Here is a 115,343-nt window from a genome sequence, read left to right as displayed (position 1 = left end):
CATGTGAGGGTGCCGCGCGTCGGCCCTGGGGCTGCTGCGCTGCGCGTCTGGCCGCGGCTCGACCGCCACCTTGCGGCTGCGGCGGTTTGCGACGGTGCTCGCTCATCGAACGACTACTCCTCGGGCAGGCGAGAGCGCCTGGAAGCGGCAGTTGAGATCCGTGTCCCCCCGACACGCGGACCCCGGTGGACCTCGCGGCACGTGTGCGGCACGCCTCTCGGCACGCCTCCCGACACGCCCCGCGGCGCGGCGTTCCCCGTCGTCGCGCGGTTCCCGGTGGTCTGCATGCCGCACAGACTACGCACGGTCAAAACCCATCTAGGGCCGATGTTCACCCCAAATCAGGCAAGTCACCGCCTGCGAATTGACGATGTGACGCCGTTCACGATGACCCCCCTTGTCGCGACAGCGGGGCCGTTCTATCGTGCTGATGTATCGAGTCGATACATCAGCACGGCATATCGGACGAGAACGGTCAGAGGAGGCGGGGATGAGCAGACGCTCGGGCATCCTCGAATTCGCCGTTCTCGGTCTGCTCCGTGAGTCCCCCATGCACGGTTACGAGCTGCGGAAACGCCTCAACACCTCGCTGGGGATCTTCCGCGCCTTCAGCTACGGCACCCTGTACCCCTGCCTCAAGACGCTCGTCGCCAACGGCTGGTTGGCCGAAGAGCCGGGCAGCGCCCCCGAGGACGCGCTCGCGGCTTCACTCGCAGGGCGCCGCGCCAAGATCGTCTACCGGTTGACGGCGGAAGGTAAGGAGCACTTCGAGGAGCTGCTCTCCCACACCGGCCCCGACACCTGGGAGGACGAGCACTTCGCGGCACGCTTCGCCTTCTTCGGGCAGACGGAGCGCGAGGTGCGGATGCGGGTCCTGGAAGGCAGGCGCAGCCGGCTGGAGGAGCGGCTCGAAAAGATGCGGGCCTCGCTGGCCCGTACACGAGAGCGCCTGGACGACTACACGCTTGAGCTGCAGCGACACGGCATGGAGTCCGTGGAGCGCGAAGTGCGCTGGCTGAACGAGCTCATCGAGAGCGAGCGCGCGGGGCGGGACCAGAGACGGTCCGCCCCCGAGAGCTCCGCTCAGCACGACCACACAACAGGGGACGCGGGCGGCCTGCCCCGGCACCGGGGCATCGCCCCGCCGGATCCGTCCGACGACACCGCCAAGTGAGGCCCTGCGTCCGCAGGGCTTCGTCTAGAACACACAGGGAGCAACCGGAATGGGTTCGGTTCGCGTAGCCATCGTCGGCGTGGGCAACTGCGCCGCCTCGCTGGTGCAGGGCGTCGAGTACTACAAGGACGCCGACCCGGCGACCAAGGTGCCGGGTCTGATGCACGTGCAGTTCGGCGACTACCACGTCGGTGACGTCGAGTTCGTCGCCGCCTTCGATGTGGACGCGAAGAAGGTCGGCCTCGACCTCGCGGACGCCATCGGCGCCAGCGAGAACAACACCATCAAGATCTGCGACGTGCCCACCAGCGGCGTGACCGTCCAGCGCGGCCACACCCACGACGGTCTCGGCAAGTACTACCGCCAGACCATCGAGGAGTCCACCGAGGCCCCGGTCGACGTCGTCCAGGTCCTGAAGGACAAGCAGGTCGACGTTCTCGTCTGCTACCTGCCCGTCGGCTCCGAGGACGCGGCGAAGTTCTACGCCCAGTGCGCCATCGACGCCAAGGTCGCCTTCGTCAACGCCCTCCCGGTCTTCATCGCCGGCACCAAGGAGTGGGCCGACAAGTTCACCGAGGCCGGTGTCCCGATCGTCGGCGACGACATCAAGTCGCAGGTCGGCGCCACCATCACGCACCGCGTGATGGCGAAGCTCTTCGAAGACCGCGGTGTCCGTCTTGAGCGCACCATGCAGCTCAACGTCGGCGGCAACATGGACTTCAAGAACATGCTGGAGCGCGACCGCCTCGAGTCCAAGAAGATCTCGAAGACGCAGGCCGTCACCTCGCAGATCCCCGACCGCGAGCTGGGCGAGAAGAACGTCCACATCGGCCCGTCGGACTACGTGGCCTGGCTGGACGACCGCAAGTGGGCGTACGTCCGCCTTGAGGGCCGCGCCTTCGGCGACGTCCCGCTGAACCTTGAGTACAAGCTCGAGGTGTGGGACTCCCCGAACTCCGCCGGTGTCATCATCGACGCGCTGCGCGCCGCGAAGATCGCGAAGGACCGGGGCATCGGTGGCCCGATCCTCTCCGCGTCCTCGTACTTCATGAAGTCCCCGCCGGTGCAGTACTTCGACGACGAGGCGCTCGCCAACGTCGAGAAGTTCATCAAGGGCGAGGTCGAGCGCTAAAGCTCCCCTTCCCGTTCGACGTGCGAGGGTCCCCGGGCAATCCGCCCGGGGACCCTCCTCGTGTGTGACGCTTGCGCACATGTCCGTCGTGCGTGATCTACGCGTGCTCCTGCGCCTCGGCGACTTCCGGCGTCTGCTCGGCGTACGCCTGCTCTCCCAGTCCGCCGACGGCGTCTACCAGGTCGCCCTCGCCACCTACGTCGTCTTCTCCCCCGAGAAGCAGACCTCGCCCGCCGCCATCGCCTCCGCGATGGCCGTGCTCCTGCTTCCCTACTCGCTCGTCGGCCCCTTCGCCGGAGTGCTCCTGGACCGCTGGCCGCGCCGCCAGGTCTTCCTCTACGGCAACCTGCTGCGCGCGGCCCTCGCCTGCTGCACGGCCCTGCTGATCCTCGGCTCCGCCCCCGACTGGCTCTTCTACGCCTCCGCCCTGAGCGTCACCGCCGTCAACCGCTTCGTGCTCGCCGGGCTGTCGGCCGCGCTGCCGCGCGTCGTGGACACCGACCGGCTCGTGACGGCCAACGCGCTGTCCCCCACCGCGGGCACCCTCGCCGCGACCGCGGGCGGCGGTCTGGCCTTCGCCGTACGGATCCTGAGCTCGGACTCGGACGCCGCCGTGGTGCTGCTGGGCGCGGCGCTCTACCTCTGCGGGGCGCTCGCCTCGCTGCGCCTGGGCCGGGAACTGCTCGGCCCCGACCCGTCGGCGTACCGGCCCAGACTGCGGGCGGCGGTCGCCTCGACGGCGCACGGCCTCGTCGAGGGGCTGCGGCACCTGGGGGAGCGCAGGACCGCGGCCCGCGCACTGGCGGCCATGACCCTGCTGCGGTTCTGCTACGGGGCGCTGACGGTGATGGTGCTGATGCTCTGCCGGTACGCCTGGTCCGATGCCACCAGGCCCGGCGACGCTTCGGGCGGCGCGGGCTCCGCGTCCGACGGCCTCGCACTTCTGGGCCTCGCCGTGGGGATCTCGGGAGCTGGCTTCTTCGCCGCCGCGCTGCTCACCCCCTGGGCGGTGGGCCGCCTCGGCCCGTACGGCTGGATGGTGGTGTGCGCGACGGCCGCGGCGGTGCTCGAACCGGCGCTCGGGCTGCCGTTCACCCCCGTACCGATACTGATCGCCGCCTTCGTACTGGGTCTCGTCACCCAGGGCTCGAAGATCGCGACGGACACCGTGGTGCAGACGGAGGTGGATGACGCCTTCCGCGGCCGGGTCTTCTCGCTCTACGACGTGCTGTTCAACGTCGCCTTCGTGGGGGCGGCGGCCGTGGCCGCGCTGGTACTGCCCGCCGATGGGCGGTCGGCCGTGCTCGTGGTCGCGGTGGCCGTCCTCTACGCCTCGGTCGCGCTGCTGCTGAGCTCCTGGCGACGCGCCGAGGGGCGATGTTTCACGTGAAACATCGCCCCTCGACCGCGGAACAGGGGTCGCTCCTGGGTCATGTTTCACGTGAAACATGACCCAGGGCCGCCTCAGCCCTGTCCGGCCCACCACTCCTTGAGCGCCGTGACCGCCGCGTCGTACTCCATCGGCCCGTTCTCCAGCCGCAGCTCCAGCAGGAACTTGTACGCCTTGCCGATCGCCGGTCCCGGGCCGATCCCCAGGATCTCCTGGATCTGGTTGCCGTCGAGGTCCGGCCGGATCGAGTCCAGCTCCTCCTGCTCCTTGAGCGCGGCAATGCGCTCCTCAAGGCCGTCGTAGGCGCGCGACAGGGCCGTCGCCTTGCGCTTGTTGCGGGTCGTGCAGTCCGAGCGGGTCAGCTTGTGCAGCCGCTCCAGCAGCGGACCCGCGTCCCGCACGTAGCGGCGCACCGCCGAGTCGGTCCACTCTCCCGTCCCGTAGCCGTGGAAGCGCAGATGCAGCTCCACCAGCTTCGTGACGTCCTTGACCATGTCGTTGGAGTACTTCAGCTCGGTCATGCGCTTCTTGGTCATCTTCGCGCCCACCACCTCGTGGTGGTGGAAGGAGACCCGGCCGTCCTTCTCGAAGCGCCGGGTGCGCGGCTTGCCGATGTCGTGCAGCAGCGCGGACAGCCGCAGCACCAGGTCCGGCCCGTTCTCCTCCAGGTCGATGGCCTGGTCCAACACGGTCAGTGAGTGCTCGTACACATCTTTGTGACGGTGGTGCTCGTCGCTCTCCAGCCGCAGCGCGGGCAGCTCGGGCAGTACGTACTCGGCGAGCCCGGTGTCGACGAGGAGCCCGAGGCCCTTGCGCGGGTGCTCGGAGAGCAGCAGCTTGTTGAGTTCGTCGCGCACGCGCTCGGCGGAGACGATCTCGATGCGTCCCGCCATGTCCTTCATCGCGGCCACGACCTCGGGGGCCACCTCGAAGTCCAGCTGGGCGGCGAAGCGCGCGGCGCGCAGCATCCGCAGCGGGTCGTCGGAGAAGGACTCCTCGGGCGTGCCCGGGGTGCGCAGCACGCGGGCCGCGAGGTCCTCCAGGCCGCCGTGCGGGTCGACGAACTCCTTCTGCGGGAGGGCGACCGCCATCGCGTTGACCGTGAAGTCACGCCGTACGAGGTCTTCCTCGATCGAGTCGCCGTAGGACACCTCGGGCTTGCGCGAGGTCCTGTCGTAGGCCTCGGAGCGGTAGGTGGTGACCTCGATCTGGTAGCCGTCCTTCTGGCTGCCGACCGTACCGAAGGCGATCCCGACCTCCCAGACGGCGTCGGCCCACGGCCGGACGATCTTCAGCACGTCCTGGGGACGGGCGTCGGTCGTGAAGTCCAGATCGTTACCGAGCCGCCCGAGCAAGGCATCCCGGACCGAGCCTCCGACCAGGGCGAGGCTGAAACCCGCCTCCTGGAAACGGCGGGCCAGGTCGTCGGCGACGGGAGCCACCCGCAGCAGCTCGCTGACCGCGCGGCGCTGCACCTGGCTCAGTGCGAGGGGATTGTCTTCGTTGGCGTTCGGCACAACAGAAAAGGGTACGTGCCCCGGCCGACCCTGGCTCCCAGGTTTCCCGGCGGCCGAATTCCACCGCTCGTACTCTGAGGTCCACCGTCTCGTCCCGCTTGCCCGGGAGGCTTTGACGATCACGTGGAGCAGTCCGCGGCACTTAGCCCCAGCCCGCATCGTTACCATGCGTGGACGCAGCAAGCGACAACCACCGATGACCGCAGACGACGAGGGACGGACGGGCGCGTGGCCGAGGCGGCAGACATCCAGGGAATGAATCCCTCCCCTGCCCGCCGTTGGGTGCGCCGCACAGCCGCTCTGGTCGCCGGAGCACCGATCCTGGCAGCGCTGATCTACGGCCCCGCGGCGAAGCCCGCGACGGCCGCGACAGCCGCGGAGAAGGACACGGGCCCGCGCGTCGACGTCTCGCTCGACTCCCTGATGCCCGCGGCGCCCGTGAAGGGCGACACGGTCACCGTCTCCGGGACCCTGACGAACAAGGGCAAGGAGACCGTCACCAACGCCCATGTCGACCTGCGGGTGGGCCGCAAGCTCTCCGGCCGGATCGAGATCGACGACGCCGCCGCCCGTACGGGTTCCTCCAGCGACGACCTCTCGTCCATCGAGGACAAGTACTCCGTCAAGGTCTCGAAGCTCGCCTCGGGCATCAGCACCGACTTCAGCATCTCGGTCCCCGTCGACAAGCTGGGGCTCGACGGCGACGGCGTCTACCAGCTCGGGGTGTCCCTGTCCGGCGAGACCGCCGACGAGGACTACGACCACGTGCTCGGCAGCGAGCGCACGTTCCTCCCCTGGCAGCCCTCCGCCACCGGGAAGAAGAGCCAGTTCACCTACCTGTGGCCGCTGATCTCCTCGGTGCACCTCACGGCCGAGACGGGCTCCGACGAGCAGCAGACGCCGGTGTTCGAGGACGAAGCGCTGGCGGCGGAGCTCGCCCCTGGCGGCCGCCTGGAGCAGATGGTCTCGCTCGGCTCCCAGCTCCCCGTGACCTGGGTCATCGACCCGGACCTGCTCGCCTCGGTCGACGCGATGACCAAGAGCTACCGGGTCAAGTCCGACGACACCACCGTCGCGGGCAAGAACCAGGCCGTCGCCCGGCAGTGGCTCACCGCGCTGGAGACCGCCGTCCAGGGCCGCAAGGTGGTCGCGCTGCCCTTCGGCGACCCCGACCTGGCATCTCTCGCCCACCACGGCGTCTCCGGCTCCCTGAGCCACCTCCAGCCCGCCACGGAGGTGGCGGAGATGACCGTGGAAACGGTGCTCCACGTGAAGCCCTCGGTCGACTTCGCCTGGCCCGTGGACGGCGCGATCGATCCGTCGATCGTGAACGTCGCCACCTCGGCCGGCGCCCACAAGGTGATCGCCCGCAGCGACAGCCTCCGGGAGACCGCGGGGCTGCCGTACACGCCCACGGCGGCCCGTCCCATCGGGGGCGGTACGACGGCCGTGGTCTCCGACGCCCGGCTCTCCACCGCCTTCCAGGGCGACATGACGGACGCGGAGAACTCCACCCTCGCCGTCCAGGAGTTCCTGGCCCAGAGCCTGGCCTTCACCCTCCAGGAGCCCGACAAGCAGCGCAGCATCGTCGTCGCTCCGCAGCGGATGCCGACGGCGGCCCAGGCCCAGTCCATGGCCCAGGCCCTGCGCACGCTCGAAGCCCAGCGCTGGACCCAGCCCCTCGACCTGGTCGCCGCGTCGGCCGTCAAGCCGGATCCCAAGGCCACCACGAAGGTTCCCAGCACCGCCCGGTACCCGAAGAAGCTCCGCGCCGATGAACTGACCGACGGGGCGTTCCAGCAGATCAGGACGGTCCAGGGCACGCTCGACACGTTCAAGGGCATCCTCACCCAGCCCGACCGCGTGGTGACGCCCTTCGGGAACGCCATAAACCGCGAGATGTCGACGTCCTGGCGCGGTCACGAGGCGGAGGCCACCCGGTACCGGGACTCGGTGCAGATGTACCTCAGCGACCTCACCTCCGAGGTCAAGCTCATCGACAAGTCCGACGTGACCCTCTCGGGCCGCAGCGCGACGATCCCGGTCACCGTGCAGAACAAGCTCGTGCAGGGTGTCGACAACCTGGTGCTGCGGCTCAAGTCGGACACTCCGCGGCGACTGACGCTCGACGACGGCAAGGTCGTGTCGGAAGAGCCGATCAAGATCTCCGGCGGACACCGCCAGACGGTGAAGTTCGACACCTCCGCCAATGCCAACGGCCAGGCCAGGGTGACCGCCCAGCTCTACACCGCGGACAACCTGCCGTACGGCAAAGAGATGACGTTCACGGTGAAGGTCTCCGAGATCACCCCCACCGTGATGCTGGTCATCGCGGGAGGCGTGCTGCTCCTGGTGCTCGCGGGCGTCAGGATGTACACCCAGCGCAAGCGCACGGCCGCCACCGCGGCAGCGGCCCGGGAGGACGCCGAAGCGGAGCGGAAGGACACCACCGAGGCCCCGGATGACACCACCGGATCCGGGCAGCCGAGTGACCCGACGCCTGACACCGGTGACACCGGGCCGGAAAGCGGGGACCCGTCGGGCGCGGGTGAGAAAGTGGACCGTTGAGCGATGTCTGTCGTGGCCGGCCGGCCTGGGGACGATGAGGTGGGGTTTCGATGAACGCGCCGTACGACGGTGACCGCGGTCAGGGCGCGGGCGGAGGCGGGCACTACGGCGGGCAGCCTCCCGCCGCCGACCCCGTGCCTCCGCAGGACCCGTACAACCAGGCCCCGTACAACCAACCTCAGTACGACCAATCTCAGTACGACCAGGCTCAGTACAACCAGGCTCCGTACAACCAGGACCCGTACATCCAGGACGCCTACGGCTACGACCCCTACCGGGGCCAGGACCTCTCCGCCCAGGACCCGGTGGCCGAGGCGCTCTACGACCGCTCGGCGCACCCGCCGCCACCCCCGGGCACGTACCAGGAGCCGCAGCCGCTCTACCAGCAGCCCGTGGCGCCCCAACACGCCCCCGACCCCCGCATCTGGGCGCAGACCCCGCCGCCCGAGCCGGACGGCCCCTCCCGCCACCTGCCGTACGGCGACGACGCCAGGACCGTCCAGTTCACCGGGGTCGACGACCTGGTGACCCACGCCGCCGACGAGCGCGAGCAGCCGGACGCCTTCGCCCACCTCTTCCGCGACCAGCAGACGCCCGGCGCGGCGCCCCCGGCACCGCCCGCGCCGCCCCCGGCACCCGCCCCGCCCAAGAAGTCGGGCGGCCGCGCCTCCGGGCTGCTGAAGTCCAGCGCGGTGATGGCCGCGGGCACCCTGGTCTCGCGCCTCACCGGTTTCGTCCGCTCCGCGATGATCGTCGCGGCCCTGGGCGTCGCCATCCTCGGTGACTCCTTCCAGGTCGCGTACCAGCTGCCGACGATGATCTACATCCTGACCGTCGGCGGCGGCCTCAACTCCGTCTTCGTGCCGCAGCTCGTCCGGGCCATGAAGGAGGACGAGGACGGCGGACAGTCGTACGCCAACCGGCTGCTGACGCTCGTCATGGTCGTCCTGGGCACCCTCACGGCCCTGGCGATGGTGGCCGCACCGCTCCTGGTGAAGTTCCTGTCGCTGCCGGTGGCGAACGATCCGGCGGCCAACGACGTCGCCGTCACGCTGCTGCGCTACTTCCTGCCCTCGATCTTCTTCATGGGCGTCCACGTCGTGATGGGGCAGATCCTCAACACGCGCGGCCGGTTCGGCGCGATGATGTGGACCCCGGTCCTCAACAACGTCATCATCATCGCCACGCTCGGCGCGTTCCTCTGGGTGTACGGCAGCGCGTCCACCTCCGGCATCTCCGCGGAGACCATCCCGACGGAGGCCGTGCGGCTGCTCGGCGTCGGCGTCCTGCTCGGCATGGTCGTGCAGTCCCTCGCGATGCTCCCCTATCTGCGCGAGTCCGGCTTCAAGCCGCAGCTGCGCTTCGACTGGAAGGGCCACGGCCTCGGCAAGGCCGCCATGCTCGCCAAGTGGACGATCCTGTTCGTCCTCGCCAACCAGGCGGGCGCGCTGGTCGTCACCCAGCTCTCCACGTCGGCGGGCAAGGACTCGGGCGTCGCCGGTACCGGCATCGCGGCCTACGCCAACGCCCAGCTCATCTGGGGACTCCCGCAGGCGATCATCACCGTCTCGCTGATGGCGGCCCTGCTGCCCCGGCTGGCCCGCTCGGCCAACGAGGGCGACAGCGGCGCCGTACGCGACGACATCTCCCAGGGACTGCGCACCACAGCCGTCGCGATCGTCCCCATCGCCTTCGGGTTCGTCGCTCTCGGCGTCCCGATGTGCACCCTGATGTTCGGCTCATCGGGCACGGGCAGCGCCACGAACATGGGCTACATGCTGATGGCCTTCGGCCTCGGCCTGATCCCCTACTCCGTGCAGTACGTCGTCCTGCGTGCCTTCTACGCGTACGAGGACACCAGGACGCCCTTCTACAACACGGTCATCGTGGCCGCCGTCAACGCCGGTGCCTCCGCCCTCTGCTACTTCGTCCTGCCGTCCCGCTGGGCCGTCGCCGGCATGGCCGCCTCGTACGGCCTGGCCTACGCCATCGGTGTCGGCGTGGCGTGGCAGCGGCTGCGCAAGCGGCTGGGCGGCGACCTGGACGGCGCCCGCGTCCTGCGTACGTACGCCCGTCTCGGACTGGCCTCGGTGCCCGCGGCCGCCCTCTCGGGCGGAGCCGCGTACGGGATCACCCAGGTGCTCGGGCAGGGTCCGTTCGGGTCGCTGGCCGCGCTGGTGGGCGGCGGAGTCGTGCTCCTCGGGATCTTCTTCGTCGCGGCGCGGAAGATGCGGATCGAGGAGCTCAATGCCCTGGTCGGAATGGTCCGAGGGCGGCTCGGACGCTAGTGGGGCACGTCCCCGCACAACCATCGCCCACCGCCGCGTGTCGTGCATAGCACCGGACTGTGGGCACAATTGGCATGACTGTGCAGAGCTGGCTGGCATCGCGCAACGGATGGGGAGGCAGGAACGACGGTGGCGGAACGTAGCACGACTGCCGTCGACGTGGCCGACAACAGCGGCGATGAGCCGTTGACCGCCAAGGCGGGCGAGGCCACGGCCGACGGGGTCGCGAAAGCCCAGGACCCGGCGGACAAGAGCGCACGGGAGGCGGACGGCGAGCGCAAGGCGGCCGAGCCGCCCACGGTCGCCACTCCCGAGCTGCACAGCGGCCACAAGTTGGCCAGACGCTACCGGCTGGAGGAGTGCGTCACCCGTCTGGACGGTTTCAGCAGCTGGCGCGCGGTCGACGAGAAACTGCGCCGTGCGGTGGGCGTCCACGTGCTGCCCGCCGACCACTCCCGGGCCCGCTCGGTCCTGGCCGCCGCCCGCTCATCCGCGCTGCTCGGCGACCCCCGGTTCGTTCAGGTCCTGGACGCGGTCGAGGAGAACGACCTCGTCTACGTCGTCCACGAGTGGCTGCCCGACGCCACGGAGCTCACCACCCTGCTCGCGTCCGGGCCGCTGGAGGCGCACGACGCCTATCAGCTCGTCAGCCAGGTGTCCCAGGCCATGGCCGCGGCGCACCGCGAGGGGCTCGCGCATCTGCGCCTCACCCCCGGCGCGGTGCTGCGCAGCTCGACCGGCCAGTACCGGATCCGCGGCCTCGCCGTGAACGCGGCGCTGCGCGGCATCAGCGCCGAGCGGCCGCAGCGCACCGACACCGAGGCGATCGGCGCCCTGCTGTACGCGGCGCTGACGCAGCGCTGGCCGTACGAGAACGACGCGCACGGCCTCTCCGGCCTGCCCAAGGGCGTCGGCCTCATCGCCCCCGACCAGGTCCGGGCCGGGGTCCACCGCGGCCTCTCCGAGCTGGCGATGCGCGCCCTGGCCAACGACGGCGCCACCGCGTCCCGCCAGGAACCGCCCTGCACCACGCCCGACGAGCTGGCCAAGGCCGTGGCCGCGATGCCCCGCGTCCGCCCGCCGGAGCCCACGTTCACCGCCCCGCCCGAGTACCAGCGCACCACGTACCAGCAGGGCACCTACGGACGGCCGCCCGGCCTCCCGACGACGGCGACCGCCCAGGTCGCCGCGCACCACCCGCCGCGCCCGCTGCAGAGCCGCACCGGGAAGGTCCTCAAGTGGGCCGTCTCCGCGCTGCTCATCGCGGCGCTCGGGCTGGGCAGCTGGCAGCTGGCCGAGGCGGTGCTGGGACGGGGCGGGAACTCCGGTGACACGGACTCCTCCGAGACCAACCAGACCGGCGGCAAGCCGGTCAAGCCCGCGCCGCCGAAGCCGATCGCCATCGAGGACGCCACCGACTTCGACCCGCTGGGAGACGGCGCCGAGAAGCCCAGGGACGTGCCGAAGACGTACGACGGCGACCCGGGCACCTACTGGCAGACCGACGCCTACTACGGCTTCTCCAACTTCGGCAACAAGAAGAAGGGGCTCGGGCTCATCCTGGACCTCGGCAAGGTGCAGAAGGTCGGCAAGGTGGACGTCACGTTCGTGGGCAACACGAAGGTGGAGCTCCGGGCCGCTGCCGCCGACGCGTCGAGCCGTCCGACCTCGCTGGACGCCTTCAGCAAGGTCGCCGAGGGGAGCGGAACGAGTGTCTCGCTCAAGCCGGGGAAGGCTGCCGAGGCACGCTATGTTCTCGTCTGGCTGACCGACCTGCCGAGCGACGGCGGAGACTCGTACCGGGGCAGGATCTCGGAGATCAAGGTCAGCACCTGACGAACGGGAGGGGAGGGGCTCACCGTTGGAAGACGCCGCACTCGACGGCATAGCCGACCAGGAACTCCTGGCGCGGCACGTCGCGGGCGACCCGGACGCCTTCGGTGAGCTCGTACGGCGTCACCGCGACCGTCTGTGGGCCGTGGCCCTGCGCACCCTGGGGGACCGCGAGGAGGCCGCTGACGCCGTCCAGGACGCGCTCGTCTCCGCCTTCCGCGCGGCCCACACCTTCCGCGGCCAGTCCGCCGTCACGACCTGGCTGCACCGCATCACCGTCAATGCCTGCCTCGACCGGGCCCGCAAGGCCGCCTCCCGCAGGACGGCCCCGGTGGACGACACCGAGCGGCTGGAGCAACTGCTCGAACCCCATGAGTCCGCCGAGGCCCCCGCCGAACGCCAGGACCTCCACCGCCAGCTCCTGGCCGCGCTCGCCACCCTGCCCGTCGAACAGCGCGCGGCGCTCGTCCTGGTCGACATGCAGGGGTATCCCGTGGCCGAGGCCGCCAAGGCCCTCGACGTGCCGGTCGGGACGGTGAAGAGCCGCTGTGCCCGGGGTCGCGCCCGACTGGTCCCGATGCTCACTCATCTGCGCGACGAGAGCAGGGGTAACAGTGACGTCGGCGTGGGAAGGAACCGGACGCAGGGGACATCCGTCCCACCGGAGCCGAGTCCCGAAGACCCGGGACCGAACGATCAGACTGCTGTGAAGGGCGGAGGTGGGCGCACGTGACATCCACGACCGACGAGGCCGACACAGCACAGCACCCGGACGTCTCGGAGATCTCCGACCTCACCGAGGGGATCCTCCCGCAGTCCCGCACGGCCGACGTACGACGGCACCTGGAGAGCTGCGAGCTCTGCGCCGATGTGCACACCTCGCTTGAGGAGATCCGCGGCCTGCTCGGGACCCTGCCGGGGCCACAGCGCATGCCCGCCGACATCGCAGGCCGTATCGACGCCGCTCTCGCCGCCGAGGCCCTGCTCGACGCCACGATGCCGGAGTCCGTCGAGAGTGCCGCGCATGTTTCACGTGAAACAACGCCGATCCGCACCATGGAGCCCACTGCCGTGACCCGGCCCAGCGGGCGCCCACGGGCCGCTGTAGGACCGGGCCGCGACGCCCAACGGAGGCGGCGTCGGCACACGGCCGTCTTCGGAGCCGCCTTCGGTGCCGCGGTGGTCCTCGGGGTGGGCGTCTTCGCCCTCCAATCGAACTCACAGTCGGACAACGCCACTGGAGGAAGGGCGGCGGAAGGCGCGAAAATGGCCGGAGACCGGCTCTTCTCCAATGTGGCGATCGAGAGCAAGGTCCAGACCCTGCTCGGTCAGAAGCCGAAGCTCCAGGAGAGCGCACCGGGCACGAAGTCCGGGAAGCCGTCATCCATGGGCACAGCGAATTCGGAATCGCCGACCGCGGGCGTCCAGGAAGAGGGCGGCACCGCCTTCCACACGACCGACGTTCCGGCGTGTGTACTGCAGGGAACCGGGCGCACGACGGATCCACTGGCGGCCGAGCACGGACGGTTCGAGGGCTCCGACGCCTATCTCCTCGTCCTGCCCGATCCCTCCGATGCCGAACGCGTCCAGGCGTACGTCGTCGCCGCCTCCTGTGTGAACGCCTCGCCGCCCGCCAAGGGAGAGCTCCTTCTCAGCCAGGTCTACCCCCGCCGCTGACACTCCGCCGACGCTGCTCGGGCCTCTCGGGAATGCACGCCCCGTAGGATCCGTTGGGTGGGGTGAGAGTCGATGGACCCACCCCAGTAGGCAGTAGGCAGTCTGCAGAGACGAGGAATCAACCCGTGAGCGACGTCCGTAACGTGATCATCATCGGCTCCGGGCCGGCCGGGTACACCGCAGCGCTGTACACCGCGCGCGCGGCGCTCAAGCCGCTGGTCTTCGAGGGTGCCGTCACCGCAGGCGGTGCGCTGATGAACACCACCGATGTGGAGAACTTCCCCGGCTTCCGCGACGGCATCATGGGTCCCGACCTCATGGACAACATGCGCGCGCAGGCCGAGCGTTTCGGTGCCGAGCTGATCCCCGACGACATCGTCTCCGTCGACCTGACCGGGGACATCAAGACCGTCACGGACACCGCGGGCACGGTCCACCGCGCCAAGGCCGTGATCATCACGACCGGCTCGTCCTACCGCAAGCTCGGCCTGCCGAACGAGGACGCGCTGTCCGGCCGCGGCGTCTCCTGGTGCGCCACCTGCGACGGGTTCTTCTTCAAGGACCACGACATCGTCGTGGTCGGTGGCGGTGACACCGCGATGGAGGAGGCCACCTTCCTCTCGCGGTTCGCCAAGTCCGTGACCATCGTCCACCGCCGCGACAGCCTGCGCGCCTCCAAGACGATGCAGGAGCGTGCCTTCGCCGACCCGAAGATCAAGTTCGCCTGGGACAGCGAGGTCGCCGAGATCCAGGGCGACCAGAAGCTCTCGGGTCTGGTGCTGCGCAACACCAAGACCGGCGAGACCTCCCCGCTCCCGGTGACCGGCCTCTTCATCGCCGTGGGCCACGACCCGCGCACCGAGCTCTTCAAGGGCCAGATCGACCTGGACGACGAGGGCTACGTGAAGGTCGAGGCCCCCACGACCCGAACGAACCTCACCGGTGTGTTCGCCGCCGGTGACGTCGTGGACCACACCTACCGACAGGCCATCACCGCTGCCGGTACCGGCTGCTCCGCCGCCCTCGACGCCGAGCGCTTCCTCGCCGCGCTGACGGACGACGAGAAGGCCGCCACGTCCGTCTGAGCCACACACCCCCTCCCCACACCCCCGTAAAGCAAGGAGGTTGCCATGGCTGGCACCCTGAAGAACGTTACTGACGCAGACTTCGAGGAGACCGTCCTCAAGAGCGACAAGCCGGTCCTGGTGGACTTCTGGGCCGCCTGGTGCGGTCCGTGCCGCCAGATCGCCCCCTCCCTGGAGGCGATCGCGGCCGAGCACGGCGACAAGATCGAGATCGTCAAGCTCAACATCGACGAGAACCCGGCCACCGCCGCGAAGTACGGCGTCATGTCCATCCCGACGCTGAACGTCTACCAGAACGGCGACGTCGCCAAGACGATCGTGGGCGCGAAGCCGAAGGCCGCGATCGTGCGCGACCTTGAGGACTTCATCGGCGACGAGGTCGTCAAGGGCTGACGCCACGCTGTTTCACGTGAAACATGTGGGCCCGACTCCTGAGGGAGTCGGGCCCACCGCGTTGTCCACCGCGCTCTACAGCGGTCGCAGCGCGGGTTCCTTCTGTACCGCCCCCAGCAGTCTGTCGAGCGCCATCTCCACGTCTTCCTTCCAGGAGAGCGTGGTGCGCAGCTCCAGTCTCAGCCGGGGATGACGCGGATGCGGCCGTACGGTCTTGAAGCCGACCGCCAGCAGATGGTCGGCGGGCAGCACACAGGCGGGCTCGTTCCAGCGGGTGTCGCCGAACGCCTCGATCGCCTTGAAGCCCCGCCGCAGCAGATCCTTGGCGACCGTCTGCACGATCACTCGTCCCAGACCCTGCCCCTGATAGCCGGGGGCGATCCACGCCGTCATCAGCTGCACGGCGTCCGACGAGACCGGACTGGTGGAGAAGGCCGTGGAGCGCGGTACGTACGCCGGGGGCGCGTAGAGCACGAAGCCCACCGGCACCTCATCGACGTAGACGACCCGGCCGCAGGATCCCCAGTCCAGGAGAACGGCGGAGATCCACGCCTCCTTCTCCAGGTCGGACGTGCCGGCCGTTACCGCGGCCTCTCCGCTGACCGGGTCGAGTTCCCAGAAGACACACGAACGGCAGCGTTTGGGAAGGTCCGGAAGGTTGTCCAGCGTGAGCGGTACGAGCCGACGCCCCATGAAGGGTGTTCCTCACTTCCCTCGCCTGCCGCACCGAGCGCGGCCGACAGCGCGCTCCGCTCCCTGAGCAGGCTGCCGATGAACCCGCCCACGGCTCCAAGCCCCAGGCCCGCTGTCAGCAGTTGGTTGCGGCTCACCGATCGCATGGTCTCTGCCCTCCCATTGAGCCCTCCGAGTGAGATGGACCAGGGTGGAAGCGCCGTACCAGAACGCATCGTATCCACCGGGCGATCGGACGGATACCGAGAGACGGGAAAGGGCGGGCCATGTTCCGGTCAGTACCGGAACATGGCCCGCCCTCGTGGACCGGGGACGGCTCAGTCCTCGCCGTCCTCCGTCTCCTCGTCCTTGAGGACCTTCTCCATCAGCTTGCCCTCGCCGGGAGCGAGGCTGCTGAGGATGCGGTCCAGGTCCTCCACCGAGGCGAACTCGACGACGATCTTGCCCTTCTTCTGCCCCAGGTCGACCTTCACCCGGGTTTCGAAGCGGTCGGAGAGCCGAGCGGCCAGATCACTGAGCGCGGGCGAGACCAGGGCACCGGCACGCGGGCCCTTCGACTTGGTCGAGCTCTTGGGGCGGGTGCCCATCAGGGTCACGATCTCTTCGACCGCCCGCACCGAGAGCCCCTCGGCCACGATGCGGTAGGCGAGCCGGTCCTGCTCCTCGGAGTCGTCGATCGAGAGCAGCGCCCTGGCGTGCCCCGCCGACAGCACCCCGGCGGCCACCCTGTTCTGTACCGCGGGAGAGAGCCGCAGCAGGCGCAGCGTGTTGGAGACCTGCGGACGCGAGCGCCCGATCCGGTCCGCCAGCTGGTCGTGCGTGCAGTTGAAGTCCTTGAGCAGCTGGTCGTAGGCGGCCGCCTCTTCCAGCGGGTTCAGCTGGGCCCGGTGCAGGTTCTCCAGGAGCGCGTCCAGCAGCAGCTTCTCGTCGTCGGTGTCCCGCACGATGGCGGGGATGCGCTCAAGGCCGGCCTCGCGGCAGGCCCTCCAGCGCCGCTCGCCCATGATGAGCTCATAGCGCTCGGACGCCACCTGACGTACGACGACGGGCTGGAGGAGCCCGACCTCCTTGATGGAGGTGATCAGTTCGTCGAGGGCGTCCTCGTCGAACACCTCTCGGGGCTGACGCGGGTTGGGCGTGATGGAGTCCAGCGGCAACTCGGCGAAGTACGCGCCCGCCACCAGGGCGGGCTCGTCCTCCGGCTCGGGCGCGACCGGCTCCGGCTCCACCGGAGGCGAGGGCAGCGTGGTCAGCTTCGCCGCCGCCACTCCACGGTCCGTCGTGAGCACCGGTACGGCACCCGACGACATCGCACCCGAACCGATCGACGGGCCGGCCTTCTCCTGGGGGGCGGCGGGGATCAGCGCACCGAGCCCACGCCCCAGTCCCCTACGACGCTCACTCACTGAATCCCCTCCGACATGATCTGCTGGTTGTCCTGTGCGCCCGCATGGGCCTGCGCCGGGTCGTAGTGGATCCCGACCCCCCGCAGCGCGATCTCACGCGCGGCTTCGAGATAGGAGAGCGCGCCGCTGGAACCCGGGTCGTAGGTCAGCACCGTCTGTCCGTAGCTCGGTGCCTCCGAGATGCGCACCGACCGCGGAATGTTGGTCCGCAGCACTTCCTTGCCGAAGTGGCTCCGCACTTCGTCCGCGACCTGCGAGGCGAGTCGCGTCCTGCCGTCGTACATGGTGAGCAGGATCGTCGAGACGTGGAGCGTCGGGTTCAGATGGCCGCGCACCAGATCGACGTTGCGCAGCAGCTGACCGAGCCCTTCCAGCGCGTAGTACTCGCACTGGATGGGGATCAGCACCTCGGCCCCGGCCACCAGTGCGTTGACGGTCAGCAGACCGAGCGACGGCGGGCAGTCGATCAGGATGTAGTCCAGCGGCTGCTCGTACGCCTGGATGGCGCGCTGCAGTCGGCTCTCCCGTGCCACCAGCGACACCAGCTCGATCTCCGCACCGGCGAGATCGATGGTGGCGGGGGCACAGAAGAGGCCTTCGACGTCGGAGACCGGCTGCACCACCTCGGAGAGCGGACGGCTCTCCACCAGGACGTCGTAGATGGAAGGGACCTCGGCGTGGTGGTCGATCCCCAGTGCTGTGGAGGCGTTGCCCTGCGGGTCGAGGTCGATCACCAGGACCCGTGCGCCGTGGAGAGCGAGCGAGGCGGCCAGGTTGACCGTCGTCGTGGTCTTCCCTACGCCGCCCTTCTGGTTGGCGACGACCATGATCCTGGTCTGGGCCGGTCGGGGCAGACCCTCACCGGCGCGGCCGAGTGCCTCGACCGCCAGCTGGGCCGCACGGCCGATGGGGGTGTCGTCCATCGACGGCGATGTTTCACGTGAAACATCCGCTGCCGCCGACTCGGTACGGGGACCGGGGACCGGATCGGTCATCGGTCCCGCGATGTTGGCGTCGGACCGCAAGGATTCACTCTCCTCGACTTCAGGCTCGGAATGCTCAGAGCCTGCCATGCTTTCGGGGTCGTGAACCAGCGAGGCCCGCTCTTCTGTGGATGAATCCACGTCTGTGGACAACTCCGTAGCCCTTGTGGACCTCAGTCCGCGGGGCAAGGCAGCCGCACGACCGCGACTGATGATCCCATGCAGCAGAGAGCGATGTTTCACGTGAAACACGATGCCCGCGCATGCACGGCAGGAGCGCTACGACACTCCGAAGGAAGCGTCAGCGGCGACGCCGGGTGCGCCCGCTCCTCGCTGCCTTGGCGCGCTTCGCGGCGAACCTGACACCGCCGGGGCTCTCCCCGACCTCGACCCGCACCACGGTGGTGAGCGGATCGACGACGCCCTCACCCACGTGCAGCACCTCGGAGGACACCGCACCGAGCTTGATCAGAGCGGCACGCGCGCTCTTGATCTCCTCCTCGGCGGTGTCGCCCTTGAGCGCCAGCATCTCTCCGTAGGGCCGCAGCAGCGGAACGCCCCAGCCCGCGAGGCGGTCCAGCGGCGCCACCGCGCGCGCCGTCACGACGTGGACGGGCTGGAAGGTGCTGAGCACTTCCTCGGCACGGCCCCGCAGCACAGTCACGTGGTCGAGGCCGAGCAGCTCGACGACCTCCTGGAGGAAGTTCGTGCGCCGCAGCAGGGGCTCAAGGAGCGTGATCTTGAGGTCGCGGCGCACCAGCGCCAGCGGGATGCCGGGCAGACCGGCGCCCGAACCGACATCGCACACGGTGACGCCCTCGGGCACCACCTCCGAGAGCACCGCGCAGTTCAGCAGGTGCCGCTCCCACAGCCTGGGGACCTCACGCGGGCCGATCAGCCCTCGCTTGACTCCCGCGTCCGCGAGCAGCTCCGCGTACCGGACGGCATCGGGGAAGTACTCGCCGAATACCGCCCGCGCCTCTTCCGGCGCCTGCGGGAGCTCCGCTGCTTCCGTCACCGGGAACCGTCCTTCCGTACCGCGCTACCAAAACTGTGGTTGCTGACTATCAGGCTGACAAAGATCGGCCCCGCCTGCGAACAGACGGGGCCGAGTGGCAATGGTCCGGTCAGGCCGGGAGCACGACGACGAAGCGCTGCGGCTCCTCGCCCTCGGACTCGCTGCGGAGACCCGCCGCCGCGACCGCGTCGTGGACGACCTTGCGCTCGAAGGGCGTCATCGGGTCCAGCTTCACCGGCTCACCGGAGTTCTTCACCTCGTCCGCGGCCTTGGCGCCGAGCTCCGCGAGCTCGGTGCGCTTCTTGGCCCGGAAGCCCGCGATGTCCAGCATCAGCCGACTGCGGTCACCGGTCTCGCGGTGCACGGCGAGCCGGGTGAGCTCCTGGAGCGCCTCCAGCACCTCACCGTCGCGGCCCACCAGCTTCTGGAGGTCGCGGCCGCCCGAGTCGCTGATGATCGAGACGGCGGCACGGTCCGCCTCGACGTCCATGTCGATGTCGCCGTCGAGGTCGGCGATGTCGAGCAGACCCTCCAGGTAATCGGCCGCGATCTCCCCTTCCTGCTCAAGGCGGGTCAGGGTGTCGGCGCCCTCGGGCGCGGAGGGGGTGGTGCCTTCCGTCACGGGATGGACTCCTTCTTACTTCTTGGTCGGGTGCTTGGGCCGCTGCGGACCCTTGCGCTGCCCGGACTTGGCCTGACGTGCGGAACCGGAGGCGGACTTGCCACCCGACGCGGGCTCGGCGTCCTGCGCCTCGGCCGACTTCTCCAGCGAGGTCTTGGCGGTCACGGCCTTGGCCGGACCCGGCGTACTGGCGGTCTGGCGCTTCGCCTTGGTCTGGCGCTTGGGCTGCTGACGCTTGGCGGCGGTGCCGTCCGCCTCGGCCGCGGGAACGTCGCTCTTCACCACGGAGCCGTCGGCCTCGGCGGCCAGACCGGCCTTCGCCAGGCCCGTGATGAACTTCCGCTCGATCTCGTTGCGGTTGGAGCCCTTCTCCACGAGCCGCTTCACCGCACCGCGCCGGGTGCGTCCGCGGACCTCGCCGTGCGTCGTGACGCTCTTCAGCAGGCGGGTCAGGTACTGCTCCTGCGCCTTGCTGCCCGGGGTCGGGTTCTGGTTGATCACGTACATCTGCTGGCCCAGGGTCCACACGTTGGTGGTCAGCCAGTAGACGAGGACGCCGACGGGGAAGTTGATGCCCATGACGGCGAAGATGACCGGGAAGATGTACATCAGCATCTTCTGCTGCTGCATGTACGGCGTCTTGACCGTGAGGTCGACGTTCTTGGTCATCAGCTGGCGCTGCGTGAAGAACTGCGACGCCGACATCATCACGATCATGATCGCGGTGACGATGCGGACGGAGTTCAGCGAGGCGTCGAGCGCGGCGACCTTGTCCGGGCTGTCCATGAACTTCGCCGCGATCGGGGCGCCGAAGATGTGGGCCTGCCGGGCACTGTCGACCAGCGCCTGGTTCATCGCGCCGATCTCCTTGCCCGACGCGATGTTGGACAGCACGTGGTACAGGGCGAAGAAGAACGGCGACTGCGCCAGGATGGGAAGGCACGAGGAGAGCGGGTTGGTGCCCGTCTCCTTGTACAGCTTCATCATCTCTTCGGACTGACGCTGCTTGTCGTTCTTGTAGCGCTCCTGGATCGCCTTCATCTTCGGCTGGAGCACCTGCATGTTCCGGGTCGACTTGATCTGCTTCACGAAGAGCGGGATCAGGCAGACGCGGATCACGATCACCAGGGACACGATGGACAGGCCCCAGGCCCAGCCCGTGTCAGGACCGAAGATCGCTCCGTACAGCTTGTGGAACTGGACGATGACCCAGGAAACAGGCCAGGTGATGAAGCTGAACAGACTGGCAATCGTGTCCACTAATCAGGCTCCTTGAGCATTGGGCGAGGTCTCTGCGGCCGGGCTCGGGGGTCCGGATGCGGCCCCTGGGGGCTGCACGCCGGCGGCGGACTGCCCGCCCTTGTCACCGCGCACCGCATTGCGCAGCGATTCGTGCCAGCGCGGCCGCTTGCGGGGCGGAACGTGATCCACACCGCCGGGCGACCACGGATTGCACCGCAGAATGCGCCAGGCGGTCAGGGCCGTCCCCTTCAGCGCGCCATGCCGGTCGATGGACGTGTATCCATAGTGGGAGCACGACGGGTAGTACCGGCAGACGGGCCCCAGGAGAGGGCTGATCGTCCACTGGTACAGCTTGATGAGAGCCAGCAGTGGGTACTTCACCGCGCACCCCTTCCCAGTAGCCGCTCAAGGGCGGCATCCAGGTCTTGGGTCAGCTGTGCTTGGTCGGCATCGCCCGCACCGGGCAGTGCCCGTACGACCACCAGGCTACCGGGGGGCAGCTGCGTGACACGTTCGCGCATCAGGTGACGCAGTCTTCGCTTCACCTGGTTACGGATTACGGCGCCGCCCACTGCCTTGCTCACGACGAAACCCGCACGTGTCGGGGGAGTCTGCTCCCCCGACACGTGCGGGTCCGTTGAACCACTGCGCAGATGGACGACCAGAAGCGGGCGGCCAGCCCGGCGTCCTCGTCGTACCGCGGTCGCGAAGTCCTCGCGCCGCCTCAGCCGATTCTCGGAAGGCAGCACGTCATGACCTGTACGAGATCAGGCGGACAGGCGGGCGCGACCCTTGGAACGGCGGTTCGCCAGGATGGCGCGGCCGGCACGGGTCCGCATGCGCAGGCGGAAGCCGTGGGTCTTCGCGCGACGACGGTTGTTCGGCTGGAAGGTGCGCTTGCTCACTCGGGGGCTCCAGAAGTAAATCGTTGATGGCGGGTGCATCGCCTGGCTGTCACCGTGCGCCCACGAGTAGCTCGCGTATACGCCCGAGTGCACCGCTTCGTGATCACTGATCGTGATCGTTGCCCATCGGAGGCAGGCGGCAGCAGCCATCGACAACTCGACCTGGTTACGGTACGCGCGGCTACGCCATCCGGTCAAACCGGGGGCGCTCGGGGGCCCACTGTGCACAGCCTGTGGACAAAAACTTGAAGCACGCAAGGCGCCACGACTACCGTGTCTGAACTCGGATTCTCTTCCCTTGTGTCCTTGCCTGTCCGTCCCGTCCCGTCCCAAGAACCACACCTTCGTGGGACTCGTGAGAGAGCGTGCCCTGTGGCTGACGTACCTGCCGATCTTGCCGCAGTGTGGCCGCAAGTGCTGGAACAGCTCCTCGGAGACGGCCAGCAGGGCATCGAAGCGAAGGACAAGCAGTGGATCGAGCGGTGCCAGCCGCTCGCCCTGGTCGCCGACACGGCGCTGCTCGCCGTCCCCAACGAATGGGGCAAGCGCGTCCTGGAGGGCAGGCTCGCGCCGCTCATCAGCGAGACGCTGAGCCGCGAGTGCGGCCGTCCGATCCGGATCGCGATCACCGTCGACGACTCGGTCGGCGAGTCCCCCGCGCCGTCGGGCCCGGCCGGTCCGTCCGCGGCCCCGCCGCAGCACTCCCAGCCCCAGCACCCGCAGCAGCCCCGCTACCAGGGCCCGCAGCACGACGAGCGCCCCCAGCAGGGCGAGGGCTACGACGGCTACGGGCACCGGCCCGCCGACGACGGGCTGCCGACCGCCCGCCCCGCCTACCCGGACTACCAGCAGCAGCGCCCGGAGCCCGGCGCCTGGCCGCGCACGTCCGAGGACATCTCCTCCTGGCAGCAGCCCCGGCTCGGCGGCTTCCAGGAGCGCGAGGCGCCGGCGGACCAGTGGCGCGAGCCCTACGGCCAGGCCCACCCCCAGCAGCCGCAGCACGACTACCGGCCGCAGCCGCCCGAGCGGCAGCAGCCCCAGCAGTCCTATGAGTCCCACCGCCCCGAGCGCCCGGAGCGCCGCGACCTTCCCGAGCCCCAGCAGCCGCACCGCGGCGGTCCCGGCAGCGGCCACGGCAGCGGTACGGGGCCGCTCGGCGCCCAGCCCTCGCAGCCGCCCGGCCCCGGTGAGCCGCACGCCAGGCTGAACCCGAAGTACCTCTTCGACACGTTCGTCATCGGTTCGTCGAACCGGTTCGCGCACGCGGCCGCCGTGGCCGTGGCGGAGGCGCCCGCGAAGGCGTACAACCCGCTCTTCATCTACGGCGAGTCGGGGCTCGGCAAGACGCACCTGCTCCACGCGATCGGCCACTACGCGCGCAGCCTCTACCCGGGCACCCGGGTCCGCTACGTGAGCTCCGAGGAATTCACCAACGAGTTCATCAACTCCATCCGCGACGGCAAGGGCGACACGTTCCGCAAGCGCTACCGCGACGTGGACATCCTGCTGGTCGACGACATCCAGTTCCTCGCGAGCAAGGAGTCGACGCAGGAGGAGTTCTTCCACACCTTCAACACGCTGCACAACGCCAACAAGCAGATCGTGCTGTCCTCGGACCGCCCGCCCAAGCAGCTGATGACGCTGGAGGACCGGCTCCGCAACCGCTTCGAGTGGGGCCTGACCACCGACGTGCAGCCGCCCGAGCTGGAGACGCGCATCGCGATCCTCCGCAAGAAGGCGGTGCAGGAGCAGCTGAACGCCCCGCCGGAGGTGCTGGAGTTCATCGCGTCCCGCATCTCGCGCAACATCCGCGAGCTGGAGGGCGCGCTGATCCGCGTCACGGCGTTCGCCTCGCTCAACCGCCAGCCGGTCGACCTGGGGCTCACGGAGATCGTCCTCAAGGACCTGATCCCCGGCGGCGAGGACTCGGCCCCCGAGATCACGGCGAGCGCCATCATGGCGTCGACCGCGGACTACTTCGGGCTGACGGTCGAGGACCTGTGCGGATCGTCGCGCAGCCGGGTGCTGGTGACGGCCCGGCAGATCGCCATGTACCTCTGCCGCGAGCTCACCGACCTCTCGCTGCCGAAGATCGGCGCGCAGTTCGGCGGCCGCGACCACACGACGGTGATGCACGCGGACCGCAAGATCCGCGCGCTGATGGCCGAGCGGCGCTCCATCTACAACCAGGTCACGGAGCTGACCAACCGCATCAAGAACGGCTGAGACCGCTTCGTACGGCCCTCTGGAAGGCGCTCGGGGACAACGCTCCCCGGGCGCCTTTTCGCGTTCCCGAGCCCGTCGAGACCCTGTCACGGACCCGTCGAGACCCCGTCGAGGACCCGCCGAGGACCCCGTCCGGGGCCTGCCGGCGGCACGCCCGCGCTTCGTCAGGACGGCTCCTGCGCGCGTCCACAGGCGCTCCGAAACCGCCCCAGGACCACCCCGGAACCGCTCTTCAAACCTCTCCGACGGGCGTCCGGCAGCCGTCCGCGGGGCGTCCCGCACATGACGGCTGTTCGAATACCGGCTGGTCAGCGGCAGTTCTCCACAGATCTGTGCGGAATCCTCCGTCCACAGGCTGGGGACTGCGAAGTTGTCCAGACGGCATCCACAGGGGCGACTGCTGAAAGTTCATCACACCAGGTCAGGTGGTTGTGGATTTGTGGTCAACCGCGTTCCACAGACTGTGGATAAAAACTTCATCCACAGGTGTGGATCGAGGTTGTCCACGGGCGGTCCACAGGCTGGGGGAGGTTGCCCACAGCTTCCCCACACCCCTGTCCACTGTTCGGCAACCCGACACCCGGCCTCACCGGCCCGAGTGAAAGGCGTCACACCAATGAGGTCGGTTGGGCTGTGGGGAACGTGGGTAAAGCTGGGGACAGCGCTGGGGAGAAGTAGGGGCTACCTGTGCATCGGGTGTGCAGAACTTTCCCGCGTCCACAGAAGACCGGGGTTATCCACCGGCTCCACCCACAGGCGCGGTGGACAAAAAACAGGCGCTGACCTGCGTAGACGGGGTTATCCACGGTTTCCACAGGCCCTACTACTACTCCCACTTAGAGTTAGCTCGGATTTCGTTTGGAAGACGGGGCTGTGCACAACTCGGCGCCGGACCTCCCGACGCCACTTGTCGCGACTTGACCCCGAGCCGCAGCGACTGTCAGTGCCGTACGTCAGACTGGTCTCCGGCGTCACAGCCGACGACGAAGGCCAGCAGGGCGAGCGAGCAACAGCAGGAGGCGGTTCCGGTGAAGATCCGGGTGGAGCGCGATGTACTCGCGGAGGCAGTGGCCTGGGTGGCCCGAAGCCTCCCGGCCCGTCCGCCGGCGCCCGTGCTCGCGGGCCTTCTCCTGAAGGCGGAGGACGGCGCCCTCAGCTTCTCCAGCTTCGACTACGAGGTCTCCGCGAAGGTCTCGGTGGACGCCGAGATCGACGAGGACGGCACGGTCCTGGTCTCCGGCCGCCTGCTCGCCGACATCTGCCGCGCCCTCCCCAACCGCCCGGTGGAGATCTCCACAGACGGTGTACGGGCGACGGTCGTCTGCGGCTCCTCGCGATTCACACTCCACACCCTTCCTGTGGAGGAGTACCCGGCGCTGCCCGAGATGCCGACCGCCACGGGCACCGTCCCCGGCGAGGTCTTCGCGTCCGCGGCCGCCCAGGTCGCCATCGCCGCCGGCCGCGACGACACGCTGCCCGTCCTCACCGGTGTGCGCATCGAGATCGAGGGCGAGACGGTCACCCTGGCCTCCACCGACCGCTACCGCTTCGCGGTCCGCGAGTTCCTGTGGAAGCCGGAGAACCCGGACGCCTCCGCGGTCGCCCTGGTGCCCGCCAAGACGCTCCTGGACACCGCCAAGGCCCTGACCAGCGGTGACACGGTCACGCTCGCGCTGTCGGGCTCCGGCGCCGGTGAGGGCCTGATCGGCTTCGAGGGCGCGGGCCGCCGCACCACGACCCGGCTGCTCGAAGGCGACCTGCCGAAGTACCGCACGCTGTTCCCCACCGAGTTCAACTCGGTCGCGGTCATCGAGACCGCCCCGTTCGTCGAGGCCGTCAAGCGCGTCTCGCTCGTCGCCGAGCGCAACACCCCGGTGCGCCTCAGCTTCGAGCAGGGCGTGCTGATCCTGGAGGCCGGCTCCAGCGACGACGCACAGGCTGTGGAAAGGGTCGACGCCCAGCTCGACGGCGACGACATCTCCATCGCCTTCAACCCGACCTTCCTGCTCGACGGCCTGAGCGCCATCGACTCCCCGGTCGCGCAGCTGTCCTTCACGACGTCCACCAAGCCCGCGCTGCTCAGCGGCCGTGCTGCGATGGACGCCGAGGCGGACGACGCGTACAAGTACCTGATCATGCCGGTGCGTCTGAGCGGCTGACCCCGCAGGTGAGTGCCCGCGTCCCGGCGTAGGCTCGGACGCGGGTACGAAACGCCTCAACGCCAAAGGAACATGTGATGGAGCTCGGTCTCGTCGGCCTCGGCAAGATGGGCGGCAACATGCGCGAGCGCATCCGCCGCGCAGGCCACACCGTCATCGGATACGACCGCAACCCCGACCTCGCGGACGTCCACAGCCTCAAGGAGCTTGTGGACGGCCTCCAGGGCCCCCGCGTCGTGTGGGTGATGGTCCCCGCCGGCGCCGCGACGCAGTCCACCATCGACGAGCTCGCGGAGCTGCTGCAGCCCGGCGACGTCGTCGTGGACGGCGGCAACTCGCGCTGGACGGACGACGAGAAGCACGCCGAGGAGCTGAAGGCCAAGGGCATCGGCTTCGTCGACTGCGGCGTCTCCGGCGGCGTGTGGGGCCTGGAGAACGGCTACGCGCTGATGTACGGCGGCGACGCCGAGAACGTCGCCAAGGTGCAGCCGATCTTCGACGCCCTCAAGCCCGAGGGCGAGTTCGGCTCGGTGCACGCGGGCAAGGTCGGCGCGGGCCACTTCGCGAAGATGGTCCACAACGGCATCGAGTACGCCATGATGCAGGCGTACGCCGAGGGCTGGGAGCTGCTGGAGAAGGTCGACTCCGTGGAGAACGTCCGCGAGGTCTTCCGCTCCTGGCAGGAGGGCACGGTCATCCGCTCCTGGCTGCTCGACCTCGCGGTCAACGCGCTGGACGACGACGAGCACCTGGACCAGCTGCGCGGCTACGCACAGGACTCCGGCGAGGGCCGGTGGACCGTCGAGGCCGCCATCGACAACGCCGTGCCGCTGCCCGCCATCACCGCGTCGCTCTTCGCGCGCTTCGCCTCGCGCCAGGACGACTCGCCCCAGATGAAGATGATCGCGGCCCTGCGCAACCAGTTCGGCGGCCACGCGGTCGAGAGCAAGAAGTAACCGGCGCACAGCCGGGGGAGGTCGGCCCACACCCATGCACGTCACGCATCTGTCGCTGGCCGACTTCCGCTCGTACGCCCGGGTCGAGGTCCCGCTCGACCCGGGCGTCACCGCGTTCGTGGGCGCCAACGGGCAGGGGAAGACGAACCTCGTCGAGGCCGTCGGCTACCTCGCCACGCTCGGCAGCCACCGCGTCTCGTCCGACGCCCCCCTCGTCCGCATGGGCGCCGAGCGGGCCGTCGTCCGGGCCGCGGTCACCCAGGGCGAGCGCTCCCAGCTGGTGGAGCTCGAACTCAACCCGGGGCGCGCCAACCGGGCCCGCATCAATCGATCGTCGCAGGTCAGACCACGTGACGTACTGGGGATCGTACGGACCGTGCTGTTCGCGCCGGAAGACCTGGCGCTCGTCAAGGGCGACCCGGGCGAGCGCCGGAAGTTCCTCGACGAGCTGATCACCGCGCGCTCCCCGCGCATGGCGGGCGTCCGCTCCGACTACGACCGGGTCCTCAAGCAGCGCAACACCCTCCTCAAGTCCGCCGCCATGGCCCGCCGCCACGGCGGCCGCGGCATGGACCTGTCCACGCTCGACGTCTGGGACCAGCACCTGGCCCGCGCGGGCGCCGAGCTGCTCGCCCAGCGCCTCGACCTGATCGGCGCGCTCCAGCCGCTGGCCGACAAGGCGTACGAACAGCTGGCGCCCGGCGGCGGTCCGCTGTCCCTGGAGTACAAGCCGTCCGCGCCCGGCCCCGGCCTCAGCCGCGAGGAGCTGTACGAACAGCTGCTCGCCGCGCTCTCGGAGGCGCGCAAGCAGGAGGTCGAGCGCGGCGTGACGCTGGTCGGCCCGCACCGCGACGACCTGCTGCTCCACCTCGGCCGGCTGCCCGCCAAGGGGTACGCGAGCCACGGCGAGTCCTGGTCGTACGCGCTGGCGCTCCGGCTGGCCTCGTACGACCTGCTGCGCGCCGAGGGCAACGAGCCGGTGCTGGTGCTCGACGACGTCTTCGCGGAGCTGGACGCGCGGCGCAGGGAACGGCTGGCGGAGCTGGTGGCGCCCGGCGAGCAGGTGCTGGTGACGGCCGCCGTGGACGACGACGTGCCGGGGGTGCTGGCAGGGGCGCGGTACGCGGTCGCCGCGGGCGAGGTGGCTCGGGCATGAGCGGACCGGCCGAGCAGTCACCGGGGCCCGGGGACGCGGGCAAGCCGAAGGAGCCCGAGGCTTCCGGGATCGACCTGGCGCGGGTCGCGCTGCGCGCCGCTCGGGAGCAGGCGCGGGCGCGCGGGGCCGCGGCGCAGCAGAAGAAACAGGCCAAGCGGGGCGGCGGGCTCAGGTCGGGGGCGCGGGCCGACGGCCGCGACCCGATGGCGCTGGGCTCCGCGATCAACCGGCTGATCACCGAGCGGGGCTGGGAGACGCCCGCGGCGGTGGGCGGCGTGATGGGCCGCTGGCCGCAGATCGTGGGCGAGGACCTGGCGAAGCACACGGTGCCGCTGCGGTACGACGAGGAGCCCGACGAGCGGGTGCTCACCGTGCAGTGCGACTCCACGGCCTGGGCGACGCAGGTGCGGCTGCTCGCGCCGACGCTCGTGGCGCGGCTCAACGAGGACCTGGGGCACGGCACGGTCCGGATGATCAAGGTCCTCGGGCCCGGCGGCCCCGCGCGGCGGTACGGACCGCTGCGCGCGCCAGGGAGCACGGGGCCGGGGGACACGTACGGCTGAGGCCTGCGGCCGGTGCGCGCGGCGGCGGGCCGGGGGCGTGGTGCGCGGGTGCGGTCGGGGTGCGGCCGCTGTGCGAAGAGCTCGTGAAGATGTCCCGTGGCCCCAGTGCTGCCCCAGGGCCTCTGTGGGGCGGTAAAACCCCTGGTGGGAACAGGTGTGGGGTGGGTGCAACCGGGTGTGTGCCATGAGGCGTCCCTCACGGTGGCCGGTGGTTGACAGGCCGAAGCGCTGAGCGCCCGTGTGAGGCGACTGGAGCCCCTCCCCTGATATGGGGAGTCGTTCCGCGCCCGCTCAGGGCGGCACATGCGGACTCAGGTACCGGCAAACCCCCATTCATGTCAGCGCTACCGGTAGACTGGTAGGTAATCCCGCCAGACTCGCGGGAACGTCGATTTAATGCCGAACGACGCAGCCGCTCCCGCCTGTCCGGAGAACGGCTCGTGCTGTGCCAGAAAGGGCGCTTCGTGGCCGATTCCGGCAACCCCAACGAGAGCAATCCGTCCACTGTCGTCGGTGAGAACGGCGAGGTCACCTCCTCGTACGACGCCAGCGCGATCACCGTCCTCGAAGGCCTGGACGCGGTCCGCAAGCGACCTGGCATGTACATCGGCTCGACCGGTGAGCGTGGTCTGCACCACATGGTGCAGGAAGTCGTCGACAACTCCGTCGACGAGGCCCTGGCCGGGCACGCGGACACGATCGACGTGACGATCCTGCCCGACGGCGGTGTCCGCGTGATCGACAACGGTCGCGGCATCCCCGTGGGCATCCACCCGGTGGAGAAGAAGCCCGCCGTCGAGGTCGTGCTCACGGTGCTGCACGCGGGCGGCAAGTTCGGCGGCGGCGGCTACGCCGTCTCCGGCGGTCTGCACGGCGTCGGCGTCTCCGTCGTGAACGCGCTGTCGACCAAGCTGGCCGTCGAGATCAGGACGGACGGCTACCGCTGGACGCAGGAGTACAAGGGCGGCGCCCCGACCGCGCCGCTCGAACAGCACGAGGCCACGGACGAGACGGGCACCTCGGTCACCTTCTGGGCCGACGGCGACATCTTCGAGACCACCGAGTACTCCTTCGAGACCCTCGCGCGGCGCTTCCAGGAGATGGCCTTCCTCAACAAGGGCCTGACCATCAAGCTGACCGACGAGCGCGAGTCGGCGAAGGCGGTCGTGGGCGCGGACAGCGCCGAGGAGACGGGCGAGCAGCAGGTCCTCTCCGTCACGTACCACTACGAAGGCGGCATCGTCGACTTCGTGAAGTACCTGAACTCCCGCAAGGGCGAGCTCATCCACCCCACGGTCATCGACGTCGAGGCCGAGGACAAGGAGCGGATGCTCTCCGCCGAGATCGCCATGCAGTGGAACTCGCAGTACAGCGAGGGGGTCTACTCCTTCGCCAACACGATCCACACGCACGAGGGCGGTACGCACGAGGAGGGCTTCAGGGCCGCGCTGACGGGCCTGGTCAACCGGTACGCGCGCGACAAGAAGCTGCTGCGCGAGAAGGACGACAACCTCTCGGGCGAGGACATCCGCGAGGGCCTGACCGCGATCATCTCGGTCAAGCTCGGCGAGCCCCAGTTCGAGGGCCAGACCAAGACGAAGCTCGGCAACACCGAGGCGAAGACCTTCGTCCAGAAGGTCGTCCACGAGCACCTGACGGACTGGTTCGACCGCAACCCGGTCGAGGCCGCGGACATCATCCGCAAGTCGATCGCCGCGCAGACCGCGCGCGTCGCGGCCCGCAAGGCCCGCGACCTGACCCGCCGCAAGGGCCTGCTGGAGTCGGCCTCGCTGCCGGGCAAGCTCTCGGACTGCCAGTCCAACGACCCGACGAAGTGCGAGATCTTCATCGTCGAGGGCGACTCCGCCGGCGGCTCGGCGAAGTCCGGCCGCAACCCGATGTACCAGGCCATCCTGCCCATCCGCGGCAAGATCCTGAACGTCGAGAAGGCGCGCGTCGACAAGATCCTGCAGAACACCGAGGTCCAGGCGCTGATCTCGGCCTTCGGCACCGGGGTCCACGAGGACTTCGACATCGAGAAGCTCCGCTATCACAAGATCATCCTGATGGCGGACGCCGACGTCGACGGCCAGCACATCAACACCCTGCTGCTCACCTTCCTCTTCCGCTTCATGCGTCCGCTGGTCGAGGCCGGGCACGTCTACCTCTCGCGCCCGCCGCTCTACAAGATCAAGTGGGGCCGGGACGACTTCGAGTACGCGTACTCGGACCGCGAGCGCGACGCCCTGGTCGAGCTGGGCAAGCAGAACGGCAAGCGGATCAAGGAAGACTCGATCCAGCGCTTCAAGGGTCTGGGCGAGATGAACGCCGAGGAGCTGCGCGTCACCACCATGGACGTCGACCACCGCGTGCTCGGCCAGGTCACCCTGGACGACGCGGCGCAGGCCGACGACCTGTTCTCGGTGCTGATGGGCGAGGACGTCGAGGCGCGGCGCTCCTTCATCCAGCGCAACGCCAAGGACGTTCGCTTCCTCGACATCTGAGTCGGTCTCAGCTGACCGTACGAAAGGACTGACGACCAGCAATGGCCGACGAGAACACCCCCACCACCGCCGAAGACGAGGGTCCCGTGCTGCGGATCGAGCCCGTCGGGCTCGAAACCGAGATGCAGCGCTCGTACCTCGACTACGCGATGTCCGTCATCGTGTCGCGCGCGCTGCCCGACGTGCGGGACGGCCTCAAGCCCGTGCACCGCCGCGTGCTGTACGCGATGTACGACGGCGGCTACCGGCCCGAGAAGGGCTTCTACAAGTGCGCCCGCGTCGTCGGTGACGTCATGGGCACCTACCACCCGCACGGCGACTCCTCGATCTACGACGCCCTGGTGCGCCTCGCCCAGCCGTGGTCGATGCGGATGCCGCTGGTGGACTCCAACGGCAACTTCGGTTCCCCGGGCAACGACCCGGCCGCCGCCATGCGGTACACCGAGTGCAAGATGATGCCGCTGTCCATGGAGATGGTCCGGGACATCGACGAGGAGACCGTCGACTTCCAGGACAACTACGACGGCCGCAACCAGGAGCCGACGGTCCTCCCGGCGCGCTTCCCGAACCTGCTGGTCAACGGCTCGGCGGGCATCGCGGTCGGCATGGCGACCAACATTCCGCCGCACAACCTCCGCGAGGTCGCGGCCGGTGCCCAGTGGTACCTGGAGAACCCCGAGGCTTCGCACGAGGAGCTGCTGGACGCGCTGATCGAGCGCATCAAGGGCCCCGACTTCCCGACCGGCGCCCTCGTGGTGGGCCGCAAGGGCATCGAGGAGGCGTACCGGACGGGCCGCGGCTCGATCACGATGCGCGCCGTGGTCGCGGTCGAGGAGATCCAGAACCGCCAGTGCCTGGTGGTCACGGAGCTTCCGTACCAGACCAACCCGGACAACCTCGCGCAGAAGATCGCCGACCTGGTGAAGGACGGCAAGGTCGGCGGCATCGCCGACGTCCGCGACGAGACGTCCTCGCGCACCGGCCAGCGCCTGGTGATCGTCCTCAAGCGGGACGCGGTCGCCAAGGTCGTGCTCAACAACCTCTACAAGCACACCGACCTCCAGACCAACTTCGGCGCCAACATGCTGGCGCTGGTCGACGGCGTGCCGCGGACCCTGTCGATCGACGCGTTCATCCGCCACTGGGTGACGCACCAGATCGAGGTCATCGTCCGGCGTACGCAGTTCAGGCTGCGCAAGGCCGAGGAGCGGGCGCACATCCTGCGCGGCCTGCTCAAGGCCCTGAACGCCATCGACGAGGTCATCGCGCTGATCCGGCGCAGCCAGACCGTCGAGATCGCGCGCGAGGGCCTGATGGGCCTGCTGGAGATCGACGAGATCCAGGCCAACGCGATCCTGGAGATGCAGCTCCGCAGGCTCGCCGCCCTGGAGCACCAGAAGATCACCGCCGAGCACGACGAGCTCCAGGCGAAGATCAACGAGTACAACGCGATCCTGGTGTCGCCCGAGCGCCAGCGCACGATCGTCAGCGAGGAACTGGCCGCGATCGTCGACAAGTTCGGCGACGACCGCCGCTCGGCCCTGGTGCCGTTCGACGGCGACATGTCCATCGAGGACCTGATCGCCGAAGAGGACATCGTCGTCACGATCACCAACGGCGGCTACGTCAAGCGGACGAAGACCGAGGACTACCGCTCGCAGAAGCGCGGCGGCAAGGGCGTGCGCGGCACGAAGCTGAAGCAGGACGACATCGTCGACCACTTCTTCGTCTCCACCACGCACCACTGGCTGCTCTTCTTCACCAACAAGGGCCGCGTGTACCGCGCCAAGGCGTACGAGCTCCCGGACGCCGGCCGGGACGCGCGCGGTCAGCACGTCGCCAACCTGCTGGCCTTCCAGCCGGACGAGCAGATCGCCGAGATCCTGGCGATCCGCGACTACGAGGCCGCGCCCTACCTGGTGCTCGCCACCAAGGCCGGCCTGGTCAAGAAGACCCCGCTGAAGGACTACGACTCCCCCCGCTCGGGCGGCGTCATCGCGATCAACCTCCGGGAGACGGAGGACGGCAGCGACGACGAGCTGATCGGTGCCGAGCTGGTGTCCGCCGAGGACGACCTGCTGCTCATCAGCAAGAAGGCGCAGTCGATCCGCTTCACCGCGACCGACGACGCACTTCGGCCAATGGGGCGCGCGACTTCGGGCGTCAAGGGCATGAGTTTCCGCGAGGGCGACGAACTGCTCTCGATGAATGTGGTCCGGCCGGGTACTTTCGTGTTCACTGCCACCGACGGCGGGTACGCGAAGCGCACCCCCGTCGACGAGTACCGCGTCCAGGGCCGCGGCGGCCTCGGCATCAAGGCTGCCAAGATCGTGGAGGACCGCGGGTCGCTCGTCGGCGCGCTGGTGGTCGAGGAGACCGACGAGATCCTCGCCATCACGCTCGGCGGCGGTGTGATTCGTACGCGAGTCAACGAAGTCAGGGAGACGGGCCGTGACACCATGGGCGTCCAACTGATCAACCTGGGCAAGCGCGATGCCGTCGTCGGCATCGCTCGTAACGCCGAGGCCGGTCGCGAGGCCGAAGAGGTCGACGGTCCCGAGGGGGCCGACGACGCCGCGGTCGAGGGCGGCGACGCAGTGTCGGCAGCCGAGGGCACCCAGCCCTCGGCCGGGGAGCACGAGGAGTAGAGCGTGAGTGGAGCCACGGGTGCCGGTTCGGCCGGTCCGGCCGCTTCCGGACCTGGAGCGAGCGGCGCCCGTGGCTCCGCCACGGTCTCCCAAGGGGGCAGCAGCACGGTGACGGATACCCGCGGGGCCAAGCCCCAGTACGACGCGTACGCGACGGGGCCACTGCCCGGCGAGCGGGAGAATCCCGCTCAGGGGCAGACCGGTCCGTACCACCCGCCGCAGGCGTACCCGTCGCCGCACGGCGACGGCGGTACGCAGGGCGGCCAGCGGACCGGCCAGACGCGCAAGCCGCGGACGGGCGCCCGCACGACGCCGCGCACCCGCAAGGCGCGGCTGCGGGTGGCCAAGGCCGACCCGTGGTCGGTGATGAAGGTGAGCTTCCTGCTCTCCATCGCGCTGGGCATCTGCACGATCGTCGCGGCGGCCGTGCTGTGGATGGTCATGGACGCCATGGGGGTCTTCTCCACGGTCGGCGGGACGATCAGCGAGGCCACGGGCTCGAACGAGTCCAACGGCTTCGACCTCCAGTCGTTCCTGTCGCTGCCCAGGGTGCTGATCTTCACTTCGGTCATCGCGGTGATCGACGTCGTCCTGGCGACGGCGCTGGCGACGCTCGGCGCGTTCATCTACAACATCTCCGCCGGTTTCGTGGGCGGCGTCGAGCTGACGCTCGCCGAGGACGAGTAACCGATTTTGGGACTGGCCGCGACGTGCGCTAATCTTCAGGAGTCAGCGCGCGAGACACCTCGCAGAGCGCGGCGGGGCTATAGCTCAGTTGGTTAGAGCGCATCCCTGATAAGGATGAGGCCACAGGTTCAAATCCTGTTAGCCCCACAGTTTCGAAGGCCCCGGTCCATTGGACCGGGGCCTTTTGCGTGTCCGGGGTTCTGGTGCGTCAGGGGCCGCTGATGTGTCAGGGGCCGCTGGTGCGTCCGGTGCGGGGTGGGTGGGCAGTGCTGCGGGCGGTGTGTGCCCGGAGTGGTGTGGGGGCATACGGGGGCGCCCCGGGTGGTCTCGGGGAGAGACCGGGCCCGGGGCGCTGCGACGGGGCGGGGGCTGTCAGGGGTCTGCCGGGGCCGCGTCCGTGGCGTTGGACGGCAGGTGCCGCGCGGCCGGCGAGGAACCGTGTGCCTCGGCCCTGATGCGCTGCTTCATCGTGGGCGGCCGGGAGCTGGGGCGTGACAGTGTCCAGCGGGCTGTCTGAGGGGCCTGGAGGGCCGCCACCGGGCTCGTGGCCGTGTGTTCGTGGCTCACGGCCTGCTGCGTCGTGGCGGCGGCCGGGGCGGCGAGGCCCAGCGAGGCGAGGATCGCGAAGAACGCGGCGACGAGAGCGGTCCAGAGGTTCTTGACCTTGGTGGTGGCCATGATGGCCCCTCACTTTCAGGTGGTCCGGTTTGCTTACCTTTCAGATGATGTGGGCGCACCTCGGGGAATGCGGGGAGCGACGCCACCGATCCGTAGATCTTCAGATGAACACCACCCGGACGGCCCAACGGGCCCCGGGGGGCGGTAGGTCACCGATCGGTATCGGTCGGTGTGTATAGTCGGGCGGCAGAAGTCTCCTACGTCAAGAAAGACGAGGTCGCGCGGTGAAGAAGCTTCTCCTGGTCGCACTGGCCGCCATCGGCGGGCTCCTCGTGTACCGCCAGATCCAGGCGGATCGCGCCGAGCAGGATCTGTGGACGGAGGCGACCGACTCCGTGCCCGCAGGTTCGGGTGTGTGAGACGGATACAGGTCTGACGGAAGCCCCGGTCGCCGAGAGCGGCCGGGGCTTCGTGCTGTCCGGGGCCGTACGGTCCGGGGTCGCGCTGTCCGGGGCGTTCCTGCGGCTCGGTTTGCGGATGTTGTTCGACCGTGATGCCCGCCACCTTGAGTTCGCCTGCGCAAATCAATAGCTTGCATGGGCAAACGCAGGGCTCCGGTGCGATGCGCTCGCGCTCGTGGAGAAGCCGGACAACAGGGGTGATCCGGCCGCACTCGCAGACAGCGGCGGGACGCGCGGGGCAGGATGGGGCGGACCCGCGGCCGCCGGGGCGGCGGGCGTCGTGACCGCGGCCGTCGCGGCCCCCGTGCCCTTCCGGCGCGCGGCGCGGGTCGGCAACGGAGACGACGAGGGGACGTACGTGAAGAGGCAGCGCGGCAAGGGCCGGGTGATGCTCGCCGGGGCAGCGGCGATGTGCGCGGTGGTGGCGCTGCCGGGGAACGCCTGGGCGGCCGGGGAGCCGAGTCCGTACGCCTTCGACAGCGGGGCGAAGAAGATCGCGGGCGCCGCGCAGACCGGCGACGCACCCACCATCGAGGCGGGCTCCGTCTACCGGGACTCCATCAGGGGCGGCGAGAAGCGCTACTACCGGATGGACCTGGACGCCAAGGCCAACGTGTACGTCTCGGCGGTGGCCGTGCCCCGGCTGAAGACCACGGTGAAGTCCTCCGACAACATCAAGGTGACCATCCAGGACGGCAACGCCTACAACTGCAGCTACGACGACGCGGACTTCGGGCTCTCGGAGTTCCCGCGGCCGATCGCCAACAACGCGCTGCGGGGCATCGGCGCGGACAAGACCGACTGCCAGGAGGCCGGCTCCTACTACGTGGTGGTGGAGCGCAAGAGCGAGGGCACGTCGTCGCCCGATCCCTGGGAGCTGGAGATCAGCCCCGTGACCGAGCCGGGTCTTGAGCCCGGCTCGACGGCCCCGCCCAAGGCCCCGGAGAGCTGGCCCAGCCAGTCGCCCGCCCCGGTCGGGGGCGGCCCGAAGGAGCGCGCGGGAGGCACCGGCTTCTTCGACGCGCCGGGGCTGGAGAGCGGCGAGTGGAAGACCAGGATCGAAGCGGGCGAGTCGCTCTTCTACAAGGTGCCGGTGGACTGGGGCCAGCAGCTCTTCGTCGCGGCGGAGCTGGGCAGCAGCAAGTCCTTCGACGACGCCCGGTACGTGTCGGGCGCCCTCGACGTGGAGGTCTTCAACCCGGCGCGCGGCCTGGTGGACGACGCCTCGACGATCACGTACACGGGCAAGCAGGTGACGGCCGCGGTCGACCCGATGCCGCCCGTGGCGTACGAGAACCGCACCGCGTCCCCGAACAACGTCTCGGAGACGCGCTTCGCGGGGTGGTACTACCTGCGGGTCGCGCTCAGCCCCGAGGTGAAGCGGAAGTTCAGCGACGAATCGCTCGGGCTGAACCTGCGGATCAACGTCACGGGCAAGGCGAAGAAGGGGCCCGCGTACGACGGGGACCCGGGGATCTTCGCCGTGACCTCGGACGACAAGGAGGCGGCGGCCAGCGGGCAGAGCACGGCCGAGCAGTCGGACAACGGCACGATGAAGCTCGTCGCGGCCGCGGGGATCGGCGCGGGGACGGTGCTGGTGCTGGGGCTCGGCGTGTGGACGCTGCTGGGACGCAGGCGGGCGCTCGGGGGCTGAGGCGGCTTTGGGGCCGGGCTCGGGTTTCGGGGCCGGGCTCGGGCCGGGGCTGAGGCCGCTCAGATCTGGGTCAGGGCCCAGAAGCCCACGGCGAAGCAGATCAGGGCGACGACCAGCACCGGGACCGCGACCTTCGGGGGCGGTCCCGATCGCTTCTGCGGCGCGTGCCCGTGGGCGTGTGCGCGCACGGGGGTCGTGACCGTCGAGGCGAGGGGCGCGGGGGCGTACGAGGGCGCCGCGGCCGGTGCCGGTGCTTGTGCCGCGAGGGGGTGCTGGTGTGCCGGGGGCTGGGAAAGAGGCGCGCCGTGAACGGGAACCTGCTCGTCGTGAGCGGTGTATGAACGAGTAGGAGGCTGCTGGTACGAGACCGCTGCCGTCGGGGTCTGGGAGGGGGAGTCCAGATGCTCGGAAACCGGAGTCTGAGCTGGCGCGGGCGCGGGCTGCGGCGGGGGCGGGGACAGGTGGAAGCTGCCCGTCTCCGACATCCGCTGCGGCTGCGGTACGTGGGAGGAGGCGGTCGTCGCCGGGTGGGCGCCGGTCGGCGTGCCCAGGTGGGTGGCGGTCGGGACGCCGGGGTGCGGGCTGGTCGGGTCGGCGGACTGCTGGGGCTGCTGCTGTGCGAGCTGCTCGGGCTGTGCGGGTTGCTCGGGCTGCGAAGAGCGCTCGGGCTGGGCGGGGCGCTCGGGGCCGGACGGGCCGAAGCCCGCGGGGAGCGGGCCGATCTGGTCGAAGACCTCGACCGGCTCCTCGTCGGGGCCCGGCTCGGGAAGCATGTCGACGGCCGTCGTCAGTGCCTTGCGCGCGCCCGTGGCCGTGCGGAACCGCGCCTGCGGGTCGGGCTGGAGCAGCCCGGCGATGACCTGCCACAACGGCTCGGGGATGCCCTGGGGCGCCCCGGGGGTGCCGTGGGTCGTGAAGTGTTCGACGAGGGCCTCGGAGTCGGGCTTCTGGCCCTGGAGGAGATAGAGCGCGACCAGACCGACCGCGAAGAGGTCCGCGGTGAAGTCGGGCTCGGCGCCCAGCAGCTGCTCGGGCGCGAAATAGCCCGGGGTGCCCACGACGTAGTTGGTCTCGGTGAGGCGCGGCTCGCCCTTGCGCATCGAGATGCCGAAGTCGGAGAGGCGCAGGTGCGGCCGCTTGGTGCCGGTGGACTCCAGCAGGATGTTGGCCGGCTTGATGTCGCGGTGGACGACGCCCTCCGCGTGCACGGCGGCGAGCCCGGCCAGCAGCTGGTCGAGAAGGGTGCAGACGAAGCGGGGCGGCAGGGGGCCGTAGTCCCCGATGACGTGGGCCAGCGAGCCGCCGCTCACCAGGTCCATGGTGAACAGCACCTTGTCGTCGTCGGCCGCCCAGCTGGCCGGAGCGAGCACGTGCGGGTGGTCGATGCGCAGCGCCTGCTCGCGCACGAAGCGCAGCAGCGTGTGCGCGTTGCTCTGCTGCAGGACCTTGGCCGCCACGTAGCGGCGCCGCCGGTGGTCCCAGGCGCGCCAGACGGCGCCCACTCCACCGCGCCCGATCGGGTCGATCAGCTCGTACCGACCGGCGAAGACCTCACCCATTGCGCTCTGCCCGCTCCCAGTAGACCTTCGCTCAGCTCTGGTGCGCCTCGTAGTGCGCGACCGCTTCGGCGGTGCGCCCGGCGCCGTACACCCGGAGGAACTCTGCCAGCTCGGGGTGGGTCGGTGCGAGGGAGTCCGCCGCATCGATGATGTCCCCCGCCGCGGCGACGGAACGCAGCAGCGACTGGATCTCACGGACCACGCGCCGCACGGTCGGGGCGCCCGCGCTGTTCGTGGTCTGCGAGGTGCCGGTCAGGACGGAGCCGCCCTGGGACTTCTTGATCTCCTCCATGCGGTCGGTCGCCTCCGCGGCGCTGACGCTGCCGTCGGCGACGAGGCCGGAGAGCTCCTGGAGGGCCTGGACGCGCTGGACCACGGCGGGGTTGCCGATCTTGGCGCGCTGGCCGCTCATCAGCTGGGAGAGCATGGGAGCGGACAGGCCGAGCACAGCGGCGAGCCGGGCCTGGTTGAGGCCGAGGTCGTCGATGAGGCGGCGGAAAAGAGCCCCCAGCGGCTCGCCGTACCAGCTGCGCTGGAGCTCCCGTGCTCTTGCCGTCGCTTCCTGTTGTGCTGCGTCCATTGCGTCTCCCCATCGCTGCTGCTTCGCTGCTGCGAACCTCCGGCAGCATCCTACGGAGAGCGGTCGTTGACCGGGAGTCCCAATCCTTTTGCGCGATCCAGGGGGTGACCCGGTATTCTGTTCTGCGTCGGTCGTCGTGGCGAGTTTTCGCCCGGCACTGTCACCCATCCCGGGGCCTTAGCTCAGCTGGTAGAGCGCTGCCTTTGCAAGGCAGATGTCAGGAGTTCGACTCTCCTAGGCTCCACTTCGATAGACACCCTCTGACCTGCGGAAACGTTGGTTCAGGGGGTGTTTTTCGTGCCCATCAGAGGGCACCGCGTGCCCACTGATGGGCACGCGGTCGCCCGGTCCTCTCAGTAGTTGCGGGCCTATCGCCTCTCCAAGAGATCTCTTAGGACCAGGAGTGACGCTGTGGGCAACCAGGTCGGCCACCGCACAGGGGACCTCTTGCCACAAGGCGGAGCGAGAGGCTCTGGAAGTCGTGTGAAGACGGGGATGGGGTGGCAGCCTGGTATGGAAGGATCCGGATGCCCAGGGCAGCAGGAAGGAGAAGAACGTGATCGACAGGTTCACGGACGGGCTTCTCACGTCTGCCGAGACGTCCGCCTATCTACAGATTCCGCAGTCCACGCTGCACAGCTGGTTGCGTGGTACGGCGGCGGGTGCGCCGTTGGTGCACCAGGTTGAGCCGTTGCGCCCAAAGCAGCCTTCGTTGCCGTTCGTTGCTGTGGCTGAGGCGTACGTGCTGCGATCGCTTAGGGACCTGGGCCTGCGGATGAGTGAGATCCGTGAAGCAGCCGGGGCTGTACGAGCTGCCTTCGACACCCCGTACGGCCTGGTATCGAAACGGATCGCGACTGATGGGGTGGACATCTTCGTCGAGCATGGTCTTGGCGACTTGCGGAGGGCCCGAGACGGCCAAGCACCCATCCATGAAGTTGTCGCGGAGTACTTGCGATATCTGTCATGGGAGGCGGGGGATGACTTCCCTTCGAGCCTCCAGCTGAAGCAGTACCCGTCTACGGTGCCTGTTGTGATCGACCCACGGTTCGGGCACGGACTGCCTGTCATCGAAGCCAACCGTGTACCGGTGAAGGCAGTGTCAGATCTGTGGGAGGCCGGAGAGTCGGTCGAAGACATCGCGTACGAGTACGAGATGGAGCCTGAGCAGGTGGACTTGCTGTGCCGGGCTGTGGTGCGACTTGCCGCCTGAGTTCTTCCTGGACCGGAATCTTGGGCGTCGCGTCGCTGAGGAACTGCGGGCGCGTGGTTGGCGGGTGCACCGGATCGGTGATGTCTTCGCGGGCGACGCACAAGACGTCCCTGACGAGGAGTGGATCCTGCACGGACTCGGCCGTGGATGGGTGCCGCTGTCGAAGGACGGACGAATCAAGACGCGGGACCAGGAGATCCAACCGGTGAGGGATCACGCGGCAGTGCTCTTCTACCTGGACAATCAGCAGCTTCGCAGCGTCGAGATGGTGGAACGTCTCCATGCGAGGCGAGACGCGATCCACCAGGCGATCGCTCGTGGTGGTCCTGCGGCCTACGCTGTACGTGCCGAGCGGATCGAGCGCACCTGGCCCTGATCCGTACCTCTGCGGGAACAGGCCAGCGAACGCGAAACGTGTTTGCGGTTGTGTAGATCTCTCGGTGCTGGCGCGATAGTGAGCGTGAGGGCGTGCTGTCGGAGTGGCGCCGGTGGGGCGTGCTGTCGGGGCGGCTTGGCGGGAGGGGACTGGGGGCTTTCGCTTCGGTTCGTCATCCTGGATCAACCGTTGAGGTTCCGCTTCTGTGCAGGTGATGGCCAATAGCGCGGGAGGTGGTGCCGCGAGGTGTCCTCCCCGGCTACGGGGGCCCAGGCGGGTCTGGATCGGGCTTCAGGGCGGTGGCGCAGGTAGCGGCACGGCAGTAGCTAAGTAATTTATGTATGCAAATTTGTTTGGTCTGTAGTGGTGCCTCCCCAGCTGGACCACCAAGACCCTGGCCTGTGGAAATGTGGGTGGGGGTCAACCTCTCTTGTTCGAGGGTTGCTTGGGGGTGGATCGGGCCTAGCGTGTGGGGCGTTCGAGCGGCGGGCAGGGGGCTCGCCGGACCTCACGGGGAGGGTTCACCAGTACTCATGCCCATTCGACGTTTCGCCGGGCTCGCGGCCACGAGCGCCGCGCTCGCGCTGTTCGCCTCGGTCGGCTCCACCGGTAGCGCCGCTGCCGCCATCTATCCGTCCACCTACGGGTGCGCGCCCGGCAAGGCGTGTCTGTACTACAACAGCACGTCCACGCCTTCCGACTCCATGGCGGGGAACTGGAGCGGCCGGATCTCCAGCCTGCAGATCGTCAACAACGGGGTGGCCGAGCCGTACCAGGACCACATCCGGTTCACCGCCGAGAAGTACTCGCCCACCAGCGGAGTGGTCAAGTACAAGGGCTGTCTGCACTACGCCTTGCCGAACGCGGCGGGCGGGCAGTACAAGGTCGACCTCAAGCCGACCAACAGCTACGGGTTCACCGTGACGTCCCTGACGTGGGGCGGCGAGTGCAAGTCCACTGAGAAGGTGCTGGAGTTCGCCTGATCGGCGGGGATACGGGGGTACGGGGGTACGGGGAGCCCTCTGGCCTGCGGGGAACGCGGGGCAGAGGGCTTTTCCGTGGGTGTTCTGCGGGGGCTCAGCGGGTCGTCAGGCTCTGTAGGCAGGTGAGCAGGGTGCGGGACTCGATGTTGAGGTAGTGGCTGTGGCGGATCAGGGCCGCCAGCTCGGGCAGCGGGATCCAGCGGTGGTCGGGGCCCGGGGGCTCCTCGGGGCGGGCGGGGTCGGCGGCCAGGACCACGTAGCGGTTGCGGGCGTGGTGGAAGCGGCCGCCCTCCTCCGAGAGGACCGAGTCGAACAGGATCCGCTCGGGCGGCGCCGCGAGCACGTGGTCCAGGAGCGCGGGCCGGGCGGCGGCCGGGAGGCCGGTGTAGTTCTCGGGCGTGCACTGCACGGTGGGGGCGAGCTCCAGGACGTCGGTGTACCCGGGCTCGACGCGGGCGTGCACGAGCGCCTGGAGGATGCCGTCCACGCGGCGGGTCAGGAACGCCGAAAGACCGGTGCCGTGCGGTTCGACCATGGGTTGCGACCAGCCGCGCACCTCGCGGCCCTCGGCCCGGACGTCCACCGCGATGACGCTGAAGAACCGGCCGCTCTCGTGGGAGATGCGGTCCGCCGAGCGGTGCCAGTGGCGGACCTCGTTCAGCGGGACGCGCTCGACGCGCGGGTCGTGGCGGGTGCGGGCCTCGGTGATCCAGCTGAGGAGTTCGGCGGGCAGCGGCGCCGCGTCGTCCGTGCCGTCGGCCCCGAACGGGTGCGGGAGGCAGGCCAGGACGCTGCGCGAGTCCATGTTGACCAGGTCGTCGACGACCAGCAGCCGGTGCAGCTGTCCCAGGGTCAGCCAGTGGAACCCGTCCAGGACCTCGACGTCGTCGTCGACCTCGACGACGATGTTGCGGTTGCGCTTGCCGTAGAACCAGCAGCCCTGTTCGGACTGGCGGACGTCGGCGATGACCCGGTACCGCGAGGCCTGCTGGAAGTACTCGACGTAGGAGACGGCCGCGCCCCGGTGGACCCGGGCGTAGTTGCTGCGGGTGGCCTGCACGGTCGGCGAGAGCTGGAGTCCGTTGCAGTTGCCGGGCTCCATCTTGGCCTGCATGAGGAAGTGCAGGACGCCGTCGAACTCCTTGGCGATGATGCCGAGGATGCCGATCTCCGGCTGGTGCAGCACCGGCTGGGACCAGGCCTCGACCGGGCGGCCCGGCATCGTCACGTCCATGCCCTCGACGCTGAAGAACCGGCCGCTGTCGTGGACGAGGTTGCCCGTACCCGGCTCGAAGCCCCAGCCGCGCAGGTCCGCGAACGGGATGCGCTCGACCCGCGACCCGTCGGCCGCGCGGCGCTCGTCGAACCACTTCTGGAAGCCGGCCAGGGTGACCGTGGAGCTGTCGGCCGTCCGCGCCGAGCGGGCGACCCGGGCCGCGAGACTGCTCGCGGAGCGGCTCGTCGCGGTGCTCACCAGGCCCACGCCTCGGGTCCGGGGCCGCCGTTGCCGATGGGCGGGAACAGCCGCTCCAGCTCGGACAGCACGTCGTCCGTCAGCTCCAGCCGCAGGGCGCTCAGCGCGCTTTCGAGCTGGCCGATGCTGCGCGGGCCGATGACCGGGGCGGTGATCCCGGGCCGGGACATGACCCAGGCCAGGCCCACCTCGGCCGGGTCGGCCCCGATGCCGTCGCACAGCTTCTCGTACGCGGCGATCGCGTCGCGGTGCTTCTCCAGCGCCTCCTTCGCCCTGCCCTGCGCGGTCTTGACGGCCGTACCGTCCCCCAGCTTGCGCAGCGCACCGCTCAACAGGCCGCCGTGCAGCGGGGACCAGGCGAGGACGGCCACCCCGTAGCGCTGGGCGGCCGGGATCAGCTCCAGCTCGATGTGGCGGGTGACCAGGTTGTAGACGGACTGTTCGGAGACGATGCCGAGGAAGTGGCGGCGCGCGGCGGCCTCCTGCGCCTCGGCTATGTGCCAGCCCGCGAAGTTGGACGAGCCCACGTACCGGACCTTGCCCTGCTGGGTGAGCATCTCCATCGCCTGCCACACCTCCTCCCAGGGGGCGTGGCGGTCGATGTGGTGCATCTGGAACAGGTCGATCCAGTCCGTCCCCATGCGCCGCAGCGATGCCTCGCAGGAGGCGATGATGTGCCGGGCCGAAAGGCCGCCGTCGTTGGGGCGGTCGCTCATCGGGTTGAACACCTTGGTGCCGAGCACGACCTGCTCGCGGCGCCCGCCGCCCTGGGCGAACCACTCGCCGAGCAGTTCCTCCGTGAACCCCTTGTGGACCTGCCAGCCGTACTGGTTGGCGGTGTCCAGGAAGTTGATGCCGCGGTCCAGGCCGCGGTCCAGGATCTCGAAGCTCTCTTCCTTGGTCGCCCGGACTCCCAGGTTGAGCGTGCCCAGGCAGAGCCGGCTCACTTGGAGGGCCGTGCGGCCGAGGTAGGTGTATTCCATCTCTGATTCCTTCACCGGTGCGGGTCCTCTGCGGCTGCGGCTTTCCATTGGTCGGTGATCGAACGCTCCAGCGGGATCCGGGGCGACCAGCCCAGTGCCTCGCGAGCGCGGCCGACGTCGGCCCGGGTCCAGTTCGCGCCGTTGCTGCGCACGGCGCCCTCCTGCCTGTGCACGAGCTCCGGCGGCACCGCGGAGGCCGTGACGAGCAGGTCGAGGATCTCCCGCACTTCCACCGCGGTCCCCTGCCCGATGTTCAGGGTCGTGCCGGACAGCGGGGATTCGGCGGCCCTGACGACCGCGTCCGCCACGTCGCGCACGTCGACGAAGTCGCGGCGGGCGTCGGCGACGGTGAGCCGCGCGGGCGCGTCGGGCGCGGCCGCGCGCAGCAGGTCGGCGACCTTCCCCAGGAAGCTGCCCCGGGGGGTGCCGGGGCCGCACACGTTGGTGATCCGCAGGACGAGCGCGTCGACGCGGCCCGCCAGGGCGGCGTCCAGGACGGTCCTGGTGCCCGCCAGCTTGGTGCGCCCGTACAGGGTGACGGGGGCGGGCGGACGGTCCTCGGTGACGGAGACGCCGTACGGGAACTCGCCGTACTCGTGCACCGAGCCGAGGTGCACCAGCCTGGGCCGTCGCGCCATGCCCGCCAGGGCCCGTACCAGCGTGTCGACCAGGTCGGTGTGGGAGCGGACCATGTCCTCATCGGTGCCGTCCCAGCTGTCCGTCGCCGCGTTGACGACGACCCGGACGCCGGCTGCGTCCAGCAGGGCGGTGAGCTGTCGCGCGGTGGCCGAGAGCACGTCGAGGGCGGTGAACTCGGCGGGCAGCGGCTCGCGCGGAGGCCTGCGGGCCACGGCGAGCACGCGGTACCCCCGGCGGGAGAAGGCCGTGCAGAGGTGGCGGCCGATGAATCCCGTACCGCCGATCACCGCGACGCACGGCGTGTCCTGAGCGGTCCGGTCGGGGCCGGGTGCTGTGGGGGTGTCCATGGCTCCTGCCTCACTCACTCTCACTCACTGCCAGCGGAAGAGTCGGGCGGCCAGCACGCTGCACAGGGCGCCGACGCACGCGAGGACGACCAGGTGCAGCGTCTGCGGCCACTGCCCCTCCCAGGAGTCCCGCAGGGCCTGGAGGGTCGCGCCGAGCGGGGTGTAGTCGCCGATGGTGGCCACGGTGTCGGGCAGGTCCTCCTTCGGGAGGAACACCCCGCCGAAGAACAGGCTGGGGAACAGCAGCGACAGGCCCATCGAGGTCGCCGCGCGGCTGCCGGGCGCCACCGCGGCGACGAGCAGGCCGACCGAGAACAGCGCCCAGGCGCCCAGCGCGAACGTCAGCAGGAAGGCGGGGACCTGCTCGGGCAGCGCCGTGTCGAAGGCGATCCGGCCCACGGCGACGACCAGCACCGCCGCGACGACGGCGGTGGCCAGGTTGATGACGAGCTGCGCGAACAGCAGGTTCACGGGGTGGACGGGGCTGGCCGCCATGCGGCGCAGGATGCCCTTCTCCCGGTAGGTCGCCAGGGTGGTGGGCAGCAGGTTCAGCGACAGCATCGTGAGGCACATCGACATCGCCATGGCCGGTACGAACGCGGCCATCGCCGCCTTCTCGGCGGGGGTGTCGTCGGATTTGCCGGTGACGATGTGGAAGATGCCCAGCAGCATGAGCGGCAGCGCGATCACGAAGAACACCGCGGTCGGATCGCGGAGGAAGAGCTTGGTCTCGACGAGGGTGAGCTGGGAGCGCCCGGTCATGGCTGTCCTCCTGACGGCCGGGGGCCGCCTTGGATCGGTGGCTGCCGCGGGGGTCGGCAGCGAGTCGTCTTGGGGCCCGGCGGGGCGGATGGGTTCGGTGGGGCCGTTGTGGCCGGGGGCGCTGTCGGGACCGGTGGGGCCGGTGGGGGCTGGGGCGTTGGGCTGGTTTGTGGGGGTGGGATCGGTGTTGGTCGGGGGGCGCACGGCGTCAGCTCTCCGGCGGCGCGCCGGTGAGGCTCACGAAGGCGTCCTCCAGCGTCGGCTGCTCCAGGCGCAGTTCACCGGGGACGATGTCGTGCCGGGAGAGCGTCGAGACCACCGCGTACACCAGGTTCTCCGTGCCGTTCACCGTCACCCGCGCGTTGCTCCTGCTCACCGACGTGACCTCGGGCAGCGCGGTCAGCAGGGCGTCGTCCAGCGGGGCGGACGGGGTGAAGTGGAGGCGCTGCCCGGGGTGGGCGGCGGAGATCAGCCCGGCCGGGGTGTCGAGGGCCACCAGCCGCCCGTCCCTGATGATCGCGATGCGGTCGCAGAGGCGCTCGGCCTCCTCCATGAAGTGGGTGACCAGCAGGACGGTGACGCCCTGGGCGCGGACCCGCTCGATCAGCTCCCAGGTGTCCCGCCTGGCCCGGGGGTCGAGCGCGGTCGTCAGCTCGTCGAAGACCGCGATCTCCGGGTTGCCGACCAGCGCGAGGGCGATGGACAGGCGCTGCTTCTGGCCCCCGGACAGCTGCCCGAACTGGCTGTCGCGCTTGGCCTCCAGACCCCAGTCGGTCAGCAGGGCCCGCCAGTCGGCCGGGTTCTCGTAGAAGGAGCTGTACAGCTGGAGCGCCTCGCGGACCTTGAGCCGGGGCGGCAGTTCGCTCTCCTGGAGCTGGATGCCGATGCGCTGCCGCAGCTCCTCCTTGTCGTGCTGCGGGTCGAGGCCCATGACGGAGATCTTGCCCCCGTCGTACCTGCGCAGGCCCTCGACGCATTCCACCGTGGTCGTCTTGCCCGCGCCATTGGGGCCGAGAACGCCGAATATCTCGCCTCTTTCCACCGTGAAGGAGACGTCGTCCACGGCGACGTGGTCGCCGTAGACTTTCCGGAGTTTCTGAACCTCGATCACCGGCATGCCTTCTCTTTCCTCCACCACCGGGCTTTTCGCCACCGCGAATTCAACCGGTGGGCGGAGTCGTTCGTGTGACGGTGTGTGAATCGTTCCGCAGCGCAGCGTAGCGCGCCAGACAGGCGTCGTAGTCGGGCAGCGCGCCCGCCTCCAGGGCCTCGCGCAGGGTGGGCGCGCCGCGGTCCCGGTCCGAGACCAGGGGCGTGATCCCGGCCGGCCAGGGCAGGCCGAGCGCGGGGTCGAAGGGGTCGATCTCGTGCTCGGCCGCCGGGGTGTACTCGGTCGAACAGAGGTACGCGGCAACGGTGTTGTCCTCCAGGGCCATGAACGCGTGCCCCAGGCCCTCCGCGAGGTACACCCCCTCGCACTTCTCGGCGTCCAGCACCAGCGAGTCCCACCGCCCGAAGGTCGGCGAGCCCGCCCTCAGGTCCACCACCACGTCGAGCAGCGAACCCCGGGTGCAGGTAACGTACTTGCCCTGGCCCGGCGGCACGTCCGCGAAGTGGACGCCGCGGACCGTGCCGCGCCGGGACACGCTGTTGTGGTACTGCCCCAGCCGCAGCGGATGCCCGACCGCCGCGACGAAGGCGGAGTCGGTGTACGACGCGCAGAACGTGCCCCGCTCGTCGGGGTGGACCGCCGGCGTGAACGCGTACGCCCCGCCGACGGCCAGTTCCCGCACGGTCATGAGCGGTGCTCAGCGGTCAACTTCTCCAGGACCGGCACGAGTTCGGCGGGGCTCGGCGTCGCCGCGATCTCCGCGCGCAGCCGGTCGGCGGCCTCCTTGAAGGACGGCTCGCCGAGCAGCCGCTCGATCCCCTCGCGCACGCCCTGCGCGGTCAGCTCGCGGGCGTGCACGTACAGGCCCGCGCCCTCGGCCTCCAGGGCGGTCGCCTTCGACCACCAGTCGGCGAACCGGATCGGGGCCATGAACTGCGGGACGCCGTTGACCAGCGCGGTCGCCCAGGAGCCGAAGCCGCCGTGGTGCAGGATCGCGGAGCAGCTGGGCAGCAGCGTGTGCAGCGGTACGAAGTCCACCAGGCGGACGTTGTCCGGCACCCGCTCCAGGCCGGACGACACGTCGTCGGGCAGCGCCGCGATCAGCTCGATGTCCAGGTCGGCGACCGCGTCCAGGATCTCCTGGACCGGCACGAAGGAACCGCCCAGCGCGCCGAAGGAGACGCCCGAGGTCAGACAGACCCGGGGCCGCGTGGGCTGCTCGCGGATCCAGGCGGGCTCGACGGCGGGGCCGTTGTACGGCACCCAGCGCACCGGAACGCGCTTGACGTCCAGCGGCAGTTGGAGGCTGTCCGGGATCTGGTCGATGGTCCACTGGCCGGTGGTGACCTCTTCGGCGAAGTCGCTGCCGTAGCGCTCCAGGAGCTCGGTCAGCCACGCGGCCAGCGGGTCGACGCGCTTCTCCTCGGGCTGCTGCGCCAGCAGTTCGAGGAACGCCGTGCGCATCTTGGAGTAGATGTCGACCGCCCACAGCATGCGCGCGTGGGCGGCGCCGACGACCCGGGCGGCGACCGGCGCCGCGTAGGTCAGCGGGTCCCAGACGACCAGGTCGGGCTGCCAGTCGCGGGCGAGGGCCACCATGTCGTCGACCATGCAGTCGTTGTACGTCCGGTAGGCGAACTGGACGCTCATCTGGTACTTGGTGAGCACCTTCTCCCACGTCTGCCGGTCCGCGTACGGCTGCGTCCAGTCCGATATCTCGTTCTCCAGCTGCTCGTGGTGCATGGCGAACATCTGGTGCAGGTTGTGGTCCGTGCCGACCGACACCGCGGTGAGACCCGTCTGCGCGATGGCCTCGGTGAGGACGGGGTTGCTGGCCACCCGCACCTCGTGCCCCGCGGCAGCGCACGCCCACGCCAACGGAACCATGGTGTAGAGGTGGGATTTCTCGGAGACGGTGGCGAAAAGCACGCGCATGTGAGTTCTTCTTCCCTCGGGTCCCGATACGCGGGATCAGCAAATCTGACGTGCACAGCGGCGACAACCCCTACCGACCCCTCATGTGGCCGGTCGCGAGTTCACGCGGAATTCAGCTGCTTGGAGCTCATGAGGAAATCCGACACGGCGTTCACGACGGCGGCCTTCTGCTCGCCGAGGTAGAAGTGCCCGCCGGGGAAGACCTGGAGCTCGAAGTCGCCCGACGTGTGGTCGCCCCAGGACGCCACGTCCTCGACGGGGACCCGGATGTCGCTGTCGCCGCCGAGTCCCACGACGGGGCAGCGCAGTTGGGGACCCGGCACGTAGCGGTAGGTCTCGGCCGCCTTGTAGTCGCCGCGGATCGCGGGCAGCGCGAAGCGCAGCAGCTCCAGGTCGCCCAGGATGCGGGAGTCGGTGCCGCTGAGCCGCTGGAGCTCCGCGACGATGCCGTCGTCGTCGAGCAGGTGGATCTCGTTGCTGCGGTGCTGGGAGGGGGCGGGGCGGCCGGAGGCGAACAGGGCGGCGGGCTCGACGCCCGCCTCCTGCTCCAGCATCCTGGCCACCTCGAAGGCCACGCTGGCGCCCATGCTGTGGCCGAAGAGCGCGAGCGGCAGGTCGGTCCACCGCGTGAGCACGGCGAAGATCTCCCGGGCCAGCTCCTGGACGCTCTCGACGGGCGGTTCGGTGCGCCGGTCCTGCCGTCCCGGGTACTGCACGGCCACCACCTCGATCCCCGACGACATCTCCTCCGACATCGGGAAGAAGAAGCTCGCGGAGCCTCCGGCGTGCGGGAAGCAGACCAGCCGCACCGAGGCGTCGGGCCGGGGGTGGAACCGGCGCAGCCACAGGCTGTCGTCGGGGTTCGGCGGTGTCATGGTCGTAAGCCGTCCTTTTCGGTGCTCACCGGCCGTGCCGGTACGGGTCGGATGCGGGCCGCGCCCCGCGCGGTGCGGGCGCGGGGCGGGCCGGGGTGCGCGCGGGGCCGGCCGGGGTGCGTGCGGGGCGGGCCGGGGTGCGTGCGGGGCCGGCCGGGATGCGTGCGGAGCGGGCCGAGCCCCGCGCCGGGCCGGCCGGGGCGTGCGCGGGCCCGGCCGTCGGGGCGGGTGCTCACCCGGCCGTCCCTTCCGCGCGCGGCGGCAGGGCCGAGATCCAGGCCTCGACGGCCGCGGCGGTGGAGGCGACGTGGTCCTCCATGACGCTGAAGTGGTTGCCCCGGACGTCGACGACGTCGTGGTCCAGGTCCCAGTAGGAGCGCCACTGCTCGGGCGAGGCCGTCGCCCTGCCGCCGCCCAGCGGCTCCTCGGCCCGGACGAGCAGGGTGGGCGTGCGGACGGGCCGCGGCTCCCACTCCTTGCAGATGTCGAGGTACCAGCCCATCGCCGACAGCCGGTCGTCGTCCATCGCGACGAAGGTGCCCTCGCGCTCCGACATGCCGTCCATCAGCGCCAGCCCGAACTGGTTGACGAAGTTGCTCCTGGGGACGTACGTGTCCACCAGGACGACCCCCGAGGGCTGGACGCCCAGCCCTTCGAGGTGTCCCGCGGCCGCCTGGGCGAACCAGCCGCCCGCCGACGTGCCGAGCAGCACGAACGGGGCGCCGTCCGCGGCCCGCGCGACGGCCTCCGCCTGGGCCTGGACGACCGCGTCCATGGTCGCCGGCAGGCTCTCGGTCCCGACGAACCCGGGCAGCGGCAGCGCCGACACGTCGCGCAGCCCCCGGAAGGACGAGGCGAACCGCGCGTACTGGTGCAGTCCGGCCAGGGCGAGGCAGGACGGCAGGCAGAACACCTGGGTCGGCGCCCCGCCCCTGGCGAGCTTGATCGGCACCGGCGGCCTGTCCAGGTCGGCGGCGGAGGCGAACTGCGGCCGCAGCGCGGCGACGGCCCGCAGCAGGTCGAACGCCTCCCCCCACTTGCCGCTCTGGAACGCCCCCAGGTAGAGGGAGCTGAGCGTCGCCGAACCGCCCTGGGGGACGGCCTGCGCCGCCGCCGACGGCTCCGGCGCGCGGGCCCCTCCGACGGGCGCGGCGGCCAGCTCGTGGCGCAGCCGCTCCGCCAGGTCGGCCGGGGTGCCGTGGTCGAAGGCCAGGGTGGCGGGCAGCCGCAGCCCGGTGGCGGTGTTGAGGCGGTTGCGCAGTTCGACCGCGGTGAGCGAGTCGAAGCCCGAGTCCACGAACTGGTGGTCGTCGGCGACCGCCTGCGGCCCCGAGTGGCCCAGCACCGCGGCCACGTGGATCCGCACCAATTCCACCAGTACGACCAGCTGTTCGTCCTCCGGGAGGGGCGCCAGACGGGCGGCGAGCGTGGGCCCGTCCGCCGTGCCGCCGCCCGCCCCGCCCGCCCCGCCCGCGTTCGCCGCGACGGCGCGGCGGGCCGGGGCGCGGACGAGGTCGCGGAGCGGGGCCGGAAGGGAGACGCCCGCCGCGCCGGTGCGCAGCGCCCCGGTGTCCAGCCGGATCGGCACCAGCAGCGGCTCTTCGAGGCCGAGCGCGGTCTCCAGCAGCCGCAGGCCCTCCTCGGTCGAGAGCCCGGCCACACCGGCACGGGCCGCACGGGCGACGTCGCCGCTGCCGAGCGCGGCGGTCATGGTGCTCAGCTCGTCCCACGGCCCCCAGGCGAGCGAGGTCGCGGGCAGCCGCCGGGCGCGGCGGGCGTGCGCGAACGCGTCCAGGAAGGCGTTCGCCGCGGCGTAGTTGGCCTGGCCCGCGCTGCCCAGGACCCCGGCGGCCGACGAGTACACCACGAAGTGGTCGAGGTCGTGGTCGAGGGTCAGCGCGTGCAGGTTCAGCACCGCGTCGACCTTCGGCCGCAGCACCCCGTCCAGCCGCTCCGGCGTGAGCCCTTCGACCAGGCTGTCGTCGACGACGCCCGCCGTGTGCACCACGGCGGTCAGCGGGTGCTCGGCGGGGATCGCGGCGAGCACCCCGGCCAGCGCGTCGCGGTCGGCGGCGTCGCAGGCGGCCAGGGTGACGTGCGCGCCGAGCCCGGTGAGCTCGTCCCGCAGCTCGGCGGCGCCCTCGGACGCCGGTCCCCTGCGGCTGGTCAGCACGAGTCGGCGGACGCCCCGCTCGCGTACGAGGTGCCGGGCGAGCAGGCCGCCCAGCAGGCCCGTACCGCTGATCAGTACGGTGCCTTCGGCGTCCCACCCGGGCGCGTCGGGCCGTACGCCGTCCTGCGGCTCGTCGTGCTTCACCCCGTCGTGCTTCACCTCGTCGTGCTTCACCCTGGCCAGGCGCGGTACGGCGAGTTCGCCGCCGCGCACCGCCAGTTGGGGCTCGCCGGACAGCAGCGCGGCGCCCAGGGCGCGGCCGGACGACTCGTCCTCGTCGACGTCGACCAGGACGAAACGGTCGGGGTGCTCCGACTGCGCCGCGCGCACCAGGCCCCACACCGCCGCGTTGGCCAGGTCGGACACGCCCTCGCCGGGGGCGGTGGCGACCGCGCGCCGGGTCACGAACGCCATCCGGGACGCCGCGAACCGCTCGTCCGCGAGCCACGACCTGACCAGCGACAGGGCGCGGTGGGTGGCCGCCCGCACCGCATCCGCCCGTACTGGGTCGGTACTGTCCTGCTCCGCGCCGTCCGGTGCGGGCGGGCACGAGACGAGCACCGTCGCGGGGGCCGCGCTGCCCGTGTCGACGGAACCGGTGAGCGCGCTCAAATCCGTGTACGACTCCAGGAAGAAGCCGAGCTCCTCCAGGTCCTCCACCTGCTTGAGGTCGTCCGCGCCCACCAGGGCCAGCCTGGTGCCGGCCGACAGCCGCTCCGGGACCGGCAGGGACGGCCAGGAGACCCGGAACAGCGACTCGGGTCCGGTCGGCAGGGCCGCCCCGACCTGCGCGGGCGCCATTTTGCGCAGCACCAGCGCGTCGACGGTGGCGACGGGGCTGCCCGTGGTGTCCGCGACCGCGACCGACACCGCGTCGCTGCCCGCGGCGCCGATGCGCACGCGCAGTTCCGCCGCACCGGAAGCGCGCAGGGACACGCCCGTCCAGGAGAACGGCAGCCTGCCCTCCCCCTCGCCGCTGTCGAGGAGCGAACCGAGGGCGATGCTGTGCAGCGCGGAGTCGAGGAGGGCGGGGTGCAGCCCGTACGCACCGGCGGTGCTCTGCTGCTCTTCGGGCAGCCGCACCTCGGCGTACACGGCGTCCTCGGTCACCCAGGCGCGGCGCAGTCCCTGGAAGGCGGGGCCGTAGCCGAACCCGCCTTCGGCGAAGCGCTCGTAGAGGTCGGCGACCTCTACGGGTTCGGCGCCGGGCGGGGGCCAGACGGTCAGGTCGGGGCCGGGGTGCGTGCCGTCGCCGACGTCCAGGATGCCGCTGGCGTGGCGGGTCCAGGGTTCGTCGGGGTGGGCGTTCTCCGGGCGGGAGTGGACGCTGATCGTGCGGGCGCCGGTCTCCTGGGGTGCGTCCACGGTGATCTGGAGGACGACGGCGCTGCGCTCCGGGAGGACCAGGGGTGCTTCGAGGGTGAGTTCTTCGACGCGGTCGCAATCTGCTCGGTCGGCGGCTTGTACGGCCAGTTCGAGGAAGGCGGTGCCGGGGAAGAGGACGGTGCCGGAGACGGCGTGGTCGGTGAGCCAGGGGTGGGAGTGGGTGGAGAGTCGGCCGGTGAGGACGAGGGTGTCGGTTTCGGCGAGGGGGAGGGCGGCGCCCAGGAGTGGGTGACTGGTGGTGGTGAGTCCGGCTGAGGTGACGTCGCCGGTGGTGGTGGGTGCGTCGAGCCAGTAGCGGTCGTACTGGAAGGGGTAGGTGGGGAGGTCGACGCGGTGGGCGTGGCGGCCTGTGAAGAAGGTGTTCCAGTCGATGTCCAGGCCGGTGGTGTGGATGTGGGCGAGGGCTGTGACGGCTGCTTGCTCGTCGGGCTTGTTCTTGCGGAGTACGGGGATGAATTCGGCGTTGTGGAGGGTGGTTTGGCCGAGGGCGGTGAGGACTCCGGCGGGGCCGAGTTCGATGAAGCGGGTGACGCCGTTCGCTTCGAGGGTGGTGAGGCCGTGGTGGAAGCGGACGGCTTCGCGGACGTGGCGGACCCAGTAGTCGGGGGTGCGGATCAGCTCGGGTGGGGCGATGTCACCGGTGACGTTGGAGATCAGTGCTGTACGGGGCTCGTGGAACTCCAGTCCCTGGGCGACTTGTCGGAACTCTTCGAGCATGGGGTCCATGAGCGGAGAGTGGAAGGCATGACTCACGCGGAGGCGTGAGGTCTTCCAGCCGCCCGCCGCTGCGATTTCCAGTACGGCGTCTTCGTCTCCGGACAGGACGGTGGCGGTGGGGCCGTTGAGGGCCGCGATCGAGACCTTCTCGTTCAGGAAGGGTCGTACGTCGTCTTCGGAGGCGACCACGGAGATCATGGCTCCGCCGGTGGGCAGGGCCTGCATCAGGCGGCCTCGGGCCGCGACGAGGGTGCAGGCGTCTTCCAAGGACCAGAGGCCGGCGATGTACGCGGCGGTGAGTTCGCCCACTGAGTGTCCGGCCAGGTAGTCCGCCCGTACGCCCCAGGACTCGACGAGCCTGTGCAGCGCGACTTCGACGGCGAACAGGGCCACCTGTGCGTACCCGGTGCCTTGCAGCACCTCGCCGGAGTCTTCGGCGAAGACCAGTTCACGCAGGGGACGGTCGAGGTGCCCGTCCAGGACCGCGCACACCTCGTCGAAGGCGGACGCGAAGACCGGGAAGGCTTCGTACAACTCGCGGCCCATTCCGGCCCGTTGTGCGCCCTGTCCGGTGAACAGGAATGCCGTCCGGCCGGAGACCGTACGCGTCCCGTCCTCCTCGGCCAGCGCCCGCAGCCCGCTCAGAAGCTCCTCGCGGGTGCTTCCTGTCACTGCGGTCCGGTGTTCGAAGGAAGCCCGTCCGGTTGCCAGGGAGTATCCGATGTCCACCGGGGACAACTCCGGTGCTGCCGCGACGTACTCGGCCAGCTGTTCCGCCTGTGCTCGCAGTGCTGCCGGGGTTTTGCCCGACAGGACCCACGGCACTACCGATGCCACGGAGTCCGTGTTCGGTGCCTCCTGCGTCACCGGCTCCGGTGCCTGCTCCACGATGGCGTGTGCGTTCGTGCCGCTGATGCCGAAGGCCGAGATGCCCGCTCGGCGCGGGGCGCCGGTTTCGGGCCAGGGGCGGGCCTCGGTGAGGAGTTCGACCGATCCTGCCGTCCAGTCGATCTTTTCGGAGGGTTCGTCGGCGTGAAGGGTTCGGGGCAGTACGCCTTCCCGTATCGCCATGACCATTTTGATCACACCGGCCACGCCGGATGCGGCCTGGGTGTGGCCGATGTTGGACTTGAGTGCGCCCAGCCACAACGGACGGTCGTCGGTGCGCTGTTGGCCGTACGTGGCCAGTAGTGCGCCTGCTTCGATCGGGTCGCCGAGGGAGGTTCCGGTGCCGTGTGCTTCGACTGCGTCCACGTCTGCTGCGGTCAGTCGTGCGTCGGCCAGTGCTGCTCGGATCACGCGTTGTTGTGAGGGGCCGTTGGGGGCGCTGAGGCCGTTGCTGGCGCCGTCCTGGTTGATGGCCGAGCCGCGCAGTACCGCGAGCACCTGGTGGCCGTTGCGCCGCGCGTCCGACAGGCGCTCCAGCAGGATCATGCCCGCGCCCTCGCCCCAGCCGGTGCCGTCCGCCTGCTCGGAGAACGCCTTGCAACGGCCGTCGCGCGCCTGGCCGCCCTGGCGGCTGAAGTCGACGAAGAGGTTGGGCGTCGACATGACGGTGACGCCGCCCGCGAGGGCCATCGCGCATTCGCCCCGCCGCAGCGACTGTGCGGCCAGGTGCAGTGCGACCAGCGACGACGAGCACGCCGTGTCGACCGTCACCGCCGGACCCTCCAGGCCGAAGGTGTACGCGATGCGGCCCGATGCGATGCTGCCGGAGCTGCCGCTGCCGACGTACGCCTCCAGGTCCTCGGGGACCTGCGGCAGCCGCAGGCCGTAGTCCTGGTACATCACGCCCGCGAAGACTCCGGTCCTGCTGCCCTTCAGCGACGCGGGGTCGATGCCCGCGCGTTCGAAGGACTCCCAGGAGGTTTCGAGGAGCAGCCGCTGCACCGGGTCCATGGCCAGCGCCTCGCGCGGCGAGATCCCGAAGAACGCGGGGTCGAAGTCGTAGGCGTCGTGGAGGAACGCGCCCTCGTTCGCGTACGACTTGCCGGGCAGGCTGCCGGTCGGGTCGTACAGGTCCTCGTCCCAGCCGCGGTCCCTCGGCATCGCGGACATCGCGTCGGTGCCCCGCGCGACGAGCTGCCACAGGTCTTCGGGGCTGCGCACGCCGCCGGGGAAGCGGCAGCTCATCGCGACGACGGCGATCGGGTCGTCGGAGCCGTCGGCGGCGGCCGGTGCCGTGGGCGGCTGCGCGGCGGCCGTGCGCAGCCGGTCGCCCAGGGCCTCGGTCCGCAGGTATTCGGCGAGCGCCGTGGGGTTCGGATAGTCGAAGACCAGGGTGGTCGGCAGCCTGAGCCCGGTGGCGCCGTTAAGCCGGTTCCGCAGCTGCACGGACGTCAGCGAGTCGAAGCCGAGTTCGCTGAAGGCCCGGTTCGCGGCGATCGAGTCGGACGGGGCGTGCCCCAGTACGGCCGCGACCAGCGAGCGCACCAGGTCCAGCAGGTGGCGGCGCTGTTCGGCCTCGGGCAGGCCCACGAGCCGCCGCGCGAGCGAGTCCGCGCCGTCCGCCGGGGTCCCGGCCGTCACCGTGCGGCGGGCCGGGGCGCGGACCAGGGACTGGAGCAGGGCGGGGACGGTACCGGTGGCGGCGTTCGCCCGCAGCGCCGCCGTGTCCAGCAGCATGGGGACGAGCAGCGGCTCGTCGAGCGCGGCGGCGGCGTCGAACAGCGCCATGCCCTGCTCGGCGGAGATCGGGGCGACGCCCGAGCGGGCGGAGCGCGCGGTGTCCTCGGCGCCGAGGTGTTCCGTCAGTCCGCTGCGATCGGCCCACAGGCCCCAGGCCAGCGACTGGCCCGCGAGTCCCGTGGCCCTGCGGTGGCGGGCCAGGCCGTCCAGGAACGCGTTGGCCGCCGCGTAGTTGGCCTGGCCGGGGCCGCCGAGCACGCCCGCGGCCGACGAGTAGAGGACGAAGCCGGACAGCTCCAGGCCGCGGGTCAGCTCGTGCAGGTTGACGGCCGCGTCCACCTTGGGGCGCAGTGCCCGCCGCAGCTGTTCGGGGCTCATCGCGCTCACGACGCCGTCGTCCAGGACGCCCGCGGTGTGGACGACCGCGGTGAGCGGGTGCGCCGGGTCGATGCCGGCCAGGAGCGCGGCCAGGGCCTCGCGGTCGGTGGCGTCGCAGGCGGCGAGCGTGACGTCGGCGCCGAGTTCGGCGAGTTCGGTCCGCAGGGCGTCCGCGCCTTCGGCGTCGGGGCCGCGGCGGCTGGTCAGCAGCAGGTGGCGGATGCCGTGCCGGGTGACCAGGTGGCGGGCGAGCAGTCCGCCGAGCGTGCCGGTGCCGCTGATCAGGACGGTGCCGTCGGTGTTCCAGCCGAGCGCGGTGCTTTCGGCGGAGCCGGATGCGGAGTCGGGGGCGGATGCGGATGCGGGAGCGGGTGTGGGTACGGGGGTGCGGACCAGTCTGGGGGCCTGTACGAGGCCTTCGCGGAGGGCCAGTTGGGGTTCGCCGGTGGCCAGGGCGGCGCCGAGCGCCCGTACGGAATCGGGGTGCTCGTCGAGGTCGACCAGGACGAAGCGGCCGGGGTTCTCGGTCTGCGCGGAGCGCACCAGGCCCCACACGGTGGTGTGGGCGAGGTCGCCCGCGTCCTCGCCGGGGAGCGCGGCGCCCCGGGTGAGGAACACCAGCCGGGAGTCCGCGTGGCGCTCGTCGTTCAGCCAGGTCCGCACCAGGCCGAGGGCCCGTTCGGCGGCGGCGTGCGCCGCGCGGGCGGGGTCGGTGCCGTCGGGGGCGGGGGCCCACGGGACGAGGACGACCTCCGGGAGTTCGAGGTCCAGGGCTACGGGATCCAGCGTTACGAGGCCGGGCAGCGCGGCCAGGTCCGGCGCGCCGGGGGCCGACGGGTCCGTGCTCCACACGCCCCAGGGCGCGGCGGGCGCCGCCCCGGTGGGCGTCAGCGGCTTCCACTCGACCCGGAACAGCGCGTCGGCGAGCGCGGTCCGCGCGCCGGATAGCCCCTCGGGGCGGGTCTCGCGCAGCAGCAGCGCGTCGACGGACGCCACCGGGCGGCCCTCGGTGTCGGCGATCTGGAGCGCGACCGCCTCGGAGCCCGCTCCAGAGCCCGTTCCGGGGCTCGTTGCGGGGCTCGCGGGGGACAGCCTGACCCGCACCTCGCCCGCGCCTGACGCGTGCAGGGTGACGCCCGTCCACGAGAACGGCAGCCGTCCGTTGCCGCTGCCCGCGTTCCCCTCGAAGAGCGGGCCGAGCGCGATGCCGTGCAGCGCCGCGTCGAGCAGCGCGGGGTGGAGCCCGTAGTCGCGGGCGCCTTCCTGGCGGTCGTCGGGCAGCCGTACCTCGGCGTAGACGTCGTCGCCGAGGCGCCAGGCCGCGCGCAGGCCGCGGAAGGCGGGCCCGTAGTCGAAGCCGTTCTCGGCGTACCGCTCGTAGAGGTCCTGGACGGCGACCGGTTCGGCGCCCGCGGGGGGCCAGGCGGCGAGGTCGAAGTCGGCGGGGCCCGCAGCGGGGACGAGCGTGCCGGACGCGTGGGCGGTCCAGGCGTCGTCGGCGGCGCCCGTCGCGTGGCCCCCAAAGTGGCCTCCGGCGTGGCTCCCGGCGTGGCTCCCCGCGTGGCCCTCCGCGCGGTTGTCCGCGCGCGAGTAGACGCCCACCGTCCGGCGTCCCGAGGCGTCCGGCTCGCTGACGGTGACCTGCACGGCCACGCCGCCGGTCCTGGGCAGCAGGAGCGGTGCCTGGAGGGTGAGTTCCTCGACCCGGGCGCAGTCGACCCGGTCGGCGGCCTGCACCGCGAGTTCGAGGAACGCCGTGCCGGGCAGCAGGGCGGTGCCGGCGAGGGCGTGGTCGGCGAGCCACGGGGAGGTCTCCAGGGACAGCCTGCCGGTCAGCAGCAGCCGGTCGGAGTCCGCGAGGTGCACGGCGGCGCCGAGCAGCGGGTGGTCGGCGGCGCCGAGCCCGGCCGACGTGACGTCCCCGCTGGGCGCGGGGGACTCCAGCCAGTAGCGCTGCCGCTGGAACGCGTAGGTGGGCAGCTCGGTGCCGCGCGCGCCGGTGCCGGCGAACACCGTGCTCCAGTCGACGGGGCCGCCGCCCGCGTGCAGTTCGCCGAGGCCGGTGAGGAACCGCTCGTAGCCGCCCTCGTCGCGGCGCAGCGTGCCCACGGCGACCGCGACGGGACCGGCCGCCCCGGCCTCGGCGGCGGCGCTCTCGAAGGTCTCCTGCATCGCCATGGCGAGCACGGGGTGGGGGCTGGTCTCGACGAACGCGGTGTAGCCGTCGGCGACGAGCGCGCGGACCGCCTGCTCGAACCGGACCGGTTCGCGCATGTTCCGGTACCAGTAGTCGGCGTCGAGCCCGGTGGTGTCCTGGGCGGCGCCGGTCACCGTCGAGTAGAAGGGGACCCGCGCGGCGCGCGGTTCGACGGACGCCAGGTCGGCGAGCATCCGCTCGCGCAGCGCGTCGACGTGCGGGGAGTGGCTGGCCATCGTCACCGCGATCCGGCGGGACTTCACGCCCGCTTCGGCGAGCCGGTCCGCCAGCTCGTCGAGGGCGTCGGTGTCCCCGGCGACCGCCACGGACGTGGGGCTGTTGCTCACCGCGAGGGACAGCCGGTCCGCCAGGCCGTCGAGCCAGGGCGCGATCCGCTCGGCGGACGCCAGTACCGAGAGCATGCCGCCCTTGCCCTCGATCTGCCGCGCCGCCCTGCTGCGCAGCGCGACCACCTTGGCGGCGTCCGCCAGCGACAGGGCGCCCGCCACGTACGCGGCGGCCACCTCGCCCTGGGAGTGCCCGACGATCGCGGAGGGCTCCACGCCGTGCGCGCGCCACAGCGCGGCCAGCGACACCATGACGGAGAACAGCACCGGCTGGACGACGTCGATGCGGTCGCCGGGCGGGGTGTCCGCCGCGCCGTCGAGCGCGTCGACGACCGACCAGCCGAGGTACGGGGCGAACGCCTCGTCGCAGGCGCGCAGTTGCTCGGCGAAGACCGGCGAGGACGCCAGCAGCGGGCGGGCCATGCCGGTCCACTGCGAGCCCTGGCCGGGGAAGACGAACACCGCCTTGCGGCGGCTGTCCGCCGTGCCTTGGACGAGCCGCGCGGCCGGTTCGCCGTCGGCGAGGGCCCGCAGGCCGCCCAGGAGCTCCTCGCGGTCCCGGGCGACGATCGCGGCGCGGTGTTCGAGGGAGGCGCGCCGCAGGGCCAGCGAGTACCCGAGGTCGGCCGCGGCCGTGTCCGGGTGGGCGGTGAGGTGGTCGACGAGCCGCCGGGCCTGGGCGCGCAGCGCCTCTTCGGTCCTGCCGGAGACGAGGAAGGGCAGTGCGGCGGGGGCGGTGCCGGGAGTACGGACGGGGGCCGGGCCCTCGGCCCCGGCGGCCTGGGGCCGGGCCTGGGCCGTGCCTCGGGCCTGGGCCTGAGGCTGGGAAGGCGCCGCGCCCCGGGCCGTGGAAGGCGTCCCTGCCCCGACCGCGCCCGCACCCCCGACCGCGTCCGCGCCCGCGTCCTCGCCGTCCGCAGGCTCCTCGGGCGCCTCCTCCAGGATCACGTGGGCGTTGGTGCCGCTGAAGCCGAAGCCCGACACGGCGGCCCGGCGCGGGGCGTCGGTCCTGGGCCAGGGCCTGGCCTCCGTCAGCAGCTCCACGCCGCCGGACTCCCAGTCGACCATCGGGCTGCGGGTCTCGGCGTGCAGCGTCTTGGGCAGGACCTCGTGCCGCAGTGCCAGCACCATCTTGATGACGCCGCCGACCCCGGCCGCGGCCTGGGTGTGCGCGAGGTTGGACTTCAGGGAGCCGAGCCACAGCGGGCGGCCTTCGGGGCGCTCCTTGCCGTACGTGGCCAGCAGCGCGCCCGCCTCGATCGGGTCGCCGAGCGCGGTGCCCGTGCCGTGCGCCTCCACCGCGTCGACCTCGGCGGACGACAGCCGGGCGTCGGCCAGGGCGGCGCGGATCACCCGCTGCTGGGAGGGCCCGTTCGGGGCCGTGAGGCCGCTGCTCGCACCGTCCTGGTTGACGGCCGAGCCGCGCACCACGGCCAGCACCCGGCGCCCCGCCCGCCGCGCGTCCGACAGCCGCTCCACGAGGATCATGCCGACGCCCTCGCCCCAGCCGGTGCCGTCCGCGCGCCCGGAGAACGCCTTGCAGCGGCCGTCCGACGCCAGCGCCCGCTGGCGGGCGAACTCGATGAACGCGACCGGGGTGGACATCACCATGGACCCGCCGACCAGCGCCAGCGAGCAGTCGCCCCTGCGCAGCGCCTGGGTGGCCAGGTGCAGCGCCACCAGCGAGGACGAGCAGGCCGTGTCCACGGTGACGGCGGGCCCTTCGAGGCCCAGGGTGTAGGAGACGCGGCCCGACGCGACGCTGCCCGAGCCGCCCGCGCCGAGGTAGCCCTCGACGTCCTTGGGCACGGTGGTGAGCCGGGATCCGTAGTCCTGGTACATCACCCCCGCGTACACACCGGTCCTGCTGCCCTTGAGCGAGCCGGGATCGATGCCCGCCCGCTCCAGGGTCTCCCAGGCGGTCTCCAGGAGCAGCCGCTGCTGGGGGTCCATGGCCAGCGCCTCGCGCGGCGAGATCCCGAAGAAGCCGGGGTCGAAGTCGTACGCGGCGTCGAGGAAGGCCCCCTCCTCCACGTAGCTCTTGCCCTGGGCGTCCGGGTCGGCGTCGTACATGGCCTCCAGGTCCCAGGCCCGGTCCTGCGGCATCGGACCGACCGCGTCGCGCCCCTCGACCAGGAGCCGCCACATGTCCTCCGGGGTGTGGACGCCCCCGGCGTAGCGGCAGCTCATGCCGACGATCGCGATCGGCTCCTGGTCCCGCTCCTCGATCTTCTCCAGACGCAGGCGCGTGCGGTGCAGGTCCGTCGTCACACGCTTCAGGTAGTCGCGAAGCTTGTCTTCGCTCACCGTGCTCACCGTTCAACCGCCGCTTTCTTCAGGAAAGGCCGAGTTCGTTTTCGATGAAGTTGAAGATCTCGTCGTCGGACGCCGAATCGAGGCCGGCCGTCGCGATGTCGCCCGCCGGGTCCTGGGCGTGGCCCAGCTTCGACAGGAGGTCCTGGAGGCGGCCCGCGAGCCGCGTCCTGGCCGTCTCGTCCGCGGCCACCCTGGCCAGGTCCTGCTCCAGGCGGTCGAGTTCGGGGAAGGCGAGCGGGACGGCCGCGGGCTCGGCCGGGGCGACCGACTCCGCGAGGTGTTCCGCTATCGCGGCCGTCGTCGGATAGTCGAAGAGCAGGGTGGCGGGCAGCCGCAGCCCGGTGGCGGTGTTGAGGCGGTTGCGCAGCTCGACCGCGGTGAGCGAGTCGAAGCCCAGCTCCAGCAGCCCCCGGTCGACGTCGACCGCCTCCTTGCCGGTGAACCCGAGCACGGTCGTCACCTGGGTCCTGACCAGGTCGAGCAGCAGCCGGTGCCGCTCGGCCTCCGGCAGCCCCGCGAGCCGCGGCAGCAGCCCGTCGGCCGCGTCGGCGGCGCCGCCACGGGCCGCGGCGCGCCTGGCCGCCGCCCTGACGGGCGCCTTGACCAGGCCGCGGAGCAGCGGCGGTACGGGCCCGGGGCCACCGGCCTGGGCCGCCGCGTCCAGCCGCATCGGCAGCACCACCGGAGCGTCCAGCGCCCGCGCCGCGTCGAACAGCGCGGCGCCCTCGGCGGAGGAGAACGCGACGATGCCGCCGCGCGCCAGCCGCGAGAGGTCCGCCTCGCCCAGTTTCCCGGTCATCTCGCTGCGCTGCTCCCACAGGCCCCACGCCATCGACTGGACGGGGAAGCCGTCGGCGCGGCAGCGGGTGGCGTAGGCGTCGAGGAACGCGTTGGCCGCCGCGTAGTTGGCCTGGCCCATGCCGCCGAACGTGCCCGCGATGGAGGAGAACAGCACCAGGGCCGAGAGTCCCAGGCCGCGGGTCAGCTCGTGCAGGTTGACCGCCGCGTCCACCTTGGGGCGCAGCACCCGGTCGACCCGTTCGGAGGTCAGCGAGCCGACGACGCCGTCGTCCAGGACGCCCGCGGTGTGGACTACCGCGGTGAGCGGGTGCGCCGGGTCGATGCCGGCCAGGAGCGCGGCCAGGGCCTCGCGGTCGGCGGCGTCGCAGGCGGCGAGCGTGACGTCGGCGCCGAGCTCGGTGAGCTGCTCGCACAGCTCCTTGGCGCCCTCGGCCTCCGCGCCCCGGCGGCTGGTCAGCAGCAGGTGGCGCACTCCGCACTCGGCGACCAGATGGCGCGCCATCACCCCGCCGATGGCGCCGGTCGCACCGGTCACCAGCACCGTGCCGGTGCCCCAGTCGGGGGCCTGCCGCTCGGCGGGATCGGGGCGCGCGGGCAGGAGGGCCAGCCTGGCGGCCCGTACGGAGCCGTCGCGCAGCGCCAGTTGGGGCTCGTCACCGGCGAGGGCGCGCAGCAGGGCGGGCAGTACGTCGAGCGCGGGCAGGGCGCCGACGGATCCGTCCGTGCCGATGTCGGCCAGGACGAACCGGTCCGGGTTCTCGGACTGCGCGGAGCGGACCAGCCCCCAGACGGCGGCGTGTGCAGGATCGCCCACCCGGTCGTCGGGGCCCGCCGCGACGGCGCCGCGCGTGAGGAAGACCATCCGCGACGCGGCGAACCGCTCGTCGGCCAGCCACCCCTGGACCAGCCCCAGCACCCGGTCCAGCGCCGTGCGCACCGACGCGGTGAACTCTTCAGACCCTACTGACTCTTCGGACTCTTCCATCTCTTCGGTCAGCGGCGGGCAGGTCACGAGTACGACGTCCGGCACCGCCGCCAGGTCGGCGGCGTCCGCCAGGGCCCCCAGGTCGCGGTAGGCCCGCAGCTTCTCCCCCGCCACCACGCCCAGGCCGTCCTCACCGAGCAGCGCCCAGCCCGTGAAGGAGGCGGACGGCCGCGCGTCGGCGTCCGCTTCGAGCTCGGCCCAGTCCAGTACGTACAGGGAGTCGTCCGTCACGGAAGCGCCCAGCCGCTCGGGCCGCGCGCGCAGGACGAGCGAGTCGACGGACGCCACCGGGCGGCCGATCGGGTCCGACAGGGTCAGCGACACCGCGTCCGGGCCGAGGGGCGTCAGCCGTACCCGCACCTCGTCGGCTCCCGCGCCGTGCAGCGTGACGCCCGTCCAGGAGAACGGCAGCTTCCCGCCGCCGAGTTGCAGCGCGGGGCTGAGGGCGATGGTGTGCAGCGCGGCATCGAGGAGGGCGGGGTGCAGCCCGTACGCACCGGCGGTGCTCTGCTGCTCGTCGGGCAGCCGGATCTCGGCGTACACCGTGTCGCCGTCGGCCCAGGCGCGGCGCAGGCCTTGGAAGGCGGGGCCGTAGCCGAATCCGCCTTCGGCGAAGCGCTCGTAGAGGTCGCCGACCTCGACGGGTTCGGCGCCAGCTGGGGGCCATGCGCTCAGGTCGGGCTCGGGGGTCGCGTCCTCCCCGATGCCCAGGGCGCCGCTGGCGTGGCGGGTCCAGGGCTGGTCGGGGTGGGTGTTCTCGGGGCGGGAGTGGACGCTGATGGTGCGGGTGCCGTTGGTCTGCGGTGGCTCCACGGTGATCTGGAGGGCGACGGCGCCGCGTTCGGGGAGGATCAGGGGTGCTTCGAGGGTGAGTTCTTCGACGTGGTCGCAGCCTGTGTGGTCGGCGGCTTGCATGGCCAGTTCGAGGAAGGCGGTGCCGGGGAAGAGGACGGTGCCGGAGACGGCGTGGTCGGTGAGCCAGGGGTGCGACTGGGTGGAGAGTCGGCCGGTGAGGACGAGGGTGTCGGTTTCGGCGAGGGGGAGGGCGGCGCCCAGGAGTGGGTGACTGGCGGTGGTGAGTCCGGCGGAGGTGACGTCGCCGGTGGTGGTGGGTGCGTCGAGCCAGTAGCGGTCGTACTGGAAGGGGTAGGTGGGGAGGTCGACGCGGTGGGCGTGGTGGCCTGTGAAGAAGGTGGTCCAGTCGATGTCCAGGCCGGTGGTGTGGATGTGGGCGAGGGCTGTGACGGCTGCTTCTTCGTCGGGCTTGTTCTTGCGGAGTACGGGGATGAATTCGGCGTTGTGGAGGGTGGTTTGGCCGAGGGCGGTGAGGACTCCGGCGGGGCCGAGTTCGATGAAGCGGGTGACGCTGTTTGCTTCGAGGGTGGTGAGGCCGTGGTGGAAGCGGACGGCTTCGCGGACGTGGTGGACCCAGTAGTCGGGGGTGCTGATCAGCTCGGGTGGGGCGATGTCACCGGTGACGTTGGAGATCAGTGCTGTGCGGGGCTCGTTGAAGGTGAGTCCTTGGGCTATCTGCCGGAACTCTTCGAGCATGGGGTCCATGAGTGGAGAGTGGAAGGCGTGGCTGACCTTCAGCCGTGTCGACTTCCAGCCGCCTGCGGTCACGGCTTCCAGTACGGCGTCTTCGTCGCCTGAGAGGACGGTGGCGTTGGGGCCGTTGAGGGCCGCGATCGAGACCTTCTCGTTCAGGAAGGGTCGTACGTCGTCTTCGGAGGCGACCACGGAGATCATTGCTCCGCCGGTGGGCAGTGCCTGCATCAGGCGGCCGCGTGCGGCGACGAGGGTGCAGGCGTCTTCGAGGGACCAGAGGTCGGCGATGTACGCGGCGGTGAGTTCGCCCACTGAGTGTCCGGCCAGGTAGTCCGCCCGTACGCCCCAGGACTCGACGAGCCTGTGCAGCGCGACTTCGATCGCGAACAGGGCCACCTGTGCGTACCCGGTGCCTTGCAGCACTTCGCCGGAGTCCTCGGCGAAGACCAGTTCCCGCAGCGGACGGTCGAGATGCCCGTCCAGGACCGCGCACACCTCGTCGAAGGCGGACGCGAACACCGGGAAGGCTTCGTACAACTCGCGGCCCATGCCTGCGCGTTGTGCGCCCTGCCCGGTGAACAGGAACGCCGTCCGGCCGGACACAGTACGCGTCCCGTCCTCCTCGGCCAGCGCCCGCAGCCCGCTCAGAAGCTCTTCGCGGTCCCGGCCGGTCACCGCCGCCCTGTACTCGAAGGCCGTACGGCTCGTTGCGAGGGAGAAACCCACGTCCGCCGGGGACAGCTCCGGTGCCGCCGCGACGTACTCGGCCAGTTGCTCCGCCTGTGCCCGCAGTGCCGCCGGGGTCTTGCCCGACAGTACCCACGGCACCACCGATGCCACGGGATCCGTGTTCGGCGCCTCCTGTGACACCAGCTCCGGTGCCTGTTCCAGGATCAGGTGGACGTTCGTACCGCTGACGCCGAAGGCCGACACTCCTGCCCGGCGCGGGGCGCCCGTTTCCGGCCAGGGGCGGGACTCGGTCAGCAGCTCGACCGCGCCCGCCGACCAGTCGATCTTTTCGGAACGCTCGTCGGCGTGAAGGGTTCGGGGCAGTACGCCCTCGCCTATCGCCATGACCATCTTGATCACACCGGCCACGCCGGATGCGGCCTGGGTGTGGCCGATGTTGGACTTCAGTGCACCCAGCCACAACGGGCGCTCACCGGAACGCTGTTGGCCGTACGTGGCCAGCAGCGCGCCCGCCTCGATCGGGTCGCCGAGCGGGGTGCCGGTGCCGTGCGCCTCCACCGCGTCCACGTCCGCGGGCGAGAGCCCGGCGGAGGCGAGCGCCGTCCGGATGACGCGCTGCTGCGCGGGTCCGTTGGGGGCGGTCAGGCCGTTGCTCGCGCCGTCCTGGTTGACGGCGGAGCCGCGGACCACGGCGAGCACCCGGTGGCCGTTGCGTCGCGCGTCAGACAGCCGCTCCAGCAGCACCATTCCGGCGCCCTCGGCCCATCCGGCGCCGTCCGCCTGCTCGGAGAACGCCTTGCAACGGCCGTCGGGAGCCATGGCCCGCTGTCGGCTGAACTCGATGAAGCTGTCCATGGTGGACATCACGACCACACCGCCGGCCAGCGCCATCGAGCACTCGCCCCGGCGCAGCGACTGCGCGGCCAGGTGCAGGGCGAGCAGCGAGGACGAGCAGGCCGTGTCCACGGTCAGCGAGGGGCCCTGCAAGCCGAAGGTGTAGGAGATGCGGCCGGAGGCGACGCTGCTGGCGCTGCCCGTCGCGAGGTAGCCCTCGAACTCTTCGGGAGCCTGCTGGAAGCGGGAGCCGTAGTCGTTGTAGCTGGCGCCGATGAACACGCCCGCGTCCGTACCCTTCATCGAAGCCGGGGTGATTCCGGCCCGTTCGAAGGATTCCCAGGACGTTTCGAGGAGCAGCCGGTGCTGCGGGTCGATGGCCAGGGCCTCGCGCGGCGAGATGCCGAAGAACGTCGGGTCGAAGTGGTCGGCGTCGTAGAGGAATCCGCCGCCGCGTGCGTAGAAGGTGCCCGGCTTGTCGGGGTCGGGGTCGTAGCGGCCCTCGACGTCCCAGCCCCGGTCGGTGGGGAAGCCGGAGACCGCGTCCACGCCCTCGTCGATCAGCTTCCACAGTGCCTCGGGGCTGGTCACGCCTCCGGGGAGGCGGCAGCTCATCGCGATGATCGCGATCGGGTCGTCGTCCACGGGCGCCGCTGACGACGCGGGCGAGGGCGCGGCGGGTGCGGTGCCGATCAGTTCGGCGCGCAGGTGCCGGGCCAGTGCGGTCACCGACGGATAGTCGAAGACCAGGGTGACCGGTAGTCGCATGCCGGTCGCGGCGCTCAGCCGGTTGCGCAGGTCGACGGCGGTCAGCGAGTCGAAGCCCAGCTCGCGGAACGCGCGGCCCGGCTCGACGGACTCCGCTCCCGCGTAGCCGAGTACGGTGGCGACCTGGGCGCTGACCAGGTCGACCAGCGCCTGCTCGGCCTCGCTCTCCGAGAGGCCCGCCAACTGCTGGGCCAGCGCCGACTCGTTGCCGCCCGCGCCGGTCGCGGTGCCGGTTCCGGCGGTGGCGCCGAGGACGGAACGCACCTCGGGCAGCTCGGCGAAGACGGGCGCCGTGGGGCCCGTGGGCGAGGACGCCGTCAGCCGCTCCCAGTCGACGTCGGCCACGGCCACGAACGCGTCGTCCAGGTCGAGGGCCTGCTGGAGCGCGGCGATCGCCGCGTCGGGCGCCATCGCGGGCATGCCGTTCGCGCGCAGCCGCGCCTCGGTCGCCTCGTCGACCAGGCCGCCGCCCGCCCAGGGGCCCCAGGCGACGGACGTCGCGGCCAGGCCGTCGGCGCGGCGCCGCTGCGCCAGGGCGTCCAGGAAGGTGTTCGCCGCCGCGTAACTGCCCTGGCCGGGCCCGCCCAGCGTGCCCGCGAACGAGGAGAACAGCACGAAGGCGGTCAGGTCCCGGTCCCGGGTCAGCTCGTGCAGGTTCAGCGCGGCGCCCGCCTTGGGGCGCAGCACGGTGCGGGCGCGGTCCGCGGTGACGGTGTCGATGACGCCGTCGTCCAGGACACCGGCCGTGTGGAAGACCGACCGTACGGGGGAGTCGGCGGCGTCCAGGCGGTCGAGCAGCGCGGCCAGTTCGTCGCGGTCGGCGACGTCGCAGGCGGCGATGGTGACGCGGGCGCCGAGTCCGGTGAGTTCGGCCTCCAGCTCCCGCGCGCCGGGGGCCTCGGGGCCGCTGCGGCTGACGAGTACGAGGTGCTCGGCGCCGCCCCTGGCCAGCCACCGGGCGACGTGACGGCCGAGGCCGCCGGTGCCGCCGGTGATCAGCACGGTGCCCTGGGGCTGCCATCCGGTGCGCCCGGAGCCGGTGCGCTCGGAGCCGTTGGGCGTGGCGCTGTTGGGCGTGGTGCTGTTCGGGGTGGTGCTGACCGGGGTGGCGCGGACGAGTCGGCGGCCGAAGGTCGCGAGGGGGCGTACCGCCACCTCGTTCTCCGCGCCGTGCCCGCCCGCCAGCACCGAGGCCACCCGCGCCGCGGAGGCGGGGTCGAGGTCGGCGGGCAGGTCGAGCGTGCCGCCCCAGCGCTGCGGGTACTCCAGCGCGGCGATCCGGCCCAGGCCCCAGACCATGGACTGGACCGGGTGCGCGACGGCTTCCTGCTTGCCGGTCGCGACGGCGCCCCGGGTGGCGAGCCAGAGGGGGGCGTCGATGCCGGCGTCGCCCAGCGCCTGGACGAGCGCGAAGGTGAGGCCGAGCCCGGCGGGCAGGTCGGGGCAGTCCGGGTGGGTGCCTTCGGCCAGGGCAAGGAGGGAAAGGACTCCGGCGGGGGCGGTGCCGTCGAGGGCTTCGCGCAGGTGCGCGGCGAGGGCTTCCCGGTCGGTGGCCTCGACCTCCACGGTCAGGAGGTTCATGCCTTGTGTGCGCAGGGCGTCGATGACGTGGTGGGCTTCGGCGGTGCCCGCGGGGATGACGGCGGTCCACTGGCCTGTGGGGACGGCCGTGGCGGGATCGGCCAGCGCCTTCCAGGTGACGCGGTAGCGCCAGGAGTCGGTGAGGGCTTGTTCGCGGCTGCGGCGGCGCCAGGATGCGAGGGAGGGGAGGAGGGACTCCAGGGAGTCGGGGCCTTCCAGGCCGAGGGCGGTGACCAGCGACTCCAGGTCCTCGCGCTCCACGGCCTCCCAGAACGCGGCCTCCACCGGATCCGCGCCCACTGCGGCCGTTGCTCTGGATTCCGACTCCAGCCAGTAGCGGCGGCGGTCGAAGGCGTAGGTGGGGAGGTCGATCCGGTGTCGGTCGTGTGGGGTGATGAGTGTGAGCCAGTTGATGTGGAGTCCGCGTACGAAGAGTTCGGCGGCGGAGGTGAGGAAGCGGGTGGGGCCGCCTTCGTTGCGGCGGAGTGTGCCGCCGACGATGGCTTCGGTGTCTGTGGTGTCGAGGGTTTCCTGGAGGGCCATGGTCAGGACGGGGTGCGGGCTCATCTCGATGAACGCGGTGAAGCCGTCGTTGGCCAGGAGGCGGGTGACCGGCTCCAGTTGGACGGTCTGGCGCAGGTTGGTGTACCAGTACTCGGCGTCCAGGAGCGCGGTGTCCACCGGCGCGCCCGTCACCGTCGAGTAGAACGGCACGTCCGTCGAACGCGGCGCGATCGGAGCCAGTACGTCCAGCAGTTCTTCGCGGATGCGCTCGACGTGGAAGGAGTGTGAGGCGTAGTCGACGGGGATGATCTTCGCGCGGATGCCGTCCGCCTCGCAGGAGGTCAGGAGTTCGCGGAGGGCTTGGGGTTCACCGGCTACGACGGTGGAGGTGGGGCCGTTGACGGCGGCGAGTGAGATGCGTTCGCCCCAGGGCTTCATGCGTTCGGTGAGCTGGTCCTGGGGCAGGGACACGGACATCATGCCGCCGTCGCCGGACAGGGCCCGTATCGCCTGGCTGCGCAGGGCGACGACCCGCGCCGCGTCCTCCAGGGACAGCGCGCCCGCCACGCAGGCGGCGGCGATCTCGCCCTGGGAGTGGCCGACTACGGCGTCGGGGGTTACGTCGATTGATGCCCATAGGGCGGAGAGCGAGACCATGACGGCGAAGAGGGCGGGCTGGACGACGTCGACGCGTTCCAGCGACGGCGCACCTTCCGCTTCGCGCAGCACGTCCGTCAGCGACCAGTCCGTGAACGGGGCCAGGGCCCGCTCGCACTCGGCGATGCGCTGTGCGAACACGGGTGAAGAGTTGAGGAGTTCGACGGCCATGCCGGCCCATTGGGAGCCCTGGCCGGGGAAGACGAAGACCCGGCCGCCGACCGTTCCCGCGACTCCGCTGATCACACCGTCCTCAGGCGTACCGCCCGCCAGCGCGGCGAGACCCGTGGCCGTGTCTCCGGCCAGGACCACCCCGCGGTGCTCGAACAACGCCCGCGACGACAGCAGCGAGAAGCCGACCTCCCCCAGGCCCGTACCGTGCCCCGCGCGCTCTCGGTCCGCCAGCAGCGTGCCCAGACGCTCCGCCTGACCCCGCAGGGATCCGGCACTGCGCCCCGACACCACCAGCGGCACCACGCCCGCGCCCACGATCGGCGCCAGGCCCTCACCGCTCCGCCCGGTCTCACCGTTCCCCCCGGGCTCCCCAGGCTTCCCGTGCTCCCCAGGCTTCCCGGTCCTCGCGGTGGCCTGCTCCTCCTGCGGGGCCTGTTCCAGGACGATGTGGGCGTTGGTGCCGCTGACGCCGAAGGAGGACACCCCGGCCCGCCGGGGTTCCTCGCCGTGCGGCCACGGCCGCGCCTCGGTCAGCAGCCGTACCCGCCCGGCCGCCCAGTCGATCTTCGTGGAAGGCTCGTCGGCGTGCAGGGTGCGCGGCAGGACGCCCTGCCGCATCGCCATCACCATCTTGATCACGCCCGCCACGCCCGAAGCCGCCTGGGCGTGCCCGATGTTGGACTTGACCGAGCCCAGCCACAGCGGCCGGTCCTCGGTCCGCCCCTGGCCGTAGGTCGCCAGCAGGGCGCCCGCCTCGATCGGGTCGCCCAGTGACGTGCCCGTGCCGTGCGCCTCCACCGCGTCGACCTGCTCGGGCTTCAGCCGGGCGTTGGCCAGCGCCGCGCGGATCACCCGCTGCTGCGCGGGGCCGTTCGGCGCGCTGAGCCCGTTGCTGGCGCCGTCCTGGTTGATCGCACTGCCCCGTACGACCGCGAGCACCGGATGCCCGGCCCGCCGCGCGTCCGACAGCCGCTCCAGGAGCAGCACGCCCACGCCCTCTCCCAGGCCCATGCCGTCGGCGCCCTCGCCGAACGCCTTGCAGCGGCCGTCCCGCGCCAGGCCGCGCTGGCGGCTGAAGCCCACCAGGCCGAGCGGGTCCGCCATGATCGCCGTACCGCCGACCACGGCCATCGTGCAGTCGCCCTGGCGCAGCGACTGCACGGCGAGGTGCAGGGCGACCAGCGACGACGAGCACGCGGTGTCGACCGTGACGGCCGGGCCCTCCAGGCCGAGCGTGTAGGAGACGCGGCCGGAGATGACGCTGGTCGACATGCCGGTGACCAGGTGGCCCTGCGTGCCGTCGGGGACGTTCTGGTAGTCGATGCCCCAGCCCTGGTAGGCCGCGCCGACGAAGAGGCCGACCTTGTCGCCGTGCAGGCCCGACGGGTCGACGCCCGCCCGCTCGAAGGCCTCCCAGGAGGTTTCGAGGAGCAGCCGCTGCTGCGGGTCCATGGCGGCGGCCTCGCGCGGCGAGATGCCGAAGAACGCCGGGTCGAAGCGGTCGGCGTCGTGCAGGAAGCCGCCCTCGGTCGCGTAGGTCGTCCCCTGCCGGTCGGGGTCGGGGTCGTAGAGGCCGTCCAGGTCCCAGCCCCGGTTGACCGGTAGCCCGGAGATGGAGTCCCGCTCCGCCGCGAGCAGCCGCCACAGCTCCTCGGGGGAGTCGACCCCCGGGTAGCGGCAGCTCATGGCGACGATGCCGATCGGCTCCCGGGAGGCCGCGGTGAGCTGCTGGTTGGTCCGCCGGAGCCGCTCGGTCTCCTTCAGGGACTCGCGCAGCGCTCCCACGAGTTTTTCATCGGCGCTAGTCATCTTGGGCTCCGTCTGGCTCTGTCGGGAGGTCATTTGTCGTACGCCATGCGGATCAGCCCGTCGACGTCCATGTCGTCGATGCCGTCCTCGGGGTCGTCGTGCGCGGGGGCCGGTTCGCCGTCGGGCGTCCGCGCCAGCCTGCGCAACTCTTCGAGCAGTCCGGACTCTTGGAGACGCGGCAGCGGAATGGCCGCGATCAGCTCCCTGACCTCGGCCTCCGCGGGGTCGGTCGGGGCCGTTGAACCCTGGTCGGGGAAGAGCGCGGCCTCGATGTGCTCGGCCAGCGCACGGGCCCGCGGATAGTCGAAGACCACCGTGACGGGCAGGCGCAGCCCGGTCGCGGCGCTCAGCCGGTTGCGCAGGTCGACGGCGCTCAGCGAGTCGAAGCCCAGCTCGCGGAAGGGCCGGGCCTCGTCGACGGCCGAAGGACCGGGGTAGCCGAGCACCGCGGCGATCTGCGCGCACACCAGCTCGGAGACGGCGGCCCGGCGCTTCTCCGGTGGCAGGCCGGTCAGCCGCGGGCGTACGGAGGAGTCGTCCGCGACCTCGGCGGGCGCGGCTTCGGCGGCCAGGATCCCGGCCACCTCGGGCACGCCGCCGAGCAGCGGGCTGGGCCGCGCCGAGGTGAAGACCGGCACGAACCGGTCCCAGTCGACGTCCGCGACGACCACCACGCCCTCGTCGTGGTCCATGACCCGCTGGAACGCCTCGATGGCCGACCTCGGCGCCATGAAGGGGATGCCCCGGCCGCGCAGTTGCTCCTCGGCGAGGTTGGCGGCCATGCCGCCGCCCTCCTCGGGGCTCCAGATGCCCCAGACGACGGAGGTGGCGGCACGGCCGCGGGCCCTGCGCCGCTCGGCGAGCCCGTCGAGGTACGCGTTGGCCGCCGCGTACGCGCCGTGTTCGCCGCTCCCCCACACCGCGGAGATCGAGGAGAACAGCACGAAGGCGTCCAGCTCGGTGCGGTCGAAGACCGCGTCCAGGTTGGCCGCGCCCACGATCTTCGCGTGGGCGGTGTCGGAGAACTCCTGGAGGCTGGTGTCCGCGAGCGGCACGAGCACGCCGGCGCCCGCGATGTGCATCACCGTGCGGATCCGCGAGCCGTCGGCCTCCACCTGCCGCACCAGCGCGGCCAGTTCGTCCCGGTCGGTCACGTCGCAGGCGGCGATGGTGACGCGGGCGCCGAGCGCGGTGAGTTCGGCCTCCAGCTCCCGCGCGCCGGGGGCTTCGGGGCCGCTGCGGCTGGTGAGCACCAGGTGCTCGGCGCCGCGCCCGGCCAGCCACCTGGCGGTCTGGCTGCCGATGCCGCCCGTGCCGCCGGTGAGCAGGACCGTGCCCCTGGGCGTCCAGGCCGGGACGGGGTCGGCGGCGGCCAGGGACGAGCGGACCAGCCTGCGGACGAGGATCCCGGTGCCGCGCACGGCGAGCTGGTCCTCGGCGTCGAGGCCGGTCAGCGCGGCGCACAGCAGCGCGGCGGCGCGGTGGTCCAAGGTCCCGGGCAGGTCGATCATGCCGCCCCAGCGCTGCGGGTGTTCGAGGGCGGCGACCCGCCCCAGCCCCCACACGGCGGCCTGGGCGGGGTCCACCGGCCGGTCGACGCCCGCGCTGCCCGCGGGGGCCGTGGTGACGGCGCCCCGGGTGGCGAGCCAGAGGGGGGCGTCGATGCCGGCGTCGCCCAGTGCCTGGATCAGGGTCAGGGTGAGGCCGAGCCCGGTCGGCAGGTCGGGGCAGCCGGGGTGGGCGCCTTCGGCCAGGCCGAGGAGGGAGACGACTCCGGCGGGAGTGGCGCCGTCGAGGGCTTCGCGCAGGTGCGCGGCGAGGGTCTCGCGCCCCGCGTCCGCCGCTTTGACCTCGACGGTCAGGAGGTTCATGCCTTGTGTGCGCAGGGCGTCGATGACGTGGTGGGCTTCGGTGGTGCCTGCGGGGATGACGGCGGTCCACTGGCCTGTGGGGACGGTCGTGGCTGGGTCGGTGAGGGGCTTCCAGGTGACGCGGTAGCGCCAGGAGTCGGTGAGGGCTTGTTCGCGGCTGCGGCGGCGCCAGGAGGCGAGGGAGGGGAGGAGGGACTCCAGGGAGTCGGGGCCTTCCAGGCCGAGGGCGGTGACCAGGGATTCCAGGTCCTCGCGCTCGACCGCCTGCCAGAACGCGGCCTCCACGGGGTCGGTGCCCGCCGCCGTGCCTGCGGTGGCCGGGGTCGGCTCCAGCCAGTAGCGGCGGCGGTCGAAGGCGTAGGTGGGGAGGTCGATCCGGTGTCGGTCGTGTGGGGTGATGAGTGTGAGCCAGTTGATGTGGAGTCCGCGTACGAAGAGTTCGGCGGCGGAGGTGAGGAAGCGGGTGGGGCCGCCTTCGTTGCGGCGGAGTGTGCCGCCGACGATGGCTTCGGTGTCTGTGGTGTCGAGGGTTTCCTGGAGGGCCATGGTCAGGACGGGGTGCGGGCTCATCTCGATGAACGCGGTGAAGCCGTCGTTGGCCAGGAGGCGGGTGACCGGCTCCAGTTGGACGGTCTGGCGCAGGTTGGTGTACCAGTACTCGGCGTTGAGGGTGGAGGTGTCGATGGGTTCGCCGGTGACCGTCGAGTAGAAGACCGTTTCGCAGGAGCGGGGCGTGATGGGTGCCAGCAGCTCCAGCAGTTCTTCGCGGATGCGTTCGACGTGGAAGGAGTGTGAGGCGTAGTCGACGGGGATGATCTTCGCGCGGATGCCGTCCGCCTCGCAGGAGGCGTGCAGCTCGCGCAGGGCTTGGGGTTCACCGGCTACGACGGTGGAGGTGGGGCCGTTGACGGCGGCGAGTGAGATGCGTTCGCCCCAGGGCTTCATGCGTTCGGTGAGCTGGTCCTGGGGCAGGGACACGGACATCATGCCGCCGTCGCCGGACAGGGCCCGTATCGCCTGGCTGCGCAGGGCGACGACCCGCGCCGCGTCCTCCAGGGACAGTGCTCCCGCCACGCAGGCGGCGGCGATTTCGCCCTGGGAGTGGCCGACTACGGCGTCGGGGGTTACGTCGATTGATGCCCATAGGGCGGAGAGCGAGACCATGACGGCGAAGAGGGCGGGCTGGACGACGTCGACGCGTTCCAGTGACGGTGCTCCTTCCGCTTCGCGCAGCACGTCGGTCAGGGTCCAGTCCGTGAACGGGGCCAGGGCTTGTTCGCACTCGGTGATGCGCTGTGCGAACACCGGGGAGGAGTCGAGGAGTTCGACGGCCATGCCTGCCCATTGCGAGCCCTGGCCGGGGAAGACGAAGACCCGGCCGCCGACCGTTCCCGCGATCCCGCTGATCACACCGTCCCCGGGTACGTCTGCGGCCAGCGCGGCGAGACCCGTGGCCGTGTCCCCGGCCAGGACCACGCCCCGGTGCTCGAACAACGCCCGCGACGACAGCAGCGAGAAGCCCACGTCCAGCGGCGACAACTCCCGCTCCGCCGCCACGTGTTCGGCCAGCCGCTCCGCCTGCGCGCGCAGCGCGGTCGCGGACCGTGCCGACACCACCCACGGCACCACCACGCCCGAGCCCAGCGGCGCGACGGCGGCCTCACCCTGATCGGCCCCGACCTGATCCGCTCCGATCTGATCCGCCCCATCGGCCCGGGTCTCCGCCGGGGTTTCTGCCGGGGTCTCCGCCGGGGCCTCCTCGATGATCGCGTGGGCGTTCGTGCCGCTCGCGCCGAAGGAGGAGACGCCCGCCCGCCGGGGCTCCTCGCCCCGCTGCCAGGGCCGTTCCTCCGTGAGGAGCCGTACGCCACCGGCTGCCCAGTCGATCTTCCGCGACGGCTGGTCGACGTGGAGGGTGCGCGGCAGGGCGCCCTGCCGCATCGCCATCACCATCTTGATCACGCCCGCCACGCCCGAAGCCGCCGCCGAGTGGCCGATGTTGGACTTCAGGGAGCCCAGCCACAGGGGCCGGTCATCGGACCTGTCCCTGCCGTACGTGGCGAGCAGTGCGCCCGCCTCGATGGGGTCGCCCAGCGTCGTGCCGGTGCCGTGCGCCTCCACCGCGTCGACCTGTTCGGGCTTCAGCCGGGCGTTGGCCAGCGCCGCGCGGATCACCCGCTGCTGCGCGGGCCCGTTCGGCGCGGTCAGGCCGTTGCTGGCACCGTCCTGGTTGATCGCACTGCCCCGTACGACCGCGAGCACCGGATGCCCGGCCCGCCGCGCGTCCGAGAGGCGTTCCAGGAGCAGTACGCCCACGCCCTCCGCCCACACGGTGCCGTCCGCCGTCTCGGAGAACGCCCGGCAGCGGGCCGTCGGGGACAGGGCGCGCTGGCGGCTGTACTCGATGTAGCCGGTGGGGGTGGCCGTCACCGTGGTCCCGCCGGTCAGCGCCATCGACGACTCGCCCTTGCGCAGCGACTGGCAGGCCAGGTGCAGGGCGACCAGCGACGACGAGCACGCGGTGTCGACCGTGAGGGCCGGGCCCTCCAGGCCGAGGGTGTACGCGACGCGGCCGGACAGGATCGCGCCGGACGCGCCCAGCGACATCTGCCCTTCGAGCCCTTCGGGCAGCTCGGAGACATTGGTGCCGTAGTCGAAGTCGGTGGCCCCGACGAACACCCCGGTCCGCGAGCCGCGCAGCGAGGCGGGGGCGACCCCGGCGCGCTCCAGGGTCTCCCAGGCGACTTCGAGGAGCAGCCGCTGCTGGGGGTTCATCGACAGCGCCTCGCGCGGCGATATGCCGAAGAACGGGGCGTCGAACCGGTCGACGTCGTCGAGGAACCCGCCCTCGCGAACGTAGGTCCTGCCCTTGCGGTCGGGGTCCGGGTCGTAGAGCGAGTCCAGGTCCCAGCCCCGGTCGGCGGGGAACGGCGCGACCGCGTCCCGGCCTCCGGCGACGAGGTCCCACAGGTCCTCGGGGGTCCGTACGCCGCCGGGGAAGCGGCAGCCCATCGCGACGACGGCGATCGGCTCGTGCTCCTTCTCCTGGAGCTCTTCCAGGCGCTGACGGGCCACGCGCAGGTTGGCGGTCGTCCGGTTGAGGTAGTCGCGAAGCTTCGCTTCGTTCTCCATCACTCGTCAGCTCCTCGAAGGCCGTGGGACGGGAGGCCGTGGGTGGGTGTGCGGTGGTTCATGCGATGTCGTCGAGTTCCTGGTCGAGGAGGTCGAACATCTCCTCGTCGCTGACCGCTTGGAGGTCGTCCACCGCGCCGCGCTGCCCGGCGGTGCCCGACCAGGTGCGCAGCAGGGACTGGAGGCGTTCGGACACGGCGGCGCGCATCTCGTCGTCGGCGTCCACGGCGGCCAGCGAAGCCGCCAGCCGGTCCAGTTCGGCGAGCACGGCGGACGAACCGCCGTCGGGCAGCAGCTCGGCGCCGATGTGGGCGGCGAGCGCGGCGGCGCTGGGATGGTCGAAGACCAGCGTGACCGGCAGCCTGAGGCCGGTCGCCACGCCCAGCCTGTTGCGCAGCTCGACGGCCGTGAGCGAGTCGAAGCCCAGTTCCTTGAAGGCCCGGTCGGCCTGTACGGCGCTGGAGTTGGGGTGGCCGAGCACGACGGCGGCCAGCGACCTGACCAGGTCGAGGAGTACCCGCTGCCGGTCCGTGCCGCCCAGGGGCGCCAGGCGCCGCAGCAGGGCCTCGGAGTCGTCGCCGCCCCCGCCCTCGGGGCCCGACCCGGCCTGGAGTGCCTCGGCGGCCTCCGGGAGGTCGTGCAGCAGGGGCAGCGGCCGGCCCGACGCGAGTACGGGGGCGAACCGCTTCCAGTCGAGGTCGGCGACCACCTGGAACGGCTCGTCGCCGCCCACCGCCCGCAGCAGCGCGTCCCCGGCGCGGTCGCCCGGCATGGGGGCGGCGCCCCTGCGGCGCAGCTGGTCGGCCACCGCCGCGTCGACCATTCCGCCGTCGGCCAGTGCGCTCCAGGCCACCGACGTGGCGGCCAGCCCGTCCGCGTGCCGCTGCCGCGCGAGCGCGTCCAGGACGGCGTTCGCCGCCGCGTAGCTCGCCTGTCCCGCGGCGCCGACGGTGCCGGCGATGGAGGAGAAGAGCACGAACGCGGACAGGTCCCGGTCCTGGGTGAGTTCGTGCAGGTGCAGCGCCCCGGTCGTCTTCGGCCGGAGCGTCCGCTCGGCCTCCCGGGCCGTCAGGGAGTCGAGGACGCCGTCGTCGAGTACGCCCGCCGCGTGCACGACGGCGGTCAGCGGCGGGTCCTGCGGCAGGGCGGCCAGCAGTGCGGCGAGCGCGGTGCGGTCCGCGACGTCGCAGGCCGCGACCGTGACGCGGGCGCCGGACGCGGTGAGTTCGGCCTCCAGCTCCCGCGCGCCGGGCGCCTCGGGGCCCCGGCGGCCGACCAGCACCAGGTGTTCGGCGCCCTCGGCGGCGAGCCTGCGCGCGACGGCGGCGCCCGCGCCGCCCGTACCGCCGGTGATCAGGACGGTGCCCGAGGGCCGCCAGTGGGCCGCGGCGGGCTGTGCGCCGGAGCGCAGGAGGCGGCGGGCGAACACGCCGGGGCCGCGTACCGCGAGCTGGTCCTCGGGCGCGTCGTCGCCCGCACCGGCCCGGCCCGCCAGGACGGCGGCCAGCCGGGTCAGCGCCCGGTCGTCGAGGTCGGCGGGCAGGTCGACCAGTCCGCCCCAGCGCTGCGGGGACTCCAGGGCGGCCGCGGCGCCGAGCCCCCAGACGGCCGCCTGGACGGGACGGTCGAGCCGGTCGGACGCGCCGGTCGACACCGCTCCCCTGGTCGCCAGCCACAGCGGCGCGTCGGTCCCGGTGTCGCCCAGCGCCTGGACCAGCGCGGCGGTGAGGGCGAGCCCCGAGGGCACCGACGGCGCGTCCGGCAGGGGCGCCTCGTCGAGCGCGAGCAGCGAGAGCACCCCGGCGGGAGCGGTCCTCCCGGCGGGAGCGGTCCTCCCGGCGGGGGCGGTCCTCCCGGTGGGGAGCGCGGCGGTGTCCTGGGGTGCCGGGCCCTTGAGCGCGGCGCCGATCAGTTCGGCGAGCGCGGCGCGGTCCGTGCCGGGGGCGACCTCGACGGGGACGATCTCCGTGCCGGGGCCCGCGAGGCCCGTGAGCAGGGCCGCGACCGGCCGGTCAGCGGCGTGCCCGGCCGGTACGGCGACGAGCCAGGTGCCCGTGAGCGGCGCGGCGTCCGGCTCGGGCAGCGGCCGCCAGCCGATGCGGTACCGCCAGGAGTCCAGCGCCGCGCCCTCCGTGCGCCCGCGGCGCCACGAGGACAGCAGGGGCAGCGCGGTCCGCAGCGCGGCGGCGGCCTCGGGCCCGGCCGCCGGGGCCGTGCCGCTGCCCGCGTCCAGCGCGGCGGTCAGCGCCTCGACGTCCTCGTCCTCCACGGCCGCCCAGAAGGCCGCTTCCGCCGGGTCCTGGGCTGCCGTGGCCGTCGCGGCGGGCACCTCCAGCCAGTAGTGCTGCCGCTGGAAGGGGTAGGTGGGCAGGTCCACGCGGGCGTACGGCCCGGTGTGGACGGCCGTCCAGTCGACCGTGACGCCCCTGACGTACGCCTGTGCCAGCGACAGCAGCATCCGGTCGGGGCCGCCCTCGCCGCGGCGCAGCGAGCCGACCACGGACGCCTCGGCGCCGAGCGCCTCGACGGTCTCCTGGACGGCGAACGCCAGCACCGGGTGGGGGCTCACCTCGACGACGACGCGGTGGCCGTCGGCCAGCACCTTCCGCGTGGCCCGCTCCAGCTGGACCGTCCGCCGCAGGTTCGCGGCCCAGTACTCCGCGTCCAGGGCGGAGGTGTCGACGGGCTCGCCGGTGACCGTCGAGTAGAAGACCGTCGTGCAGGAGCGGGGGGCGACGGGCGCCAGGACCTCCAGCAGCTTCCCGTGGATGCGCTCGACCTGGACGGAGTGCGAGGCGTAGTCGACGGGGATGAGCTTCGCGCGGACGCCGTCCGCCTCGCAGGCCGCCAGCAGCTCGCGCAGCGCTCCGGGCTCGCCGGACACCACCATCGAGCCGGGGCCGTTGACGGCGGCGAGCGAGATGCGCTCGCCCCAGGGCTTCATGCGTTCGGTGAGCTGGTCCTGGGGCAGGGACACGGACATCATGCCGCCGTCGCCGGACAGGGCGCGTATGGCCTGGCTGCGCAGGGCGACGACCCGCGCCGCGTCCTCCAGGGAGAGTGCTCCGGCGACGCACGCGGCGGCGATCTCGCCCTGCGAGTGGCCCAGCACGGCGGCGGGCTCCACGCCGTAGGAGCGCCACACGGCGGCCAGGGACACCATCACCGCGAACAGCAGCGGCTGGACCACGTCGACCCGCTCCGACGACGGCGCGCCCTCCGCCTCGCGCAGCACGTCCGTCAGCGACCAGTCCGTGAACGGGGCCAGGGCCCGCTCGCACTCGGCGATGCGCTGGGCGAACACCGGTGAGGAGTCGAGGAGTTCGACGGCCATGCCCGCCCACTGCGAGCCCTGGCCGGGGAAGAGGAAGACGGGCCGGGTGCTGTTCACCGCGACGCCCTCCGCGAGACCGGGGGCGGCGGTGCCGGCGGCGAGCGCGTCCAGGCCCGCGAGGAGTTCCCCGCGGGTGCGGCCGACGACGACCGCGCGGTTCTCGAACGCGGACCGGGTGCGGGCGAGCGCCGCCGCTACGGCGGCCGGGCCGTCCTGCGGATTGCGGTCCAGGTGCTGCCGCAGCTGTACGGCCCGTGCGCGCAGCGCGGCTTCGGTACGGCCGGACAGGACCCACGGCAGGGGAGCGGCGGCGGTCTCCGGTCGGGAAGCGGCGGCCTCCGGACCCGAAGGGGCTTCCGCCGCAGGGGTCTTCGCCGCAGGGGCTCCCTCCGCAGGGGCTCCCTCTGCAGGGGCTTCCGTCGCCGGGGCTCCCTCCGCAGGGGCTTCCGCCGCCAGGGCTCCCGCCGTCGGGGCCTCCACCGGGGCCTCCGCCGGGGCCTCCGCCGGGGCCTCTGCCGGGGTCTCCTCCGGTGCTTCCTCAAGGATGACGTGGGCGTTGGTGCCGCTGACCCCGAACGCCGACACCGCGCCCCTGCGGGGCCGCCCCCGGTCCGGCCACGGCATCCGCTCGCGCAGCAGCGAGACCGCGCCGGCCGACCAGTTCACGTCGTGCGACGGCTCGTCGACGTGCAGGGTCCGCGGCAGCACTCCGTTGCGGATCGCCAGTACGGTCTTGATGATCCCGCCGACCCCGGCGGCCGCCTGCGTGTGGCCGATGTTGGACTTCAGCGAACCGAGCCACAGCGGCTGGTCGGCGGGCCGCCCCCGGCCGTAGGTGGCCAGCAGCGCCTGGGCCTCGATGGGGTCGCCGAGCCGGGTGCCGGTGCCGTGCGCCTCCACCATGTCGACGTCGGCCGTGGTCAGTTCGGCGGCGGCCAGCGCCTCCTGGACGACCCGCTGCTGCGCGGGGCCGTTCGGCGCGCTGAGCCCGTTGCTCGCGCCGTCCTGGTTGATCGCGCTGCCCCGTACGACCGCGAGCACCGGATGCCCGTTGCGCCGCGCGTCCGACAGCCGCTCCAGGAGCACCATGCCCACGCCCTCGCCCCAGCCGGTGCCGTCGGCGGCGGCCGCGAAGGCCTTGCAACGGCCGTCGGGGGCCAGCCCGCGCTGTCGGCTGAACTCGACGAGCACCCCCGGGTTCGCCATGATCGCGGCGCCGCCCGCCAGGGCCAGCGAGCACTCGCCCCGGCGCAGCGACTGCGCGGCCAGGTGCAGCGTGACCAGCGACGACGAGCACGCGGTGTCCAAGGTGACGGCGGGTCCTTCGAGCCCGAGGGCGTAGGAGACGCGCCCCGAGGCCACGCTGGTGACGTTGCCGATCAGCAGGTGGCCCTCGACGCCCGGGTCGGCCGCCGCCGGGTCTCCCCCGTACTGGAAGGAGGTCGCGCCGACGAACACCCCGGCCTTCTCCCCCTTCAGCGACAGCGGGTCGATCCCGGCGCGCTCGATCGCCTCCCAGGACACTTCGAGCAGCAGCCGCTGCTGGGGGTCCATGGCCAGCGCCTCGCGCGGCGAGATCCCGAAGAACGCGGGGTCGAAGCGGCCCGCGTCGTAGAGGAACCCGCCCTGCCGGGTGTAGCAGGTGCCGGACGCGGCGGGATCCGGGTCGTAGAGGCCCTCCAGGTCCCAGCCCCGGTCGGTGGGGAACGCGGAGACCGCGTCCCTGCCCTCGTCGAGCAGCTCCCACAGGTCTTCGGGCGAACGCACCCCGCCGGGGAAGCGGCAGCCCATGCCCACGACGGCGATCGGCTCCCGCTCCTTGTCCCGCACCTCCTGGAGGCGCTGACGGGCCCCGTGCAGATCGGCGGTGACCCGCTTGAGGTAGCCGAGAAGCTTCTCTTCTTGCCCGTTGGCCATCAGGACGCCCCGAAGTCGTTGTCGATCATGTTGAAGATGTCCTCGGCGGAAGCGGCCAGCAGCCGCTCCTCGACCGATCCGGCGCCCAGCGGGCCGCTTCCGGCCCCGTCGGCCCCGTCAGCCCCGTCGGTACCGACGGCACCCGCGGCACCGTCGGCGCCCCCGAGCCGCGCCGCCAGGCTCCGCAGGCGGGCGGTGAGCCGTTCCCGTACGCCGCCGTCCGCGCCGACCTCCGTCAGCTCCCGCTCCCACCGGTCCAGCTCCTCGAACATCGAGTCGGCCGTCAGCGGCCGCGGCGGGAACAGCTCGGCCCGCAGGAACCGGGCGAGCGGGGCGGGCGCGGGGCAGTCGAAGACCAGCGTGGCGGGCAGCGAGAGGCCGGTGGCGGCGTTCAGCCTGTTGCGCAGCTCGACGGCCGTGAGCGAGTCGAAGCCCAGTTCCTTGAAGGCCCGGTCGTCGGCGATCGCCCCGGGGGCGGAGTGGCCGAGCACGGCCGCGGTGTGCGTGCGCACCAGGTCGATGAGCACCCGCTCCCGCTCCGCGTCCGGCAGGGCGGCCAGGCCGTCCAGCACGCCGCCCGCGCCCTCCCGCACGGCGGCGGCCCCGGCGGCCTCGGCCTCCCGCACCCGCCCGACCTCGGGCAGTTCGTCGATGAGCGGGCGGCGGCGGGCCGCGGTGAAGCCCGGCACGAACCGGTCCCACCGCACGTCCGCGAGGACCAGCGTCGTCTCCTGGCGGGCCAGCGCCCCGTGCAGGGCCGCCACCGCGAGCTCGGGCGCCATCGGCAGCAGGCCCCTGCGGCTCAGGTGCTCCGCCACGCCCTCGCCCTCGATCATGCCCTTGTCCGCCCACGGCCCCCAGGCCACCGACGTGGCGGCCAGACCGCGGCTCCGGCGCTTCTCGGCGAGCGCGTCCAGGAAGGAGTTGGCCGCCGCGTAGGCGCCCTGACCGCCGCTGCCCCAGGAGGCCGCGATGGACGAGAAGAGCACGAACGCCTCGACGCGGGGGCCGTCCAGCAGCTCGTCCAGGTGGACGGCCCCCGAGACCTTGCCCTCGGCCATGGCGGCGAAGTCGGCAGGCGTGCTGTCGGCGACGTCCTTGAAGTGGACGGTCCCCGCCGCGTGGAACACCGCCCGCACCGGCGACCCCTCGGCCTCCAGGCCGTCCAGCAGCCCGGCCAGCGCCGCCCGGTCCGCGACGTCGCACGCGGCGACCGTCACCCGCGCGCCCAGGCCGCGCAGTTCGGCCGCGAGGTCGTCCGCCCCGGGCGCCGCGGGACCGCGCCGACTGGTGAGCACCAGGTGCTCGGCCCCGGTCCTGGCCAGCCAGCGGGCCACCTGCGCGCCCAGCCCGCCGGTACCGCCGGTGACGAGGGCCGTGCCGCCCAGCCGCCACTTGTCGGCGTCGGTCGGCGCGCCCTGCGGCGCGTGCACCAGCCGCCGTACGAACACCCCGGCGGCGCGCACCGCCAGTTGGTCCTCGTCGCCCGCCGCCGCGAGGACCCCGGCCAGCCGGGCGGCGGCGCGCTCGTCCACGACCGCAGGCAGGTCGACCAGGCCGCCCCAGCGCTCGGGGTGCTCCAGGCCGACCACGCGGCCCAGGCCCCACACGGTCGCCTGCTCGGGGCGGTCGACGGGGTCCGTCGGGCTCACCGAGACGGCGGCGCGGGTCGCCAGCCACAGCGGGCAGTGGACCTCCGCGTCCCCGAGCGCCTGGACGAGCGCCAGGTTCAGCGCCAGGCCGTGCGGCAGGGCCGGGTGCGCCGGGTGCGGCCCGTCGGCGGACGCGAGCAGGGACAGCACGCCCGCCGGGGCCCCGTCGGCCGCGGCCTCCCGGAGCCGCGCGGCGAGCGCGTCGCGGGAATCGTCCGTCGGCTGTACGACGACCACGGTCGCCCCGCGCTCCCGCAGGGCGTGCAGTACGGCGGTGTGCGCGTCGCCGCCCGGACCCCGCTGCCGGACCGGCGGAACGGCCACCAGCCAGGTGCCGGACAGCGCTCCGTGCGGCTCGGTGGCCACGGGGTGCCAGGCGATCCGGTACCGCCACGCCTCCGTGGTGGCGTGGTCGCTCTGGCTGCGGCGCCAGGAGGACAGCAGCGGCACCATGCCGCTCAGCGGGGTGGTGGGCTCGACTTCGAGCATCGTGGCCAGCGCGTCCAGGTCCTGGCTGTCGACCGCCTCCCAGAACCGCGTGTCCACGGAAGCGGAGGAGGAAGCGGCCGGAGCACCGGGTACGGCGGGCGTCGCGAACCAGTAGCGGTCGCGCTGGAAGGGGTAGGTGGGGAGGTCGACCCGGTGGGCGTGGCGGCCCGCGAAGAAGGCGGTCCAGTCGATGGCGAAGCCGATGCTGTGCATCCGGGCCAGGGCATCGACGGCTGCTTGCTCGTCGGGCTTGTTCTTGCGGAGTACGGGGATGAACTCTGCGTTGTGGAGGGTGGTTTGGCCGAGGGCGGTGAGGACTCCGGCGGGGCCGAGTTCGATGAAGCGGGTGACGCTGTTTGCTTCGAGGGTGGTGAGGCCGTGGTGGAAGCGGACGGCTTCGCGGACGTGGCGGACCCAGTAGTCGGGGGTGCTGATCAGCTCTGGCGGGGCGATGTCACCGGTGACGTTGGAGATCAGTGCCGTGTGGGGCTCATTGAAGGTGAGTTCCTGGGCAACTTGTCGGAACTCTTCGAGCATGGGGTCCATGAGCGGAGAGTGGAAGGCGTGGCTGACCTTCAGCCGTGTCGACTTCCAACCGCCTGCGGTCACGGCTTCCAGTACGGCGTCTTCGTCGCCTGAGAGGACGGTGGCGGTGGGTCCGTTGAGGGCCGCGATCGAGACTCGTTCGGTGAGGAAGGGTCGTACGTCGTCCTCCGAAGCGATCACGGAGATCATGGCTCCGCCGGTGGGCAGGGCCTGCATCAGGCGGCCGCGTGCGGCGACGAGGGTGCAGGCGTCTTCGAGGGACCAGAGGCCGGCGATGTACGCGGCGGTGAGTTCGCCCACCGAGTGTCCGGCCAGGTAGTCCGCCCGTATGCCCCAGGACTCGACCAGCCTGTGCAGCGCGACCTCGATCGCGAACAGGGCCACCTGTGCGTAGCCGGTCTCCTGCAATACGTCGGCAGAGTCCTCGGCGAAGACGACCTCGCGCAGCGGACGCTCCACGTACCCGTCCAGGACCGCGCACACCTCGTCGAAGGCGGACGCGAACACCGGGAAGGCTTCGTACAACTCGCGGCCCATTCCGGCACGTTGTGCGCCCTGTCCGGTGAACAGGAACGCCGTCCGGCCGGGCGTTGCCCGTACACCGTCGTCGTCGGCCAGTGCCCGCAGGCCGCTCAGAAGCTCCTCGCGGTCCCGGCCGGTCACCGCCGCCCTGTACTCGAAGGCCGTACGGCTCGTTGCGAGCGAGAAACCCACGTCCGCCGGGGGCAGCTCCGGTGCCGCCGCGACGTACTCGGCCAGCTGTTCCGCCTGTGCCCGCAGTGCCGCCGGGGTCTTGCCCGACAGCACCCACGGCACCACCGATGCCGGGCTCTCCGTCTCGGAGGCGGGCTCCTCCACGGAGATCGGCGCCTCTTCCACGATGGCGTGTGCGTTCGTGCCGCTGATGCCGAAGGCGGAGATGCCCGCTCGGCGCGGGGCGCCGGTTTCGGGCCAGGGGCGGGCCTCGGTGAGGAGTTCGACCGATCCTGCCGTCCAGTCGATCTTTTCGGAGGGTTCGTCGGCGTGAAGGGTTCGGGGCAGTACGCCTTCGCGTATCGCCATGACCATTTTGATCACACCAGCCACGCCGGATGCGGCCTGGGTGTGGCCGATGTTGGACTTGAGTGCGCCCAGCCACAACGGCCGTTCGCCGGAACGTTCTTGGCCGTACGTGGCCAGTAGCGCGCCTGCTTCGATCGGGTCGCCGAGGGAGGTTCCGGTGCCGTGTGCTTCGACTGCGTCCACGTCTGCGGCGGTCAGTCGTGCGTCGGCCAGTGCTGCTCGGATCACGCGTTGTTGTGAGGGGCCGTTGGGGGCGCTGAGGCCGTTGCTGGCGCCGTCCTGGTTGATGGCCGAGCCGCGCAGTACCGCGAGCACCTGGTGGCCGTTGCGCCGCGCGTCCGACAGGCGCTCCAGGAGCAACATGCCCGCGCCCTCCGCCCAGCTCGTTCCGTCGGCGGCCGCGGAGAACGCCTTTGACCGGCTGTCGCGGGCCAGCCCGCGCTGGCGGCTGAACTCGATGAAGAGGCTGGGCGTCGACATGACGGTGACGCCGCCCGCGAGGGCCATCGCGCATTCGCCGCGCCGCAGCGACTGCGCGGCCAGGTGCAGGGCGACCAGCGACGACGAGCACGCCGTGTCGACCGTCACCGCCGGACCCTCCAGGCCCATGGCGTACGCGATGCGGCCCGAGACCACGCTGGCGGCCTTGCCGGTCAGCAGGTAGCCCTCCAGGTCTTCGGGCAGCTGCCGCAGGTGCGCGGCGTAGTCCTGGCCGTTGGTGCCGATGAACACGCCCGTTTGCGTGCCGCGGCGGCCCGCCGGGTCGATGCCCGCGCGCTCCACGACCTCCCACGACGTCTCCAGCAGCAGCCGCTGCTGGGGGTCCATCGCCAGCGCCTCGCGCGGCGAGATCCCGAAGAACTCCGGGTCGAAGTCGTAGGCGTCGTAGAGGAATCCGCCTTCCTTGGCGTAGGTCTTGCCGCGCTGGTCGGGGTTGGGATCGTAGAGCTCCTCGACGTTCCAGTTGCGGTCGGTGGGGAAGGGCGCGATCACGTCGCCGCCGTCGGCCACCAGGCGCCACAGGTCTTCGGGGGTCCGTACGCCGCCGGGGAGGCGGCAGCTCATCGCGACGATGGCGATCGGTTCGTCGTCCCGCGCCGCGACCGCGACCGCGGCCGTCGGTACGGGCGCGGCGGTGTCCGCCTCGCCGAGCACGGCCGTACGGATGTGCGCGGCGAGCGTCTCGGGGGTCGGATAGTCGAAGAGCAGGCTGGTCGGCAGGCGCAGCCCGGTGGCGCCGTTCAGCCGGTTGCGGAGTTCCACCGCGGTCAGCGAGTCGAAGCCGACCTCGCGGAACGCCCGGTTCGCCGCGACCGCGTCCGGGGAGCCGTGGCCGAGCACGGCGGCGGCGTGGGTGCGCACCAGGTCCAGCAGGAACCGGTCGCGCTCCGCGTCGGGCAGGCCCGTCAGCCGCTGGGCGAGCGAGGAGGCGCCGGAGTCGGCGGCACCCTGCGCCGCACGCCGGTTCGGCGTCCGCACCAGGCCCCGGAAGAGGTGCGGCACGGGCCGGGTCTCGGACTGGGCGCGCAGCGCGGCCAGGTCCGTGCGCGCCGGTACGAGCGCGGCGTCGCCCAGCGCGATGGCGGTGTCGAACAGGGCCATGCCCTCGGCGGACGGCATGGCGGCGATGCCCGAGCGGGCCATCCGCTGAACGTCGGTGTCGTCCAGGTGGCCGCTCATGGTGCTGCGCTCGGCCCACAGGCCCCAGGCCAGCGACTGGCCCGCGAGTCCCGCGGCCCTGCGTCGGCCGGCCAGGGCGTCGAGGAACGCGTTGGCCGCCGCGTAGTTGGCCTGTCCGGCGCCGCCGATGGTGGCGACGACGGAGGAGTACAGCACGAAGGCGGTCAGGCCGAGGCCGGCCGTCAGCTCGTGCAGGTTGAGCGCCGCGTCGACCTTGGGCCGCAGGACCGCGTCGATCCGCTCGGGGGTCAGGGCCGCGACGACACCGTCGTCGAGTACGCCCGCCGTGTGGATCACCGCCGTCAGCGGGTGCGCGGCGGGCACGGCGGCCAGCAGGTCGGCGAGCGCCGCGCGGTCCGCGACGTCGCAGGCCGCGACCGTCACCGAGGCACCGGACGCGGCCAGTTCGTCGCGCAGCTCGGCCGCGCCGTCGGCGGCGAGGCCGCGGCGCCCGACCAGCAGCAGGTGGCGCACGCCGTACTCGGCCACGGCGTGGCGGGCCGCAAGGGCGCCCAGCGTGCCCGTTCCGCCGGTGATCAGGACGGTGCCTTCGGGGGCGAACGGCGTCGATCCGGCCGGGATTTCGGACAGGGGCTCGGCCGGGGCTTCGGTCGGCACGCGGGTGAGCCGGGGGGCGAGCACCGCACCGGCGCGTACGGCGCTCTGCGGCTCGCCGGAGGCCAGCGCGGCCGGGAGCGCGCGCAGCGACCCGGGATCCGCGTCGACGTCGACGAGCACGAACCTGTCGGGCTCCTCGGACTGCGCGGACCTGACCAGGCCCCACAGCGCGGCGTGCGCCAGGTCGGGCACGTCCTCGTCGGGGGCGGCGGCCACCGCGCCCCGGGTCACGAACACCAGGCGGGAGGCAGCGAACCGCTCGTCGGCCAGCCAGCGCTGGACGAGCTCCAGGGCCCGGTGCGTGACGTCCCGTACGGCAGCCGCGTCCGCGCCCACTCCGGTGCTGGTGCCGTGCGGCGGGGCGCAGGACACCAGCACCACGTCCGGTACGGCAGCGGCGTCCGCGTCCGGGCGGTCCGGGGCGTCCGCGTCCGGGGCGTCCGTGTCCGGGTCGTACGCGGGCAGGTCGTACGCGGGCAGGGCGAGGCCCGTGCGCAGGGCGAGGCCGTCGTCCCCGGCGACCGCCCACCCTCGGGTGCCGGGCGATCCGCCGCCGGGCACGGGGTTCCACACCACGCGCAACAGCGACGGGTGGAACGCGGGGCGTCCGCCCCTGACCTCCTCGGGGCGCGTCTCGCGCAGCGCCACCTCGCCGACGGTCGCCACGGGCCCGCCTGCCGGGTCGGCGAGCGCGACGGACACCGCGTCGGGCCCGGTGGGCGTCAGCCGTACGCGCAGCGCGGATGCGCCGGTCGCGTGGAGCGTGACGTCCTTCCAGGAGAACGCCAGGCGGGCATCGGGGTCCCCGCCGGTCGGGTCCGCCGCGCGCACGGCGGCTTCGAGCAGCGCCGGGTGGAGGCCGAACAGGGCGGCCTCGTCGGCGGTGTCCTCGGTGAGGGCGACCTCCGCGTACACCTCGTCGTCGAGCCGCCACAGGGCGGTGATCCCGTCCGCTGGGGCGCCCTCCACCGCGACCGCACCGGCCGGGGGCCAGACCGAGGCGTCGAACGTCCGGGCCGCACCCGTACCGCCCGCCGCGCCGCCCGCCGTACCGCCCGCCGCGTCGACCGCCGTACCGTCCGCCGCGTCGGGCGTCAGGACGCCCGTGGCGTGCCGCTGCCAGGGGTTCTCGTCCCCGGCCCCGTCCGGCTGGTGCTCCGGCCGTCGCTCGGGCCGGGCGTACACCTCGAACGCCCGGCGCCCGTCCTCGGCCGCGCCCAGGCGGACCTGGACGACGGCCGCGCCCTCCGCGGGCAGGGACAGCGGTGCCTCGACGGTCAGTTCCCCGATCCGCCCGCACCCGACGTGGTCCCCGGCGCGCACGGCGAGTTCGACGAACGCGCCGCCCGGCAGGACCGGGGTGCCCAGCGCCGTGTGGTGGGCGAGCCAGGGGTGGCTCCGCACGGACAGGCGGCCGGTGAACAGGTGGCCTTCGGTCCCGGCCAGGGCGACCGCGGCGCCGAGCAGCGGATGACCGGCGGGTTCCAGGCCGGCCGTCGACACGTCACCGGTCGGGGCGGGGCGGGAGAGCCAGTACAGCTCGCGCTGGAAGGCGTAGGTCGGCAGCTCCACCCGCCGCGCGCCGTGCCCGGCGAAGACCGCGTCCCAGTCGGGCTCGACGCCCTGGACCTGGGCGTGCGCGAGGGAGGTGAGGAAGCGCCGCATGCCGCCCTCGTCGCGGCGCAGCGTGCCCACGGCGGCGACGTCGGCGGCCCCGGCGTCCTCGGCGGTCTCCTGGACCGCGGCCAGCAGCACCGGGTGGGGGCTGCACTCGACGAACCCGGTGCAGCCCGCGGCCAGCAGCGTCCGCGAGGCCCGCTCGAACTCGACCGTGTCGCGGATGTTGCGGTACCAGTAGTCCGTGTCCAGTTCGCGGGTGTCCAGGCGCTCGCCGGTCACGGTGGAGTAGAACGGCACGCGGGAGGCCAGCGGCCGCACCGGCCGCAGCCCATCCAGCATGCGCTCGCGGAGCATCTCCACCTGGGGGGAGTGCCCCGCGGTGTCGACGCCGCGCACCCGGCGCGCCTGGACCCCCTCGGCCGCCAGCTCGGCCAGCAGCTCGTCGAGCGCGGCGGGGTCGCCTGAGACCGTCGCGAACCTCGGGCCGTTGACCGCGGCGATCGACAGCCGGTCGGACCAGCGGCCGAGGCGCTCGCGGGCCTGGTCGGCGGGCAGCGGTACGGCCAGCATGGCGCCCTTCCCGCTGAGTTCCAGCCACAGCAGGCTGCGCAGCGCCACGATGCGGGCCGCGTCGTCCAGCGTCAGGCCGCCCGCGACGTACGCGGCGGCGATCTCGCCCTGGGAGTGCCCGACCACGGCCGACGGTTCGATCCCGTACGACCGCCACAGCTCCGCCAGCGAGACCATCACCGCGAACAGCGTCGGCTGGATCACGTCGATGCGGTCGAGCGAGGGCGCGTTCGGCGCGCCGAGCAGCACGTCCAGCGGCGACCAGTCGACGTACGGCTCCAACGCGGCCGCGCAGGCGCGCAGTTGCTCGGCGAAGACCGGCGACTCGTCCCACAGCCCGCGCGCCATGTCGAGCCACTGCGAGCCCTGCCCGGGGAAGACGAACGCGACCTTGCGCCGGTCGCCGCCGGTGCCCCGCAGCACCTCGGGCCCCGCCGTGCCGTCCGCGAGCGCGCCGAGCCCCTGGAGGAAGCCCTCGCGGTCGTCGGCGACGACCGCGGCGCGCTGCCCGAACGCGGTGCGCGTGACGGCGAGGGAGTGGCCGATGTCGGCGAGACCGGCGTCGGGACGGGCCGCGAGGTGCTCCCGCAGCCGCCCGGCCTGGGCCCGCAGGGCCTCCTCGGTCCGGCCGGAGACCGGCCACACGAGGGGTCCGCGCGGGGCCGCGCCCCGGCCCGCCCCGGGGGCTCGCTCGTCGGCCTGCCCCTGCCCGTCGTCCTGGGCCGCGCCGGGGGCCTGCCCGTCGGCCGGGGCCTCTTCGGCCGGGGCTTGCTCGGCCGGGGCTTGCTCGGACGGGGCCTCTTCGGCCGGGGCTTGCTCGGCCGGGGCTTGCTCGGTCGGCGCCTCCTCGGTCGGCGCCTCCTCTGCCGGGGCCTGCTCGATGATCGCGTGGGCGTTGGTGCCGCTGATGCCGAAGGAGGACACGCCCGCGCGCCTGGGCCGCCCGGTCGACGGCCACGGCACGGCGTCCGTGAGCAGCCGCACGTCGCCCGACTCCCAGTCCACGTGCGGGGACGGCTCGTCGACGTGCAGCGTCCGCGGCAGCACGCCGTTGCGGATGGCCATCACCATCTTGATGACCCCGGCCACCCCGGCCGCCGCCTGCGGGTGCGCGAAGTTGGACTTCAGCGAGCCGAGCCACAGGGGCCGCCCGTCCGCCCGCTCCCGGCCGTACGTGGCGAGCAGCGCGCCCGCCTCGATCGGGTCGCCGAGCGAGGTGCCGGTGCCGTGCGCCTCGACGGCGTCCACGTCGCCGAAGGACAGGCCCGCGTCCGCGAGCGCCGCCCGGATGACCCGCTGCTGCGAGGGGCCGTGCGGGGCGGTCAGGCCGTTGCTGGCGCCGTCCTGGTTGACGGCCGAGCCGCGGATGACGGCCAGCACCTGGTGGCCGTCGCGCCGGGCGTCGGACAGCCGCTCCAGCAGGATCATGCCGACGCCCTCGCCCCAGCCGGTGCCGTCGGCCCGCGCGGAGAACGCCTTGCAGCGGCCGTCCACGGAGAGTGCCTTCTGCCTGCTGAGTTCGACGAAGATGCCGGGGCTCGACATCACGGTGGCGCCGCCGGCCAGTGCCGTCGAGCACTCGCCGCGGCGCAGCGACTGCACGGCCAGGTGGATGGCCGTCAGGGACGCCGAGCACGCGGTGTCCACGGTGACGGCGGGGCCTTCGAGGCCCAGGGTGTAGGAGATGCGGCCGGAGATGACGCTGGTGGTGCTGCCGGTCAGCAGATAGCCCTCGTACCCCTCCGAAGGCTCCTCCATGCGCGGCCCGTAGTCCTGGGGCATGGCGCCGACGAACACGCCGCAGCGGCTGCCCTTCAGCGAGGCGGGCCTGATGCCCGCGCGCTCCAGGGCCTCCCAGGACGTCTCCAGGAGCAGCCGCTGCTGGGGGTCCATGGCCTGCGCCTCGCGCGGGCTGATGCCGAAGAACGCGGGGTCGAAGCGGCCCGCGTCGTGCAGGAACCCGCCTTCCCGCACGTAGCTCTTGCCCTGCTTCGACGGGTCGGGGTCGTACAGGTCGGCCAGGTCCCAGCCGCGCTCGGTGGGGAACTCCGAGACGACGTCCCGGCCGTCCGCGACCACGTCCCACAGCTCTTCGGGGGTCCGCACGCCGCCGGGGAGGCGGCAGCTCATCGCGACGATGGCGATCGGCTCGTCGTCGCCCCCGGCCGGGGCCTCGTCCCGGACGGGGGTACGGACCCGCGCGCCGGGGTCCGCGACGGACGAGCCGATGCGGTGGGCCAGGGCGGCGGGCGTGGGGCAGTCGAAGAGGACCGAGCCGGGCAGCCGCAGTCCGGTGGCGGCGTTCAGCCGGTTGCGCAGCTCGACCGCGGTGAGCGAGTCGAAGCCCAGGTCCTTGAAGGCCGCGTCCATGTCGACCGCCCCGGGCGCGGTGTGGCCGAGCACGGTCGCCGCGTGCCTGCGGACGAGGTCGGCGGCGACCTGCTCCCGCTCGGCAGCGTCGGAGACGGCGGCCAGCCGGTCGAGCCAGGTGACGGGCTCGTCGGCACCGACGGCGTCGAGCTCGGGGACCGGGGTGTCGAGCCAGTAGCGGTCGCGCTGGAAGGGGTAGGTGGGGAGGTCGACGCGGTGGGCGTGGTGGCCCGCGAAGAAGGTGTTCCAGTCGATGTCCAGGCCGGTGGTGTGGATGTGGGCGATGGCGGCGACGGCTGCTTCTTCGGCGGGCTTGTTCTTGCGGAGTACGGGGATGAACTCGGCGTCGTGGAGGGTGGTTTGGCCGAGTGCGGTGAGGACTCCGGCGGGGCCGAGTTCGATGAAGCGGGTGACGCCGTTCGCTTCTAGGGTGGTGAGGCCGTGGTGGAAGCGGACGGCTTCGCGGACGTGGCGGACCCAGTAGTCGGGGGTGCGGACCAGCTCGGGCGGGGCGATCTCACCAGTGACGTTGGAGATCAGTGCCGTGCGGGGCTCGTGGAACTCCAGCCCCTGGGCGACTTGTCGGAACTCTTCGAGCATGGGGTCCATGAGCGGAGAGTGGAAGGCATGGCTCACGCGGAGGCGCGAGGTCTTCCAGCCGCCTGCGGTCACGGCTTCCAGTACGGCGTCTTCGTCTCCGGACAGGACGGTGGCGGTGGGTCCGTTGAGGGCCGCGATCGAGACCTTCTCGTTCAGGAAGGGCCGTACGTCGTCCTCCGAAGCGACCACGGAGATCATGGCTCCGCCGGTGGGCAGGGCCTGCATCAGGCGGCCTCGGGCCGCGACGAGGGTGCAGGCGTCTTCCAGGGACCAGAGGCCGGCGATGTACGCGGCGGTGAGTTCGCCCACCGAGTGTCCGGCCAGGTAGTCCGCCCGTACGCCCCAGGACTCGACCAGCCTGTGCAGCGCGACCTCGATCGCGAACAGGGCCACCTGTGCGTACCCGGTGCCTTGCAGCACCTCGCCGGAGTCCTCGGCGAAGACCAGTTCACGCAGCGGACGGTCGAGATGCCCGTCCAGGACCGCGCACACCTCGTCGAAGGCGGACGCGAACACCGGGAAGGCGGCGTACAACTCGCGCCCCATTCCGGCCCGTTGTGCGCCCTGCCCGGTGAACAGGAACGCCGTCCGGCCGGACAAGGCCCTCGCCCCGTCCTCCTCGGTCAGCGCCCGCAGCCCGCTCAGAAGCTCCTCGCGGTCCTGTCCGGTCACCGCCGCCCTGTACTCGAAGGCCGTACGGCTCGTCGCGAGCGAGAAACCCACGTCCGCCGGGGACAACTCCGGTGCGGCAACCACGTACTCGGCCAGCTGTTCCGCCTGTGCCCGCAGTGCCGCCGGGGTCTTCCCCGACAGCACCCACGGCACCACGGACGTCGTCGGAGTCGTCGTGGAAGCCGGGGGCTGTGCGGCGCCCGGCCAACTCGACAGCACCACGTGGCAGTTGGAGCCGCCCATGCCGAACGAGCTGACGCCCGCGATCAGCGGCTCGTCCCCGGCGGGCGCCCAGGGCTCCAGTTCGGTCTGGACGCGGAGGTTCAGCGCGTCGAGCGCGATGGCCGGGTTGGGCGTCTCGTGGTTGAGGCTGGGCGGGAGTTCTCCGTGGTGCAGGGAGAGGACGGCCTTCAGCAGGCCGGTGACGCCCGCCGCGCCTTCCAGGTGGCCCACGTTGGTCTTGGCGGAGCCGACCCGCAGCGGGGCGTCGGCGGGCCTGGCCGCGCCGAGGACCGCGCCGAGCGCCGCCGCCTCGACCGGGTCGCCGACCTTGGTGCCGGTGCCGTGCAGCTCCACGTACCGCACGTCGGACGGGGCGATCCCGGAGAGCCGGTACGCCTCGCGCAGCACCTCCTCCTGTCCGGCCCTGTCGGGCGTGGTCAGGCTGAGGCCGCCGCCGTCGTTGTTCGTCGCCGAGCCGTTGACCAGGCAGTAGATCCTGTCGCCGTCGGCGACGGCCCGGGAAAGGGTCTTCAGGGCCACGAGGGCGCCGCCCTCGCCCCGCACGTATCCGTTGGCCCGCGCGTCGAAGGTGTAGCACCGGCCGTCGGGCGAGAGCGCGCCGAACTTCGAGACGCCCGCGAAGCCTTCGGGGGCGAGGTTGAGGTTGACGCCGCCGGCCAGCGCGAGGTGCGACTCGCCGCGCCGCAGGCTGTCGCAGGCCAGGTGGACGGCGACCAGCGAAGAGGACTGGCCGGTGTCCACGACCACGCTGGGGCCGCGCAGCCCGAGCGCGTAGGAGACGCGGTTGGCGATGATGCCGCGCTGGAGTCCGGTGAGGGAGTGCTGGGTGAGGGCCGAGGGGCCGCGCTGGTGCTGGAGGGCCGCGTAGTCGTCGGCGATGGCACCGACGAACACGCCGGTGCGGCTGCCCGCGAGGGCGGCCGGGACGGCGCCGACGTCCTCCAGGACCTCCCAGCCGAGTTCGAGCGCGAGGCGCTGCTGCGGGTCCATGGCGGCGGCTTCCCTGGGCGATATGCCGAAGAAAGCCGGGTCGAATCCGTCGACGCGCCCGATGAATCCGCCCCGGCGGTTTTCCGGACCCGGTCCCACGGCTGCGGAACGGTCGTCCGGAATTTCGGTGACGGCGTCGACGCCGTTCCTCAACAGGGCCCAGAATGCGGCCGGGTCGGTTGCTTGTGGAAGACGGCAGGCCAGTCCGACGACGGCGATCGGATCGTTGTTCATCTCGGTGTTCCCAGACATAGCGATGCGGATCGCCTCTCCACAGCAAAATTAAATGCGGAAGCACAAAATGGGCCGGGCTGGAGCTGCTGGGAGGTTATCGCGGGGCATGGGGGCAGCCAACCCCTAACATTTTGCCTGCGCCCCCCTAGCGCATTCCTCTATTTCAGGGACTTCTTCAGCGGTTCCCACCAGCCGCGGTTGTCCGCGTACCACTGGATGGTCGATTCCAGTCCTTCGTCGAACGGGACCAGGGGGGCGTATCCCAGTTGTCCGGCTATTTTTTCGATGTTCACCGAATAGCGGCGGTCGTGGCCCTTGCGGTCGGGGACCCGGTCCACCATCGACTCGTCGAGGCCGAAGGCGTCGAGCAGCCGGGTCACGAAGGCGCGGTTGGTCAGCTCGGTGCCGCCGCCGATGTTGTAGACCTCGCCCGGCTCGCCGCCCTCGGCGACCAGGGCGATGCCCCGGCAGTGGTCGTCGACGTGCAGCCAGTCCCGGACGTTCCCGCCGTCCCCGTACAGCGGCACGCTGAGGCCGTCCATGAGGTTGGTGACGAACAGCGGGACGAACTTCTCCGGGAACTGGTGGGGACCGTAGTTGTTCGAGCACCGGGTGACGCAGACCGGCAGCCCGTGGGTGCGGTGGTAGGAGCGCGCCAGCAGGTCGGAGGAGGCCTTGGACGCCGAGTACGGGGAGTTGGGCCGCAGCGGCTCCTCCTCGGTCCAGGAGCCGCTGTCGATGGAGCCGTACACCTCGTCGGTGGAGACGTGGACGAACTTCGGCACCGACGCGTCGGTCGCGGCCTGCAACAGCGTGTGCGTCCCCACCACGTTGGTGAGCACGAACTCGGCCGAGCCCGCGATCGAGCGGTCCACGTGGGACTCGGCGGCGAAGTGGACGACGAGGTCGGTGCCCCGCATCAGCTCCGCGACCAGCGGCCCGTCGCGGATGTCGCCGCGCACGAAGCGCATCCTGGGGTCGTCGGCGACGGCGGCCAGGTTCGTCTCGCTGCCCGCGTAGGTGAGCTTGTCCAGCACCACCACCTCGGCCCGCGCGTACGCCGGGTAGCGGCCGCCGAGCGTCTCCCGTACGAAGTGCGAGCCGATGAAGCCCGCCCCTCCGGTCACCAGTATGCGCACCGGACCTACCTCGTGCCTTTCGCCGCGATGTCCATCAGGTACTGGCCGTAGCCGGACTTGCTGAGCTGCGCCCCCAGGGCGTGGCAGGCGTCCGCGTCGATGAACCCCATGCGGAACGCGACCTCCTCCAGGCAGGCGATCCGCACCCCCTGGCGCTGCTCCAGGACCTGTACGTACTGGCCCGCCTGGAGGAGCGAGTCGTGGGTGCCGGTGTCCAGCCAGGCGAACCCGCGGCCCAGGTTGACCATGCGGGCCTTGCCGCGCTCCAGGTACACCCGGTTGACGTCGGTGATCTCCAGCTCGCCGCGGGCCGAGGGGGTCAGGTTCTTCGCGATGTCCACCGCGTCGCCGTCGTAGAGGTACAGGCCGGTGACGGCCAGGTTGGAGCGGGGGCTCGCGGGCTTCTCCTCGATGGACAGCAGCCTGCCCTCCGCGTCCACCTCCCCCACGCCGTAGCGCTCGGGGTCGCGCACCGCGTAGCCGAACAGCACGCAGCCGTCGACGCTCTGGGTGTGGTGGTGCAGCATCTTGGAGAAGCCGGGTCCGTGGAAGATGTTGTCGCCGAGGACCAGCGCGACCGAATCGCCGCCGATGTGTTCGGCGCCTATGACCAGCGCCTCGGCGATACCGTTGGCCCGGCGCTGCTCGGCGTAGTCGATGGATATTCCCAGTTTCGAACCGTCGCCCAACAGGGCGCGGAACAGCGGAAGATGTTCCGGGGTCGAAACGATGAGCACGTCGCGTATTCCGCCGAGCATGAGGACGGAGAGCGGATAGTAGATCATCGGCTTGTCGTAGACCGGCAGGAGTTGCTTGGAAACCGCGCGGGTCAGTGGATGGAGCCGGGTGCCGCTGCCGCCGGCGAGCACGATCCCTTTCAACGGGACTCCCGGCGATCGAATGCCTGCATTCTGCTCCTCCGGTGGAGCGGTAGGGACGGCCGACGTCGGAATCCTGTGTCCGGACCCGGGCCGGAAGCGGCCTGCGTCGTCGCGCCGAAGCTATCAACGCGGGCGCCCCGGAAGGGCCGGGGAAGAACTTGTAGGGGTTTCCCGGGGCACGAACAGGGGTGGGGGCCGGACGGCGGCGCGTACGGAGGGTACGGGCGTGCCGTCCGGCCGCCGTCAGGCGATTTCGGAGGCCAGGGGGAGGTGGTTCAGGCCGAAGTCCATCGTGAGCTGGCGCCGCCCGCGGATGTTCAGCTTCCGGTACACCCGGGTGAGGTGCTGCTCGACGGTGCTCACGGTGATGTACAGCTCGGCCGCGATCTCGCGGTTCGTGGAACCCTGCGCGGCGAGGGCGGCCACCCGTACCTCCGAGTCGCTGAGTTTGGACAGGGGGCTCGACGCGTCGTCGTCCGCCCTGGACTGCTCGTGCGCCTTCAGCCTGCCCGGCCTGATCGCCTCGCACAGGGCGTCCGCCCCGCACTCCTTGGCCAGTTGCCACGCCCGGTCGGTGATCGCGCCCGCCCTGCTGAACTCGCCGAGGGCCCAGTGCGCCCGGCCGAGGTCGGCCAGCGCGCGGGCCAGCTCCAGCCGGTCGCCGGACTTCTCCAGCTCCGCCACCGCCAGGGCCAGGGTCCGGGTCCTGCGGCCCGGCTCGCCGAGCCCCGCGTGCAGCCGCAGCGCGGCGCCCCGCACGCGGGAGCTGCCGATCTCGCCCAACTGGCCCCGCAGCAGCCGCTCGGCGGGCTCCCGCTCGCCGATGCGCAGCCACGCCTCCGCCGCGTCCGTGTTCCAGGGCAGCAGCACGGGCTGGTCGACGCTCCACTGCTTGGCGAGCCGCCCCGCCGTCAGGAACTCGCCGAGCGCAGCGTGCGCCCGGCCCGTCGCCAGGTAGTAATGGCCGCGCGCCCGCAGGTACTTCAGCCCGTAGACGCTGCGGAACACGCTGTCGCGGACCGGGCGGCTGAGCTGCCTGGCCGCCGCGCCGAGGCGCCCCATGGCCGTGTAGGCGAGGACCTGGGTGGCGATCGCCCCCGCGGCGAAGACGCTGCCGATCTCCTCGGCGGCGCCCTCCAGGGAGGCGCCCGCGTACTCCACCGCCTTGGGCAGGTCGCCCTGCCACAGGGCGATCTCGCCCCGGATCATGGTGAGGATGGTCTGCCAGCCCGGTGTCTGCCAGCCTTGCGCCTCGCCGGTCAGCAGCTGCCACCACGCCTCGATCTCGGCAGGCCTGCGGTTGCCCCTGGCCAGCGAGAACAGGGCGGTCACAGCGGGCTCGAACGTGGCTTCGGTGAGGGCCAGGAGCGGTAGGGAACCCTCGGCGACGAGAGCGGCCGGTTCGCCCCGGACCGGGCGCACGGGCGCGAGGCCCGGCAGCGCCACGACGGGCGCGGCGGGGCTGGCGGCGGGCGCGGTGCCGAAGAGCGGGTGGACCTGTGCGGTGGCGGGGTGGAGCGCCGCCGCCTCCGCCGGGGCCTTCGCGGCCGGGGCCGCCGCGCCGGGGACGCCCTCCGGGCCGCCCCCCGCCGTGCTGCCCCCCGCGTCGCCTCCGGTGCTGTCTCCCGCACTGCCTCCGGTGCTGCCCCCCGCGGCGCTGAAACGATTCAGCGTACGTCGTGCCTCCTCCACCCGGCCCAGTGCGAACAGCAGCCGGGCCAGCGGTCCCGAGCAGCACTCGGGAAGCCGCCCGTCGTCCAACAGGACGAGCGGCTCCACGAGATGGGCCTCGACGGCCGAGGGGTCCAGGCGCAGCACGACGGCCGCGAGCCTGAGCCTGAGCTCGGCGCGCTGCGCCGGTGCGGCGCACAGGACGCAGGCCAGTTCCAGGTACTTCACCGCCAACGGCACGTCGCTCGCGAGCACGTGCTCGGCCGCGCCGCGCAGGACGTCGACGACCCACGGGTCGGACGCGGCCGAAGGGCCCGCGGCCAGCAGGTGTTCGGCGACGTCCAGGGGCCTGCCGCCGGTCCGGTGCAGATGTTCGGCCGCGCACAGGTGCAGGGCGGCGCGGGCCTGCGGAGCCATCTCGTCGAGCAGCGCCGTGCGCACCAGCGGGTGGCGCAGCGCGCAGCCGTCGAGCAGCCCGGTCGCGGTCAGCGTCTGGATGCCCCGGGTCACCGTGCCGCGGCTGACGTCCAGCATCAGGCTCAGCAGTTCGGGCGAGGCCGCGCGGCCGAGCACCGCGAGCGCCCTCACCAGGTCTTCGGCGATCCGGTCCGAGCGCTTCAGGATGCCGCGCACCGCCGCGCTGAAGGCCGCGCCGGTCTGGGGCTCGGCCGGTGAGGGGGAGCGCTGCTGGGCGGTGGCGGTGTGGTGGTCCTCCAGCAGCGCGGCGAGGAGCAGCGGGTTGCCGCCGCTGACGGCGTGCCAGGCCATCGCGCGGTGGCAAGCCGACTCCTCCCCGGATTCCCCGAACGCCTCGCCGAGCACGTCGGCGACGTCGTGCGGGCGCAGCGGCGGCAGGAAGATCCGCAGCAGGTTCGGGTGCTGGAGTACGAGGGTGCGCAGTGCCGGGTCACCGTGCCATTCCTGGACGGCCTCGGTCAGGACGAGCAGCAGCGGACGGGCGTGCGCCGACCGTACGGCGGTCAGCAGACGGCGCAGCTCGGGCGCGGGAACGTGCTGGACGTCGTCGACCAGGACCACCACGGGCACGTGTGCCGCGACGCCGTGAAGTGCCTGGTCGAGCAGCTTGTGCGGGGCCGCGGGAGCCTCGTGGTCCCCGGGCCTTCCGGAGCCGCGGAGAACCGTGGCCCCGCGTTTTTCCAGATGCTGCGAGAATTCATTGAGAATTGTGGTTTTGCCTAATCCGGCGAGCCCTTGGATGAGTACGACGCCCGCATTGCGCGAAAGGCAGCGCGAGAATTCATCCGCAAGCTTGGTGAGTTGTTCACCTCTGCCGGTCAGCATGCTGAAACGCTCCGCATCCTTAGTCAGGTTGCCGACGGCCGATTCCCCGGGGCTGACGGCAGTTGGGGGGGATGGTACCCGAGTGGTGCGTCGGGCGATCAACCTCAATCCAGTGCGATTGTTTGTCAGTTTTCTGCGGTGCTTTCCCCCTTGATCGGGGCGGGGAACGCTGCTAGTCGGCCAAGGCGGGCCGGGGGTGCCGGCCGGTCGGCGGACGGGGCTCCGGCGCGCGGGGGCCGGGGCCGACGGGGTCGGGGGCGTGGGGACGGCTGGTGATCGACGGGCTGGTCGGCGGCGGGAGCGGGGGCGGCCGCCGCGCTAAAGCATGGGGTGGCGAGATGGCGCTCGTGAAAGCATCAGGTAACGGGATGGCGTCCGAATTTTCTTCCCGTATACGAACGGTGTGCATGGACGACCCTGGTCGGTATCCGGCCAACGAGCAAGATAGGGGTGTCAGCGCGGGAAATAGGGGTATGCGCGGCCGCCGCCCCCAAGGTAATCCACTGATGTGACCCTTTTTCAGCCACTTGCGCAGGAGTACCGCCGGGCCCGCACCGTACGGTGTGCCGTCCGATGAACCATGGTCAACTCCTGGGGATAAGCGACCTGCACATCGCTTATCCCGAAAATCGGGCGATTGTCGAAGAGCTGCGTCCGGAATCCGATCGGGACTGGCTGCTGGTGGCCGGTGACGTGGGCGAGCTCTTCGCCGACGTCGAATGGGCCCTGGGCGTCCTGCGGTCGCGGTTCGCCAAGGTGATCTGGGCGCCGGGCAACCACGAGCTGTGGACCGTACGGGAGGACCCGGTCCAGGAGCGCGGCGAGCAGCGCTACCGGAAGCTCGTCGACCTGTGCCGCGGCCTGGACGTCCTCACGCCCGAGGACCCCTACGCGGTCTGGGAGGGACCGGAGGGCCCGGTCACGGTCGCCCCGCTGTTCGTGCTGTACGACTACTCCTTCCGCACGCCCACCGCGGCGACCAAGGAGCAGTCCCTGGCCCAGGCGGAGGAGGCCGGGATCGTCTGCACCGACGAGTTCTTCCTGCACCCGGACCCGTACCCGAGCAGGGAGGCGTGGTGCCGGGCCAGGATCGAGGAGTCCGAGCGCCTCCTCGCGGCCCGCGACCCCGACCTCCCCACGGTGCTGGTGAACCACTACCCGCTGGTCCGCAAGCCCACCGAGGTCCTGACGCACCAGGAGTTCGCCCAGTGGTGCGGCACCGAGCGGACGGCGGACTGGCACCTGCGCCACCGGGCCGCAGCCGTGGTGTACGGGCACCTCCACATCCCCCGTACGACCTGGTACGACGGCGTGCGGTTCGAGGAGGTCTCGGTGGGCTACCCGCGCGAGTGGAAGCGCCCGGGGCACCCGCGCACGGTCCCCCGCCGTATCCTTCCGGCGCCGGTGACGGCGGGGGTGGCGACATGACGGGTGGCGGCATGACGGGCGACATGACGGGCGACGGCCTGACGGGCGACATGACGGGCGACGGCCTGACCGGTGGCGGTACGGTCGACGGGGGCGCGGCCCGCGGCCGTACGGGCGGCGAGGGCCCGCAGGCCGCCGCTTCCCCGCTGATCCGGGCGATCCTGCCGCCCTCCGTGACCTGCGCCGAGGCCACCGCGGACGTCGTGGACGTCGTGCTGCCCGCCGAGGAACAGGCCCTGGTCGCCCGCTCGGTCGACAGCCGCCGCGCGGAGTTCACCACCGGGCGCACGTGCGCCCGCAGGGCACTGGCCGACCTCGGCGTGACGGCGGGGCCGATCCTGTCCGACGCGCGCGGCGCCCCCCAGTGGCCGAACGGCACGATCGGCAGCATCACGCACTGCGACGGCTACCGCGCCGCCGTGGCCGCCCGCACCGCCGACGTCGTGACCCTGGGCATCGACGCGGAGGCCAACCAGCCGCTGCCCGAAGGGATCCTCGAAGCCGTCGCCCTCCCCGCGGAGCGGGAGTGGGTGCGCGCGCTGCTGCGCGCCAGGCCCGAAGTCCACTGGGACCGGCTGCTGTTCAGCATGAAGGAGACCGTGTACAAGGCGTGGTACCCGCTCGCCCGGTGCATGCTCGACTTCGACGAGGCCCACCTCGCCGTCGACCCGGACCAACACACCTTCACCGCCCGGCTGTTGCGTCCTGGCCCGGAGGTCTCTGGCCGCCCGGTCACCGGCTTCTCGGGGCGGTGGACGGCGACCGAAGCCCTGGTGCTGTCCGCCATCGCCGTCCCGAACGACTCCCGTTGGTCCCGAACGGCTCCCGTTAGTTAGGGGAAGCGCGGCGGCGGAGTAGGGGTTCTTCACCCCTCCCGCCGCCCCCTACGGTGGCCGCCGACGAGCCCCGCCCGACAGGCCACCGCCCGGCGGAGGCTCGGCCGCCCCAACTGTTCGGCGATCTGCCGCAGCACGCACCCGACTTCGAGGTGATTTGACGTGGAATCCATCGTGAGCGCCGTTGTGTCAGGCGAAGCCACCAGGGAGGACTTCGCCGCCCTGCCCATCCCCGAGTCCTACCGGGCCGTCACGGTCCACAAGCAGGACGTGAACATGTTCGACGGCATGGCGGGCCGGGACAAGGACCCGCGCAAGTCCCTGCACGTCAGACAGGTGCCCGTGCCCGAACTCGGGCCGGGCGAGGCGCTGGTGGCCGTCATGGCCAGCTCGGTGAACTACAACACGGTGTGGAGCTCGATCTTCGAACCGCTGCCGACCTTCGGCTTCCTGGAGCGGTACGGCAGGCGCGACGAGCTGGCCCGCCGCCACGACCTGCCGTACCACGTCATCGGCTCCGACCTGGCGGGCGTCGTCCTGCGCACCGGCCCAGGCGTCAACGCCTGGCAGCCGGGCGACGAGGTCGTCGCGCACTGCCTGAGCGTCGAACTGGAGTCGTCCGAGGGCCACAACGACACGATGCTCGATCCCGAGCAGCGCATCTGGGGCTTCGAGACCAACTTCGGCGGCCTCGCCGAGATCGCCCTGGTCAAGTCCAACCAGCTGATGCCCAAGCCGCGGCACCTGAGCTGGGAGGAGGCCGCGGCCCCCGGCCTGGTGAACTCCACCGCGTACCGCCAGCTGGTCTCGCGCAACGGCGCGGGCCTGAAGCAGGGCGACAACGTGCTGATCTGGGGCGCGAGCGGCGGACTCGGCTCGTACGCGACCCAGCTCGCGCTCGCCGGCGGCGCCACCCCCATCTGCGTCGTCTCCAGCGGGCAGAAGGCGGACGTCTGCCGTGCGATGGGCGCGGAGGCGGTCATCGACCGCAGCGCCGAGGGCTACCGGTTCTGGAAGGACGAGCGGACCCAGGACCCGAAGGAGTGGAAGCGCTTCGGCACGCGCATCCGCGAACTCACCGGCGGCGAGGACGTCGACATCGTCTTCGAGCACCCGGGCCGCGAGACCTTCGGCGCGAGCGTCTACGTCACGCGCAAGGGCGGCACGATCGTCACCTGCGCCTCCACGTCGGGCTTCCGGCACGAGTACGACAACCGCTACCTGTGGATGTCCCTGAAGCGGATCATCGGCTCCCACTTCGCCAACTACCGCGAGTCCTGGGAGGCCAACCGGCTCGTGGCCAAGGGCAGGATCCACCCGACGCTCTCCAAGGTGTACGCGCTGGACGAGACCGGACAGGCGGCGTACGACGTCCACCGCAACCTGCACCAGGGCAAGGTCGGCGTGCTCTGCCTGGCCCCGGAGGAGGGCCTGGGCGTGCGCGACGAGGAGATGCGCGCCCGGCACGTCGACGCGATCAACCGCTTCCGCCCGGCACCGGCACCGGCCCAGGCCCCGGAGCCCACCGCCTGACGCGACGGCGCCCCGCCCGCGCCGTCACGGGGACGGCGCGGACGGGGCGCACGATGCCGGGCCGGTCAGTACCGGGCCGGTCGGTACCGGGCAGGCCGACGCAGGTCAGCGCAGGTCAGGGCAGGCCGACGCAGGTCAGCGCCGGTTCTCGTCTCCGGCCTCCGACTCGGCCTGCGCCTGCTTCGCCTGGACCTCGGGGTCCAGGACCGCACGGCCGGTGCCGTCCACCGAGGTGAGCGGGGCGCGGTCGGCGACCTCGGTGGCGGCCGGGGGCTCCACCAGCCAGTCCGGGTTGGCCTGCCTGTCCCACCACTTCCACGCCGCGAAGGCGCCGCCCGCCAGGAGTCCGGCGAACGCGAGGCCCTTGACGACCCGGCCCCTCCTGGCGCGCCGCTCGTGCCTGCGCACGAGCCTGCTCACCTCCTTGGCCGTGACCTGGCCGCGCAGTGCGGCGAGGGCGGCGGTGGAGCGGGCCGCGGCCTCCTCGGCCACCGGCTGGGCGGCCGCGACCGCGTTCTCCACGCGCGGCGCCGCGTACTGGGCCGCGCGCTGCGCCGCGGCCCTCGTGCGGTGCGCCGCGAGGTGCGCGGCCGCGTCGACCTTCGGCGGGACGTGGCCGCGCGCCCGGTCGACGTGGGGGGCGAGGCGGGCGTCGTAGTGGACGCGGGCCTGGTGGGCGGCGCCGGAGACCTTGGGGGCGAGCCGTACGCGGGCCTCGTGCGCGTAGTGCGCCGCCTGGTCCTTGGCGGTGCCTGCGTAGGGAGCCACCACTTCCGCGGCGTGCAGCACGCTCTCCTTCGCCGAGTCGGTGGCGGCGCGCACGCTGTCGATGCGGGTCACAGGATCCTCCTCCTTGGTGGCGGGGTCTTGATGCGGCGGGGTCTTGATGTCGCCTATCCACCCATTGGGAAATCATGCCTGGCAGTGGCTTCGGCGGCATGCGGTGCGGGCATCCGGGTCATGAGGGCGCGTGCGGTGCGGCGGCCCGACGGCGGTGCGGGATCCGGGCACCCGTACGGGGGTCAGGTGGACGACACTGCCACGGTTCCGGACGGAGCGCGCCGGTTCGGCGGGGAATCGGCCGCTTTTCTCCCCGTGGGCCGGGCGCGTGCGAGGATCGGCAGAGCAAGTCCAGGCATACGGAAGGCAGAACGTGGCCGAGGAGCTTTACGCCATCCTGAAGACCAGCAGCGGCGACATCGCGGTGCGGTTGCTGCCGGACCACGCTCCGCAGACGGTCAGGAACTTCGTCGAGCTCGCCCGCGGGGAGCGGGAGTGGACCCACCCGGCGACCGGCAGGAAGTCCACCGACCCGCTGTACGACGGCACGGTCTTCCACCGCGTGATCGGCGACTTCATGATCCAGGGCGGCGATCCCCTGGGGAACGGCACGGGCGACCCCGGGTACGAGTTCGGCGACGAGGTCCACCCCGAGCTGGCCTTCACCCGCCCGTACCTGATGGCCATGGCCAACGCGGGCCCCGGCACCAACGGCTCGCAGTTCTTCGTCACCGTCTCCCCCACCACCTGGCTCAACGGCAAGCACACGATCTTCGGCGAGGTCGCGGACGGGGCCAGCAGGAAGGTCGTGGACGCCATCGCGGCCAGCGAGACCAACCCGCGCACCAAGCGCCCGGTCAGGGACGTCGTGCTGGAATCGGTCGTGATCGAGAACCGCGAGGTCTGACCGCCCGGTGCCCCGGAAGGGCGCCCGGGTCCCGGGGGACCGGCGCGGGGAACGAAACGCCCTGCCCGTCCGTAGTGGATAGGGCCACAGGACCAGCAGTGGTCAGGGCCACAGGATCAGCGGACGAGAAGGACCGAGGGGACCGAGTACCGATGGAGCAGCCGCCAGGCAACCCGGACCACCAGGCCGTACCGGCGAACCGGACACCGGCCTGCTACCGCCACCCGGACCGCGAGACGCACATCAGCTGCACCCGCTGCGAGCGGCCCATCTGCCCCGAGTGCATGGTGAACGCCTCCGTCGGCTTCCAGTGCCCGGACTGCGTGCGCGAGGGCTCGGGCACCGGCCACGCGCCGGGCGCCAACCGGCCCCGTACGGTCGCGGGCGGCACCGTCGCGGCCGACCAGCGGCTGATCACCAAGATCCTGCTGGGCATCAACGTCGCCGTCTTCCTGGCGGTCTTCGTGCAGTCCAGGCAGGACAGCTCGCAGCTGCTCACCGACCTGGCGCTGCTCGGGGCCTGGCCCCCGGAGCCGTTCCAGCCCGTCGAGGGCGTCGCGGCGGGCGACTGGTACCGGCTGATGACCTCGGTCTTCCTGCACGAGGAGATCTGGCACATCGCCTTCAACATGCTCGGCCTGTGGTGGCTGGGCGGACCGCTGGAGGCGGCCCTGGGCCGTGCCCGCTACCTGGTGCTCTACCTGGTCTCCGGGTTCGCGGGCAGTGCGCTGGCCTACCTCCTCGCGAACCCCAGCGGGTTCACGCTGGGCGCGTCCGGGGCGATCTTCGGACTGTTCGGCGCCACGGCCGTGCTGATGCGGCGCATGAACTACGACATGCGGCCCGTCATCGCGCTGCTGGTGATCAACCTGATCTTCACCTTCGGCGCGAGCGGCATCTCCTGGCAGGCGCACATCGGCGGCCTGGTCGCGGGCGTCGTGGTCGGCGCGGGCATGGTGTACGCGCCGCGCGAGCACCGTGCGCTGGTGCAGTACGGGACGGGGGCGCTGGTCGTCGTCGTGGGCGTCGTGCTCGTCCTGTTGAGGACCGCCGCGCTCACCTGAGGACACCTGAGGACAGTGGATCCCCACAGCCCGGATGACCGGGTGTGACCGCTCTGTGGGAGATCTTGCCCAGAGTTGTCCACAGCGTGTGCCGGATCTTGTGCACCCTGTGGGGAACAACAGTGCCCCCCGCCTCTGACCTGGGGTTTTCCGGTCAGGCGGGGGGCGCTGTCGTATGCTTTGCGGGGTATCAAGACGTCACACCGGCGTCAACATCCGGGAGGTTATCCACAGATCTTCTGACCTTTTCCCCAGTGTGGACAACGCTGTGGATAACTCAGGGTAGAGCTTGCTGCTCCGGCGCTACTTCCACTGCGTGGAGACGCCGAAGCCGGCGGCGATGAAGCCGAAGCCGACCACGATGTTCCAGTTGCCGATGCTGTCCACGGGCAGATCGCCCTCGGTCACGTAGAACACGACGATCCAGGCGAGACCGATCAGGAACAGGGCGAGCATCACGGGTGCCACCCAGCTGCGATTGGTCAGCTTGATCGTGGTCGCCTGCTTCGTTGCGGGCGCCGTGAAATCGGCCTTCTTGCGGATCCGTGACTTCGGCACGAGGGACTCTCCTGTCGATGCGCTGCGTGACCGCGCAGGGAACTGTGGCGTGCGCCGTGGCGGTGAGGTGGGGGAATGTTGCCTCCCCCAGGCGTCCGTTAGCGTAGTGCTTCCGCGGCGCCTAAGGAGATAAGGGTACGTTGAGCAATTCTGCCGACTCCCCCGCAGGGCGGACGCGCCGACCCGACTGGCGGCCCGTCCGGCTCCTCACGGCCGGCGTCTTCGCGCTCGCCGGGCTCATCTTCGTCACCAGTTTCAACACGGCCAAGGGCACCAACATCCGCACGGACGCCTCGCTGCTCAAGCTCTCCGACCTCATCGCGGAGCGCAGCGAGAGCAACAAGGCCCTCGACAAGTCCACGTCGGCCGTGCGCCGCGAGGTCGACGCCCTCGCCCGCCGCGACGACGGCTCCACCAAGGCCGAGGACGAGCGGCTCGCCGGGCTCGAACGCGCGGCGGGCACCCAGAAGGTCAGCGGCGCGGCCGTCTCCGTCACCCTCAACGACGCCCCGCCCGACGCGCGGGCCGCGCCCGGCTACCCGGATCCGCAGGCCAACGACCTGGTCATCCACCAGCAGGACCTCCAGGCCGTGGTGAACGCGCTCTGGCAGGGCGGCGCCAAGGGCATCCGCGTCATGGACCAGCGGCTGATCTCCACCAGCGCGGTCCGCTGCGTGGGCAACACGCTGATCCTCCAGGGCCGCGTCTACTCCCCGCCGTACAAGGTGACCGCCGTCGGCGATCCGGGGGACCTCAAGAAGGCCCTCGGCGACTCGCCCGCGATCAAGAACTACCAGCTGTACGTGAAGGCGTACGGACTCGGCTGGAAAGTCGACGAGGACGAAGCGGTGACTCTGCCGGGCTACTCGGGCACAGTGGATCTCCACTACGCGAAGCCCGTGGAGTAGGCGGAGCGGCTCGGCAGGGCGGGGGGCGGCATGTCGGTCCGTACGGTCGTCAGGGTCTTCAGCGAGCTGTGCCTCACCGTCGGCACCGTGATCGTGCTGTTCGTGGTGTACGTGCTGTTCTGGACGGGCGTACGGGCCGACAGCGCGACGGCCGGGCAGCTCGACCGGCTCAGGGAGCAGTGGGCGAAGAGCGCGCCCGCGTCGAAGGCCCCCGATCCGAAGGCCCCTGATTCGAAGACCCCCGCGACCCCCGCGCCGGAAGAACCGGCGCCCGCCTACCGCGAGGGCGAGCCCTTCGCCGTCATGTACGTCCCGCGCTTCGGCGAGGACTGGGACTGGCCCGTCCTGGAGGGCACCGCGACCGGGACGCTCAAGAAGGGGCTCGGCCACTACCGGGCGACCGCCCGGCTCGGCGAGCACGGCAACTTCTCGGTGGCCGGGCACCGGCGCACCTACGGCGACCCGTTCAAGGACTTCCCGAAGCTGCGCCCCGGCGACCCGGTGTACGTGCGGGACGGGACGACCTGGTTCACCTACCGCATCGTCAACCGGCCCCACCGGACGGTGCCGAGCGACATCGGGGTCGTCGACCCCGTGCCGCGCGGGTCGGGCTTCGACGGGCCGGGCCGCTATCTGACGCTGACCACCTGCGACCCGGAGTGGGGCAGCAGCCACCGGCTGATCGCCTGGGCGCACCTGGACGGGGAGAAGCCGGTGGCCGAGGGGGAGCCGACCGGGTTGCGCCGCTGACCGAGACGGTTTTCCACAGCCGCCCCACGCTTGCGCACCCGCCCCTTACCCTGGGTGCGTACCGAACGGAAAGGGACAGCATGTACGGCTGGATCTGGCGGCATCTGCCGGGGAACGCGCTGGTGCGGGCGTTGATCTCGCTCGTGCTGTTCCTCGCCGTCGTCTATGTGCTGTTTCAGTATGTCTTCCCCTGGGCGGAGCCGCTGCTTCCGTTCAACGATGTGACGGTGGACGGTCAATGAGCGCTCGGATTCTCGTCGTCGACAACTACGACAGCTTCGTCTTCAACCTCGTCCAGTACCTCTACCAGCTCGGTGCCGAGTGCGAGGTCCTGCGCAACGACGAGGTCGAGCTCGCGCACGCGCAGGACGGCTTCGACGGGGTGCTGCTGTCGCCCGGACCCGGGACGCCCGAGCAGGCCGGCGTCTGCGTCGACATGGTGCGGCACTGCGCGAAGACCGGCGTGCCCGTCTTCGGCGTCTGCCTGGGCATGCAGTCGATGCAGGTGGCGTACGGCGGTGTGGTCGGCCGCGCCCCCGAGCTGCTGCACGGCAAGACCTCGCCCGTGACCCACGAGGGCGTCGGGGTCTTCGCGGGCCTGCCCTCGCCGTTCACGGCCACGCGCTACCACTCGCTGGCCGCCGAGCCCGACACGATCCCGGACGAGCTGGAGGTCACGGCGCGCACCGAGGACGGCATCGTGATGGGCCTGCGCCACCGCGACCTGCCGGTCGAGGGCGTGCAGTTCCACCCGGAGTCGGTGCTCACCGAGCACGGCCACCGGATGCTCGCCAACTGGCTGGAGCAGTGCGGGGACCACGGAGCCGTCGCCCGGTCGGCCGGGCTCGCGCCCGTGGTGGGCAAGGCGACCGCGTGACCGCACCCCGCCCCGAGCCCGAGGGGCCCCAGGGCCCCTCGTTCGAGGCGGGGGCGGAGGCGGGGCGGCCCGCGGACCCGCTCGGCGACCCGCTGCCTGGGCAGCACCCGTCGCCGTGGTTCAGGGCGGGACCGGTGCGGCAGGAGCCAGCGCCGGAAGAGGACGAGTGGTACGACCCCGAGGGCTACCGGCGCGACTGGTACGGGGAGCGCCAGGAGCAGGCCCCCGCGCCCCGGCAGGCCCCGGCGCCCCAGTCGGCCCCCGCGCCCCCGATGGCCCCGGCGGCCCCGCAGGGCCCCGCGCCCGTGCTCGACGACGCGACCATCGGGCTGCGCACCGCCGACGTCCGGCGAATAGCCGCGCGGGGGCCCTCAACGGAGACGGTGGCGAGCGCCGCCCCCGACACCGGCCCCGGACCCGGCCCCGGATCCGGCGGCGGCCCCGACGGCGCCGCGCCCCGCCGCCCCACCCGCGCCGAGCTGCGCCGCGCCGCCCGCGCCCGCAAGGACGGCCCCGCCGTCGTCGCCAGCCGCGCGCTGGGCGAGGTGTTCATCACGCTCGGCGTCCTGATGCTGCTCTTCGTCGCGTACCAGCTCTGGTGGACGAACGTCAGGGCCGGTCAGATGGCGGGCAAGGAGAAGGACCGGATCGAGCAGCGCTGGTCCAAGGGCGAGCGCGCCCCCGGCACCTTCGAACCGGGCCAGGGCTTCGCCATCATGCACATCCCCGAGCTCGACGTGGTCGTCCCGGTCGCCGAGGGCATCAGCAAGACGAAGGTGCTGGACCGGGGCATGGTCGGGCACTACGCGCAGGGGAAGCTGAAGACCGCGATGCCCGGCGACAAGCAGGGCAACTTCGCGGTGGCCGGCCACCGCAACACCCACGGCGAGCCCTTCAGGTACGTCAACCGGCTCAAGCCGGGCGACAAGATCGTCGTCGAGACGCAGGACGCCTACTACACGTACGCCATGGCGAGCATCCTGCCCCAGACGTCGCCGTCGAACGTCGCCGTCATCGATCCGGTGCCGCGCGGATCCGGGTTCGAAAAGCCCGGCAGGTACATCACCCTGACGACCTGTACCCCTGAATTCACGAGTACCTATCGAATGATCGTGTGGGGCAAGATGGTCGAGGAACGGCCTCGGAGCAAGGGCAAGCCCGACGCGCTCCTCTGAACACCATCACGACAGGGACGATGCGGTGGCAGCGACGACCGAGCACGACGAGCGGAGCGAGGCCGACGCCCCGCCGCCCGCCCCCCGACGGCGCCAGCACCCCCTCGCGACGGCGGTCAGCGTCTTCGGCGAGCTGCTGATCACGGCGGGCGTGGTCCTCGGCCTCTTCGTCGCGTACTCCCTGTGGTGGACGAACGTCCTCGCCGACCGCGAGGCGGACAAGCAGGGCGACAAGGTCCGCGAGGGGTGGGAGGCGAGCGGCCCCGGCGCGCTCGAACTGGGCGACGCCATCGGCTTCCTGCACGTGCCCGCCATGAAGAACGGCGAGGTGCTGGTCAAGAAGGGCACCGGGAGCAAGGCCCTCAACAACGGCATCGCCGGGTACTACACCGAGCCGATCAAGTCCGCGCTCCCCTGGGACAAGCAGGGCAACTTCACGCTGGCCGCGCACCGCGACGGGCACGGCGCGAAGTTCCACAACATCGACAAGCTGAGGAACGGCGACCCGATCGTCTTCGAGACGAAGGACTTCTGGTACGTCTACAAGGTCTACGACAAGCTCCCCGAGACCTCGAAGTACAACGTGGACGTCCTCCAGCCGGTCCCCAAGGAGTCGGGGCGGACCAAGCCGGGCCGCTACATCACGCTGACCACGTGCACGCCCGTCTACACCTCCAAGTACCGCTACATCGTCTGGGGCGAGCTGGTGCGCACGGAGAAGGTCGACAAGGACCGCACGAAGCCCGTGGAGCTGGGCTAGCCGCCGTACCGCCCGCGCACCGCCCGGTAACCGCACGGGAAGAGCCCCGGAGCCCTGTGAAGGGGCTCCGGGGCTCTTCCCGTGCGCGCTGGGCCCGTAGGGGCCCCAGGGGGCCTTCACGGCCCTCGACCGAAGGACCTCGAAGGAACTCAGAGGACCTCAGCGGACCTCAGTCGAAGAAGCCGCCGCCCCCGCCGTCCTGGCCGCGGCTGTCGTCGCCGCCCTGGCCGCCGTTGTCGCCCCCGCCGATCTTGAAGGTGGTCAGCGTGATCTGCTGGTCCAGGGCCGCCTGGGTGCCCGCCTGCGGGTTGGAGAAGACCACCCGGGCGTCGTCGTCCCCCGGCATGCCGGGCGCGACCTGCACGTTGGTGAAGCCCTGCTCCTGGAGGATGCGCCTGGCGTCCTTCAGGGACTGGTTCCGCACGTCGGGGACGGCCTTCTGCTCCGGCTGCGCGGGCCCCTTGGAGACTTCGAGGGTCACCGTGGAGTTCTTGTCCGCCTTCTGGTTCTGCCCCGGGTTCTGCCGGACGACCTCGCCCGCGGGCTTCTCGGAATCGACGTCGACCCGGTTGACCGTGAAGCCCACGTTCTCCAGCTGCGCCTTGGCCTGGTCGTACTGCTTGCCGACGACGTCCGCGACGTTCTGCTGGCCCTTCTTGGCGATCTTGAGGGTGATCGTGGCGCCCTTCTCGGCCTCGCTGCCGCCCTCCGGGTCCTGCGAGACGACGGTGCCGGGCTCCTGGTCGGAGGACTCGACGGACTCCGTCCGCACCTTGAACTCCTCGTCCTCAAGGAGCTTCTTGGCGTTGTCCTCGGACTTCTCGGTGACGTCCGGAACCTTGATCTTGGGCGCCCCGGCGGAGACGACGACGGTGATCGTGTCGTCCTTGGCCATCTCGGTGCCGCTGGCGGGCGTCTGGCTGCAGATCTTGGTCGCGGGCTGGTCCTCGCAGGGCTCGGTCTTGCCCTTCTGGATCTTCACCCCGGCCATCTCGGCGCGTTTCTGCGCGTCCTCGAAGGACGCGCCGACCAGCTGCGGGGCCTTGACCTTGCCGTCGTCGGGGCCACCGCCGCCGCCGAAGACCACCTTGCCGATCAGGATCGCCCCGACCAGCACCAGCACGCCCGCGACGACCAGCAGGATCGTCGAGGCGTTGGACTTCTTCTGGCGGCGCCTGTCGGGCCGCTCGTCGTAGCCGTAGCCGCCGTCGTCCGGGCCGACCGGCGGCAGCATCGAGGTCTGGCCCGCCGGGTCGGCCTGGCGCAGCGCCGTGGTCGGCTGCTCGTCGGGGTAGCCGCCGGCGCCGTAGCCGACGGCGCCGAGCGCGGCGGTGGCGGCGACCGGCTGCCCCTCCAGGCACGCCTCGATGTCGGCCCGCATCTCGTCGGCCGACTGGTAGCGGTAGTCCGGGTCCTTGACCAGGGCCTTCAGCACGATCGCGTCCATCTCGGGCGTGATCTCGGGGTCGAAGTTCGACGGCGGCTGGGGCTCTTCCCGTACGTGCTGGTACGCGACGGCGACCGGCGAGTCGCCGAGGAAGGGGGGCCGGACGGTCAGCAGCTCGTAGAGCAGGCAGCCCGTCGAGTACAGGTCGGACCGCGCGTCGACCTGCTCGCCCTTGGCCTGCTCGGGCGAGAGGTACTGGGCGGTGCCGATGACGGCCGAGGTCTGCGTCATCGTCATGCCCGCATCACCCATGGCGCGCGCGATGCCGAAGTCCATGACCTTGACCTGGCCGGTGCGCGTCAGCATGACGTTGGCCGGCTTGATGTCGCGGTGGACGATGCCCGCGCGGTGCGAGTACTCCAGCGCCTGGAGGATGCCGACGGTCATCTCCAGGGTGCGCTCGGGCAGCAGCTTGCGGCCCGAGTGCAGCAGTTCCCTGAGGGTGGAGCCGTCGACGTACTCCATGACGATGTACGGGATCGAGACCCCGTCCACGTAGTCCTCGCCGGTGTCGTAGACGGCGACGATCGCGGGGTGGTTGAGCGAGGCGGCCGACTGGGCCTCCCGGCGGAACCGGGCCTGGAAGGACGGGTCACGGGCGAGGTCCGCCCGCAGCGTCTTCACGGCGACGGTGCGGCCGAGCCGGGTGTCGTGGGCGAGGTAGACCTCGGCCATGCCACCACGGCCGAGCACCGAGCCCAGCTCGTACCGGCCGCCGAGGCGACGCGGCTCTTCCATAGCTAATCCAGCCCTCTCCGTCTGTCACGACCGCACCTCATGTGTGGTCCGGCGGTGTGCTGTTCGCGCATACGGTACCGGGCCCGGGAAGCCGATCAGTC

Annotated in this window: 67 protein-coding genes and 2 tRNA genes (1 of these 69 running past the window's edge); 36 read left to right on the top strand and 33 right to left on the bottom strand. The window is 71.7% G+C overall.

Annotated features, from left to right (window positions below):
- Positions 1-106 carry the beginning of a transglycosylase domain-containing protein gene (locus ACIBNE_RS14235; RefSeq protein ID WP_399271489.1) on the bottom strand. Its footprint begins 2,594 nt before the window's first position, so the window shows 106 of its 2,700 coding nt (coding positions 1-106); the start codon lies at positions 104-106; the stop codon falls past the left edge of the window.
- A gap of 384 nt (positions 107-490) precedes the next feature.
- On the opposite strand from ACIBNE_RS14235, the gene ACIBNE_RS14230 reads away from it, so the two are divergent.
- The 3 genes from ACIBNE_RS14230 (at position 491) to ACIBNE_RS14220 (ending at position 3,696) form a co-directional block, all read left to right on the top strand.
- Entirely contained in the window at positions 491-1,174 is a 684-nt protein-coding gene (locus ACIBNE_RS14230; protein ID WP_399271490.1) for a helix-turn-helix transcriptional regulator, read from the top strand.
- A gap of 49 nt (positions 1,175-1,223) precedes the next feature.
- On the top strand, positions 1,224-2,306 hold the full coding sequence (locus tag ACIBNE_RS14225) for an inositol-3-phosphate synthase (RefSeq protein WP_399271491.1): 1,083 nt from the start codon (positions 1,224-1,226) through the stop codon (positions 2,304-2,306).
- A 79-nt stretch (positions 2,307-2,385) separates the two neighbouring features.
- Complete coding sequence (locus tag ACIBNE_RS14220) at positions 2,386-3,696, top strand: MFS transporter (protein ID WP_399271492.1); 1,311 nt, start codon at positions 2,386-2,388, stop codon at positions 3,694-3,696.
- Positions 3,697-3,770: 74 nt separating this feature from the next.
- Here ACIBNE_RS14220 and ACIBNE_RS14215 read toward each other — a convergent pair whose 3' ends face one another.
- Positions 3,771-5,213, bottom strand: a complete 1,443-nt coding sequence (locus tag ACIBNE_RS14215) for a CCA tRNA nucleotidyltransferase (protein ID WP_399271493.1) — start codon at positions 5,211-5,213, stop codon at positions 3,771-3,773.
- A gap of 228 nt (positions 5,214-5,441) precedes the next feature.
- Here ACIBNE_RS14215 and ACIBNE_RS14210 point away from each other — a divergent pair, with 228 nt between their 5' ends.
- The 7 genes from ACIBNE_RS14210 (at position 5,442) to trxA (ending at position 15,057) form a co-directional block, all read left to right on the top strand.
- Positions 5,442-7,781: a DUF6049 family protein gene (locus ACIBNE_RS14210; RefSeq protein WP_399271494.1), complete on the top strand. Its 2,340-nt coding sequence runs from the start codon at positions 5,442-5,444 to the stop codon at positions 7,779-7,781.
- Positions 7,782-7,831: 50 nt separating this feature from the next.
- Positions 7,832-10,069 carry a murein biosynthesis integral membrane protein MurJ gene (gene murJ, locus ACIBNE_RS14205; RefSeq protein ID WP_399271495.1) on the top strand — a complete coding sequence of 746 codons (2,238 nt, stop codon included), beginning with the start codon at positions 7,832-7,834 and terminating at the stop codon, positions 10,067-10,069.
- Positions 10,070-10,198: 129 nt separating this feature from the next.
- On the top strand, positions 10,199-11,905 hold the full coding sequence (locus ACIBNE_RS14200) for a protein kinase family protein (RefSeq protein WP_399271496.1): 1,707 nt from the start codon (positions 10,199-10,201) through the stop codon (positions 11,903-11,905).
- Between the two features lie 25 nt (positions 11,906-11,930).
- Entirely contained in the window at positions 11,931-12,635 is a 705-nt protein-coding gene (gene sigM, locus ACIBNE_RS14195; protein ID WP_399271497.1) for an RNA polymerase sigma factor SigM, read from the top strand.
- On the top strand, positions 12,632-13,579 hold the full coding sequence (locus ACIBNE_RS14190) for a hypothetical protein (protein ID WP_399271498.1): 948 nt from the start codon (positions 12,632-12,634) through the stop codon (positions 13,577-13,579). The genes sigM and ACIBNE_RS14190 overlap by 4 nt, the downstream gene beginning before the upstream one ends.
- A gap of 125 nt (positions 13,580-13,704) precedes the next feature.
- Positions 13,705-14,664, top strand: coding sequence for a thioredoxin-disulfide reductase (trxB, locus tag ACIBNE_RS14185; protein WP_399271499.1), 960 nt, complete (start codon positions 13,705-13,707; stop codon positions 14,662-14,664).
- Positions 14,665-14,709: 45 nt separating this feature from the next.
- Positions 14,710-15,057: a thioredoxin gene (gene trxA / locus ACIBNE_RS14180; RefSeq protein ID WP_399271500.1), complete on the top strand. Its 348-nt coding sequence runs from the start codon at positions 14,710-14,712 to the stop codon at positions 15,055-15,057.
- A 75-nt stretch (positions 15,058-15,132) separates the two neighbouring features.
- Here trxA and ACIBNE_RS14175 read toward each other — a convergent pair whose 3' ends face one another.
- From ACIBNE_RS14175 to rpmH, 9 genes are all read right to left on the bottom strand, one after another.
- Entirely contained in the window at positions 15,133-15,750 is a 618-nt protein-coding gene (locus ACIBNE_RS14175) for a GNAT family N-acetyltransferase (RefSeq protein ID WP_399271501.1), read from the bottom strand.
- Positions 15,751-16,067: 317 nt separating this feature from the next.
- On the bottom strand, positions 16,068-17,156 hold the full coding sequence (locus ACIBNE_RS14170) for a ParB/RepB/Spo0J family partition protein (RefSeq protein WP_399271502.1): 1,089 nt from the start codon (positions 17,154-17,156) through the stop codon (positions 16,068-16,070).
- The gene (locus ACIBNE_RS14165) at positions 17,153-18,229 is read right to left on the bottom strand and encodes a ParA family protein (protein WP_399271503.1); all 1,077 of its coding nucleotides are present in this window, start codon (positions 18,227-18,229) and stop codon (positions 17,153-17,155) included. The genes ACIBNE_RS14170 and ACIBNE_RS14165 overlap by 4 nt, the downstream gene beginning before the upstream one ends.
- Before the next feature lie 211 nt (positions 18,230-18,440).
- Complete coding sequence (rsmG, locus tag ACIBNE_RS14160) at positions 18,441-19,157, bottom strand: 16S rRNA (guanine(527)-N(7))-methyltransferase RsmG (protein ID WP_399271504.1); 717 nt, start codon at positions 19,155-19,157, stop codon at positions 18,441-18,443.
- Positions 19,158-19,266: 109 nt separating this feature from the next.
- Positions 19,267-19,779: a protein jag gene (locus tag ACIBNE_RS14155; RefSeq protein ID WP_399271505.1), complete on the bottom strand. Its 513-nt coding sequence runs from the start codon at positions 19,777-19,779 to the stop codon at positions 19,267-19,269.
- A gap of 15 nt (positions 19,780-19,794) precedes the next feature.
- A complete protein-coding gene (gene yidC, locus ACIBNE_RS14150; RefSeq protein WP_399271506.1) occupies positions 19,795-21,039 on the bottom strand; it encodes a membrane protein insertase YidC in 1,245 nt (414 codons plus the stop codon).
- A gap of 3 nt (positions 21,040-21,042) precedes the next feature.
- On the bottom strand, positions 21,043-21,402 hold the full coding sequence (gene yidD, locus ACIBNE_RS14145; protein ID WP_399271507.1) for a membrane protein insertion efficiency factor YidD: 360 nt from the start codon (positions 21,400-21,402) through the stop codon (positions 21,043-21,045).
- Complete coding sequence (rnpA, locus tag ACIBNE_RS14140; RefSeq protein WP_399271508.1) at positions 21,399-21,770, bottom strand: ribonuclease P protein component; 372 nt, start codon at positions 21,768-21,770, stop codon at positions 21,399-21,401. Before rnpA ends, yidD begins: the two co-directional genes overlap by 4 nt.
- Positions 21,771-21,788: 18 nt before the next feature.
- Positions 21,789-21,926 (bottom strand): 50S ribosomal protein L34, encoded by a 138-nt coding sequence (gene rpmH, locus ACIBNE_RS14135; RefSeq protein WP_182853871.1) that lies wholly within the window; start codon positions 21,924-21,926, stop codon positions 21,789-21,791.
- Positions 21,927-22,298: 372 nt separating this feature from the next.
- Between rpmH and dnaA the strand changes: the two genes are divergently transcribed.
- The 9 genes from dnaA (at position 22,299) to ACIBNE_RS14090 (ending at position 34,972) form a co-directional block, all read left to right on the top strand.
- Positions 22,299-24,152, top strand: coding sequence for a chromosomal replication initiator protein DnaA (dnaA, locus tag ACIBNE_RS14130; RefSeq protein WP_399271509.1), 1,854 nt, complete (start codon positions 22,299-22,301; stop codon positions 24,150-24,152).
- Between the two features lie 1,028 nt (positions 24,153-25,180).
- Entirely contained in the window at positions 25,181-26,311 is a 1,131-nt protein-coding gene (gene dnaN, locus ACIBNE_RS14125) for a DNA polymerase III subunit beta (RefSeq protein WP_399271510.1), read from the top strand.
- Positions 26,312-26,388: 77 nt separating this feature from the next.
- Positions 26,389-27,267, top strand: coding sequence for a phosphogluconate dehydrogenase (NAD(+)-dependent, decarboxylating) (gene gnd, locus ACIBNE_RS14120; protein ID WP_399271511.1), 879 nt, complete (start codon positions 26,389-26,391; stop codon positions 27,265-27,267).
- A gap of 34 nt (positions 27,268-27,301) precedes the next feature.
- On the top strand, positions 27,302-28,423 hold the full coding sequence (recF, locus tag ACIBNE_RS14115) for a DNA replication/repair protein RecF (protein ID WP_399271512.1): 1,122 nt from the start codon (positions 27,302-27,304) through the stop codon (positions 28,421-28,423).
- Positions 28,420-28,986, top strand: coding sequence for a DUF721 domain-containing protein (locus ACIBNE_RS14110; protein ID WP_399271513.1), 567 nt, complete (start codon positions 28,420-28,422; stop codon positions 28,984-28,986). Before recF ends, ACIBNE_RS14110 begins: the two co-directional genes overlap by 4 nt.
- 440 nt (positions 28,987-29,426) lie before the next feature.
- Positions 29,427-31,490 carry a DNA topoisomerase (ATP-hydrolyzing) subunit B gene (gene gyrB, locus ACIBNE_RS14105; RefSeq protein WP_399271514.1) on the top strand — a complete coding sequence of 688 codons (2,064 nt, stop codon included), beginning with the start codon at positions 29,427-29,429 and terminating at the stop codon, positions 31,488-31,490.
- 41 nt (positions 31,491-31,531) lie between these two features.
- A complete protein-coding gene (gene gyrA / locus ACIBNE_RS14100; RefSeq protein WP_399271515.1) occupies positions 31,532-34,138 on the top strand; it encodes a DNA gyrase subunit A in 2,607 nt (868 codons plus the stop codon).
- Positions 34,139-34,246: 108 nt separating this feature from the next.
- Positions 34,247-34,825, top strand: a complete 579-nt coding sequence (locus tag ACIBNE_RS14095) for a DUF3566 domain-containing protein (protein WP_399271516.1) — start codon at positions 34,247-34,249, stop codon at positions 34,823-34,825.
- Positions 34,826-34,898: 73 nt separating this feature from the next.
- Positions 34,899-34,972, top strand: a tRNA-Ile gene (locus ACIBNE_RS14090).
- Between the two features lie 225 nt (positions 34,973-35,197).
- Here the strand turns inward: ACIBNE_RS14090 and ACIBNE_RS14085 are convergent.
- A complete protein-coding gene (locus ACIBNE_RS14085) occupies positions 35,198-35,503 on the bottom strand; it encodes a DUF6344 domain-containing protein (RefSeq protein WP_399271517.1) in 306 nt (101 codons plus the stop codon).
- 224 nt (positions 35,504-35,727) lie between these two features.
- Here ACIBNE_RS14085 and ACIBNE_RS14080 point away from each other — a divergent pair, with 224 nt between their 5' ends.
- The gene (locus ACIBNE_RS14080) at positions 35,728-35,862 is read left to right on the top strand and encodes a DLW-39 family protein (protein WP_003958712.1); all 135 of its coding nucleotides are present in this window, start codon (positions 35,728-35,730) and stop codon (positions 35,860-35,862) included.
- 217 nt (positions 35,863-36,079) lie between these two features.
- A complete protein-coding gene (locus ACIBNE_RS14075; RefSeq protein WP_399271518.1) occupies positions 36,080-37,558 on the top strand; it encodes a hypothetical protein in 1,479 nt (492 codons plus the stop codon).
- Between the two features lie 59 nt (positions 37,559-37,617).
- On the opposite strand, the gene ACIBNE_RS14070 is transcribed toward ACIBNE_RS14075, so the two are convergent.
- Positions 37,618-39,117: a serine/threonine-protein kinase gene (locus ACIBNE_RS14070; protein WP_399271519.1), complete on the bottom strand. Its 1,500-nt coding sequence runs from the start codon at positions 39,115-39,117 to the stop codon at positions 37,618-37,620.
- A 31-nt stretch (positions 39,118-39,148) separates the two neighbouring features.
- Positions 39,149-39,697, bottom strand: coding sequence for a helix-turn-helix domain-containing protein (locus ACIBNE_RS14065; protein WP_399271520.1), 549 nt, complete (start codon positions 39,695-39,697; stop codon positions 39,149-39,151).
- Between the two features lie 171 nt (positions 39,698-39,868).
- Between ACIBNE_RS14065 and ACIBNE_RS14060 the strand changes: the two genes are divergently transcribed.
- The 4 genes from ACIBNE_RS14060 to ACIBNE_RS14045 all read left to right on the top strand — a co-directional run bounded on the left by ACIBNE_RS14060 (position 39,869) and on the right by ACIBNE_RS14045 (position 42,269).
- A tRNA-Ala gene (locus ACIBNE_RS14060) sits at positions 39,869-39,941 on the top strand.
- Between the two features lie 312 nt (positions 39,942-40,253).
- Positions 40,254-40,910: a DUF433 domain-containing protein gene (locus ACIBNE_RS14055; RefSeq protein WP_399271521.1), complete on the top strand. Its 657-nt coding sequence runs from the start codon at positions 40,254-40,256 to the stop codon at positions 40,908-40,910.
- Positions 40,900-41,286 (top strand): toxin-antitoxin system, toxin component, PIN family protein, encoded by a 387-nt coding sequence (locus tag ACIBNE_RS14050; RefSeq protein WP_399271522.1) that lies wholly within the window; start codon positions 40,900-40,902, stop codon positions 41,284-41,286. Before ACIBNE_RS14055 ends, ACIBNE_RS14050 begins: the two co-directional genes overlap by 11 nt.
- A 533-nt stretch (positions 41,287-41,819) precedes the next feature.
- Complete coding sequence (locus ACIBNE_RS14045; RefSeq protein WP_399271523.1) at positions 41,820-42,269, top strand: hypothetical protein; 450 nt, start codon at positions 41,820-41,822, stop codon at positions 42,267-42,269.
- 94 nt (positions 42,270-42,363) lie between these two features.
- Here ACIBNE_RS14045 and ACIBNE_RS14040 read toward each other — a convergent pair whose 3' ends face one another.
- The 16 genes from ACIBNE_RS14040 to ACIBNE_RS13965 all read right to left on the bottom strand — a co-directional run bounded on the left by ACIBNE_RS14040 (position 42,364) and on the right by ACIBNE_RS13965 (position 101,481).
- A complete protein-coding gene (locus tag ACIBNE_RS14040; RefSeq protein WP_399271662.1) occupies positions 42,364-43,746 on the bottom strand; it encodes an NDP-hexose 2,3-dehydratase family protein in 1,383 nt (460 codons plus the stop codon).
- Entirely contained in the window at positions 43,740-44,726 is a 987-nt protein-coding gene (locus ACIBNE_RS14035) for an aldo/keto reductase (protein ID WP_399271524.1), read from the bottom strand. Before ACIBNE_RS14035 ends, ACIBNE_RS14040 begins: the two co-directional genes overlap by 7 nt.
- Positions 44,727-44,737: 11 nt before the next feature.
- Positions 44,738-45,712: an NAD-dependent epimerase/dehydratase family protein gene (locus ACIBNE_RS14030; RefSeq protein WP_399271525.1), complete on the bottom strand. Its 975-nt coding sequence runs from the start codon at positions 45,710-45,712 to the stop codon at positions 44,738-44,740.
- Positions 45,713-45,736: 24 nt separating this feature from the next.
- Positions 45,737-46,474, bottom strand: coding sequence for an ABC transporter permease (locus ACIBNE_RS14025; RefSeq protein ID WP_399271526.1), 738 nt, complete (start codon positions 46,472-46,474; stop codon positions 45,737-45,739).
- A 208-nt stretch (positions 46,475-46,682) separates the two neighbouring features.
- Positions 46,683-47,591, bottom strand: a complete 909-nt coding sequence (locus ACIBNE_RS14020) for an ABC transporter ATP-binding protein (protein WP_399271527.1) — start codon at positions 47,589-47,591, stop codon at positions 46,683-46,685.
- 43 nt (positions 47,592-47,634) lie between these two features.
- On the bottom strand, positions 47,635-48,273 hold the full coding sequence (locus ACIBNE_RS14015) for a dTDP-4-dehydrorhamnose 3,5-epimerase family protein (RefSeq protein WP_399271528.1): 639 nt from the start codon (positions 48,271-48,273) through the stop codon (positions 47,635-47,637).
- The gene (locus tag ACIBNE_RS14010; RefSeq protein ID WP_399271529.1) at positions 48,270-49,520 is read right to left on the bottom strand and encodes an activator-dependent family glycosyltransferase; all 1,251 of its coding nucleotides are present in this window, start codon (positions 49,518-49,520) and stop codon (positions 48,270-48,272) included. Before ACIBNE_RS14010 ends, ACIBNE_RS14015 begins: the two co-directional genes overlap by 4 nt.
- A gap of 101 nt (positions 49,521-49,621) precedes the next feature.
- On the bottom strand, positions 49,622-50,395 hold the full coding sequence (locus ACIBNE_RS14005; RefSeq protein WP_399271530.1) for a thioesterase II family protein: 774 nt from the start codon (positions 50,393-50,395) through the stop codon (positions 49,622-49,624).
- 232 nt (positions 50,396-50,627) lie between these two features.
- Positions 50,628-62,528 (bottom strand): type I polyketide synthase, encoded by an 11,901-nt coding sequence (locus ACIBNE_RS14000; protein WP_399271531.1) that lies wholly within the window; start codon positions 62,526-62,528, stop codon positions 50,628-50,630.
- A gap of 28 nt (positions 62,529-62,556) precedes the next feature.
- The gene (locus tag ACIBNE_RS13995; protein ID WP_399271532.1) at positions 62,557-72,888 is read right to left on the bottom strand and encodes a type I polyketide synthase; all 10,332 of its coding nucleotides are present in this window, start codon (positions 72,886-72,888) and stop codon (positions 62,557-62,559) included.
- Positions 72,889-72,917: 29 nt separating this feature from the next.
- Positions 72,918-77,894, bottom strand: coding sequence for a type I polyketide synthase (locus ACIBNE_RS13990; protein WP_399271533.1), 4,977 nt, complete (start codon positions 77,892-77,894; stop codon positions 72,918-72,920).
- 55 nt (positions 77,895-77,949) lie between these two features.
- Positions 77,950-83,145 (bottom strand): type I polyketide synthase, encoded by a 5,196-nt coding sequence (locus tag ACIBNE_RS13985; protein WP_399271663.1) that lies wholly within the window; start codon positions 83,143-83,145, stop codon positions 77,950-77,952.
- The gene (locus tag ACIBNE_RS13980; protein ID WP_399271534.1) at positions 83,142-96,488 is read right to left on the bottom strand and encodes a type I polyketide synthase; all 13,347 of its coding nucleotides are present in this window, start codon (positions 96,486-96,488) and stop codon (positions 83,142-83,144) included. The genes ACIBNE_RS13985 and ACIBNE_RS13980 overlap by 4 nt, the downstream gene beginning before the upstream one ends.
- Before the next feature lie 158 nt (positions 96,489-96,646).
- The gene (gene rfbB, locus ACIBNE_RS13975) at positions 96,647-97,627 is read right to left on the bottom strand and encodes a dTDP-glucose 4,6-dehydratase (protein ID WP_399271535.1); all 981 of its coding nucleotides are present in this window, start codon (positions 97,625-97,627) and stop codon (positions 96,647-96,649) included.
- A 5-nt stretch (positions 97,628-97,632) separates the two neighbouring features.
- Entirely contained in the window at positions 97,633-98,508 is an 876-nt protein-coding gene (gene rfbA / locus ACIBNE_RS13970) for a glucose-1-phosphate thymidylyltransferase RfbA (protein WP_399271536.1), read from the bottom strand.
- A 243-nt stretch (positions 98,509-98,751) separates the two neighbouring features.
- The gene (locus ACIBNE_RS13965) at positions 98,752-101,481 is read right to left on the bottom strand and encodes a LuxR C-terminal-related transcriptional regulator (RefSeq protein ID WP_399271537.1); all 2,730 of its coding nucleotides are present in this window, start codon (positions 101,479-101,481) and stop codon (positions 98,752-98,754) included.
- 573 nt (positions 101,482-102,054) lie between these two features.
- Here ACIBNE_RS13965 and ACIBNE_RS13960 point away from each other — a divergent pair.
- From ACIBNE_RS13960 to ccrA, 3 genes are all read left to right on the top strand, one after another.
- Positions 102,055-102,909 carry a metallophosphoesterase family protein gene (locus tag ACIBNE_RS13960; protein WP_399271538.1) on the top strand — a complete coding sequence of 285 codons (855 nt, stop codon included), beginning with the start codon at positions 102,055-102,057 and terminating at the stop codon, positions 102,907-102,909.
- A complete protein-coding gene (locus tag ACIBNE_RS13955; protein WP_399271539.1) occupies positions 102,906-103,745 on the top strand; it encodes a 4'-phosphopantetheinyl transferase in 840 nt (279 codons plus the stop codon). Before ACIBNE_RS13960 ends, ACIBNE_RS13955 begins: the two co-directional genes overlap by 4 nt.
- A 171-nt stretch (positions 103,746-103,916) precedes the next feature.
- Positions 103,917-105,278 carry a crotonyl-CoA carboxylase/reductase gene (ccrA, locus tag ACIBNE_RS13950; protein WP_399271665.1) on the top strand — a complete coding sequence of 454 codons (1,362 nt, stop codon included), beginning with the start codon at positions 103,917-103,919 and terminating at the stop codon, positions 105,276-105,278.
- A gap of 135 nt (positions 105,279-105,413) precedes the next feature.
- Here the strand turns inward: ccrA and ACIBNE_RS13945 are convergent, their stop codons facing one another.
- Positions 105,414-106,118, bottom strand: coding sequence for a DUF5324 family protein (locus ACIBNE_RS13945; RefSeq protein WP_399271540.1), 705 nt, complete (start codon positions 106,116-106,118; stop codon positions 105,414-105,416).
- A 313-nt stretch (positions 106,119-106,431) separates the two neighbouring features.
- Between ACIBNE_RS13945 and ACIBNE_RS13940 the strand changes: the two genes are divergently transcribed.
- Complete coding sequence (locus ACIBNE_RS13940; RefSeq protein WP_399271541.1) at positions 106,432-106,965, top strand: peptidylprolyl isomerase; 534 nt, start codon at positions 106,432-106,434, stop codon at positions 106,963-106,965.
- A 152-nt stretch (positions 106,966-107,117) separates the two neighbouring features.
- Complete coding sequence (locus ACIBNE_RS13935) at positions 107,118-108,029, top strand: rhomboid family intramembrane serine protease (protein ID WP_399271542.1); 912 nt, start codon at positions 107,118-107,120, stop codon at positions 108,027-108,029.
- Between the two features lie 303 nt (positions 108,030-108,332).
- Here the strand turns inward: ACIBNE_RS13935 and crgA are convergent, their stop codons facing one another.
- Positions 108,333-108,587: a cell division protein CrgA gene (gene crgA / locus ACIBNE_RS13930; RefSeq protein ID WP_399271543.1), complete on the bottom strand. Its 255-nt coding sequence runs from the start codon at positions 108,585-108,587 to the stop codon at positions 108,333-108,335.
- 140 nt (positions 108,588-108,727) lie between these two features.
- Here crgA and ACIBNE_RS13925 point away from each other — a divergent pair, with 140 nt between their 5' ends.
- The 6 genes from ACIBNE_RS13925 (at position 108,728) to ACIBNE_RS13900 (ending at position 113,057) form a co-directional block, all read left to right on the top strand.
- Positions 108,728-109,495 carry a DUF881 domain-containing protein gene (locus tag ACIBNE_RS13925; protein WP_399271544.1) on the top strand — a complete coding sequence of 256 codons (768 nt, stop codon included), beginning with the start codon at positions 108,728-108,730 and terminating at the stop codon, positions 109,493-109,495.
- 30 nt (positions 109,496-109,525) lie between these two features.
- Positions 109,526-110,245: a class E sortase gene (locus tag ACIBNE_RS13920; protein WP_399271545.1), complete on the top strand. Its 720-nt coding sequence runs from the start codon at positions 109,526-109,528 to the stop codon at positions 110,243-110,245.
- 80 nt (positions 110,246-110,325) lie between these two features.
- Positions 110,326-110,487, top strand: a complete 162-nt coding sequence (locus tag ACIBNE_RS13915; RefSeq protein ID WP_399271546.1) for a hypothetical protein — start codon at positions 110,326-110,328, stop codon at positions 110,485-110,487.
- On the top strand, positions 110,484-111,122 hold the full coding sequence (locus tag ACIBNE_RS13910; protein ID WP_399271547.1) for an aminodeoxychorismate/anthranilate synthase component II: 639 nt from the start codon (positions 110,484-110,486) through the stop codon (positions 111,120-111,122). The genes ACIBNE_RS13915 and ACIBNE_RS13910 overlap by 4 nt, the downstream gene beginning before the upstream one ends.
- Positions 111,119-112,297 (top strand): class E sortase, encoded by a 1,179-nt coding sequence (locus ACIBNE_RS13905; protein WP_399271548.1) that lies wholly within the window; start codon positions 111,119-111,121, stop codon positions 112,295-112,297. The genes ACIBNE_RS13910 and ACIBNE_RS13905 overlap by 4 nt, the downstream gene beginning before the upstream one ends.
- A gap of 25 nt (positions 112,298-112,322) precedes the next feature.
- Positions 112,323-113,057 carry a class E sortase gene (locus ACIBNE_RS13900; protein WP_399271549.1) on the top strand — a complete coding sequence of 245 codons (735 nt, stop codon included), beginning with the start codon at positions 112,323-112,325 and terminating at the stop codon, positions 113,055-113,057.
- Between the two features lie 169 nt (positions 113,058-113,226).
- On the opposite strand, the gene pknB is transcribed toward ACIBNE_RS13900, so the two are convergent.
- Complete coding sequence (gene pknB, locus ACIBNE_RS13895; RefSeq protein ID WP_399271550.1) at positions 113,227-115,242, bottom strand: Stk1 family PASTA domain-containing Ser/Thr kinase; 2,016 nt, start codon at positions 115,240-115,242, stop codon at positions 113,227-113,229.
- Positions 115,243-115,343: the final 101 nt, after the last annotated feature.

This window comes from Streptomyces sp. NPDC050504 (assembly GCF_044458065.1).
In the GTDB taxonomy this organism is placed as follows: Bacteria; Actinomycetota; Actinomycetes; order Streptomycetales; family Streptomycetaceae; genus Streptomyces.
This window is presented reverse-complemented; position numbering and strand designations above follow the sequence as displayed.

What these genes read in the sequence shown, in the direction of transcription:
- ACIBNE_RS14175 (WP_399271501.1), bottom strand. Translation starts at nt 15,750, where the DNA reads ATGGGGCGTCGGCTCGTACCGCTCACGCTGGACAACCTTCCGGACCTT.
- ACIBNE_RS14165 (WP_399271503.1), bottom strand. Translation starts at nt 18,229, where the DNA reads ATGGCAGGCTCTGAGCATTCCGAGCCTGAAGTCGAGGAGAGTGAATCC.
- ACIBNE_RS13995 (WP_399271532.1), bottom strand. Translation starts at nt 72,888, where the DNA reads ATGACTAGCGCCGATGAAAAACTCGTGGGAGCGCTGCGCGAGTCCCTG.
- ACIBNE_RS14225 (WP_399271491.1), top strand. Translation starts at nt 1,224, where the DNA reads ATGGGTTCGGTTCGCGTAGCCATCGTCGGCGTGGGCAACTGCGCCGCC.
- ACIBNE_RS14030 (WP_399271525.1), bottom strand. Translation starts at nt 45,712, where the DNA reads ATGGACACCCCCACAGCACCCGGCCCCGACCGGACCGCTCAGGACACG.
- ACIBNE_RS13955 (WP_399271539.1), top strand. Translation starts at nt 102,906, where the DNA reads ATGACGGGTGGCGGCATGACGGGCGACATGACGGGCGACGGCCTGACG.
- ACIBNE_RS14025 (WP_399271526.1), bottom strand. Translation starts at nt 46,474, where the DNA reads ATGACCGGGCGCTCCCAGCTCACCCTCGTCGAGACCAAGCTCTTCCTC.
- ACIBNE_RS13965 (WP_399271537.1), bottom strand. Translation starts at nt 101,481, where the DNA reads ATGCTGACCGGCAGAGGTGAACAACTCACCAAGCTTGCGGATGAATTC.
- pknB (WP_399271550.1), bottom strand. Translation starts at nt 115,242, where the DNA reads ATGGAAGAGCCGCGTCGCCTCGGCGGCCGGTACGAGCTGGGCTCGGTG.
- ACIBNE_RS14230 (WP_399271490.1), top strand. Translation starts at nt 491, where the DNA reads ATGAGCAGACGCTCGGGCATCCTCGAATTCGCCGTTCTCGGTCTGCTC.
- ACIBNE_RS14045 (WP_399271523.1), top strand. Translation starts at nt 41,820, where the DNA reads ATGCCCATTCGACGTTTCGCCGGGCTCGCGGCCACGAGCGCCGCGCTC.
- ACIBNE_RS13920 (WP_399271545.1), top strand. Translation starts at nt 109,526, where the DNA reads ATGTCGGTCCGTACGGTCGTCAGGGTCTTCAGCGAGCTGTGCCTCACC.
- ACIBNE_RS13935 (WP_399271542.1), top strand. Translation starts at nt 107,118, where the DNA reads ATGGAGCAGCCGCCAGGCAACCCGGACCACCAGGCCGTACCGGCGAAC.
- gnd (WP_399271511.1), top strand. Translation starts at nt 26,389, where the DNA reads ATGGAGCTCGGTCTCGTCGGCCTCGGCAAGATGGGCGGCAACATGCGC.
- ACIBNE_RS13960 (WP_399271538.1), top strand. Translation starts at nt 102,055, where the DNA reads ATGAACCATGGTCAACTCCTGGGGATAAGCGACCTGCACATCGCTTAT.
- ACIBNE_RS14085 (WP_399271517.1), bottom strand. Translation starts at nt 35,503, where the DNA reads ATGGCCACCACCAAGGTCAAGAACCTCTGGACCGCTCTCGTCGCCGCG.
- ACIBNE_RS13910 (WP_399271547.1), top strand. Translation starts at nt 110,484, where the DNA reads ATGAGCGCTCGGATTCTCGTCGTCGACAACTACGACAGCTTCGTCTTC.
- ACIBNE_RS14110 (WP_399271513.1), top strand. Translation starts at nt 28,420, where the DNA reads ATGAGCGGACCGGCCGAGCAGTCACCGGGGCCCGGGGACGCGGGCAAG.
- recF (WP_399271512.1), top strand. Translation starts at nt 27,302, where the DNA reads ATGCACGTCACGCATCTGTCGCTGGCCGACTTCCGCTCGTACGCCCGG.
- ACIBNE_RS13980 (WP_399271534.1), bottom strand. Translation starts at nt 96,488, where the DNA reads ATGAACAACGATCCGATCGCCGTCGTCGGACTGGCCTGCCGTCTTCCA.
- ACIBNE_RS14065 (WP_399271520.1), bottom strand. Translation starts at nt 39,697, where the DNA reads ATGGACGCAGCACAACAGGAAGCGACGGCAAGAGCACGGGAGCTCCAG.
- ACIBNE_RS14020 (WP_399271527.1), bottom strand. Translation starts at nt 47,591, where the DNA reads ATGCCGGTGATCGAGGTTCAGAAACTCCGGAAAGTCTACGGCGACCAC.
- gyrA (WP_399271515.1), top strand. Translation starts at nt 31,532, where the DNA reads ATGGCCGACGAGAACACCCCCACCACCGCCGAAGACGAGGGTCCCGTG.
- ACIBNE_RS14070 (WP_399271519.1), bottom strand. Translation starts at nt 39,117, where the DNA reads ATGGGTGAGGTCTTCGCCGGTCGGTACGAGCTGATCGACCCGATCGGG.
- ACIBNE_RS13915 (WP_399271546.1), top strand. Translation starts at nt 110,326, where the DNA reads ATGTACGGCTGGATCTGGCGGCATCTGCCGGGGAACGCGCTGGTGCGG.
- ACIBNE_RS14015 (WP_399271528.1), bottom strand. Translation starts at nt 48,273, where the DNA reads ATGACCGTGCGGGAACTGGCCGTCGGCGGGGCGTACGCGTTCACGCCG.
- ACIBNE_RS14005 (WP_399271530.1), bottom strand. Translation starts at nt 50,395, where the DNA reads ATGACACCGCCGAACCCCGACGACAGCCTGTGGCTGCGCCGGTTCCAC.
- trxA (WP_399271500.1), top strand. Translation starts at nt 14,710, where the DNA reads ATGGCTGGCACCCTGAAGAACGTTACTGACGCAGACTTCGAGGAGACC.
- murJ (WP_399271495.1), top strand. Translation starts at nt 7,832, where the DNA reads ATGAACGCGCCGTACGACGGTGACCGCGGTCAGGGCGCGGGCGGAGGC.
- ACIBNE_RS14010 (WP_399271529.1), bottom strand. Translation starts at nt 49,520, where the DNA reads ATGCGCGTGCTTTTCGCCACCGTCTCCGAGAAATCCCACCTCTACACC.
- ACIBNE_RS14035 (WP_399271524.1), bottom strand. Translation starts at nt 44,726, where the DNA reads ATGGAATACACCTACCTCGGCCGCACGGCCCTCCAAGTGAGCCGGCTC.
- ACIBNE_RS14220 (WP_399271492.1), top strand. Translation starts at nt 2,386, where the DNA reads ATGTCCGTCGTGCGTGATCTACGCGTGCTCCTGCGCCTCGGCGACTTC.